Source organism: Micromonospora sp. ATCC 39149 (assembly GCF_000158815.1).
In the GTDB taxonomy this organism is placed as follows: domain Bacteria; phylum Actinomycetota; class Actinomycetes; order Mycobacteriales; family Micromonosporaceae; genus Micromonospora.
In genome coordinates, this window is sequence record NZ_GG657738.1 from 4,079,509 (window position 1) to 4,165,495 (window position 85,987).

At 68.9% G+C, this 85,987-nt stretch carries 84 protein-coding genes, 1 tRNA gene and 3 pseudogenes; 36 read left to right on the top strand and 52 right to left on the bottom strand.

Going from position 1 to position 85,987, the window contains the following annotated elements:
• Window positions 1–48: 48 nt before the first annotated feature.
• The 3 genes from MCAG_RS17550 to MCAG_RS17560 form a co-directional block, all read right to left on the bottom strand.
• Complete coding sequence (locus MCAG_RS17550; protein WP_007074317.1) at window positions 49–681, bottom strand: hypothetical protein; 633 nt, start codon at window positions 679–681, stop codon at window positions 49–51.
• Between the two features lie 40 nt (window positions 682–721).
• Window positions 722–3,148, bottom strand: coding sequence for a family 43 glycosylhydrolase (locus tag MCAG_RS17555; RefSeq protein ID WP_007074318.1), 2,427 nt, complete (start codon window positions 3,146–3,148; stop codon window positions 722–724).
• A gap of 168 nt (window positions 3,149–3,316) precedes the next feature.
• Window positions 3,317–6,190: a family 43 glycosylhydrolase gene (locus MCAG_RS17560; protein ID WP_007074319.1), complete on the bottom strand. Its 2,874-nt coding sequence runs from the start codon at window positions 6,188–6,190 to the stop codon at window positions 3,317–3,319.
• Window positions 6,191–7,278: 1,088 nt separating this feature from the next.
• On the opposite strand from MCAG_RS17560, the gene MCAG_RS17565 reads away from it, so the two are divergent.
• Window positions 7,279–8,853, top strand: coding sequence for a glycoside hydrolase family 43 protein (locus MCAG_RS17565; protein WP_007074321.1), 1,575 nt, complete (start codon window positions 7,279–7,281; stop codon window positions 8,851–8,853).
• Between the two features lie 56 nt (window positions 8,854–8,909).
• Here MCAG_RS17565 and MCAG_RS31005 read toward each other — a convergent pair.
• The 5 genes and pseudogenes from MCAG_RS31005 to MCAG_RS17595 form a co-directional block, all read right to left on the bottom strand.
• A pseudogene (locus tag MCAG_RS31005) lies at window positions 8,910–9,738 on the bottom strand (FAD-dependent oxidoreductase).
• Between the two features lie 63 nt (window positions 9,739–9,801).
• Window positions 9,802–10,209 (bottom strand): arsenate reductase ArsC, encoded by a 408-nt coding sequence (locus MCAG_RS17575; RefSeq protein WP_036373943.1) that lies wholly within the window; start codon window positions 10,207–10,209, stop codon window positions 9,802–9,804.
• 181 nt (window positions 10,210–10,390) lie between these two features.
• A complete protein-coding gene (locus tag MCAG_RS17585) occupies window positions 10,391–11,137 on the bottom strand; it encodes an MIP/aquaporin family protein (protein ID WP_007074323.1) in 747 nt (248 codons plus the stop codon).
• A 51-nt stretch (window positions 11,138–11,188) separates the two neighbouring features.
• Complete coding sequence (locus tag MCAG_RS17590; protein ID WP_007074324.1) at window positions 11,189–11,365, bottom strand: hypothetical protein; 177 nt, start codon at window positions 11,363–11,365, stop codon at window positions 11,189–11,191.
• Window positions 11,366–11,431: 66 nt separating this feature from the next.
• Complete coding sequence (locus MCAG_RS17595; protein ID WP_036373949.1) at window positions 11,432–12,133, bottom strand: helix-turn-helix domain-containing protein; 702 nt, start codon at window positions 12,131–12,133, stop codon at window positions 11,432–11,434.
• Window positions 12,134–12,492: 359 nt separating this feature from the next.
• Here MCAG_RS17595 and MCAG_RS17600 point away from each other — a divergent pair, with 359 nt between their 5' ends.
• Both MCAG_RS17600 and MCAG_RS34945 read left to right on the top strand, forming a co-directional pair.
• Window positions 12,493–12,696: a cold-shock protein gene (locus tag MCAG_RS17600; protein WP_007074326.1), complete on the top strand. Its 204-nt coding sequence runs from the start codon at window positions 12,493–12,495 to the stop codon at window positions 12,694–12,696.
• Between the two features lie 224 nt (window positions 12,697–12,920).
• Window positions 12,921–13,400: a hypothetical protein gene (locus MCAG_RS34945; protein ID WP_232290205.1), complete on the top strand. Its 480-nt coding sequence runs from the start codon at window positions 12,921–12,923 to the stop codon at window positions 13,398–13,400.
• Between the two features lie 61 nt (window positions 13,401–13,461).
• On the opposite strand, the gene MCAG_RS17610 is transcribed toward MCAG_RS34945, so the two are convergent.
• A complete protein-coding gene (locus MCAG_RS17610; protein WP_232290206.1) occupies window positions 13,462–14,067 on the bottom strand; it encodes a hypothetical protein in 606 nt (201 codons plus the stop codon).
• A 270-nt stretch (window positions 14,068–14,337) separates the two neighbouring features.
• Between MCAG_RS17610 and MCAG_RS17615 the strand changes: the two genes are divergently transcribed.
• Together MCAG_RS17615 and MCAG_RS17620 are read left to right on the top strand one after the other, a co-directional pair.
• The gene (locus MCAG_RS17615) at window positions 14,338–14,754 is read left to right on the top strand and encodes a GNAT family N-acetyltransferase (protein WP_050777998.1); all 417 of its coding nucleotides are present in this window, start codon (window positions 14,338–14,340) and stop codon (window positions 14,752–14,754) included.
• Between the two features lie 239 nt (window positions 14,755–14,993).
• On the top strand, window positions 14,994–15,935 hold the full coding sequence (locus MCAG_RS17620) for an NAD(P)-dependent alcohol dehydrogenase (protein ID WP_232290207.1): 942 nt from the start codon (window positions 14,994–14,996) through the stop codon (window positions 15,933–15,935).
• Between the two features lie 312 nt (window positions 15,936–16,247).
• Here MCAG_RS17620 and MCAG_RS17625 read toward each other — a convergent pair.
• Window positions 16,248–16,652: pseudogene (locus tag MCAG_RS17625) on the bottom strand (LuxR C-terminal-related transcriptional regulator); the annotation flags it as partial.
• A gap of 39 nt (window positions 16,653–16,691) precedes the next feature.
• On the opposite strand from MCAG_RS17625, the gene MCAG_RS31010 reads away from it, so the two are divergent.
• Both MCAG_RS31010 and MCAG_RS17630 read left to right on the top strand, forming a co-directional pair.
• On the top strand, window positions 16,692–16,859 hold the full coding sequence (locus MCAG_RS31010) for a hypothetical protein (RefSeq protein ID WP_369751327.1): 168 nt from the start codon (window positions 16,692–16,694) through the stop codon (window positions 16,857–16,859).
• A gap of 226 nt (window positions 16,860–17,085) precedes the next feature.
• Window positions 17,086–19,278, top strand: coding sequence for an ABC transporter permease (locus MCAG_RS17630; protein WP_007074332.1), 2,193 nt, complete (start codon window positions 17,086–17,088; stop codon window positions 19,276–19,278).
• A 278-nt stretch (window positions 19,279–19,556) separates the two neighbouring features.
• Here MCAG_RS17630 and MCAG_RS17635 read toward each other — a convergent pair whose 3' ends face one another.
• Window positions 19,557–20,042, bottom strand: coding sequence for an RICIN domain-containing protein (locus MCAG_RS17635; RefSeq protein WP_036373956.1), 486 nt, complete (start codon window positions 20,040–20,042; stop codon window positions 19,557–19,559).
• Between the two features lie 90 nt (window positions 20,043–20,132).
• Window positions 20,133–20,582: an IS110 family transposase gene (locus MCAG_RS34950; protein WP_232290208.1), complete on the bottom strand. Its 450-nt coding sequence runs from the start codon at window positions 20,580–20,582 to the stop codon at window positions 20,133–20,135.
• Here MCAG_RS34950 and MCAG_RS17645 point away from each other — a divergent pair.
• The 7 genes from MCAG_RS17645 to MCAG_RS17675 all read left to right on the top strand — a co-directional run bounded on the left by MCAG_RS17645 (window position 20,529) and on the right by MCAG_RS17675 (window position 26,586).
• Complete coding sequence (locus MCAG_RS17645; RefSeq protein ID WP_007074334.1) at window positions 20,529–20,921, top strand: PadR family transcriptional regulator; 393 nt, start codon at window positions 20,529–20,531, stop codon at window positions 20,919–20,921. The two genes, MCAG_RS34950 and MCAG_RS17645, sit on opposite strands and share 54 nt — an antisense overlap.
• Window positions 20,918–21,964 (top strand): hypothetical protein, encoded by a 1,047-nt coding sequence (locus tag MCAG_RS17650; RefSeq protein WP_036373962.1) that lies wholly within the window; start codon window positions 20,918–20,920, stop codon window positions 21,962–21,964. Before MCAG_RS17645 ends, MCAG_RS17650 begins: the two co-directional genes overlap by 4 nt.
• A gap of 1,406 nt (window positions 21,965–23,370) precedes the next feature.
• Window positions 23,371–23,682 carry a transposase gene (locus MCAG_RS17655; protein ID WP_007071078.1) on the top strand — a complete coding sequence of 104 codons (312 nt, stop codon included), beginning with the start codon at window positions 23,371–23,373 and terminating at the stop codon, window positions 23,680–23,682.
• Window positions 23,679–24,605 (top strand): IS3 family transposase, encoded by a 927-nt coding sequence (locus tag MCAG_RS17660; RefSeq protein ID WP_007071079.1) that lies wholly within the window; start codon window positions 23,679–23,681, stop codon window positions 24,603–24,605. The genes MCAG_RS17655 and MCAG_RS17660 overlap by 4 nt, the downstream gene beginning before the upstream one ends.
• A gap of 257 nt (window positions 24,606–24,862) precedes the next feature.
• On the top strand, window positions 24,863–25,288 hold the full coding sequence (locus MCAG_RS17665; RefSeq protein WP_007074337.1) for an Rrf2 family transcriptional regulator: 426 nt from the start codon (window positions 24,863–24,865) through the stop codon (window positions 25,286–25,288).
• Window positions 25,285–25,869 carry an NIPSNAP family protein gene (locus tag MCAG_RS17670; protein WP_007074338.1) on the top strand — a complete coding sequence of 195 codons (585 nt, stop codon included), beginning with the start codon at window positions 25,285–25,287 and terminating at the stop codon, window positions 25,867–25,869. The genes MCAG_RS17665 and MCAG_RS17670 overlap by 4 nt, the downstream gene beginning before the upstream one ends.
• A 207-nt stretch (window positions 25,870–26,076) precedes the next feature.
• Window positions 26,077–26,586, top strand: coding sequence for an O-acetyl-ADP-ribose deacetylase (locus MCAG_RS17675; RefSeq protein WP_007074339.1), 510 nt, complete (start codon window positions 26,077–26,079; stop codon window positions 26,584–26,586).
• 133 nt (window positions 26,587–26,719) lie between these two features.
• Here MCAG_RS17675 and MCAG_RS31025 read toward each other — a convergent pair whose 3' ends face one another.
• The 3 genes from MCAG_RS31025 to MCAG_RS17690 all read right to left on the bottom strand — a co-directional run bounded on the left by MCAG_RS31025 (window position 26,720) and on the right by MCAG_RS17690 (window position 28,904).
• Entirely contained in the window at window positions 26,720–27,304 is a 585-nt protein-coding gene (locus MCAG_RS31025) for an AAA family ATPase (RefSeq protein WP_369751328.1), read from the bottom strand.
• A gap of 7 nt (window positions 27,305–27,311) precedes the next feature.
• On the bottom strand, window positions 27,312–27,914 hold the full coding sequence (locus tag MCAG_RS17685) for a hypothetical protein (protein WP_007074341.1): 603 nt from the start codon (window positions 27,912–27,914) through the stop codon (window positions 27,312–27,314).
• Between the two features lie 258 nt (window positions 27,915–28,172).
• Window positions 28,173–28,904 carry a hypothetical protein gene (locus tag MCAG_RS17690; RefSeq protein ID WP_232290394.1) on the bottom strand — a complete coding sequence of 244 codons (732 nt, stop codon included), beginning with the start codon at window positions 28,902–28,904 and terminating at the stop codon, window positions 28,173–28,175.
• A gap of 523 nt (window positions 28,905–29,427) precedes the next feature.
• Here MCAG_RS17690 and MCAG_RS31030 point away from each other — a divergent pair.
• The 3 genes from MCAG_RS31030 (at window position 29,428) to MCAG_RS34960 (ending at window position 31,495) form a co-directional block, all read left to right on the top strand.
• Complete coding sequence (locus MCAG_RS31030) at window positions 29,428–29,898, top strand: hypothetical protein (RefSeq protein WP_007074343.1); 471 nt, start codon at window positions 29,428–29,430, stop codon at window positions 29,896–29,898.
• 107 nt (window positions 29,899–30,005) lie between these two features.
• On the top strand, window positions 30,006–30,398 hold the full coding sequence (locus tag MCAG_RS17695; RefSeq protein ID WP_232290210.1) for an MmcQ/YjbR family DNA-binding protein: 393 nt from the start codon (window positions 30,006–30,008) through the stop codon (window positions 30,396–30,398).
• Window positions 30,399–31,270: 872 nt separating this feature from the next.
• The gene (locus MCAG_RS34960; RefSeq protein WP_232290395.1) at window positions 31,271–31,495 is read left to right on the top strand and encodes a transposase family protein; all 225 of its coding nucleotides are present in this window, start codon (window positions 31,271–31,273) and stop codon (window positions 31,493–31,495) included.
• Window positions 31,496–32,049: 554 nt separating this feature from the next.
• Here the strand turns inward: MCAG_RS34960 and MCAG_RS17705 are convergent.
• A complete protein-coding gene (locus MCAG_RS17705) occupies window positions 32,050–32,769 on the bottom strand; it encodes a hypothetical protein (protein ID WP_007074346.1) in 720 nt (239 codons plus the stop codon).
• 1,095 nt (window positions 32,770–33,864) lie between these two features.
• The gene (locus tag MCAG_RS17715; protein WP_036373981.1) at window positions 33,865–34,887 is read right to left on the bottom strand and encodes an AraC family transcriptional regulator; all 1,023 of its coding nucleotides are present in this window, start codon (window positions 34,885–34,887) and stop codon (window positions 33,865–33,867) included.
• A gap of 97 nt (window positions 34,888–34,984) precedes the next feature.
• Between MCAG_RS17715 and MCAG_RS17720 the strand changes: the two genes are divergently transcribed.
• A complete protein-coding gene (locus MCAG_RS17720; RefSeq protein ID WP_036373983.1) occupies window positions 34,985–35,554 on the top strand; it encodes a hypothetical protein in 570 nt (189 codons plus the stop codon).
• Window positions 35,555–35,651: 97 nt separating this feature from the next.
• On the opposite strand, the gene MCAG_RS17725 is transcribed toward MCAG_RS17720, so the two are convergent.
• Window positions 35,652–36,293, bottom strand: a complete 642-nt coding sequence (locus MCAG_RS17725) for a hypothetical protein (protein WP_036377418.1) — start codon at window positions 36,291–36,293, stop codon at window positions 35,652–35,654.
• 367 nt (window positions 36,294–36,660) lie between these two features.
• Here MCAG_RS17725 and MCAG_RS17730 point away from each other — a divergent pair.
• Window positions 36,661–36,733 (top strand) — tRNA-Arg (locus MCAG_RS17730).
• 225 nt (window positions 36,734–36,958) lie between these two features.
• Here the strand turns inward: MCAG_RS17730 and MCAG_RS34965 are convergent.
• The 10 genes from MCAG_RS34965 to MCAG_RS17780 form a co-directional block, all read right to left on the bottom strand.
• Complete coding sequence (locus tag MCAG_RS34965) at window positions 36,959–38,338, bottom strand: tyrosine-type recombinase/integrase (protein WP_036373985.1); 1,380 nt, start codon at window positions 38,336–38,338, stop codon at window positions 36,959–36,961.
• The gene (locus MCAG_RS17740) at window positions 38,335–38,520 is read right to left on the bottom strand and encodes an AlpA family transcriptional regulator (protein WP_007074352.1); all 186 of its coding nucleotides are present in this window, start codon (window positions 38,518–38,520) and stop codon (window positions 38,335–38,337) included. Before MCAG_RS17740 ends, MCAG_RS34965 begins: the two co-directional genes overlap by 4 nt.
• Before the next feature lie 23 nt (window positions 38,521–38,543).
• Entirely contained in the window at window positions 38,544–40,259 is a 1,716-nt protein-coding gene (locus MCAG_RS17745) for a replication initiator (RefSeq protein WP_369751367.1), read from the bottom strand.
• Window positions 40,260–40,333: 74 nt separating this feature from the next.
• Entirely contained in the window at window positions 40,334–40,960 is a 627-nt protein-coding gene (locus MCAG_RS17750; RefSeq protein ID WP_007074354.1) for a hypothetical protein, read from the bottom strand.
• Window positions 40,957–42,387, bottom strand: coding sequence for an FtsK/SpoIIIE domain-containing protein (locus tag MCAG_RS17755; RefSeq protein ID WP_007074355.1), 1,431 nt, complete (start codon window positions 42,385–42,387; stop codon window positions 40,957–40,959). The genes MCAG_RS17750 and MCAG_RS17755 overlap by 4 nt, the downstream gene beginning before the upstream one ends.
• Window positions 42,378–42,677, bottom strand: coding sequence for a hypothetical protein (locus MCAG_RS17760; RefSeq protein ID WP_036373988.1), 300 nt, complete (start codon window positions 42,675–42,677; stop codon window positions 42,378–42,380). The genes MCAG_RS17755 and MCAG_RS17760 overlap by 10 nt, the downstream gene beginning before the upstream one ends.
• A gap of 97 nt (window positions 42,678–42,774) precedes the next feature.
• Window positions 42,775–43,203, bottom strand: coding sequence for a hypothetical protein (locus MCAG_RS17765; RefSeq protein ID WP_232290211.1), 429 nt, complete (start codon window positions 43,201–43,203; stop codon window positions 42,775–42,777).
• Window positions 43,204–43,317: 114 nt separating this feature from the next.
• Window positions 43,318–44,049 (bottom strand): GntR family transcriptional regulator, encoded by a 732-nt coding sequence (locus MCAG_RS17770; protein ID WP_007074358.1) that lies wholly within the window; start codon window positions 44,047–44,049, stop codon window positions 43,318–43,320.
• A gap of 35 nt (window positions 44,050–44,084) precedes the next feature.
• A complete protein-coding gene (locus MCAG_RS17775) occupies window positions 44,085–44,381 on the bottom strand; it encodes a DivIVA domain-containing protein (protein ID WP_157548114.1) in 297 nt (98 codons plus the stop codon).
• Window positions 44,382–44,410: 29 nt separating this feature from the next.
• Window positions 44,411–44,704 (bottom strand): hypothetical protein, encoded by a 294-nt coding sequence (locus MCAG_RS17780; RefSeq protein WP_007074360.1) that lies wholly within the window; start codon window positions 44,702–44,704, stop codon window positions 44,411–44,413.
• A 687-nt stretch (window positions 44,705–45,391) separates the two neighbouring features.
• On the opposite strand from MCAG_RS17780, the gene MCAG_RS17785 reads away from it, so the two are divergent.
• Both MCAG_RS17785 and MCAG_RS17790 read left to right on the top strand, forming a co-directional pair.
• Window positions 45,392–46,501 carry a hypothetical protein gene (locus MCAG_RS17785; RefSeq protein ID WP_232290212.1) on the top strand — a complete coding sequence of 370 codons (1,110 nt, stop codon included), beginning with the start codon at window positions 45,392–45,394 and terminating at the stop codon, window positions 46,499–46,501.
• 180 nt (window positions 46,502–46,681) lie between these two features.
• A complete protein-coding gene (locus tag MCAG_RS17790) occupies window positions 46,682–47,227 on the top strand; it encodes a GNAT family N-acetyltransferase (protein ID WP_007074362.1) in 546 nt (181 codons plus the stop codon).
• 1,966 nt (window positions 47,228–49,193) lie between these two features.
• Here the strand turns inward: MCAG_RS17790 and MCAG_RS17795 are convergent.
• Genes MCAG_RS17795 through MCAG_RS17805 form a run of 3 tightly spaced genes read right to left on the bottom strand, consistent with a single transcriptional unit; the run spans window position 49,194 to window position 51,722 of the window.
• Entirely contained in the window at window positions 49,194–50,120 is a 927-nt protein-coding gene (locus MCAG_RS17795) for an IS3 family transposase (RefSeq protein ID WP_007071079.1), read from the bottom strand.
• Window positions 50,117–50,401 (bottom strand): transposase, encoded by a 285-nt coding sequence (locus tag MCAG_RS17800; protein ID WP_036373990.1) that lies wholly within the window; start codon window positions 50,399–50,401, stop codon window positions 50,117–50,119. Before MCAG_RS17800 ends, MCAG_RS17795 begins: the two co-directional genes overlap by 4 nt.
• 22 nt (window positions 50,402–50,423) lie before the next feature.
• Complete coding sequence (locus tag MCAG_RS17805; RefSeq protein ID WP_007074364.1) at window positions 50,424–51,722, bottom strand: IS256 family transposase; 1,299 nt, start codon at window positions 51,720–51,722, stop codon at window positions 50,424–50,426.
• A 343-nt stretch (window positions 51,723–52,065) separates the two neighbouring features.
• Here MCAG_RS17805 and MCAG_RS17810 point away from each other — a divergent pair, with 343 nt between their 5' ends.
• Window positions 52,066–53,121: an IS110 family transposase gene (locus MCAG_RS17810; protein WP_007074365.1), complete on the top strand. Its 1,056-nt coding sequence runs from the start codon at window positions 52,066–52,068 to the stop codon at window positions 53,119–53,121.
• Window positions 53,122–53,168: 47 nt separating this feature from the next.
• Here the strand turns inward: MCAG_RS17810 and MCAG_RS31040 are convergent, their stop codons facing one another.
• Genes MCAG_RS31040 through MCAG_RS17825 form a run of 3 tightly spaced genes read right to left on the bottom strand, consistent with a single transcriptional unit; the run spans window position 53,169 to window position 56,141 of the window.
• Window positions 53,169–54,965, bottom strand: a complete 1,797-nt coding sequence (locus tag MCAG_RS31040; protein ID WP_007074366.1) for a DUF2326 domain-containing protein — start codon at window positions 54,963–54,965, stop codon at window positions 53,169–53,171.
• The gene (locus tag MCAG_RS36285; protein ID WP_007074367.1) at window positions 54,965–55,201 is read right to left on the bottom strand and encodes an ABC-three component system middle component 8; all 237 of its coding nucleotides are present in this window, start codon (window positions 55,199–55,201) and stop codon (window positions 54,965–54,967) included. Before MCAG_RS36285 ends, MCAG_RS31040 begins: the two co-directional genes overlap by 1 nt.
• Window positions 55,185–56,141 carry an ABC-three component system protein gene (locus MCAG_RS17825; RefSeq protein ID WP_007074368.1) on the bottom strand — a complete coding sequence of 319 codons (957 nt, stop codon included), beginning with the start codon at window positions 56,139–56,141 and terminating at the stop codon, window positions 55,185–55,187. Before MCAG_RS17825 ends, MCAG_RS36285 begins: the two co-directional genes overlap by 17 nt.
• A gap of 711 nt (window positions 56,142–56,852) precedes the next feature.
• Here MCAG_RS17825 and MCAG_RS17830 point away from each other — a divergent pair.
• On the top strand, window positions 56,853–57,056 hold the full coding sequence (locus MCAG_RS17830; RefSeq protein WP_007074369.1) for a hypothetical protein: 204 nt from the start codon (window positions 56,853–56,855) through the stop codon (window positions 57,054–57,056).
• Between the two features lie 174 nt (window positions 57,057–57,230).
• Here the strand turns inward: MCAG_RS17830 and MCAG_RS36290 are convergent, their stop codons facing one another.
• Entirely contained in the window at window positions 57,231–57,578 is a 348-nt protein-coding gene (locus MCAG_RS36290) for an HD domain-containing protein (RefSeq protein WP_007074370.1), read from the bottom strand.
• Between the two features lie 331 nt (window positions 57,579–57,909).
• Here MCAG_RS36290 and MCAG_RS17835 point away from each other — a divergent pair, with 331 nt between their 5' ends.
• A complete protein-coding gene (locus MCAG_RS17835; RefSeq protein WP_036373993.1) occupies window positions 57,910–58,242 on the top strand; it encodes an STAS domain-containing protein in 333 nt (110 codons plus the stop codon).
• A 100-nt stretch (window positions 58,243–58,342) separates the two neighbouring features.
• Here the strand turns inward: MCAG_RS17835 and MCAG_RS34970 are convergent, their stop codons facing one another.
• Entirely contained in the window at window positions 58,343–58,771 is a 429-nt protein-coding gene (locus tag MCAG_RS34970) for a hypothetical protein (protein WP_007074372.1), read from the bottom strand.
• A gap of 144 nt (window positions 58,772–58,915) precedes the next feature.
• On the opposite strand from MCAG_RS34970, the gene MCAG_RS17850 reads away from it, so the two are divergent.
• Window positions 58,916–59,107 (top strand): hypothetical protein, encoded by a 192-nt coding sequence (locus tag MCAG_RS17850; protein WP_036374000.1) that lies wholly within the window; start codon window positions 58,916–58,918, stop codon window positions 59,105–59,107.
• Between the two features lie 470 nt (window positions 59,108–59,577).
• On the opposite strand, the gene MCAG_RS17855 is transcribed toward MCAG_RS17850, so the two are convergent.
• Window positions 59,578–60,210 (bottom strand): TetR family transcriptional regulator, encoded by a 633-nt coding sequence (locus MCAG_RS17855; protein WP_007074374.1) that lies wholly within the window; start codon window positions 60,208–60,210, stop codon window positions 59,578–59,580.
• A gap of 113 nt (window positions 60,211–60,323) precedes the next feature.
• On the opposite strand from MCAG_RS17855, the gene MCAG_RS17860 reads away from it, so the two are divergent.
• Window positions 60,324–61,922 carry an MFS transporter gene (locus tag MCAG_RS17860; protein WP_036374006.1) on the top strand — a complete coding sequence of 533 codons (1,599 nt, stop codon included), beginning with the start codon at window positions 60,324–60,326 and terminating at the stop codon, window positions 61,920–61,922.
• 527 nt (window positions 61,923–62,449) lie between these two features.
• Here the strand turns inward: MCAG_RS17860 and MCAG_RS32675 are convergent.
• Entirely contained in the window at window positions 62,450–62,719 is a 270-nt protein-coding gene (locus MCAG_RS32675) for a hypothetical protein (protein WP_157548116.1), read from the bottom strand.
• A gap of 226 nt (window positions 62,720–62,945) precedes the next feature.
• Window positions 62,946–64,226 (bottom strand): ferric reductase-like transmembrane domain-containing protein, encoded by a 1,281-nt coding sequence (locus MCAG_RS17865; protein ID WP_232290213.1) that lies wholly within the window; start codon window positions 64,224–64,226, stop codon window positions 62,946–62,948.
• A 502-nt stretch (window positions 64,227–64,728) separates the two neighbouring features.
• Between MCAG_RS17865 and MCAG_RS17870 the strand changes: the two genes are divergently transcribed.
• Window positions 64,729–64,914 carry a hypothetical protein gene (locus tag MCAG_RS17870; protein ID WP_036374009.1) on the top strand — a complete coding sequence of 62 codons (186 nt, stop codon included), beginning with the start codon at window positions 64,729–64,731 and terminating at the stop codon, window positions 64,912–64,914.
• Window positions 64,915–65,308: 394 nt separating this feature from the next.
• Here MCAG_RS17870 and MCAG_RS17875 read toward each other — a convergent pair whose 3' ends face one another.
• The 4 genes from MCAG_RS17875 to MCAG_RS17890 form a co-directional block, all read right to left on the bottom strand.
• The gene (locus tag MCAG_RS17875; RefSeq protein WP_232290214.1) at window positions 65,309–66,388 is read right to left on the bottom strand and encodes a sensor histidine kinase; all 1,080 of its coding nucleotides are present in this window, start codon (window positions 66,386–66,388) and stop codon (window positions 65,309–65,311) included.
• A 41-nt stretch (window positions 66,389–66,429) separates the two neighbouring features.
• Window positions 66,430–67,089 (bottom strand): response regulator transcription factor, encoded by a 660-nt coding sequence (locus tag MCAG_RS17880; RefSeq protein ID WP_036377425.1) that lies wholly within the window; start codon window positions 67,087–67,089, stop codon window positions 66,430–66,432.
• Window positions 67,090–67,410: 321 nt separating this feature from the next.
• Entirely contained in the window at window positions 67,411–68,022 is a 612-nt protein-coding gene (locus tag MCAG_RS17885; protein WP_369751368.1) for an AAA family ATPase, read from the bottom strand.
• A 235-nt stretch (window positions 68,023–68,257) separates the two neighbouring features.
• A complete protein-coding gene (locus MCAG_RS17890; protein ID WP_157548546.1) occupies window positions 68,258–69,223 on the bottom strand; it encodes a GNAT family N-acetyltransferase in 966 nt (321 codons plus the stop codon).
• A 965-nt stretch (window positions 69,224–70,188) separates the two neighbouring features.
• Between MCAG_RS17890 and MCAG_RS17900 the strand changes: the two genes are divergently transcribed.
• Both MCAG_RS17900 and MCAG_RS17905 read left to right on the top strand, forming a co-directional pair.
• A complete protein-coding gene (locus MCAG_RS17900) occupies window positions 70,189–70,743 on the top strand; it encodes an RNA polymerase sigma factor (RefSeq protein ID WP_007074384.1) in 555 nt (184 codons plus the stop codon).
• On the top strand, window positions 70,743–71,762 hold the full coding sequence (locus tag MCAG_RS17905; RefSeq protein ID WP_007074385.1) for a CU044_5270 family protein: 1,020 nt from the start codon (window positions 70,743–70,745) through the stop codon (window positions 71,760–71,762). Before MCAG_RS17900 ends, MCAG_RS17905 begins: the two co-directional genes overlap by 1 nt.
• Before the next feature lie 214 nt (window positions 71,763–71,976).
• Here MCAG_RS17905 and MCAG_RS17910 read toward each other — a convergent pair whose 3' ends face one another.
• On the bottom strand, window positions 71,977–72,693 hold the full coding sequence (locus tag MCAG_RS17910; RefSeq protein ID WP_007074386.1) for a TetR/AcrR family transcriptional regulator: 717 nt from the start codon (window positions 72,691–72,693) through the stop codon (window positions 71,977–71,979).
• Window positions 72,694–72,806: 113 nt separating this feature from the next.
• Here MCAG_RS17910 and MCAG_RS17915 point away from each other — a divergent pair, with 113 nt between their 5' ends.
• Window positions 72,807–73,790, top strand: a complete 984-nt coding sequence (locus tag MCAG_RS17915) for an NAD(P)-dependent alcohol dehydrogenase (RefSeq protein ID WP_007074387.1) — start codon at window positions 72,807–72,809, stop codon at window positions 73,788–73,790.
• A 78-nt stretch (window positions 73,791–73,868) separates the two neighbouring features.
• Here the strand turns inward: MCAG_RS17915 and MCAG_RS31055 are convergent, their stop codons facing one another.
• A complete protein-coding gene (locus MCAG_RS31055) occupies window positions 73,869–74,087 on the bottom strand; it encodes a hypothetical protein (RefSeq protein WP_007074388.1) in 219 nt (72 codons plus the stop codon).
• Between the two features lie 256 nt (window positions 74,088–74,343).
• Window positions 74,344–75,192 (bottom strand): SDR family oxidoreductase, encoded by an 849-nt coding sequence (locus MCAG_RS17920; RefSeq protein ID WP_036377427.1) that lies wholly within the window; start codon window positions 75,190–75,192, stop codon window positions 74,344–74,346.
• A 137-nt stretch (window positions 75,193–75,329) separates the two neighbouring features.
• Here MCAG_RS17920 and MCAG_RS17925 point away from each other — a divergent pair, with 137 nt between their 5' ends.
• Window positions 75,330–75,686: a helix-turn-helix domain-containing protein gene (locus MCAG_RS17925; protein ID WP_036374017.1), complete on the top strand. Its 357-nt coding sequence runs from the start codon at window positions 75,330–75,332 to the stop codon at window positions 75,684–75,686.
• Between the two features lie 53 nt (window positions 75,687–75,739).
• Here MCAG_RS17925 and MCAG_RS17930 read toward each other — a convergent pair whose 3' ends face one another.
• Both MCAG_RS17930 and MCAG_RS17935 read right to left on the bottom strand, forming a co-directional pair.
• The gene (locus tag MCAG_RS17930; protein WP_036374019.1) at window positions 75,740–76,336 is read right to left on the bottom strand and encodes a ClpP family protease; all 597 of its coding nucleotides are present in this window, start codon (window positions 76,334–76,336) and stop codon (window positions 75,740–75,742) included.
• 134 nt (window positions 76,337–76,470) lie between these two features.
• A complete protein-coding gene (locus MCAG_RS17935) occupies window positions 76,471–77,118 on the bottom strand; it encodes a helix-turn-helix domain-containing protein (protein WP_036374022.1) in 648 nt (215 codons plus the stop codon).
• A 206-nt stretch (window positions 77,119–77,324) separates the two neighbouring features.
• Here MCAG_RS17935 and MCAG_RS17940 point away from each other — a divergent pair, with 206 nt between their 5' ends.
• Window positions 77,325–78,341: a TrkA family potassium uptake protein gene (locus tag MCAG_RS17940; RefSeq protein WP_036374025.1), complete on the top strand. Its 1,017-nt coding sequence runs from the start codon at window positions 77,325–77,327 to the stop codon at window positions 78,339–78,341.
• A gap of 94 nt (window positions 78,342–78,435) precedes the next feature.
• Here the strand turns inward: MCAG_RS17940 and MCAG_RS17945 are convergent, their stop codons facing one another.
• From MCAG_RS17945 to MCAG_RS17955, 3 genes are all read right to left on the bottom strand, one after another.
• Window positions 78,436–79,470 (bottom strand): 2-oxoacid:ferredoxin oxidoreductase subunit beta, encoded by a 1,035-nt coding sequence (locus MCAG_RS17945; RefSeq protein ID WP_007074394.1) that lies wholly within the window; start codon window positions 79,468–79,470, stop codon window positions 78,436–78,438.
• A complete protein-coding gene (locus tag MCAG_RS17950; RefSeq protein WP_036374028.1) occupies window positions 79,463–81,307 on the bottom strand; it encodes a 2-oxoacid:acceptor oxidoreductase subunit alpha in 1,845 nt (614 codons plus the stop codon). The genes MCAG_RS17945 and MCAG_RS17950 overlap by 8 nt, the downstream gene beginning before the upstream one ends.
• 337 nt (window positions 81,308–81,644) lie before the next feature.
• Window positions 81,645–83,039 (bottom strand): hypothetical protein, encoded by a 1,395-nt coding sequence (locus MCAG_RS17955; RefSeq protein ID WP_007074396.1) that lies wholly within the window; start codon window positions 83,037–83,039, stop codon window positions 81,645–81,647.
• A gap of 131 nt (window positions 83,040–83,170) precedes the next feature.
• Here MCAG_RS17955 and MCAG_RS17960 point away from each other — a divergent pair, with 131 nt between their 5' ends.
• Complete coding sequence (locus MCAG_RS17960) at window positions 83,171–83,548, top strand: NADH-quinone oxidoreductase subunit A (protein ID WP_007074397.1); 378 nt, start codon at window positions 83,171–83,173, stop codon at window positions 83,546–83,548.
• A gap of 79 nt (window positions 83,549–83,627) precedes the next feature.
• On the opposite strand, the gene folP is transcribed toward MCAG_RS17960, so the two are convergent.
• The gene (gene folP / locus MCAG_RS17965; protein WP_007074398.1) at window positions 83,628–84,497 is read right to left on the bottom strand and encodes a dihydropteroate synthase; all 870 of its coding nucleotides are present in this window, start codon (window positions 84,495–84,497) and stop codon (window positions 83,628–83,630) included.
• 168 nt (window positions 84,498–84,665) lie between these two features.
• On the opposite strand from folP, the gene MCAG_RS29765 reads away from it, so the two are divergent.
• From MCAG_RS29765 to MCAG_RS32685, 3 genes and pseudogenes are all read left to right on the top strand, one after another.
• Entirely contained in the window at window positions 84,666–85,262 is a 597-nt protein-coding gene (locus tag MCAG_RS29765) for a DivIVA domain-containing protein (protein WP_083802305.1), read from the top strand.
• The gene (locus tag MCAG_RS17975; protein ID WP_007074400.1) at window positions 85,259–85,756 is read left to right on the top strand and encodes an SRPBCC family protein; all 498 of its coding nucleotides are present in this window, start codon (window positions 85,259–85,261) and stop codon (window positions 85,754–85,756) included. Before MCAG_RS29765 ends, MCAG_RS17975 begins: the two co-directional genes overlap by 4 nt.
• A 153-nt stretch (window positions 85,757–85,909) precedes the next feature.
• A pseudogene (locus MCAG_RS32685) lies at window positions 85,910–85,987 on the top strand (DNA-3-methyladenine glycosylase I); the annotation flags it as partial.

The window sequence follows — 85,987 nt, forward strand, 5'->3', positions numbered from 1 at the left end:
GCGGGGTGCGGGGTGGGGCCGCTGCAACCGGCCCCACCCCGCGCGTGATCATTCGAACAGGGACAGGGTCAACGTCGAGGTGTACGCGCCCGCGGCGACGTCCGCCGGGGTGCGCAGGTACAGGTCGGCGTTGACGGAGTACGAGTCACCGGCGACGGCGCCGGAGTCGTACGTCGACATCAGCAGCTCCTGGTCCGCCAGGCCGACATTGTTGCCGGGCTGGGTCGGTTCGTCCAGTACGGTCACGACCTCATCACCTTCGGTGACCGAGCCGCTGGTGCCGCCGTCGATCAGCCGCGGCTTCCAGCCGAGGTGACCGGCGCTGATCGGCGCCTGTCCGCCGTTGCTGACGAAGTCGCTCGCGCTGCCGACCACGGCCCAGGCCGCGCCGGCCGGCACCTCGTCGGCGGTACGGGTGTCGGTGACCGTCACCGTCGGCAGGGTGCCGACGAACTGGCGGACCAGCAGGGTCGAGCCGTCCTCGGCCAGCGCGACGGAGTCGCCCGCGACCGACAGGGCGAGCACGCCCGGCTCCCGGATCTCCTCGATGTCGACCGTCACCCGTACGTCGGCACCGTCACCGTCCTCGGCCATCGCGGGTGACGGCAGCGCCGTCGTCCCGGCCAGGAGGGCAGCCGCGGCACCCGCCGCGAACAGCCGCTTACGCTTCCAAGTGTTCATGCGATCTCCGTTGACGTCTGTGGTTGATGGGGGTCGGTGATTATCCGCCGCAGCTGATGGCGGGGTGGTTGGCGGTGGCGACGGTGGTCACGGTGGTGCCGTCGATGGTGCCGGTGGCTCGGACGGTGGCGGTGCCGGCGGCGACGGAGGTCGCGCGGGTGTTGAAGGACTGGTAGGCGTTGGCGCCGGGTGCGACGCCGGTGAACGTCCGGGTGCCGTGGGCGGTTTCCAGGGTGATGTCGACGGGTGCGGTGTGGCCGTTGTGTGCCTGCACCGCGACGTACGCCCGGGCCCCGACACACCGCGCCTGGGCGCTCGCCGTCACCGGCAACTCGGGCTGGGCGGTCGCGGCCTCGAACTTCCAGGAGTCGATCTCGAAGAGGTCCGCCCCGGCGGGGCCGGAGTAGGTGAAGTAGACGTCGTGCACGCCGCTGACGCCGCTGATCGCGGCGGAAACCTCGGCCCACCCGCCGACCGGCGCGTCGACCGGGACCGTGCCGACCACGGGACCCGCGACGTCGTCCAGGCGCACCTGGATGCGGCCGCCGGCGGCCAGCGCCCGCACCTTCGCCGTCACGCTGGCGACGCCGTCGGTGCCGAAGTCGACGGACGACAGCGCCGTCCAGTCGCCGTTGTCGATGTCACGCACCACCAGGTTCGGCGCCGAGGTGCCGAACTGGGCGGAGGCGCCGTCGACCTTCGCGGTCGCGATGCCCTTGCTCCAGCCGAAGGTCTCCGCCTCGAACACGCGGTACGGGTCGAAGTTCCTGACCTGGTTGACGCCGGCGTAGTTGCCCACGACCTGCTGGATCGTGCCGTCCGGGTTGAAGGTCAGCTCCTGGATGTGCGGGCTGCGGTACCCCTGCGTGGTGTTGCCGTTGATGCGCTTGTTGAGCGTCGGGGCATGGTAGGTGAAGTAGTACTTGCCGCCGAACTCGAACACCGACTGGTGGTTGTTGCCACCGGTGCCGGCGCCGAAGAACTGCGACTGGTTCGGGAACAGCACGCCCGCGTAGGTCTCCTTCGGCCACGACATCGGATTGTCGGAGATCAGGTAGCCGATCTGGCCGCCGCCGGGGTAGCCAGGCAGGGGCGTCTGGTTGCCGCCGAAGTCGGGTCCGCCGAAGTGCGACGAGTACGACAGGTAGTACTTGCCCGCGCGCTTGAAGACCTGCGCCGCCTCGAAGGAGACCGGGGTGTCGACCACCACGGCCGACCCCTGGGTCGAGATCATGTCGCCACCGAGCTTGATCGCCCGGATGTTCTTCGGGTTGTTGAAACGCTCGGCAGCCGGCATGTTCGTCGACGCGGGGCCGCCACCGAAGTAGAGGTAGGCCTGGCCGTCGTCGTCCACCAGCGGAGCCGGGTCGAACTTCCACGCGACGTCCTCGGCACCGGGGGTGCTGCCGTTGATCAGCGTGCTCGTGCGCTCGCTGGTCCACGGGCCGAGCGGCGACTCACCGGTGATCACGTTGCTCGAACCGCCGCCGTTGGCGTAGTAGAGGAAGAACTTCTCCTTGCCGTTCACCGTCTTCTTGGCCATGCCGGGCGCCCACGAGTTGCCGGTGAACGGCGCCACGCCGTTGGGGCCCGCGACCTGGATCTCGCCGTGGTCCGTCCAGTTCACGAGGTCCTCAGAGGAAATCAGCGTGATCTGGTTGATGCTGCCGTAGTTGATGCCCGGCGAGACACCCGTGACCGGGTCGGGGGCGTAGCCCTGGGTGTCGTTGGTCATGTACAGGTACACCCGGCCGCCGTGCACGAAGCCGAAACCGTCGGCGCCGAACTTGTGCCCGATCAAGGGGTTGTGCTCACCGGGCAGCTTGCCGACCACCTCGATGGTCTTCGACGGCGGCGGGGGCGGTGCCGCCCCGACCACCGACACGTCGTCGAGCTTGAAGTCCATGAGGTGCAGGTCCGGGCTGGTGGCCGGCGTGCTCGTCCACGGCGTCTCGAAGAACAGCCGCGCCGTCGACACGTTCTGCGCCGCCGGGATCGTGAACGTCCCGTTGAACTGCGCCCACTGGCCCTTCGTCGCGACCACGCTGACCAGGTTGGTGTAGGTGGACCCGCCGTAGTGCATGGTGGCGAAGAACTGCTTCGTCGCCGGCCCGTTCGCGTTCTCGTACTTCACGCGGGCCGTCAGGGCATAGGTCTGCCCGGCCTGCACCTTGCCGCTGAGATCCTGCATCGGTCCGGACCCGGTCGTGGCCCGGCCGGTGACGAGCGCCGCGCTCGAACCGGAGTAGGCGTCGGGGGTCGACGACAGCACCGCGCTGTCGGTCGAGTTGCCGTTGTTCACGAACCAGTTGGCGATGCCGGCCTCGAATCCCCCGTTCACGATGAGATTCTGCTCGGCGGCCTGGACCGGCGCCGACGTGGCGACCAGCCCCGCGGCCAGCATGGCACCGACCGCCGCGATCGCGGTGACCCGGCGCCGGGTAGCCCCTCGCAAGCGTTGTTTCACCCGTATCCTCCTTCGCTCTGATGTGCACTGTGGGTTACCGACCCTGCTTCGGGTCGGTGGGACGGTTGGCCCTGTGGCAGGACGGGTCGTTCGACGCGGCCGGGTCGAGGCGCGGGGGACCGGCTGGACCCGGCCACCGGGAAGAGGCCGGTGACGTTTCCGTGGCGGCTATCCGCCGCAGCTGATGGCGGGGTGGTTGGCGGTGGCGACGGTGGTCACGGTGGTGCCGTCGATGGTGCCGGTGGCTCGGACGGTGGCGGTGCCGGCGGCGACGGAGGTCGCGCGGGTGTTGAAGGACTGGTAGGCGTTGGCGCCGGGTGCGACGCCGGTGAACGTCCGGGTGCCGTGGGCGGTTTCCAGGGTGATGTCGACGGGTGCGGTGTGGCCGTTGTGTGCCTGCACCGCGACGTACGCCCGGGCCCCGACGCACCGCGCCTGGGCGCTCGCCGTCACGGGCAGGCTGGGTGCGGCCCGGAGCACGCCGAGTCGGGCGAGCTGGTAGCTGAGCGCCCGCTCCGGCGCGTCGATCTGGTTCTGGGTGCCGAAGCGACCGGCCCGGGCCGCCTTCGCGGTGGCGAGCGCGGCCCGCATCGCCGTCCAGGCGTCCGTCGGGTGGTGGCGGCTGTCGAGCGTCTCCGCGTACGCGATGGCCGCGTCGAGTTCGCTGGTGTCCAGCGGCAGGCCCTGCGCCGTCAGCGTGTCGCTGAGCAGGTAGTGGTCGAAGTCGACCCGTCCGCCCGTCGCTTGCGTGGCGTAGTTGAACAGGCCGACCCGGTGGCCCATGAAGTGCGCGAGGCTGCCGTCGAGCGTCTGCGGGCCGACCCGGTTGCCGAGCCGGGTCCAGGTCAGTCCGTCGAGACTGTAGTAGAAGGTGGTCCAGAGCTGTCCGACCGGCGACGCGAAGTCCAGATCGGCCTTCACGTACACCTCGGTCGCGTCCCCCAGCGGCACCGTCGTGCCCGGCAGGAAGTTCTCCAGCGCGGCCTGGTCGAGGTCGACCGCGAACGGTTGCACCCGGTTGACCACGCCCAGCGTGTTCTGGCCCCCAACCCGCTTCACCGCCACGTACGAGAAGCCGCGGTTGTAGGCGGCCAGGCCGGCGACGTCGCCGTTCCTCATACCGGAGATGTCCATCCGGGTCTCGGCCGACTGTCGCGGACCGAAGGTGCGCTGCGAGAGGGTGTTGCGCGCCTCCTCGAACCAGGCCAGTTCCGCCCGGTTCGACAGCTTCGTGTAGACGTACTGGCCGGTGACCACCTTGCCGGTGGTCAGCCGCAGCCAACCGTCCCGATCGGTGAGCGACCAGTACCGGTTGTCCGGGGCGTGGTTCCACTCCCACGCCATGTCCAGCCGCGAGCCGTTCGGGGCGATCTCCGCCTCGGTCGGGTACTCGGTTGTCACCGGCTGCCCGACGATCGAGACATCGTCGATGAGGTACTCCACGCTGGACGACGGCGGCTGCGGGTTGCCCCACGGCGTCTCCACCGCGAACTTGACGTTGTTGAGGTTCGCCGTCGTCGGGAAGGTGTACCGGCCGGTGACCGTCGTCCACTGCCCGACCGGCACGGTGCCGAACGCCATCACCTGGACGCCCGAGCCCCAGTCCGCGGCGAGGTTGAACCGCACGCTGCTCGGCCCCGACGCGTATTTGATCTTCGCCGACACGGTGTAGGTCACGCCGTGCTGGAGCTTGCCGTTCAGGTACTGGTTCGGGCCGGAGCCGTTGAGCGTGCGGTTGCCGACCCGCAGCGCCGCCGAGCCCGAGGCGCGGTCGGCCGGGTCCAGGCCGAGCGTGGCCCCGAACTGCGCCGCCCACGGCGCGACGCCCCCGGACTCGAAGCCGGCGTTGCCCAGCAGCTCGACGCCGAGGAGTGACTCGTCGAGGTCGGGCGGCGCGGGAATCGTCCACTCCTCGTCCAGGTACGCCTTGTGCGGCGCGTCGTTGGCGAAGTCGTCCGAGGCGACGAGGCTCTTCTGCCGTTCGAGGGCCTCCTCGGCCGGGCTGAGCCGGATCGGCTTGGCGAACTCGCCGTCGACCGGCACGACCCCGTTGTTGCCGAAGGTCGGCCACCCGTCGGACCAGGTGGCGGGGATGAGCGCGGGGATGCGACCGATCGGGAACGTGTCGCGGAAGAACATCCCGTGCCAGTCGGTCCCGCCGTCGGCGCGGGAGACCGGTACGAGGCTGCCCTGGGCGAAGCCGTTGGAGTTGAGCACGCCGCGTGCCTCGTAGGTGTTGACGCCGCCGGCCGAGGTGTACCGCCCGAGCAGATCCTTCGAGCGGAGCATGACGACCTGACGCCCCTGGCCGGAGGGCCAGGTGATGATGACGGCGTAGTACCAGCCGTCGATGCGGTAGAACTGGGCACCCTCGAACAGGCCGCCGATGAACGGCTTACCGGCGTAGTCGCTTGCCGTGAAGATGTTCGGGTAGTCCTGCTCGATCGCGGTCAGGCCGGCGTTGAGGCGTACCGCGCTGGTGCCGCCCGAGCCGTAGAAGATGTACGGCGTGCCGTCGACGTCGAAGAAGAGCGACGGGTCGTGCAGGCCACGGCCGAGGGCCGTGCGTTGCCACGCGCCGTCCTCGATGTCGGCCGTGCGGTAGATGTACGCGCCGTTGAGGTTGTTGGTGTTGAAGGCGACGTAGAACATGCCGTCGTGGTAGCGCAGCGACGAGGCCCACTGCCCCTGACCGTACGAGTTCTGGCCGTTGCGCAGGGAGAACGAGTCGCCGATGCTCGCCCGGTCGAAGACGTAGTTGACGGTCTCCCAGTTCACGAGGTCGTAGGACTTCATGATCGGCGCGCCCGGGCTCAGGTGCATCGTCGTGCTGATCATGTAGTAGATGTCCCGGCCCTCGTCGTTCTCGGCGGCCGGGACCCGTTCGACGCTGATGTCCGGCACGTCGGAGCGCAGCAGCGGCACGGAGTACGTCCCGTCGCCCCGGTCGGTCGACGTGTACGACGACTCGGGCGACCAGCCGTCGACGGCCTGGGCCGGACCACCGACGGACACGACGCCGGCACACAGGAGCGCCCCCACGACTCCCAGCGAAACCCGTCGCAGCCCACCTGACGCAGCGGAGACACCAGGACCCACGGATACTTTCATGCGCCACTCCAGCCGCGAACGTAACGGGGGAGTTCATAATGTTATCGCTCACATGTGCTGTCAAGACATCGCTGAGACTTGCTGGAAATCTTCCTGAAATGGTGGGGATTTGGCTTGGGAGTGCTCCCGAAACGCGAGATCAGGCCGTTGGGCATCGGAACACAACTTGCCCAATCCACAACAAAATCCCTGAGGGTGATGTATGGGTCGACAGACAACGAGAGTCTGATAACGGGCGTCATGTGCGCGCTAACACGCCACCCTTGTAATCGGGAGCAAGGCGTGGCACTCGTCCAGTGTGCTGCGCCGAAAATTCGTTTGACGAGTGGGTAGGGGCGGTGGATGTGGAGAGTGGGGCGGTGGGCAAGTGGCGGCGGTTTCTGAAGCTGCGGCTGGACGGGCTGATGGACGGGCAGCGGCCGGACCGCCCCGCCGTCGATCGGCCTCGACCAGCCGATACGGGGTGGTGACGACGTTGAAGGGAGGTTCGCGCAACGCCGCCCGCTGGTCATGCAGGTCGGTGGCCGAGAAGTTGCGGTCGTCGAACTCCGCGATTGGGTTTATCTGGCTTGATTCCGTCCTCAAGCCACACCGAGCGGACATTTCTAACTCCACGAACCCGCTGTTCATCGAGAGGGTCGTCGACGTCGTCGGGCTCTACCACACCCGCCCGGGCGGGCCATCGTGCTCTGGGTGGACGAGAAGAGCCGGATCCAGGCCCTCGGCAGGTCCCGACCCTGAAAGTCGACATCTGTTCCTGGATCGCCGACCAAAAACGCGACCTGCGGCCGTTCATTCGGACCAAGACCGCCGAAGAGGCCCTCGAATCACTCGCACGATCTTGTAGGCGGATTTCCGGCGAGAGCGCCAGAGAAGGCTTCGTCGGGAGCGGTGCGGAATCAGGGGAATCTATGCGCCAATCCATTGTCGTGACCGGGCTCGGCCCCTCGGCAGCACGGCGCCCGACCTTGCGAGGTGACCCGCACTCACGGAGAATCTCGAACTCAGGGAGGCGTTGGATGACATTGACTCAGTCCCGCACGAGGCCCGGGGCGAACGGCTGGACCGACGGCGTATTCACCAACCCGGTGCTCGCCGGTCTGCACCCGGACCCGAGCGTCTGCCGGGTCGGCGACGACTACTACCTGGCCTGTTCCAGCTTCGAGTATTTCCCGGGGGTGCCCCTCTTCCACAGCCGGGACCTGGTGCACTGGGAGCAGATCGGCAACGTGCTGGACCGGCCCAGCCAACTGGTGCTGCCGCCCACGATGCCGTCCTCCGCAGGCGTCTACGCGCCGACCCTGCGCCACCACGACGGGCGCTTCTGGCTGATCGTCACCAGCGTCGGCGACGGCGGCGGAAACCTGATCTACACCGCCACTGACCCGGCTGGCCCCTGGTCGGACCCGGTCCGGGTGCCGGGGGTCAACGGCATCGACCCGGACCTCGCCTGGGACGAAGACGGCAACTGCTGGTGCACCTACGCCGGAATCGAACAGGTGCGCATCGACCCGCACACCGGGCGGACGATCGGCCGGCCGCGCCGGCTGTGGTCCGGAGCGCCGGGGGCGCAGGCACCGGAGGCGCCGCACCTGTACCGGGTCGGCGGCTACTGGTACCTCCTGATCGCGGAGGGCGGCACCGAGCGCGGCCACGCCGTCTCGATCGCCCGCGCGCCCGCCCCCGACGGGCCGTTCGAGCCCTGCCCGGCCAACCCCATTCTGACCCACCGGGGCACCAACCGTCCGATCCAGAACACCGGCCACGCCGACCTCGTCGAGGCGGCCGACGGATCGTGGTGGATGGTGCTGCTCGGCGTACGCCCCGGTGGCGGCACCCCCGGCTGGCACGTACTCGGGCGGGAGACCTTCCTGGCCCCGGTGACCTGGACCGACGGCTGGCCGGTGGTGGGCGAGGTCGCGCCGGTCATGACGGCGCCGCCGTGGGCCGCGCACCCGGTGCCGCTGCCCGTACCGGACGACTTCGACAACGACGGGTTGCATCCGCGCTGGATCTCGGTGCGGTCCCGGCCCGCCGAGAGCTGGTCGCTGACGGAACATCCCGGCTGGCTCACGCTCCGGGCGCGCGGCGCGTCGATGGACGATCCCGCCGTCACGTTCGTCGGCCGCCGTCAGCAACACCTGTCGTGCCGCGTCCGGACGCTGGTCGACGCGACCGCAGGGCGCGGCGGGCTCGCGGTACGCCTCGACGAGCGGCATCACTACGAGATCGAGGCGGGCGATGGAGAGGTCCGGGTGGTCGCCCGAATCGGAACGGTGCTGTCGACGGTGGCCACCCGCTCGGTCACGGCCGGCCCGGTCCGCCTCCGCCTCGACGTGATCGCCCCGTCGCCCGGTGACTGGCACCCGAGCAAGGAGCCCGACCTGCTCCAGTTCGGGATCGAGGAGGCGGACGGCGCGGTCGACGTGCTGACCACACTGGACGGCCGCTACCTTTCGACGGAGGTCGCCGGTGGCTTCACCGGCCGGGTGATCGGAATGTACGCGGCAGCCGGCAGCGTCCGCTTCGACTGGTTCGACTACGAGCCCCGGGGCGACGACGCGCGGACACCCGGGTCCGAGTCGGGGCCCTGACCGGCGGCAAGGTGGGCATGGTTAACATCAAAAACTCAAACAAGTTCGTGATGCAGCTACGCCGTGGCGAAGCTGAGCACCACGGAGCTGACCTCCATCCGGCGCGCACGCTGGTGGGTGCCAGGCGTCGATCCCGTTGTTCGATAGCAGCGCGTCCAGCTATCCGAAACGCTCTCTCCACTGGCTACAGCTAGCCTTGCCGCTGAACACGCCGTGAAGAAAGCAGGGCAGATCCAGGTTCGCCTGAGATTGGCAAGCTTCGAGCGCGCGGCGGTCGGCGGCGTGAAGCCTCCGATCATGGGCAGCGGCGGGACGGACGACGTGGGTGCCGGGTGGAGCACCGATCGCGGCGCCGACGAAGCGGCGTTGTCGTCGGAAGAGATCGCCGCTGCGCGGGTGACCGCGCTGCGACACGCGGTCGCCGCGCGGAACAGTTCGCTGCGGGGGTTGTGGCCGATGGCGGCAGACACGCCGGTGACGTCCAGGACGCGGGTCTGGCCGGTGTGGATATCGCGGAGGCGGGCTCGGGCGACGGCGTCGTCGTGGCCGAGGATCTCCTCGACGACGCTGTTCCACGCCAGGTGGATCTTGTCGTTGTCCAGCGCCCGGTCGGTCATGATTCGGCTGGCGCGGAAGGTGTCGCGGCGGTGGACGATGGTGACGCTGCGGGCGAAGCGGGTGAGGAAGGTGGCTCTTCCACGGCGGTGTCGCCGCCGTTGACGACGGCGATGTCCTGGCCTCGGAAGACTCGTCGCAGGTGGCGCAGGCGGACATGCGCCCCGCCGGACTGCTGCCCTCGATGACCAGGGGTGCGAGGTCGGCGCGGGCAGCGGTGTACCCGGCGGGCCCGGAGCCGATGATGATCAGGCCGTGCGGGTCGGACACGAGGGGATTCTGCCCAGGGTGCAGCCGCCCGCCGGCGTCGAGGATCGGCGGGCGGTGACGGGGTCAGCCGGTGGGGCGCAACTCGGCGAGCAGCTTCTCCACCCGGCTCCGGATGTCGTCGCGGATCGGGCGTACCGATTCGACGCCCTTGCCGGCCGGGTCTTCGAGTTTCCAGTCCTCGTAGCGCTTGCCGGGGAAGACCGGGCAGGCGTCCCCGCAGCCCATGGTGACGATGACGTCGGAGGACTCGGCGGTGGCGTACTCGAGGAGCTTGGGGGTCTGGTCGGTGATGTCGATCCCGACCTCGCGCATGGCCGCGACTGCGGCGGGGTTGACGGTCTCGGCGGGAGCGGAGCCGGCGGAGCGGACCTCGACGGCGTCACCGGCAAGGTGGCGCAGCCACCCGGCGGCCATCTGGGAACGACCGGCGTTGTGGACGCAGACGAACAGGACGCTGGGCTTGTCGGACATCAGCAGCCTCTCTGGCGGTACGGGTCGCAGGGCCGGTTCACCGGCGCCTCGTCAGGAATCGTGGGCAGCGTTCGGTCGGGGTCGCTGTTGCGGTCGAGCAGCCGGTACCGGCCGGCCGGATGCGGCCGGTTGAGCAGGCCGCGGTACGACGTGTGGGCTGTCCGGTGCTCGGGCTCGCTGGTCATCGGTGGTGGTCGAGGGTCGGGTCCCGGTCGTCGGTGGGCACCACCACCTGGTCGGCGGCCCGCCCGGCGTCGGGGTAGAGCGCGGCCAGGAGGCCGATGCCCACGGCGAGGCCGACGAACTGGGCGAGGACGAAGCCGGGGACGGAGGTGGGGGCGATGCCGGCGAAGGTGTCGGTGAAAGCGCGGCCGATCGTCACGGCCGGGTTGGCGAACGAGGTGGACGAGGTGAACCAGTACGCGGCCCCGATGTAGGCGCCCACGGCGGCGGGCGCGACGGGGGCGCGGCCCGAGCGGGCGAGGGCGAAGACCAGCAGGATCAGACCGGTGGTGGCGACGACCTCACCCAACCAGAGATGCCCGACGGCGCGGTCCTTGCCGGAGAGGTCGACTGCGGCCAGGTCGAACATCAGGTTCGTCAGCACCGATCCGGCGATCGCCCCGGCGACCTGGACAACGACGTAGCCCCCGAGTTCGCGGGCGGTGAGGCCGGTGCCGGTGCGGCGGCCGAGGAACCAGTCGGCGGCGGAGACCACCGGGTTGAAGTGGGCACCGGAGACCGGCCCGAACATCAGGATCAGCGTGCCGAGAGCGAACGCGGTGGCGATCGAGTTCTGGAGCAACTGCAACCCGACGTCGTCGGGGGAGAGGGTGGTGGCCATGATGCCGGAGCCGACCACGGCGGTGACCAGCAGGGCGGTGCCGGTGAACTCGGCCAGCAGGCGCCGCCAGAGTGCATTGGTCATCAGTCTGTTCTCTCCCATTGCGGTAACGCCCGGACCGCTGTCGGCCGGGGTCTATCGGGTGGCGGGGACGTTCAGCTCGTCGAGCAGCCGGCGGACGCGGCGTTCGATCTCGTCACGGATCGGCCGCACACCGGCCACGGTGAGGCCGGCGGGGTCGTCGAGGTCCCAGTTCTCATAACGAGTGCCGGGGAAGACGGGGCAGGCGTCGCCGCAGCCCACGGTGACCACGACGTCGGCGGCGCGCAGCGCGAGCTGCTGGTCGACCGAGAGGTCTTGCGCAGGTAGGCGTTGGTGTCAGTCACGGTGGTCTCCCGAGCTCATGGCGGGGGTGATGACGGGGGCGACGCGGTCGACGCGGGCGGCGAGGTCGGCGTACGCGGCCTCGAACGCGTCGTCGGTGTCGAGGCGGACCGGGTCGGGCACCGACCAGTGCAGCCGGGGTCGGCCCGGCCCGGTGAGTTCCTCGTGGGCGTTGTCGCAGACGGCGACAACGAGGTCGTCGTCGCGCACGATGTCGGCGACATGGGAGGTCGCGGTCGGGTCCAGGGTCAGCCCGTGCCGGTGGGCCACGGCGACGGCGCGCGGATGAACCCGCTCGGCGGGTTTCGTGCCGGCGGACGCCGCCGCGGTGTGGGTGCGCTCGGACCACAGGGCGGCGGCAAGCTGCGAGCGGGCGGAGTTGCGGGTGCAGACGAACACCACCCGACCGACGCCGGTCAGCGGCGACGGGGTCAGCGTGGCGAGGGCTTCGGGTCGCAGCCGCAGGTAGGTGCGGCGGCGGTCGCCCTCGGACCGGCCACGGACCACGAGGCCGGCGTCGGTGAGGACCTTGACGTGGTGGGCGACCAGGTTCGTCGGCATCCCCAGGTCCTGGGCGATCTCGCCGGGGGAGGCGTCGCCCAGGGTGAGCGCGTCCACGATCGCCAGGCGCGCCGGGTCGCCGAGCGCGGCGTGGATCCGAGCACGCCCTTGCAGGGAAGCAAGCTCAGTCATCATTGACTCAACTATCGCTGAGATGTTTTCCTGCCGTCAAGTGGGGGGTGACCTCCAGATGGCCCATCGTGAACCCGGTCAACGTGCCACCCACGCGGCGTGGCATGCAGACGAGTGGTTGGGTCCCCCCACCGCCATGCCTGACCGGGCAGGCCGGCGACCAGCGGTGGGATCGACGACCGATTGTGTGCTACGGTAGCCGAGTTGCAGTTTTGATTTCCGTAGACGTTTTCCGGCGCCTGATGGGGCATCTGAAACCCATCCAGGCGCTTTCGTTTTCGTGTCGTTTCGACGCGGGTGATCAACGCGGCGGCGTAAGGGTCCGCACAGTGCGGTCTCTGACAGCCTGCGAAGGAGCAGACATGACTACAGGTACCGTGAAGTGGTTCAACGCCGACAAGGGCTTCGGCTTCATCAGCCCGGACGGCGGCGGCGCCGATGTCTTCGCCCACTTCTCCGCGATCTCGGCGAGCGGCTTCCGCAGCCTCGACGAGAACCAGAAGGTGGAGTTCGACATCACCCAGGGCCAGAAGGGCCCGCAGGCGGAGAACATCCGCCCGCTCTGATCCACATTCCGCAACGGCGGCCCGACTGGTTCAGCGGGCCGCCGTTCGGCGTCTCATGCGCTTACCGCGGCATCGCGAGAATTGTCTGATCGGCAGAAGGTCGGCCATCTCGGCGTGGAGCCGACTTGGCATTGCCCCGTGTTCTCTTCCCCGGATCGATTCGGACCTCGGGCGCAAGTCCGCCAAGGCCGACTGCCAGATCGCCCAAGGCGCGCCTCTGGCTCATGAGCCAGACAGACACAGGCATCGACCCGTATCCACAACGGGCCGATTTTCGCATCGCCGCCGCCCTGACGGTCGAGGCACGTACGGTCGAGGTCAGGTGGAGCACACCATGGTCGGACTCGACGCCCTACCTCATGATGACTGTCAGCCAGCCCGGGCCGGGGTGCACGGCGTTACATCCTGAAGGGTTGATGACTATGACGACGACCTACTCGGGTCCTGCGAGGCTGATCCTGGTCGACGGTGCCTGCATCTCCGGCATGGCTTCCCTCAGTACCAACCAGCGCGGAGACCTCAGCGGCTGGGGCGGCACGTTCCGTCCGGACGAGATCACGACAGACCTTCGCAACGCAGGCCAAGGGCTGCAATTGGAGCTGCCCTACGATCGGGTGGGGACAGTCGCCGTCACCGGCGTACGCAAGCTACTCGCCACGCAGGTGTTGATGTCGTTGGCAGGCCGCGGACCCGCACCATTCTGATCGCGCGCCGCACGGCCGCCGCTACATCGCCGCCGCAACCGTCGCCATCCCCCCGGGGACGTCACTCGCGTGTCAGGCCCGGTGGCAGCGCGTCTTCGTCGGGTCGGACCCGGCGGGCGTTGGCCACAGGGTCGCGTTCGAGGGTGTGGATCAGCGGTTCCGGGCCGCCGACGCAGGTCCAGGTGTCGTCCCAGAGTGCGGAGACCAGCCATGACCGGTCGGCAGGGAAGAACAGGTCGGGTAGCGATCCGCAGGAGTGACGCATGTGACCGGTCCGCCAGGTGAGGGCCTGCTCGGGTCCGGCTTCGACCAGCACGTACGGCCAGTTCCAGTAGAGCGAAACCCTGGGGGCGTGGGGAAAGACGACGTCATGGGCGCCGGTGTCGAGGTACGCCAGCCACCACGGCTGGTCGGGGGTGTGCGTGATGAGGTCTTCGACCAGAGCGTGCTCGTAGGCGGCGGCGGTGACGTCGTCGGCCTGGTACGTGGTGGCGTAGGCGTCGAAGATCGGCGGGATGGCGGTGGTGATCGAGATGCCGGCAGTGGCGTGACCGGCGATCCATTCCACGTCGGCGGCGGCGCCGATGCGCCAACTCCGCCCGTCCCTGCTGACCTGCACACCACTATTCAAGCCGCTGCGGTGACGGTTGTCGAACGTTCTGATCATCGCCTGCAACACGTCCGGCGACGCGCCCACGATCTGCTCGCACAGCAGGTCAACACAGGGTTCACCCTCTCAGATGCGGCCATCGCGCATCACTCCCCTTCACTGGACTTAGCCGTCTCGAAGGATCGTGCGGTGGCCGTCTCCCCTCTGCGCAACACGACCATTACGGGCAAGTCGTACACCACTCCAGTGGACGCACCCCGGTGACCAGTGCGCACATCTGTCGATGTGCGGGCACGGGTCGCAGGCGACCTGTGTCATCGTCCTTCCATGGCGATCAGCTTGCGCGTGGCAGACAATCGGGATGTGCCGTTCCTCGTCCAGTCGGATCTTCACGTCGACCGGATGGAACTCCACAGGGTCATCGAGGTCGGTCGAGTCACCGTTGCCGTGGAAGACACGTCCATCCAGGGATGGCTCAGGTGGGGCCTCTTCTGGGACGAAATCCCCTTCATGAACATGTTGTTCGTTCTCGAGCAGCACCGCGGCAAAGGCCTCGGCACCCGGCTGATCCAGCACTGGGAGAACCAGCAGCGGGCAGCGGGCCATGGCTCGGTGATGACATCGACCCTGGCGAGCGAAGAAGCCCAGCATCTATACCGCCGCCTGGGTTACGTCGACCGCGGATGCCTCCTGCTACCGGGTGAACCACTGGAGATCCTTCTCGCCAAATCTCTTGGAGAGTGACGCATTCATTTGCCGCGAAGCGCTCGTCACCGAGGGTGACGTCGGCGAGTTGTTGGTGTTTGGACGTGTCGAGTTGGGTACGTCGTCGCAGCGACGGCAGTGTCGGCTCAGCCTTGAGGACGGTCATCTCTCGTCTCTGTGTGCTACCAAGAAACCGTTGCCTGCAGGCCTTGGACGTACTGCGGCCGGACTGCCTTGATGAAGGGCTAGAAGCTAGGAGTACGTGGATGAGAGCGATCGTGTACGACCGGTACGGGCCCCCGGATGTGTTGCGGATCGAAAACGTCCCCAAGCCGTCTCCTACTGCCCGGCAGGTGCTCGTCAAGATTGCGGCGACCTCGGTCAACCTGAGCGATTGGGAGACTCTGCAAGGCTCACCGCTGTATTCACGCATCGGTGGGCTACGCTCACCGGCACGCCGGACACTCGGCTCGGACATCGCCGGCTGGGTCGATGCGGTCGGCCCGGCCGTCACCCGGTTCCGACCCGGTGACGAGGTGTATGGCGACAACCTCATGCTCAAGGGCGGCTTCGCCGAGTACGCGATCGCTCCCGAGTCGGTTCTGACCCACAAGCCCGCCGCCCTTACCTTCGCCGAGGCCTCGGCGATCCCGCAGGCGGGCGTCATCGCGTGGCAGGGGACCAAAGGCGCCGCAGTCGGGAAACGGGTCCTGATCAACGGTGCCGGCGGAGGATCGGGCTCATTCGCCATTCAGCTCGCCAAGCAGCTCGGCGCCGAGGTGACCGGCGTCGACAACGCCGGCAAGCTCGACTTCATGCGATCGGTCGGCGCGGACAAGGTGATCGACTACCGCAGCCAGGACTTCACCCGCAGCGGCCCGTACGATCTCATCCTCGACCTGGTCGCGCACCGGTCGGTGTTCGCCTACCGCCGGGCACTGACCCCCGGCGGCCGTTACCGGTGCGTCGGCGGATCGGTCTCGGCGCTGCTGCGCGTACTGACGATCGGTGCCGCGGCCGGCCGGCTCACCCACCGCCGCCTGGGCGTGCTCGCCGTCAAGGAAGGGCCGACGCATTTCGAACCGGTGGCCGACCTCTGCACCACGGGCAACCTCGCCATCCACATCGACCGATCATTCACCCTCGATCAGGTGCCCGAGGCGTTGGCCCACGTCGGAGAGGGACGCGCACTCGGAAAAGTCATCGTGACCATCAACTGACCAGCGGCATCCGCACATGCCGCTGATCGGGCGCGCGTTCGGTCACTGCGGCGTCACGGCTGTCGAGCAGCATCTGATCAAGACCGCCCGATCTGAGCTCCCTCGCACGCGTGACCAGCTGTTGGACCTGATCCGGTGAAAGCCAGCTGGCGACAGCTACCAGGCTGCCGATCTCCTGGCTCGTCCCTGCTGCACGGGGCCAACGTCGGCACCGCCCGGCTGGGCAATGACCGACTTGCGCCGGATCGTCACCCACCTCGGGCATGACGGGACGTACCCGGTGATGGGCTCTCTTCGGTGCGGGCGATCCGCTCAGCGTAGGCCGCCCGGTCCGACCAGGCCCGTCTCGTAGGCGACGATGACCAGTTGTGCCCGATCGCGTACCGCCAGCTTGGTCAACAACCGCCCGACGTGCGTCTTCACGGTGGGCAGGCTGAGACTGAGCTGCTCGGCCAACTCCGCGTTGGACAGGCCGCGGGCGATCAGCATGAGCACCTCCCGTTCCCGCTCGGTCACCCCCTCCAGCCGTCGCGGTAGCGGCCGGGCCGGCTCGGGCCGACGCGCGAACTCGTCGATCAGCCGGCGGGTCACCGTTGGCGCGAGCAGTCCCTCTCCGGCGGCCACCACCCGGATGCCGGCCAGCAGTTCCGCTGGCGGGGTGTCCTTGAGCAGGAATCCGCTGGCTCCGGCGCGCAGTGCCCCGTAGACGTGCTGCTCCGTGCACTCGTCGACGACCACCGGCAGACCGTCGTGATGGTGACCCACGTTCCCACCGCCGCCGCGTACGCCGATCGCGTTCTCCTACTCACCGACGGCCGCGTCGTTGACGACATGACCGGCGGGATCACCGCCACGGTCGTCGCCGCGCGGATCGCCGAACGGGAGACGCTCCCGGCGGAGGCGGCTGTGGAGCAGCAGTGCTGAGCGTCCGGCGGTCGGCAAGCGCGTTCGTGGCCGTCACCCTCGGCGTGGCACTGGTCGCGGCGGCCACCCTGCTGCTCGCCTCCGGCCGCCCGCAGGTGCCCGACCGGCTGGCGTACGCGGCAGTGGTGGTGCAGAGCCCCGAGGCGGGCGCGCCGGCCGACTCGTTCGCGCCAACCCGGCCCTGGTCCGCACCAGGACGGCGGAACTCACCAGCAAGCTGGCCAAGGTGCCGGGCGTTACGAAGGCAGTGCCGGACCGGACCTTCTACGCCCAGGCGCTCGTCGACGGTCGGCCCCCGGCCACCGATGCGCAGCGGGAGGACGCCCACCAAGGGCACGGCTGGTCCAGCGCCCGGTTGGGGGGACTCCGTCTCACGGCCGGCGAGCCGCCCCGGCAGGCCGGCGAGGTGGTCGTCGACCGGGCGCTCGGGCTGCGTCCCGGCGGGCCGGTCACCCTGCTCACGGCGGCGGGCCTGGAGCCGTACACCGTCACGGGTCTGGTCGACGCACCCGGCGTCTACGTCACGGACGAGGTTGCCGCCGCGCTCGCGCCCGGCGTCCGGGCCATTGGCCTGCTGGTCGCGCCGGGCGCCGATCCCGAGGAGGTCGCCGAGACGGCTCGCGGTGTCGTCGGGGGAGACGGACGGGTGCTGACCGGCGACGGACGCGGTGCGTTGGAGCCTCGGGGTGACGCCCGTACCCGCTGGATCGGCATGCAGGTGCTCACCGCCACGGCGGCCCTCGCCGTCTTCGTCACGGTCTTCGTGGTCGCCTCCACCTTCGCGTTCACCGTGGCGCAGCGTCGCCGTGAGCTGGGACTGCTGCGCGCAGTCGGCGCCACTCCCCGTCAGGTCCGCCGCATGGTCTACGCCGAGGCGCTCGTCGTCGGTGCCACGGCCGGGCTCGTCGGTCTCCTGGCCGGCGCGGCGCTCGCCCCGGTGTTGGGTCGGCTTCTGGTCGACGTCGGCTTCGAGCCGGCGACCTTCCAGGTCCGGTACGAACACTGGCCGGTCGCCGTCTCGTTCGTCGCCGGCCCGGTGATCGCGCTGCTGGCCGTCTGCTCGGCGTCGCGCCGAGCGGCACGCGTTCGCCCGCTGGAGGCGTTGCGCGAGGCGGCGGTGGAACAGCGACCGATCGGGCGGCTACGGATTGCCACCGGAGTGCTCCTCGTCGTGGCCGGGGTCGCCCTAAGCCTCGGCACCGCGACGTCCGACGAAGCCCGCGACGCCGCCACGTTCGCCCTCTACGCGGTGATAGCCCTGGTGGCCGGTGCCACCGTGCTGGCTCCGGCGGCCGTCGGCCCGGTGGTGCGGATGCTGCGGTCGCCGGTGCGTCGACCGGGTGGCGCGATCGGGATGCTGGTCCGGGCCGGGGCGTTGACCGCGACCCGGCGGACGGCTTCCGTCGCCGCCCCGGTGCTGCTCACGGTCGCGTTCGCGGTACTGGTCTCCGGGATGGTGCGCACCACCACGGCCGCGTATGCGGCGGGCCGGGCCGACAACGTGAACGCCGGCTGGATCGTCGTGCCCGACCGCGCGCCGGGCCTGTCGGACCAGGCCGTCGCAGCGACCGGGGGCACCGCCCTCCTGCCAACGACGGTCTTCGAGAGCGACCCGAGCACGTCGCCGGAGAACCGGCCACTGACCGCGCTCGGCGTGGACCCGGCGGGATTCGCCACCGCGAACCGGGCGCTCACCGTCGTCGCCGGCTCACTGGGCGACCTGAGGGGCGACGACACGGTGGTCCTTCCCGCCTCGGCGAACCGGCAGCCCTCCGAGCCGTACGCGCTGGTCTTCGCCGATGGTGAGGTGTCGCTGCGCGTCGTCGCGGTCGTCACCGACGACTCGATCCCCGGCGACCTGCTACTGCCCCGATCCGTGGTGCGGACACACGACCCATCGGCGCTCACCTCCGCGGTGTACGTGCAGGACCGGATCGATCCTCCGGTCGGAGCGCGGATCGTGGACGTCTCCGTGTGGGCGGCCGAGGCGGATCGCGCCGAGGATCGCCTCGTCTGGATCTTCACGCTGCTACTGATCGGTGTGTCAGCCGGCTACGGGGCTGTCGCGGTGGCGAACACGTTGCTGTTGGCCGCTGCCGGCCGGGTGACTGATCTGCGGCTGATCCGGCTGGCCGGTGCGACCCGGAGGCAGGTCATCTGGCTGGTCACGGCCGAGCCCGCCCTGGTGGTGCTGATCGGTGCGCTGCTCGGAGGGGCTGTCGCGTTCGTCGGTCTGCTGAGCATCCGTGCCGGCCTTGCCGAGCAGGTCGGCGGACCGGTCGACCTGGTGGTGCCGTGGTCCGTGGTCGGCGGGGTGGTGGGGCTCTGCCTGCTGCTAGCGGTGCTGGCGAGCGCGCTGCCGACCTGGCGATCACTGCGCCACCGTCCCGCGCGGTCTCCCGTCGGCATCGTGGGGTGAACCCGTACCACCGCAAGACGGCAGTCGGGCCGCTGCCACCCCCGGACACGATTCGCGCGCCAGAATCTCACCCTCAGATTGAGGGCGCGCGCGAAAGTCGGGCGGGCATTAGGTCGGCTCGACACGGCGACCTTCGGCGAGGCCAGGACGGGGCAGGACATGGAGCAAGGCACCGCAGAAGACCGCCTGGTCTTGCCGACGACATCCCAGGCGGCCCGATCGCGGGAAGATCCGGGTCCAGCGCCGCGGTCAGGCGGCGCCAGTCCCGTGGCCGCCAGTCACCCGTCGATGTAGATGGCCTGGAACTCCCAGCCCTGCTCTTGGCCGCCCGTCGCGCTCCACTGAATCAGGCGTGCGCCCACGTCGACGCTGCCGCCGCCTTCGACGGAAACCACCTTGCCGCTCTTGCCGTTGATCAGGTAGCCGCCGCTGCTGCGCCAGCTCTGCTCGGGTTCGCCGTTGCAGGTCCATTGGATGATCGCGGCACCGTTGGCGGTGCTGCCGCCGCCCGCGACGGACAGGCACTTGCCGCTCTTGTCGTTGATGATGCGCGAACCAGACCAGTGCCAGAAACGTTCCGGTGTGCTGTCGCCGGGGAAGGGGCAGCCCCATTGGATGATTTGGGCGCCGTTGGCGGTGCTGCCGCCGCCGCCGACGGACATGCACAGCGCACTCTTGTAGTTCATGATGTTGTAGTGGGTGGCGGCGTGGGCCGGAGACGCGACGGCCAGCGTGGACGCGGTGACCGCCGTGGTCGCCGCCAAACCGGCCAGGATAGATCGTACGCTGCGTGACACGCAGGCCCTCCCCTTGTCGAACGTCCTCAGTGACTTTTCTGTGGACTGACCCGAAGATCATCCAGCGCCGACCATACGATCCCGCCACACGGGACGGAACCGACGCAAGATCGAATTTGTGTGCTGTTCACCGGCTCTATGCCGAGCCTGGCTGCTCGTCGGTGACGACCTGCCGCGGGCCTTCGGTGCGCAGGCGACCACAGCGACGCTGCGGGCGTCGACCGGGTCGGTCTTGCGGCCCTGGCCGGTGGCGAACACCCGGGCCCGGGCGGACAGCTTCGCGGGAACGTCCACGACGGTCTCGCCGTCAGCGACCAGGCGTTGAGCGACGTGCCGGCCGATGCCGTTGCCACCCTCGACCGCCCAGCTGGGCACGGTCGTGCCGACCAGCGGATGATCAGCAACCTCGATAGTACGGTTGACGATATATTTCGGTTGACGTAGCTTGCTCCCATGCATGAACCGACCTTCCTCGTTCTCACCGCGCTGGCTGCTCAGCCACTGCACGGTTACGGACTGATCCAAGCCGTGGCCCAGCTGTCGGACGGTGACGTCCGGCTGCGCGCGGGCACGCTCTACGGCGCTCTCGACCGCTTGACCGAGCAGGGCCTGATCGAGATCGACCATGAGGAGGCCGTCGACGGGCGGCTGCGCCGCTACTATCGGCTCAGCGACAGCGGTGCCGCGGCGCTGGCGGTCCAGGCCGAGCGGCTGCAACGGCGAGCCACCGTCGCCCAGAGCCAACTCCGTCGCCGGGCCGTGCCCGGCATGTCGTTCGGCGCACGCGCACTCGGGTGGCTGCCCACCGGGCTGGCGCGGCGAACGGCGCTGGAGGTGTCCGCGTGACCACCAGCCTGCGGCCCCTGTCGGACTCCGTGCTGGAGACCTGGTATCGGCGTCTACTGCTGGCCTATCCCGGTGACTACCGGCGCCGGCATGCCACCGAGATGCTCACCACCCTCATGGAGAGCGCGGAGCCGGGTCGTGAACGTCCCCGACCGGCGGACGTGACCGACCTGGTCCTCGGCGGGCTCCGGCAACGCTTCCGGGTGCCGGGTCACCGGTCGCTCGCGCTGGCGGCGGCGGTGCTGGCGACCCTGACGTTCGGTGCGTTCGGCGCCGCGGCCGGTTCCTGGGCAGGTGAGCGGACCTTCGCCGCCCTACCCACCGGCGACGCGGCGAAAACCCTCATGAGCAGGATTGCCGACGGTCCCGTGGAGCCGGACGCCAGCCCCATGGGCGGTGGGCCGGGAGCCCCGATTCTGGGCGCGTCCACCGGGCTCATCTCCACTCCCGGATGGCGCTTCGACCAAGCCAGCGACCGGCTGGCCGCCGAAGGATGGACCATCACACGGTTCACCTCCCGTGCCCCCGGGGACGTCGGGTGCGCCGGGGATCTGCTCGCGGTCCGCCATAAGGTGGTGCTGGTCGCCGACGAATGCGTGTCGGAGAGCGGTGAGACGTTGGTGAAGGCTGCCTTCTTCGCCCAACGCAGCGACGCCTACCTGCCGCTGACCGCCGGTGGCGCGGTGCTGGGCATGCTGGCCGGATGGCTGCTGTCGGCGGCGATCGCCTACCGCATGCGATACCTGAGCGTCCTGCGCCGCGCGGCCGGGAGCCTGCTCGTCGCTGTGGGTCTGGCCAGCGCCGCACTTCCGGTGGCCGCCCTCCTCGGCAACGCGGTTCAGTTGCTGCGTCATCTGGGCGACCACACCAACGCCGTGTACACGGTGCACGCCCCGCTCAAGCCGTACTGGTCCTTCGATTTCGGCTCGTCCTGGACGGTTCCGGTACTCGCGCTCGGTGCCGCCGCGTGTGCGGCTGCCGCTGTGGCACTCTGTCTGCGTCGCTCGGCCATGTACCGTGACCAGGCGCCGCTCGCCGGCTAACGCAGGAGCATCGCTGGAGCGCGTGTTCGCGAGTCGAGTCATGGACTACCTTGGCCGGCTGAGGAACGGTGCAGGTGTCCACTAGCGATCTTTGGTCACTGGCTCCCGCACAGCTGTGTCGACGCAGCGAGTGACGGCGGCCGGTCATGATCAGGCCGCGGTCCCTCGATGGCCCCGCGCCCGAAACTGCTGGGCGGTCCGAGGTTCAGCCTCATTGGTACGGCAGCCGGCCGTTCGTGATCTGAGCGGAGAGCCTCGGGAACAGGGTCGGCCACCGCATGATCATCTGTACGTTGTGGATACAACTTCAGACCGTGCGGTGGCCGAAAGCCACGGCGTAGACGCTGCCCGCTGGCAACAGCTCAGCGACCTGCTGATCGACTCGTTCGTGACCGCTGCGACCAGGCCGGCCTCGACCAGCACGAGGTCCGCCGCTGGACCTCATGGCACGGTTCACCACCTTCGCCCCGGCAGCCCCTCGCCATCCTCGCGATCTGCGCCACCGAGGCAACAACGGACGACGAGCCCGAGCAAGCGGACATGATCGTGTTGACCGTCAACGAGATCCGCCGCCTGATCAATGTCCTGGCGATTTGGACCACGCGCCGAATCGCCCACCGTTTGCGCTGGTCACGATGGCGACGTCGGCACCAGGCGAGAGCCGGCGCGCTATCAGGGTGCACGGATTTGCCGCGAGTCGCGTTCCGCCGCCCTGCAACTATGTCACCCTGCATGACTTCGGTCAGCTCTGCTATGGCGCACACCCGTGGCCGATGAGCGGATGCAGGGCATGCAACCGGACGGAAGTGCCGAGCAGCGGTGGATTTACGGGCCGCTCGGCGATGCGGCTGTCCGTGCTGCTGACCCGCGTCGGGGGCAACCTCCGCAGACACCGCCCTACCTGGTGGAGCCACTACGGCATAGAAAACCTCCTCACCCAATGACCAAAACCCATGCCCTACACCACGGCCTGCTGGTGACCACAGGCCGCGACGCCTTCCCACGCCAGCGGCGGCTCGCTGTCCGGAAGCCGGAACTGCACGACACTCGACTGAGCCACCTGACAAGTGCTCGCACCTGCTCCTGATCAAAGCCGGAGGCAGCCGAAATTAGTTGGCCCCTGGCTCGGATGCCCTGTGTCGTCTGTCAATCGAGTGCTGAGGCACGCGCTCTGACCTGCGGTGCCTCAACCTGACTGGCATACCGGTCGCTCGGCTTTTCCCAGTGGAGTTGAGGCAAACCGTCGCGCTGTGCACGGGGCTCCCGCATGTGGTGGTGGGGCTCGGTGCTGGCCTGGCTCGATGCCTCAGATCGTTGGCAGTGCCTCGGCTCGACTGGCAGCTGAGGTTCCCCCGGTAGCTCGGAGGCTTTCGATCATGCTCTGATGGAGCTGAAGGGAGTCATCCGTGGCAGCACCGAAGAAGTATCCCGATGAGCTGCGCGAACGTGCGGTGCGCTTGTATCGGGAGTCGGACCCGAAGCCCGTGATCCGCCAGCTGGCCCGCCAGCTTGGGGTGCATCACGAGGCGTTGCGCAACTGGATCCGCCAGGACGAGGCCGACCGTGGCCTGCGGGGCGACCGGCCGACGACCTCGGAGGTGGAGGAGTTGCGTCGGTTGCGGCGGGAGAACGCGGAGCTGAAGCGGGCCAATGAGATCCTGAAAGCCGCCTCGGCTTTTTTCGCCTCGGAACTCGACCCGACCCGGCGACGGTCGTGACGCTCGTCGACGAGCTACGCGACCGCTTCGGGGTCGAGCCCGTCCTCCGGGTCCTCAACGTCGCCGTCTCCACCTACTACGGCTGGCTCACCCAAGCCGCCAACCCCTCCGCTCGCCGACGTGAGGACGCGGATCTGGCGGTGGAGATCGCGGAGATCCACGATGTGTCGGGCGGCACCTACGGCAGCCCGCGAGTGCACGCCATGCTGCGCCGCCAAGGCCGCCAGCTGAGTCGCAGGCGGGTCGAGCGGTTGATGCGGACCGCCGGCCTGCAAGGGGCGTTCCTGCGCAAGAAGTGGCGCATCCCGTCCACCCGGTCGAACCCGAAGGCGACGCCCGCTCCGGACTTGGTCAACCGGCAGTTCACCGCTGCGGCGCCCAACCGGCTGTGGGTCGCCGACGCGACCCGCATCCCCTGCGGGCAGGGCGTGTTCTGGCTGGCCGCGGTGCGGGATGTCTTCTCCAACCGCATCGTGGGCTGGCGGTGCTCCGACCGATGCGACACCGACCTGATCCTCGGCGCCCTCGAATACGGCATCTGGTCCCGCGACGTCCGCGACGGCCAACTGATCCACCACAGCGACCGCGGGTCGAACTACACGTCGTTCCGCTTCGCCCAGCGCCTGGCCGACAACGGCATTCTGCCCTCGATGGGCTCCGTCGGCGACTCGTTCGACAACGCCCTCATGGAGAACTTCTGGTCAACGTTGAAGATCGAACTGGTCTACCGAAACTCCTGGCGGACCCGCGACGAAGCCGAGAACGCGATCTTCGCCTACATCGACGGGTGGTACAACACCCGCCGCATCCAGAAAGACCTCGGCTGGCGCTCCCCAGACGAGTACGAAGCCGCCTGGCACGCCCACCAGGCCCGACCAGACGAGACGACTATCGTTCAGCCTGAGCCCACCGGCGCCAGGTAACCAACCCTCCGGCAAACCGGGGGAACCTCACAGCCGACACCCTGCCATGACACCGATCCACTTGGGCTGAAAGGCCCGCGGCCACAGATGGTGATCCAGTGCGCACATCTAGCCGATGAGCGGGCGCTCGATCATGCTCCGATGAGCGTCCGCGTGATTCGTCCCGCCGGCCGACCTGAACGTGCATATGTGCACACGGACAGTCGAACGTAACAGAAATGGTTGCTTCTGCTGCGCGTGTCGGCGAGACTGTCGAGGTGGCGGCCAACAGCAGGGTGACGATCGCGGCCCACGCCTTGGCGTGGCTGGAACTGGCCAGGCGGCACGGTCGGGAAGTGCTCACCTCCGAAGAGGTGGCGGCCAGCGTCAACACCAACGCGGTCATCGTCCGGCGCAGCCTCGGCGACCTGCAGCGGGCCGGCCTGGTGAGGGCACGCCGTGGCAACGGCGCCGGCTTCTCCCTCGGACGCCCGGCGACAGAGATCACGCTGCTGGACGTCTGGCTCGCCGTCTCGCCGGAGCCGCTTCTCGCCCTTCACCACTCCGAGCCGAACTTGGAGTGTCAGGTCGGACGCGGAATCCGTCCGGTGCTCACCGACCTTTATGACGAAGCGACCAACACGTTCCGTGCGGCGCTGGCGCGCTGGACCGTCAACGACGTTCTGGAAAGGATTCTGGCATGATCGTCGAGTTGCGCCGGTACACCCTGCACGAGGGTCGCCGCGACGAGCTCATCGACCTGTTTGACCGCGAGTTTGTCGAGACCCAGGAGGAGCTGGGGATGGCCGTGCTGGGCCAGTTCCGTGACCTCGACCGACCCGACCGGTTCGTGTGGCTGCGCGGATTCACCGACATGCAATCGCGTCGGACCGGCCTGACGGCCTTCTACTCCGGCCCGGTGTGGGCGAAGCACGGACCAGCGGCCAACGCGACGATGCTCGACTCGGACGACGTACTGCTGCTCCGCGAGATCGTCGCGGTGCCGGTATTCGACCGCGGCACCGCCAATCCCGAAGCGGTTCTGCACGCGACAATCTGGCATTGGGCTGGCCCGGTTCCCGATCCCACTCAGAGCCCAAAGGAGACCCTGGCCGTGCTACGGACCGAGTACGCCGCGAACGACTTTCCCCGGCTACCGGTCCGTGAGGGGGAGCACGCGCTGGTCTGGCTCACCCGCTCACCCCTGCAGGCAGACGTTCCCGTGGAGGTGGTGAAGACCGAACATCTCCGCCTCCGCCCCACCCACCGCTCTACCCTCCACTGAGGGAATTCAGGGTGGGCCGTCGATGCCGAATCGCTCGCTCGCTGATGCCGCCGATCAGCACGACACGATCCGGACCGCCGCTCGATCGGACGCGCGCACATGCCGCCGATCGTGCGGCGGCGTCTGTCGCTCTGGTCGGACGGAGTGGCTACCCGGTTTGGCGACGGTGGGCCAGCACGCCTTCGTCTGGTCTGCCAGGATCTTGCTGTGGTAGTGATCGAGATCGTGATGGGTGACATCACGCGGGAAAACGTGGACGCCATCGTCACGGCCGCGAATGAGTCACTGCTCGGCGGTGGTGGTGTCGACGGCGCGGTCCATCGCGCTGCCGGATCTCGCCTGGCCCAGGCCGGAGGAGCGATTGGCCCCTGCAAGCCGGGCGACGCGATGGCTACCCCGGCGTTCGACCTCGACCCACCGGTGCGGCACATCATCCATGCTGTCGGGCCGATCTGGGAAGGCGGCGGTCACGGTGAGGCCGACGTTCTGGCCTCCTGCTACCGCAGGAGCCTGCAGGTAGCCGACGAACTCTGCGCCCGCAGCGTCGCCTTCCCGGCAATCGCCACCGGCGTGTACGGGTTCCCTCCCGACCAGGCCGCCCGGATCGCCGTAGCAACGATCAGGTCCACTTCGACAAACGTCCAACGGGTACGACTCGTCGCATTCGACGGGGACACCCGGAAGCACCTGCAAGCCGCGGTGACAGCCACGGGCTGACCCGTTCGGATCTGCCGCAGACAGGGCGCGCTATCTGTCGGCTGCTGCCCTCACTCTCCGTGGTCGGACGTTGGTCCGGCCGGCTTCCCGAGCTGTCGATGAGCGGTCGTGGTAGCGCTGAGAGGAGCACGCGTCAGGAGACTGATGGTGGCCAGCGGTGGCTGCGCCATTCGTTCCATGTCGCGAATCCGGCCGGTGGGTCATCAATGGGTTCGCTGCCGTCGAGTTCGCCTGGCGTGGGGATGTCGATGTTGGCAGCCCATTCGGTGAGTTCCTCGTCGGACATTGGCCACGTCGTGTGTGGTGCTTCGGTTTGGCGCTGATCGAGTCGTCTGCGCTGCTCGGCTGGAGTGAGTTCGAAGTAGCGCATCTGCACCGTCGCGCCGAGGTCTGCTGCTGCCTGCCGCAGGGCCGAGCGCTCGTCTCGGCTCCAGAGGCCGTAGTCGATCACGACGTTGTTGCCGAGTTCGAGGGCGCGTAGCGCGATCTGGATGAGTCGTCCTTCGATCACGTCCTGAGCCGATGGGGGATTCTCGTGCCCGTAGAGAGCCTTCACCCATTCGTCCTTCGTGAGACGAAGTGCTGTGTGCTGGATTTCGATGCGTCGCGCGGCGGTCGTCTTCCCGGTGCAGGGGAGTCCAACAGTCAGGAACAGCGTTGGTTGCCTCATCAGCACCCGCTTTCGATCGCACGTCCGTCCTTGCTGACATCCGATCATGCCGCCGTCAACGTGCGTCGACCGTCACGGATGGCTGCCGACCATGATGCGCGTGGTTGGCCTCTGCCCTCTGGCTCGGGGTCGGCGACCTATCGAGCAGGGCGCCCAATTGAGCGGCGGATTCGTCGGTCAGACGATAGACGCCCTGGAGGCTGACGGAGCGTTCGAGACGGCCGTTGACGACGTACTTCAAGGTGCGCTGTTCTCCGCGTCGGTTGCGCCAGGTCAGCGTGCTGAGCAGGTCGCCGGGGACGGCGACGTCGAAGCGGATCGGTGTCGCTTCGACGTGTACCGGGCTCGCCCCACATCCATTGGCGCCGAGCATCGCCCAGGCGTCGTGACCCGGATAGGACGGGTCACGCCATGTTGTTGGAGCGGCGCCGCAACAGTCGCGCCGCTGCTTGTCGACGACGCGCAGGCGGCTCACCAGGTAGACCACGCATCGGTTGACATGCAGCGCGAAGACATCGTCGCCGACACCGACGCTGGTCCAACTGGGAAGAGACTGGTGCACCCCGCTGAACGCCACCGAGGGCCGCTCGCCGACTCGGTGCCGGCGTAGCTCCCGGCAGACGTCATGGGTCCACAAGGTGGTGAACGCAGTCGACATGACCATGATCATAAGAGCGACGACTGACAGTCTCGATCCATCACGGCCACCCGCTGAGGCCACTACGCTGACCTTTACGCACCCGCCCTCGAACCCATCCGGATCTGCCGCCGAGCGCGCGTCGCAGCACCCAGTGCTCAGTGACCCGGCTGGCCGGCCCTGGAAGTTGGGCCGTTGTCCCGACGGGCGAGCCGTCATGGCCGGGCCGGGCCGCCGGCGGTGGCCGCCGGCAGTTCGGACGACGGCCTGCGGGGCCCGTCAACGCGGTGGTGAGACGTACAGTCCGGTCTTGCACCCCATTTCGCCTGGCTCCAGCCATATCCGGTCGTACCCGGGTGACTTGATGGCTCCGCTCGGAGTGCGCACCAGGAGGATGCAGTCACGCTCGGCGGGTACGCCCACCGCGGCGACGAGGGCGCCCTCGTGGGTGACCGTGTCGACGGTGATGTGCTTCTCGGGAAATGCCGCCCGCACCGTGCCTGCGAGCGTGTCGGGTGTGGCGGCGCGCAGCGCTGCGGCGAGCCGATCGCGCCCGTCGTCCGGCAGCCGCGGAATCGGCGAGGTGGTGGGCACTGCGGGAGTGGCTATCGCCGGGCAGTCGATCTCGTGATGTGACGTGTAGCGAGAGAGCTCGAGCAGATAGCGGTAGCATCGCGTGGCCCGACCGGCAGAGTTGCCGAGGTCGCCGAAGGAAACCCCTGGCTGCTCGGCCACCGTCACAACGAACCGGACGTCGATGGTGGCCTGCTCACTTCCGGCGGTTCGACCTGACCAGCCCAACGGCTCACGTCGGATGGTCGAGCCGCTGCCCGCCACCTTCTTGGAGATCTCGGTCGCGGCGATGTATTCGGCTTCCCGAACCCGGTTGCGGTAACCGAGGTCGTCATCGAGGAGCGCCGCTTCGGTGGCTGCGATGTCCCGCGCCAGCGAGTCGCCATCGCGGTTCTCCGAGCATCCGGTCAGTACCAGGCAGGCCACCGTCACCGCCACGCCGGTCAAAGGCGGGGCTCCGAAACGCCGGCGTGCGCCGCGAACTCTCGCCAGTCGTCGCGCCGTGGCCGGCGATTCAGGTGTCGACATCCGTATCTCCGCTCACGGCGACACGGTACCGCCCGCATCGCGACCCTGTAGTCCCGAAGCTCCATGCGTATCGATCACGTGCGGCTCGGCTAGCGTCCTGCGCCAGAAATCCGCCTACCAAATCGGGCGAGTGGGTCGAGGATCTCCTCGGCGGTCATGGTCCAGACGAACGGCCGTGGGTTGCTGTTTCAGTCCGCGATCCACGACCGGATGTCGGCTCCGAGGGACTGGACGCTCCTGTGCGTGCCGCGGCGGATCTGCCTGGAGTGTCTGCACGTAGAATCCTGCTACGGCTCGAATTGATCTTTCTGCCCAGCGCACTGATCTGCCACTGACAATGACCGCTGAGCAAGGAGGGGTTCGGCGGCAGCACCGCCGCCGCCCTGACCAACTCGCTGGCGGTCAGTTCCGGTGGCATGCCACGATCTCCGCCGTGACGATCGAGCAGCCCTGGTTCATCGGCAGTTGGATCGGCGTGCTCGAACGGCCGGAAGCCGTTGACGAGGCAGTCGACCGGAACGACGAGTACGCAGGTGTCGCCTTACTCGCTCTGGTGCTCAACCATCCTGAGCCTGGAGTCGTGCTTCCGCGCATCAAGGAGGCGCTGGCATCGCCCAGCGCCCAGACGAGGGCTAACGCGTTGCAGTCGGTGGGTCACTACGCTCGCCTACACAGGTCGATCGATGACGAAGTGATGAAGCGACTGCGCCGCGCCTTGGGTGATCGGACGCCACTACACCGCTTTCAGGTCCGTGGTTACGCATTCAACGCTGCGAGCGACGTCGGCATGTTCGTGCGGCGGCGCGAGATTCCTCGGTGGTTGCGCCGACGATTTGCGGGCCCGCGTCGCCGAAGTGGTAGCCCCGTAGGTAGCCCTGCATCGCACATCCATTTGCCGCGATGATGGTGCTTTGCGAGTCGCAGGTCGACCTCGGCGGGCTGGCGCAGGTTACCGCGGGTAGGGCACCACGGCCGCCCACCATGTGCTTACCTTCCGATATGCCGCACCCCATGATGTTTGACGAAGCAGATCCACTCCTGAACCGGCTGCGGGCGCTCGCCCTGGCCTTCCCCGACGCGACCGAGAAGATCTCCCACGGACATCCCGCCTTTTTCACCACCAAGGTCTTCGCGTACTACGGGGGATCGGTGAAAGTCGACGGCGTCTACCGGCAGCATGAACATTCGGTGCTCGTGCTGGTTGATCCCGCCGAGCGAGCGGCGCTGTTGGACGAGGACCGCTGCTTCGTGCCGGCCTACCTGGGCCCCTACGGGTGGATCGGGGTGGACCTGACCGGAGACACCGACTGGGACGAAGTCGACGAGCTACTCGACGCCAGCTACCGACGCACGGCCGGGCCACGCAGGGTTGCCCGGCTCGACTCCCGGCGATCCCCAGCATGAGGCCGGCCAAGGCCACGAGGAGCGATGACCGCCACGACAGCGCCGACGGCCCCGCCAGGAGCACGGATTTGCCGCAGACAGGGCGTCACAGTACGTGACCGAGGACGGCAGAGCCCAGTGAGGTGATCTCAGTAAGCCATAAGGGTTGATTGGCGCGACACGGGCGAAGGTGGCGGGTCGGGTGGTGGTGGATACAGTCGCGGAGCCATCGACAGACATGTCCTTGCGACAGATCCACGTCTTCGAGAGGGCTCCACGTGATTGCCTACCGTGCCATGATCGACGTCTCAGGGAACTCGTGCAGCACCTCGCGTGTCTGCTGTACGCCCACCGCCGCGCCTGTGGTACCCGCCGTGGCACCCGGGCATTGACCTGCTTCTACCAGGCCCTGATGGTGCTCGTCTGGTTCCGCAAGGCCGAGGACATGACCCTCCTCGCTGCCGGGTTCGGTATCTCCCGGGCGACCGCTTACCGCTACCGCGACGAGGGCATCACAGTGCTCGCCGACCAGGCGGGCGACCTGCACACCGCTCTGCGCCGGGCCGCTGCCGACGGCTGGTCGCAGGTGATCCTCGACGGGAAGCTGTTCGACTGCGACCGGCTCACCGAGACCACCCTGTCGGTCAAGGGCGAGACGATCGACGCCTGGTTCTCCGGAAAGCACCGCAACTTCGGCGCGAGCATCCAAGCAATCATGCGCCCGGACGGGCTGCTGATCTGGACGGCGGCGCTGCCCGGACATCTGTACGACACCAGCTGCGCCCGTGAACTCGGGATGACCGCCGCCTTGAACTGGGCCGCCGCCGCCCTCGACCTGCCCACCCTGGCCCGACGCCGGCTACGAAAGCGCAGGCCACGGCGTCAAGACCCCGATCAAGCAACCCGCCGACGGCAGCCGGCTCGCACCCGACAACCGCGCCTACAACCGGCTGCTACGCGGCCTGCGCTGGCAAGGAGAACACGGCTTCGCGATCCTGATCGGACGCTGGAAGACGCTACGCCACACGACGATCAGCCCGCGCCGAATCGGAGACATCGTCGCCGCCGCGCTACACCTGACCCACTTCGAGTACAAATACCTGCTGGATAGTCGTTGACCTCGATCCGTCAGAGGGTGTTGCTCCCTGCCTGACCGTTTTGGCTTGACCGTTTTGTCCACTAGGTTTGGGCGTGGGATCGTCCGCCGGACGGTCGCCTCCGACGGCCGGTCACCGAACACCAGACCCTGATGGGCGAGCAGGCCGATGTCGGACATGCTCGTGGCGCCGAGCACGACCGTGACGGCCAACGAGACCAGAACCGTGCCGCGATCCCACCAGCCAGGACCGTTACCGCGCGGCAGCACCTGGTTCAAACCCCTGGTCAGACCGGTCCGATCAGCACACCTACGCAGCAAGACCGCGCCCGCGTGCCCGACCAGGCCCTTCCCGTCCGAACTGACGATCAGCCGCTGATCCCATCCACTACTCTTACTCACCAGAAAGGTGCACCTTGCTCTGCTGTGGACATGGCGTAGACACCCACATCCTCGCAGGTCAGGTGCGCCTTTCGTTTACCGCCCTCGATCAGTCAAATCCCCTCTGAATAGGGGAGGTTGAGATCACCTCAGTGCGCGGTCTTGCCGAGATAGGGGAGGCGTTCGTATGGTGAGTCACCGCAGTGCTGCTGCGAGTTCGGCGGCGTTGTCGAACGCGGTTGCCGCCCTTTCGGACTCGTCTTCCGTGAGCGTGACGGACTGGGCCTGGGCCAGCATCTCGGCCGCAGTCTTTGGATCGTGCAGCACCATCGCGAGTTCGGCGCGGTAGACCAGGACCTCTACCTGCTCGACCGGGTCGTCGTCGGCTTGCGGGCGGGCCAACGCGCTGTCGAGGATCCGAACGGCCTGTCCGACGCTTCCCCTGGAATCGGCCTGCACGACAGCATTCGCTAGGGCCTTGGCCAGCCGCCCGGCAGGCGTGGCGACCGGCATGGGCGCGGTGGCGGCGTCCCGAAAGACGCGGATCCAGTTGCCGCCCGGGTCGATGACGCTGAACCCACCCAACCCGTCGGCGTTCTTCCGCGCCCTGGGCCGGGTCATCCGCGGCGTTCCGGACACCAGTACCTTGCCGTATGCGGCGCGCATGCCGGCTGCGAATGCCCGATGTAGTCCCTCGATGTCCGCGGTGAGTACGAGGCAGGAGCCATAGGACTGCTCCGGGTCAAATCCGGCGATCTCGAAGAACTGTAGATGCAGGTCTTCCCGCTGCACGCCCACACACGCGTTGGGCTTGCGTTGCTTGTACGTGGTGCGGAAACCGAGAACTCCGTAGAAGGTTTCGATGTCATCAATGGATGCGCACGGCAGCAGGGGAACGGTCACCTCGTTGGTCATGCCTCCTTCCTACGCGTCGCGGGGTGTCCGTCGCACATGGAAATAGCCGATCATCGCCTTCGGTCATCCGATCGGCTGATGACCCAGAACGCAACGCCGCCCTGCCGAGCCGTCGGCGGCGCCTTCCTGCCTGCCATATGTCTCGCCAAGATCAGGCGCCCGGATCTGGCACCCCTCTGTGTCAAGAGGCGGCGGCGAGGGTTGTTCTAGGCTGGGGTGTGGCGGGTCCGGGAAGTGACTTTGGGCTCCCGCATGTGGTGGTGGGGCTCGGTGCTGGCCTGGCTCGATGCCTCAGATCGTTGGCAGTGTCTCGGCTCGACTGGCAGCCGACACCCTGCCATGACACCGATCCACTTGGGCAGAGAGGCCCGCGGCCACAGATGGTGATCCAGTGCGCACATCTGCCGATGAGCGGATGGCGTGAGTCGAGGCAATCGTTAGTCTCGCCAGCATGGATCTTGACAGCGATCCGCTTCGCCGAGTGGAGGAGCCGGATCTGGACGTCCTCTGCCGCTTCGACGTCGAACCCGGACTGATAGGTCCGAACTGGTACGGGTTTCGCGATGCAGCCAGGCAATGCCGCGTTTCCAGACCGACGGCTGGCTGGGCGAGGAGGATGGCAAACTAATCGTGACCGTTGATGACCAGGTGGCGGGCTTCGTCGGCTGGTCTCCGTACGGGCACGGCGCTGGCCGCTACCGGAGTATCGGGGCTGTTCTCCTGCCGGAGTGCCGCAGGCGCGGTGTGGAAACCCAAGCCCAGCTCTTGCTGGGTCGGTACTTGTTCGCCCACACTGCCGTGCACCGCATCGAAGCTGTCCGGGCAGTGGAAGTCGGGGAACCGTTCCGGCAAGCCCTCGTACAGGTCAAACGCGAAAACGGGAGCCGAAAACGTCGGTGACCTTTCGCCATGAACACGGGCCCGGCTCGGTCCAGAAGTCAATCGCGAGGACGCGCGGGCCCGTGGCTTCCGTCCGGTCAACGTCCACAGCCGGCACGAGCCCGCCGCCCGGGCAGCGGCGTCGACGTCACCGCGGTTCGCAGCCGTTTATCATCCGGCGGCGGGCACGTGGTACAAGCCCCATGCCCGCGACGGCTAGGACCGCGCGCCGATGCCACGCCGGTATGCCTGCGGGTTGTGCCCGGTCCAGCGTCGCACGGCGCGGTGGAAGGAGCTGTACTCGGCAAACCCGAGCAGGGTGGCGATCTCGTGCAGGGTGTACCGGGGATCGCCGAGGTGCTCCAGCGCAAGCCGGTGTCGCGTGGTGTCGAGCAGCTGCTCGAACGTGGTGCCTTCGGCCCGCAGCCGGCGGTAGAGGGTCTGCCGGCTGATCCCGAGCGCCCGGCTGGTCGCCTCGGCGGTGGGTGGGCCGAGCGGCAGGCGGGTGACGATGTGCTCGCGCACCCGTTGGCTGTCGGCGCCGGTGGCCGCGACGCGTTCGGCGAGCGTCACGGCGTGCGCGCGGAGCACACCGAACAGGTAGCTCTGCGACCGGGGCGGAGTTCGGTCGAGAAGCTCGGCGACGAACGTGATCCGGTCTTCTGCCTGACCGAAGCACACCCGGTCGCCGAAGACCGCCGCATAGGCGGCGGCGTGGCCCGGCCGCTCATGCCGGAAGTCGGCGCGCAGGTCGATGTCAGCGCCTCCGGCCAGAAACCGGAGCGTCATGGCGATCTCGCCGAGCGCGAGCTCGGCGCCCTGCGTAGTGCGCGACGCCGCCTCGATGCGGTGGTAGCTCAGCTCGGCCCGGTCGGTCGCGGTCCGCAGCGCCAGCCGTATCCCGGTACCGAGCACATTGGCGTGACGGACCGCCAGGCACAGCGCCTCGCGCAGCGACGGGCTGTGCGCCGCCAACTGTCCAATCGCGCCCACGTTGCCGTCGGTGGCACACCGGCCGGCCAGCCGCAGCGCCACCCCCGGATCACCGGTCAGGTCCGGTGCCGCGCGTTCGAGCCGAGCCAGCGCGGCGAGCGAGACGTGCGCGTCCGGATCGGTGTACTGGTCGACCGCGAACCCGAGCACCCGGTCGACGGCGACCGGATCAGCCCCGACCGCGACCAGCGAACGGGCGGTGTTCGCCACCACCGCGACGCAGATCGACGCACCCACCTCGCCCACCTTTTCCACCTGCCACCCTCTTCGTGTCACCGGACGCCAGGTAGCTGCAACGTGAGGCGATGGTAATGCGGTGGCCGCGGTCGTAGCGTCGCGGCTTATGAAGCCACTGGTCACACTGCGGACCATTCCCTGCACCGTCTTCGTAGGCGCCTGGTGCGTCGCCGGCTTCCTGGTCATGATGGTCGGCGGGTCGTTCACCGAGGCGCTGTTCAGCCGGGTCGGCTACCCGGGTGCCGGCTGGGGTGGTGTCCCGGTCACCTTCGACCTGGCGGGCAAACGTGCCGCGCTGAACCAGCTCGCGGCGCAGGGCACGCTCGACCTGTTCGGCTGGGTCCAGGTCGTCGACATCACCATCATCGTCGGCACGCTGCTCTTCTTCACCGCGCTCAGCGCGCTCGCATGGCGTGCTCAACCGCCCGGCGGCTGGCTCGACCGGCTCGGTCAGCGCACGACGGCCGCGTTCGTGCTCGCCCCGACCGCCGACGCCGTCGAGAACCTCACCGCACTGGTCCTGATCGCCGGACAGCCGCAGCCGCTGACCGTGCTCAGCCTCGCCAACTCACTCGCCACCCTGGCCAAGACCATCCTGTTCATCGGCGGTTGGGTGGGACTCGCCGCGCTGCTGCTGGCCACCGCGTGGCGGGCGGCGGCAAAATTCGTCAGGTGAGGGTACGGCTGGCCAAGCCCCGCTGAACGCACCCGTCGCGGGGCCAGCAGCAGACTTGGCATCCGCACATGCCGCTGTCGGTGCGCGATCGGGCGTGCTACAGGTTCCCGGACTCTGGCCAGTTGGACCAGTGCGTGTTGGGTGGCGTGTCTGGTGCGTACCGGCTCACGTCTCCTGTCGTCAGTACGTCGGCGAGTTGGCGGAAGGTGATTGACTGGCTGGGAGGTGTGTCCTGGAGAAGGTCTGGGTGGTGCCACTGATCCAGCCGCATGATCTCTGGGATGTCGGCGGGGATTCGCCGCCGCAGCTCGACTTCGTCGGCCAGGAGCAGATCCCGGTGGTCCGGGACGAGTCGACGAAGCACGTCGACCAGATCCTCGCCTCGCTCGGCGGCTACTGCGATCCGTCGGCCTCGTACCACAATCGATGCCCCGTGATAGATCTCGGGCTGGTCAACGTCCTCGATTTCGTCCCAGTTGTCGACCCGGCTGAGGAAGTCCTCGTTGACGTAGCCCGGTTCGCCCTCGGTCAGACAGTTGCCGAAGACGTGAAGGACTTCGATGAGGTTGCCAGCCCTGGGCGAGTATCCCAACGTTTCAACGATGAGCGCCCATCGCTGCGCGTCGCGGTAGGCGTGAAGCCGGGCATCGACCGCGTAGTAGTAGCCGTGGTTCAGGTCCGGAAACATGAAGTCCGCGGCCGCGGTGTCGAGCTGGTCGAGGATCTCGGCGGAGCGCATGATCGTGGAGTGTAGCCACGGGTTCTCCACCATGATCGGTGCACGCACATGCCGCGATTCGCGCGTTGCGGTACCTGGTGCAAGGGCGACGGCGCCTCGCACGTGGTGTTGCCCGAGTTCAGTTCATGCCTAGGCGAGTGCTTGATCTTGGGCTGATGTGCGCGGTGTGTGCTCTCCAGCCGGTGCCACCGTGGGTCAACCGGTGCCAGCGCGGGTCACCGGGGCCGACCGCCGGTCGCAAACGGGGGTTCGTGTGCTCCGGGTGTGGTCCTGGGCTGGGAGAACCCGGGTGCGGGTGACGTGGGTGAACGCGGGCCACTCCCTGCCACCCCAGGTGAACCCCCAGGTCGCTAGACTAGGCACTCGCGCCCTCGTAGCTCAGGGGATAGAGCATCGGTTTCCTAAACCGTGTGTCGCAGGTTCGAATCCTGCCGGGGGCACCTCGAAGATCAGCAGAAACGCCACCTGAGCAGCGGATACGTTCCCACATCGATTGATCATCCTGTGCAGCCGGATGCCACTCTGAGCCGCCGTTTGTAGCCGTCCGTGCAGAGTACGTGCAATGATCTTGACGGCCCTGGAGTGCCAGTTTCCGCAGGTCACAGCCGCGAACGGCAGAGAGGCCGCAGCGCTCGCCACGGCCTCTCCCACGCTACCGGAGATCATCAGCGCAACACTGCCTCGATCCGCTCGTTCATCCGGCTACGGTCCCCGTCGAGGCACTTGGCGTACACCTTGAGCAGCACGTCCACCGAGTGGCCGGCCCGCTGCGCCACCTCGGGTGCCGGCAGCCCGGCGTTGAGCCAGAGCGACACACCGGCATGGCGCAGGTCGTAGGGCCGCCCGGCCAGGGGAGAGGCCACCCGGTCGGGGGTCAGACTCAGCGCCCGCGCCTCTTCCCAGACCCGGGAGTACGTCGAGGACGCCACCACGTTGCCCCGGTCACTGCGGAACAGCCGCCCGTCGGTGCCCACGCCGAACCGGTCGATGTGCGCCCGCAGGATTGCCACCAGCTCCGGCGGGATCGGCACCTCCCGCGCCTCCGTCTCGCCCCGGTGCTTCAACCCCCGGTCGTCGTGGACCTCGCCGCTGTCGGTGTAGCGCTTCCCCGCCGCCGGACGGGACTTCTCCACCGTCAGCAGCCCCCAGCCCGTTGCCGGAAGATGGCAGTCCCGCTCCCGTAGGCCCAGCGCCTCACTCGGTCGCAGCGCCGCGAAGTACAGGCAGGCGTAAAAGGCGGCCAGGCGCTCACCGCGCCGGCCGTTCGTCCCCCGCTGGCCGACGTACGTCACCCCGATCAGCAGTTCCCGCGCCTGGCGGATGTTCACCACGACGCGCCGGTCCACCTCGCCGGCCACCTTCCGCCGGCTCGACCGCACTCGCAGCTTGTCGACCGGGTTGAACTCCAACAGCTCCAGCTCTACGGCGTACTGAAGGACGTTGTAGAAGACCGAGCGCCGCCGCCTGGTCGTCGACGCCGCCGCCGGCCGCCCGTCCAACGTCAGTCCGAGCGCGTCCAACGCCGGCCGCACGGTCGCAGCTTCCGCCAACGCCGACAGCGGCAGCGAAGCCCGGTCCAACCACCGCAGCGCCGCAGCGACATCCGCCGGCCGGTCGAGTTGCCGGGACGCAGGCGGGAACTCCCACTCCCGCAACGCCCGCCGCAGCACGCCCGAATCAGGACGCCCGGCCACCTCGCCGACCAGCGCGGCCGTCACGGTCGCCAGCGCGTCCGTCGTGCTCTCCCGGGACTTGGCCGCCGCGCCCGGCCACTTCATATCGACGTAGCGGCGGACGAACCCGAGCCAGCTCACCGACTCCTTCGGCGCCATCATCGACTCCGGCAAACCGGAGTCACCGTCGAACGCCTCGCCCCGGTTCGCCGCCTGCATCAGGTCAGACCGGAAGTTGTCCGCCAGCGCCCGAGTGGCGAACGTCCGCGACTTCGGCCCCGTCCCCACCAACCACCGGACGGTGTACGACTTCTTGCGGCCCGCCAGCGCGTTGACCTGAATGCCTCGGATCCGCACCTCACGCGACTTCACGCCGCCTCCCGGTGCTGTTCCAGCCAGGCCCGCAGGTCCCGCCGCTCGATCCGCAGTTCGCCGTTGGGCAGCTTGATGCATTCCGGGGCGATGCCCAGTTCACGCCAGCGGTAGAAGGTCCGCCGTGACACTTTGTTGAGCAAGGCGAGGACTTCCGGAACGGTCAACAACTCGCTTTCCATGAGGGGTTCTTTCCTCCAGATGATCAAGCGGCAGGGGTGAGGGGAGCTGCCGTTGCCGGCGTGGCGGTGGCTGTTCGCAGGCGCGCGGTGTCGAGGTCTGTGCGCCAGCGGATGCGTGCGGATATCGCGCGGAGGAGTCGGTGTTCCAGCGGCGGTACGTCGGGGTCTTCGGGGCGGGCGAGTTCGAACTGGTACCGCTTCGACCCGTCCGCGTCGTCGTCGGCCGCCTGGTCGTGTTCCTCGGTGTCGGCCATGCCTCCGGCGAGGATCGCGCGCACCCAGGCGCGGTTGTCTGCGCGGTGGTCGGCGAGGGTCTTGCCGGACCACTGGCGGGAGACGAGGACGCGGCGGCCGGTGAAGCCGAGGGTGGAGCGTTGGTGGACCTTCCCGGTACACCGGCCAGGGGTCAAGCCCGCCTTGACGCCGTCGGGCTGGACGCCGTAGAGCAGCCAGTTGGCGCACGTCGGCGAGCACGGCAGGATCGACAGTTCCGCGTGGAGGCGGTCGAAGTGTGCCTTCTGTGCGTCGGAGCGGGGCTTGGCCTGGTCGGTCAGGTCCTTCGTGACGTACTTCGTCACGTACCGGATGGAGCGTTCCGCGTCGCGGGTGCCCTGCTCGATGCCCCGGGCGTCGATCCGGCCGAGGCGTGCCACGTACGCGGGTCGGCTGTCGGGTTCTTCGAGGGCGTCCAGAGCCTCACCCCAGGTGGGCAGCGGCTGCCGCGTCTTGGGGTCGACGTACGCCTGTCGGTCGACGTTCCACACGGGCGGCTTGTCGACCGGGTAGGCGAGGTGGTCGAAGGGTGGCCACCACACCTGGTGGTAGGTGGCGGCCGCGATCTGCTTGAGCAGTCGGCGCGGGAGGGTGCCCCGGATGGCGAAGTGCGCGTGTGGGGCAAGCCGGCGTTGCAGTTCCACCGCGCCCGCGTATTGGACGTTCCAGCCGGCGGCGCGGCGGACGTTCTGCCACCACCGGTCCAGGACCCGGGCGAAGTGGATCGCATCCAGGGCCGCCCGCCGGTAGTCGTAGCCGGCCGGGTCGACGGGAGTACCGAGCACGTCGTCATGCGGGCCGTGTCGCTGTCCGCACTCGCACGGCGCGACGTAGGCCCCACGCCGTAGGTGGGAGTGCACGGGTCCGTGTGAGCCGAGGGTCAGCGTGATCAGCATCGACGGCCGGTAGGTCTTGCCCGCCCTACCCGGGTAGGCGCGGCCGACGGTGCGCGGGTCGACGGGGAGCCGGGGCAGGTCGGGGGTGTCCTGCCGCCGCCGGGTGGACCGCTTGCGGCGTGGCCGCTCGTCGCGGTCTTTGGGGGTGAGGTGGCCGCGCAGGCTGGTTTCGCCGAGCGCTTCGTCCAGTTCGGCGATGGCGGCGTCGATCTCGGCCACCTGGGCGGCCCGCTCGTCCGGGGTCATGGGCTGGTACTGGATTGCTTCGCGTTCGAACTCCAGATGCGCCCGGACGCGGACCAGGGCGAGGACGTCCTCACCGGGCTTGTCGGGGCGGATGGTGGGTTCGTCGGTGAGGTGCCAGCCCTCGCGGATCTGCTGGATCCGTAGCCGCCGGCCCCGTTCGGCGCATGGCCTGCACTTCGCGGCGAGGGTGGCCCCGCAGGGGACTTCGACGACTTCGGTGAGGCCGGTGGTGGTGTCGGTGCGGCGTAGGGCGAGGGGGCGGACGCAGACGCCGTGTTGCTCGGCGAGCTGCTTGAGCGCGTCCTTGGCCAGGGGTTTGCGCATCCGGTCGGCCCGCGACCCCGGCCGAGGCCGCTGCACCTCGGCCGGAGTCGCGGTGGGCAGGGGTTCCTGTTGGGTCACTGGTCACGCTCCGAGCCGTACGGCGTGCCGTTACGGGGCGCGAAGGCCGCCGCAGGGACGGGCACCAGCCCCGGCCGCTGCACCGCCACGGGGCGGGCCGGGGCGACGGTGACGGCCTGGTCCTCATCCACGGCTTCGGTCACGGCGGCGGGCCGGTGGTCCTCGGTCGGGTCGTAGCCGGGTGGCACCTCACTCCAGCCGCCGGTGTCGGCCGGCTGGTCGACAGGCACCGCCAGGGTCGGGGTGGTCGAGAAGACGAGCTTGGACAGGCCGAGGAACGCCAGCGCAGGAACGGCCGACAGCAGCCAGCCCGACAGGCTCTCCCTCGCCACCGCGAGTTGCGCGGCGAGGGAGAGTGCGACGGCGCAGACGAGCAGGAACAGCGGGTATCCGACCGGGCCGCCGGTGCGGCGTCGCCGGCGGATGGTCAACAGCGCCGCCAGGGGCAGCAATTCGGAGATGGCGGCGTTGGCCCAGCCGAACCAGTCGCCGGTACCGGTGGGGGAGTTGGCCATGGTCCAGTCGTGGACGTGGGTGAACGACGCCGCGCCGGCCAGTCCGCCCACGGTGAGGACGATGAGCACCAGGACTACGCCCTCCACCCGGTCTGCGTTGGTCTTCACGGGTTCACCCCCTCGCTGTTGTCGGTGTCGCTGGGGTGGCGGTAGTCGCGGCCGAGCTGCCGGATGTCGTCATCGGTGAGGTAGGCGAAGCGGACCCGGACGGGTTCGCGGACGCCGTCGAGGACCACGAACCCCACCCCCGGGGCGGATTCGGGGATGCGGTCGCACAGCGCGCCCCGGTCGCGGGCAGCGTCGCCGAGGACCATGTCCACCTGTTCCGGCTCGGTCAGCCGCAGGCCGATGCGGGTGGGGAACAGGTCGCGGAACGGCAGCACGTCCTTACGCGGGTCCTGCAACGCGGCGACCACGTGCACGCCGACCGCCCGGCCCTGGGACAGCAGGAGGCCGAGGGCTTCCTTGATTCGGTCGCGGACCTTCCGATCGGTGATGTACGCGGTCAACGCGGCGAGTTCGTCGACGACCAGGACGAGCAACGGGTCCTCCTGGGTCGGCACGTGCTGGCGGGTCACCCCGCGCAGGCGGGCTGCCCGCAGCCGCATGCGCTTCACGGCTTCTTCCAGGACGCCGGCCATGCTGTCGGGGTCGTCGTAGGCGAACCGGGCGAACAGCGGCACCCCGGCCGCCAACTCCATCCCGCCCTTCGGATCGAACGCCCACACCTCCACCAGCCCCGACCGGATCCCGGCGGCCAGCGACCGGATCAACGACCACAACACCGAACCCTTGCCCGACCCCGTCGCCCCCGCGATCAACACATGCGACCCCGACAGGCGCAGCCGGTAGGTGTTGCCGTCCTCGTCGACGCCGAGGGCGAGCCCGTCCAGGTCCGGCACGTCGGCCACCGGCAGTGGTCCGACGATCTCGGCGAGGGGGTCGCGGCGTACGAGGCGCAGGACCACCCGATCCGGCCGGTTGGTGGAGCGTGCTTGGCCGGTGCGGAGGCGGAAGGCGTAGGCGAGGCGTTCCGCGGCCTGCCCCCAGTCATCCGGGATCTGCCCCGGCAACAGGCGGATGGTCAGTTCGTCGCCGTAACGGTCGCAGCGGACCCGTAGGAGTTGCGGCACGTAGCGGTCACCGGCGAACGCGGTCGCCAGCCCGCAGGTGGCCATCACCGACGCCCACCGACGCCGGTAGACGAACAGGGCGCGGACGCGGGCGACGAGCGGGTACCAGCCGAAGCGCAGCCATGACGACGGGTGCCACCGCCACCAGCCGAGACAGCCGGCGGCAACGGTCAGGACGACGCCGGCCAAGACTAGGCCCCCGAACTCCGCCCGGATCCACAGGGCGAGCGTGGTCGGGCCAGTCAGCCACCAGTACCGGACGGCGAGGACGGTGAGGCGGAACAGGCCCCGGGCCAGCCACCAGAACACCAGCAGCCAACCCGGAACCCGCCACGCCGGAAGGCGCACGTTCATCGGCGCCATGGGGATCTTGTCCCCGGGGATGACGTTGATCAGAGGCACAGGTCACCACCCCGACCCGGACGCGCCAACGTCGAGATGCACGACCGGCAGGACATGCGGCGCAGGTCGAACCGACGCGGCTTGACCCACCGGCAGCACCAGGGACAGCGGATCGCGCACACCCGCCCGGAGGCCGGCGGTAGCCGCAGCGCCGACCGGAGGGTGGCTTCCGTCTCCCGGTAGGCGTGCCGCAGACCGACCAGCCGGAAACGGGTGCGGGTGAGGGTGAGGGCCGCGCCGACGAGCAGGGGCACAGCAGCGATCAGGGCAGGGGGAACTACGGTGGGCATCACGCCCTCCTTCACCAGATGAGGGATGGCAGAGCGCGGGACGGGTCGGGACTCTTGGCGGGGAAACGACCCGCCCCGCGCGCACAACAGACAGCGGTCAGGCCGCCACCGAGCCGGGAACCGCCGACGCCGGACGGATCGCGGTCGCCCGCAGCGAGTACGCCATGCGGGAACGGCAGTCACCCGAGGACCGGCCCGGCTTGCACCGCTGCGAGTCCACGTAGGGAGTGAGGGTCAGACCCTCGAACTCCACCGCCGGCGGATACCCCGGCACCATCGACGGCGGCGGCACCGGCTGCTGCCCGGCAACCACCTTGACCTTCACCTCCGTCGACCGACCGAACTTCCCCGCCTCCGGGTCCAGGTCCATCACCCGCACCACCCAGACCCGCTCCCCGGTGTCCTTGTCCCGCGCCTGGTTGTCCGCCTCACCCCGCCGCTCAAAGTCGATCTGCGGCGACACACCCAGGCAGAGCGCCCCGGCGGGGAACACGTACTCGGACGGGACCGGCACCTTCAACGTCATCGGAACCACGACGAGACCTCCAGTTCCACAAGGCAACTCGACTAGTTGACTTGTTAAGTTGGATTGAAGGTAGAGAGTGCCAACTTGACTTGTCAAGCGGCTAATCCGCTTTGCTCAGTCGAGCGGGTACACGTCTTCCAGGTCGTGCCGCGAGGCGGGAAGGAGCACGTCCACCGCGAGCAGCGGCGTGGCGCTGCGGTCGCAGATCACCAGGAGCACCGTCAGCACGGGATCGTTCTCGCGGACCTGCAACAGCTCGGCCTCTTCGGCGCTGGGCAACCGCGCCGAGATGCGTTCGGTCACGTGGTCGAACTTGAGCCGCTTGCGGGAGGCCACGTGCCGAAGCAGCCCCTCCGGCATCGCGTCTTCGGCTCCCACGCCAGTTCCTTCGGCCAGCTCGACGGACAGGAACGCCGTGCCCAGCTCCACCGGGCCGACTTCCTCAACCGTGATGAGCCGTCGACGCGCCACGACCGGTGTCCCCGGTTCCACGCCCAGGGCGACAGCCGCTCGCGGCGGAGCGGGAACGGTGCCGGCCGCCAGCAGCGTTGATCCGGCCCGTTCGTCGTCGTCGAGCAGGCCATACCGACGTTCCCGCGAGCGTTGCTCGGTGCCGCCAGGGCGGCCAAGGACGAACCGGCCCTTGCCCTGGCGACTCTCGATCCAGCCGCCCTGCCGCAGCAGATCCAACGCCCGGACTACGACGGGCCGGGACGCGCGGAACTCGCGGATGAGTTCGGTTTCGCTGGGCAGCATCCCGCCTAGCGGGTAGGTGCCGTCCTCGATGCGCTGTTGCACCGCGTTGACGATCACCACGTACTTCGGCGGCGCAACCTCGATCGGCACCGTTCACCCCAGACGCAACTTGGCTTGTCAACAGGCTATCTGCGCTGCTGATCTCCTGTCCATGCGCTGTCGCCGTCCCGACCCGGCCTCGGCGTGAACTGGCTTTGCCACTCCCGGAGAGCGTTCTTCAGCCGGGCGTTCTCTTCCCGAAGGCTGGCCTCAGCGGCGTCCCTGGCGATCAGTTCGTCGACGACGCGGCGCAGGAACGCGTAGACGTGTTCCTCGGCCAGGCCGCGCCGCCCGAACCCGGTACGCCGGAACCGCAGCCGCCGCACCTGCTCGGGGACCATCGGAGCCAGCCGCGAGGCCGCTCGAAAGACTCCCACCGCCATCGAACCTCCCATCGAGCCGCCGCCTGTGCTCACTGCCGCACGGCGTTCCTGGCCGTCGTACGTACCGCTGGTTTCCGGTCGGGTTGGCGTACCGCAGCGGGCGGCGGTGTGGCCCGTTGAAGGCCCGCCTTCTGGACGTAGATCTCCCGGCGGTCCAAGGCGTTGCCCTTCGGATCGAGGACGTACCCGGTCAGCCAAATCCACCCGTAGTAGGTCGGCTGATCGGGGACCTTGATGACTCGGAAAATCAACGCCCGGTCGCCGCCGAACTGCACCGACGCGTGCCGGTTGACGTACAGCACGTCTCCCGGCTTCGGAACCATGACCGCCTGCCCTCCACGCGTCGGATGGCCGGGGCACCGAGGCGGGCGGGCATCCGAGCACGGCCGACACCGCGCTTCCACCAACGCCCGCCCCGGGCCAACTCAGGACACGGCGAAACGCCGCGTGATCATCGGAGGGCCGGCGGCCGTCACCGTCAGGCGACGACCGCCAGCCCTGCCCACTGCCCCTGTGCGCCGGTGCCAGCGCAGTCGGGACAGTCGCGCCGTTGCAGCCGGTTCGGGTCACCCGGTGCCCGGAGCGAGCGCCGAGGGCTGGCCATCTTCCAGCCCCGCCCCTCGCACGCGGGACACGCAGCTGGCGCGGACGGCGAGGACCGATGCGGCCCCCGCTGTGGGCGCGGCCCACCCACACACCGCACGACCCGAACTCCGGTTTGCTCAGCGCCCCTCCTCGCCGAGCACCCCTCCCGGTGTCCACGTCGACGCGGCTGCCCATGGGCATCAGCGGGATGCACATGCACAATTGCGGTGGGTGAGCCGTCCATGTAGGAGAGACTGCCCGGGACCTACGGGACCGATCGAGGACCCGTACGTACACCTCTGGCGGACATCGAGCGGACACCACGAGGACCTGCGTTGCCGCAAGGACCTCACCCGGGCGAGCGTGGAGACAGCCCATCAGGAAGGCGTAGACGGATGGCACGAGAACGCCGCGAACCTCGCACGATGCTGGAGTACCTGATCCAGCAGAGCGACCGCACGTACGAGGAACTGGCCGACGAGTTTTCCCGGATGGACTCCCGGGCGGCGATCAGCGCCCGGCACCTCGGGCGGCTGGCACGCGGCGAACGCGACCTGGCCTCATCGACCCCCGCCACCCGGCGGGCACTACAGGCCATGTTCAGCAAGTCCATCGACGAACTACAGCGCCCCTGGGCCTCCCACCAGATGACCCCCGCGCCGGAGCGACACCTTGTTGTCGACCCCACCGGCACCGGCCCGGAAAGGAACCTCCTCGCTATGGCCGCACAACGCGCCCGCCAGTACGCCATGCTCGCCGCCGAGTCCACCAGCCCCGCCGCCATTGAACAGCTCGCCGAGGACGTGCAGCGCCTCGCGTTGGCCTACCCGCAACGACCTGTCAGCCACGTGCTGCCCGACCTGGTCGAGACACAGGACACCCTGTTCACCCTCCTCGAACGCCGCCAAGCGCCGAACCAGTCCAGGGACCTGCACTTCCTCGCCGGCATCACCAGCGGCCTACTCGCCAAGGTCTCCCACGACATGGCCGACCCCCACTCGGCCATGCTCCAGGCCCGCACCGCCGTGCTCTGCGCCGAGCAGGCCGGACACCCCGGGCTACAGGCGTGGCTGCGCGGCCTGCAATCCCTGGTCGCCTACTGGGCCGGCCGCTACGCCGAGGCGGTCCGCTACGCCGAAGCCGGCCGCGAGTACGCCACCCAGGCCGGCGGCACCTCCGCCGTGTGGCTGCCCGCCAGCGCCGCCCGCGCCTACGCCGCACTCGGCAACGCCGAGCAGGCCAAGGCCGCCATCACCGAGGCCGAGGACGCCTGGTCCCGCGTACGCCCCGACGAGATGGACGAGATGGGCGGCATCTGCACCTTCAACCAGCCCCGCACCCTCTACTACGCCAGCGACGCCCTCGCCTGGCTCCCCGGCGAAGCCACCGCCACCGAGCGATACGCCCTGCGCGCCGCCCAGGCGTACGCCGACCCCAACGACCCCGCATGGGCGTCGCGACAGCGCTCACACGCAAACTGGCCATGTCCGCGTGGCAGCGCGACTGAACGCCGCCGCGACGCCCTGGCCCCGTGACTCGGGCTGCCCGCCGACCAGCGCATCAACGGCATCATCCAACTCCGTTGCGCCGCGTCCACCAGGCCAATCACCCGCGCCGGCCACGCAGGCGACGCCCGCGACCTCATAAAACGGCATCGAACACTTCAAAACACACCCCGAAAAAACGCCCTGCCTCGATAGGGCACGATCGGGACCATGGACCCGATCACCATCCCCGGCCGCGTCATCACCCTGCGCGACATGCGCTCCGATGACGCGGCCGACGCGTGGGCAATCGTCGGAGACGACCGCGTCACCCAATGGCTCTCCTTCGACAGCCGGGACCAGGCCGCCGCCGTCGCCATGGTCGAAGGCACCATCCAACGCGCCCAGCACACCCCCCGCACCGAGTACTACCTAGCCGTCACCGACACGGACGACCGGATGATCGGGTTCGCGCGACTCGGCCTCACCGGCCACCAGGCCGCCAAACTCGGATACGCCATCAGCGCCGACCACTGGGGCCACGGCTACGCCACCGACGCCGCTCGCACCATCGTCGACTACGGCTTCCAGACGCTGAAACTCCACCGCATCACCGCAGCCATCGGCCCCGACAACGCTGCCTCCATCGCCGTTGCCGAAAGAGTCGGCATGCAGTACGAAGGCCGGCTACGCGACCACGTCTTCACCAACGGCGGATGGCGCGACTCCCTGCTCTACTCCATCCTCACCCAGGAGTGGACCAGCAACGCCGGCTGACCGGCACCCGCAGGCATCCGGGTGCGACGGGGCCTGACTGGCCGCCGGTACTATCGCCGCCATGCGCGACGCCGACACGCCGCAGCAGGAACCCGCCGACCTCTGCCAGCGCCGCACCAGGCCCACACCTCGCCAACAAGCCGCTAGCATCCGAGCCGCCGCAACCGAGGTGTACGAGCGTGTACAGAAGTGGCGCAGCTCGCCTAGCTGGCAGGACACACCGATGAACGCTCGCCGGCATCAGGTGACCGGGGATGCAGTCGCCGCGCTTGACGAACTACCCGATCCGGCCATGGCGGAAGGCCTTGCAGCACTCGTCGATGCCGTCCGACCCCTACTTGTTGAGTGGCGACCGAGCAGGCCAGGTCCCGAGCAGCAGATATTTGCTGCGGTCGAGCGACTTCGGCAAGCGTGCGAGTAGAGCGGACCGTGCCGAGTCTCTGCAAGTTATTGAGGTGACCGGTCGTGCGGATTACTCGGCCACCGAACCTAAGCCGATCTGGTATTCCGCCGCCCGGCCTCTGGCTTCGGCTATCACGCATCAGTGAAAGCCCCGTTGGCTGTGTGGCACACGAAAAGGCCCCGGACTGCAGGAAGTCCGGGGCCTCGATACCACGACAGTTAAGAACTCGTCATGATTCGTCCAACTGCGTCCAGGATATCAGCCGTGACAGTCAGGAGCGCAGAAAGTGTGACCAGGAGCCATAGCGGTCGGTCCCAACGCCGGCCGGCGGCACGCTGACTGTTACGAGGCTTCTTGCGCTTGTTGTTCCACTGCATTACGTTCGTTTCCTCCCCTTGCAACTTCGACTGGCAAGGCATGGAGTCACGAGGCGCGTCCGTTGCAGCGGGCGCGCCTTCCATGTCTTCGCACAGGAAACCACAGGGAGAGCGGCAGTGGCAGCGCGACACGCCGAAAATCGGGCAGGAAGTATCCACTCCCGTAATCACTAGACTACACGGCTACCGATTAATGGTCAACCTCATGTGGAGGATTTGCGGGCTAGGGGGTAGCCCGCAGGGGGGTGGTCAAGGGTTCAACCATCACCCTGGCCTGCGAAGCCGCCCAACGCACCTCGTGGCTCTGACAACTCCTCGGACTGCTTTCCGCGCCAGGCCGCGTACCTTCGGCAGGTCATCGGACGCTCTGGAATGGCGGCGCCCGCCGATGCCCTCCGTCCGGGCGTGGGTCTGGGCCCGCCCAGACGGAGGGCGCGCAGGTAGTGGTGTGTTCCCGAAGGGTCAGGGCTCAGGTCGCAGCATTGCCGAAACGTTCTCATTAGGATCAAGGCGCTCCGCGCGGCGCGGGCCGGGGCGCGGCAACCGGCTCCTGACGGAGCCGTCGCCCCGGCGCTGACCGCGCCGGGGCGGAAAGTCAGCCGGCCCGCAAACCACGCCCCGCCCCGCGCGTCACCCCTGGTTCCGTGAGGAACCGGTGACGAGTCCCGGACTGACCAGGATCCATGCGACAGCTCTCCCGTCGGTCTCTTCCATCCTCGTGGCACCTCACGGTGGACCGGTCGACGGTCGGCCCGGTGTGGAGAAGGAGTGAAGGTGGGTGGAGGGGGCGGAGGGTGGGGGCGGGGCCGGGGTTAGGGCTGCCTCCGGCGGGGCCCAACGACTCCGGGATGGGGTTGCCGAACGGTTGCGGTCGTGGGTGGTTGGGGTGGGATGCCATCCCGTCCACCGCCGACCCAGGCAGAGCCGAGCAGACCAGGGCCAGGGCGACAAGGTCGTTCGTCCGGTAGGGCGCTCCACCTTGTCACCCTGGCCCTGGCCCGCTCCACGGAGTGTGGGTCGGCGGCAGACAGTGAGGATGGTGAGGTGGGTCGCCGGGCTGGCCTGACTCACCGGCAGACCGACGGTTGCTGTCCTCATCCCGATTCGTCGGCCGGCTCGGTGGCCCCGCCAACTGCATGTCACCGGCCAGGCGTCGTGAGGTTCCCCCGGTTTGCCGGAGGGTTGGTTACCTGGCGCCGGTGGGCTCAGGCTGAACGATAGTCGTCTCGTCTGGTCGGGCCTGGTGGGCGTGCCAGGCGGCTTCGTACTCGTCTGGGGAGCGCCAGCCGAGGTCTTTCTGGATGCGGCGGGTGTTGTACCACCCGTCGATGTAGGCGAAGATCGCGTTCTCGGCTTCGTCGCGGGTCCGCCAGGAGTTTCGGTAGACCAGTTCGATCTTCAACGTTGACCAGAAGTTCTCCATGAGGGCGTTGTCGAACGAGTCGCCGACGGAGCCCATCGAGGGCAGAATGCCGTTGTCGGCCAGGCGCTGGGCGAAGCGGAACGACGTGTAGTTCGACCCGCGGTCGCTGTGGTGGATCAGTTGGCCGTCGCGGACGTCGCGGGACCAGATGCCGTATTCGAGGGCGCCGAGGATCAGGTCGGTGTCGCATCGGTCGGAGCACCGCCAGCCCACGATGCGGTTGGAGAAGACATCCCGCACCGCGGCCAGCCAGAACACGCCCTGCCCGCAGGGGATGCGGGTCGCGTCGGCGACCCACAGCCGGTTGGGCGCCGCAGCGGTGAACTGCCGGTTGACCAAGTCCGGAGCGGGCGTCGCCTTCGGGTTCGACCGGGTGGACGGGATGCGCCACTTCTTGCGCAGGAACGCCCCTTGCAGGCCGGCGGTCCGCATCAACCGCTCGACCCGCCTGCGACTCAGCTGGCGGCCTTGGCGGCGCAGCATGGCGTGCACTCGCGGGCTGCCGTAGGTGCCGCCCGACACATCGTGGATCTCCGCGATCTCCACCGCCAGATCCGCGTCCTCACGTCGGCGAGCGGAGGGGTTGGCGGCTTGGGTGAGCCAGCCGTAGTAGGTGGAGACGGCGACGTTGAGGACCCGGAGGACGGGCTCGACCCCGAAGCGGTCGCGTAGCTCGTCGACGAGCGTCACGACCGTCGCCGGGTCGGGTCGAGTTCCGAGGCGAAAAAAGCCGAGGCGGCTTTCAGGATCTCATTGGCCCGCTTCAGCTCCGCGTTCTCCCGCCGCAACCGACGCAACTCCTCCACCTCCGAGGTCGTCGGCCGGTCGCCCCGCAGGCCACGGTCGGCCTCGTCCTGGCGGATCCAGTTGCGCAACGCCTCGTGATGCACCCCAAGCTGGCGGGCCAGCTGGCGGATCACGGGCTTCGGGTCCGACTCCCGATACAAGCGCACCGCACGAGCAATAGTCAAGACTTGTGGATGAGGATCTTGATCAGGCCGCTGCTGCGGTCGTGGTGATGGGTTCGGCGGTGGGTCGTTCGACGAGCTGGCCTCGTTCGAAACGGGCACCGGCTCGGACCAGCGCGACGAGGTGCGGTGCGTTGACCGCTCGCCACCGGTGTTGGGCGGCCTCGATGAGCTTGAACGCCATCGCGAGGCCGGCGGCCTTGGAGCCTGGCCCTTTGGTGACCTTCGTGCGATGCCGAACCGTGGCGAACGTCGACTCGATAGGGTTCGTGGTGCGCAGGTGCACCCAGTGCTCGGCCGGGAAGTCGTAGAACGCCAGGAGCTCGTCGAGGTCGTCGACGACCTTGGCGACGGCTTTGCCGAACTTCGCGGCGTAGGCGAGCTTGAATCCGGCCACGGCGCGGCGGGCGTGGTCACGGTCCTCGGCGTTCCAGATCTCCGCGAGGGCCTTCTTCGCCCCGGGATGAGCGGACTTCGGCAGCGCGGCCAAGACATTGCCGATCTTGTGGAACCAGCAGCGCTGCTCCCGGCTGGCGGGAAAAACTTCACGTAGCGCGTTCCAGAACCCCAGCGCCCCGTCGCCCACGGCCAGGACGGGAGCGCGCATCCCGCGTCGGGCACAGTCGCGCAGCAGGTCCGCCCAGGAGCCGGCCGACTCCCGGTAGCCCTCCGCGAGCGCGACGAGTTCCTTACGCCCGCAGGCACGAACGCCGACGATCACCAACAGACACAGCTTCTCCTGCTCCAGGCGCACGTTGAGGTGCACGCCGTCGGCCCACACGTACACGTAGTCGGCCGTCGACAGGTCCCGGCCGCTAAAGGCGCGTGCCTCGTCCTGCCACTGCACGGTCAACCGGGTGATCGTCGTGGCGGACAGCCCGGAACCGGTGCCCAGGAACTGCTCCAGAGCCGGCACGAAATCCTGTGAGGACAGGCCGTGCAGGTACAACAACGGCAACACCTCGCTGATCTTCGGGGACTTGCGGCACCACGCGGGCAGGATCGCCGAGGCGAACCTGCGACGCTCACCGGTCTCGTCGACGCGCTTGTCGTTGACCCGCGGCGTGCTCACCTCGACCGCTCCGGCGCTGGTGAGCACCTGCCGCGACCGCGCGTGGCCGTTGCGCACCACCAGCCGCCGGCCCTGCGCGTCGACCTGGTCAGCGTGCGCCGCGATGTACGCGGCGACCTCGGCTTCGAGGGCCGCCGCCAGCATCCGCCGCGCGCCGTCACGCACGATCTCATCGATCAACGACCCGCCGACCGTGGCCGGCTCGGACACCGCCGTTGGCGTGGGCTCACCAGGGTTGACTACCGTAAGCACGGGCGTACCTTCCCGGCCCGCGTTGGCGCGCGGGCTCTACTCGATTCCTTGGACTTGGAGCTCGCCGGGAGGGTACGCCCCCACGACGCTCATCCACAGGTTTCGAGCATTGCTCCACCGCACGTTCGCGCAGCTCATCGGGATACTTCTTCGGTGCTGCCACGGATGACTCCCTTCAGCTCCATCAGAGCATGATCGAAAGCCTCCGAGCTACCGGGGGAACCTCATCGTGACTTGATAGGAGCCTGTGCGAGAGGCACCCACCACTGTGTTGTCCGATCGCCTGACCGGTGACGTGTCCACGTGATTCTCGACGCGACCGAGAAAGGCGGACCTCACCAGCATGGCAGCGAAGAAGCGATCGGTCATCGGTGGTGTCGACACCCACCGCGACACCCACCACGCAGCGGTCATCGACAGCACCGGCGGCCTCCTGGACGACGCCGAGTTCCCGGCAACCGCCGCCGGCTATACAGACCTGCTGACCTGGATGCGCTCGTTCGGCCGGCTGATCGCCGTCGGCGTCGAAGGCACCGGCAGCTACGGCGCCGGCCTGGCCCGCCATCTGGCCAGCCACAAGATCACCGTGGTCGAGGTCGACCGACCCGACCGCAGGACCCGTCGGATCAAGGGCAAGTCCGACCCGATCGACGCTATCGCCGCCGCCCGAGCGACCCTCGCCGGTACGGCCATGGGGACACCCAAGACCCGCACCGGACCGGTGGAAGCCATCCGCGCCCTGCGAGTGGCTCGCCAGGGAGCGGTCAAGGCCCGCACTGCGGCCATCAACCAGATGCGCGGCCTGGTCGCCGCCGCCCCCGAAACTCTGCGCGCCCAGTTGACCAAGCTCAGCGCTGCGGTCCTGGTCAACCGCTGCGCCACCCTCACCACCGATCCGACCCGGCTCCAAGACCCGGAACAGGCCACCGCCGCCGCGTTGGCTGGACTCGCCCGGCGGATCACCGCCCTGACTGAGGAGATCACCGCCCTCGATCGGCAGCTGGCACCCCTGGTCCGCGAGGCCGCCCCCCGCACCAGCGCTCTGTTCGGCGTCGGCACCGACGTCGCCGCCCAACTCCTGACCACCGCCGGCGACAACCCCGACCGGCTGCGGTCAGAAGCCGCTCTCGCCCACCTCTGCGGCGCGGCACCCATCCCTGCCAGCTCCGGACGGGTGCGCCGCCACCGCCTCCACCGAGGAGGCGACCGTGGTGCCAACCACGCCCTGCACACGATCGCCCTATGTCGCCTGCGCTACGACCCACGCACCCGCGCCTACCAGCAACGACGCATCACCGAAGGCCTCAGCAAGCAAGAGATCCTCCGCTGCCTCAAGCGCTACATCGTCCGCGACGTCTACACCGCCCTACGCGCCGACTTCGCCGCCCTCGCCCCTTGACCTCCATAGGAGCATCGGGATGGCAGGAGGTGGCGGCGGATCACCGTTCACCACGTCGCCATCTTGAACAGCCGACCCTCTTGGCCCTCGTCGTGAAGGGTGACGACCACGTCCTCTGGCGTGAGCGTCAGCCGACTTGAGCCAATGGGCAGAGGAAGATCGCTGTCGAGCAGCGAGATGATCGGCTGGATTCCGAGACCGGCATACTCTCTAAAGACGCCAATCAGCTTCTCCCTCTTGCGTGGCTCCAGTTGCTCCAGTGCGCCGTCGTGATACACAAAACGCGGGAACGGCACATCTAGGTAAGTTCTGAGGAATGCGAGATCGAAGGCGATGCAGAGGAGCTTCCGGTATGATGTTCCTCTATCGCCACTCGTTGCTATTCCAGCGCTCCCTATGAACTCGGCGGTAAAGTCAAGCCCTCCCTGATTGTTCACCCTAATTGCAATAATGGCATTTTGCCCCAAAACTTCATAGATGATCTCAGTAAAATAACGACGCAGTCGGCCAAATCGGCTTTCTTCGTCACGGCTGATTTCCTCAATCTGTGTCTCAACTGCGGTTTCGAGGTGACCGAAATCCTCTGCGAGCGACCGCTGTTGCCGGCGTAGCTCTGCGAACCTCGCCGCAGCCGACCGCCTAGCTTCGAGCAAGCTCAATTCGCCTTGAAGGTTCGTTAGATCAAGGGAAAGGCTTTTGTATTTGTCCAGCGAGTCGGAATTCCTCAAAAATTCTAGTGACTGAGCCCGCCTCAGGTTCAGCGTCTCAAGTTCCTTGCGGATCTCTGCGAGCCGAGCTTGACTGTCTTCTAGCTGTTCCTGGAGAGCGTCCCGTCTTTCTTCGGTGATTGCTCGGTTGAAAGCAACGAGTTGCGCATATTCTTTCTTAATCTGATCACCTAGAAAGACTCCAGCCTGAAGGAATAGTTCCTCGGCGTCCTTCGGGCGGAAAAGCACCTGCTCCTCTTCTAGCGACTCAGCAATGCGCTGTATCAGCCGGCTGAGTCGATAACTTTCCTCATTTAGGGCCGAAATTTGCGCCTCGGTCCGGTCAATCAATTCCGAGGTTGCTCGGGTATCTTCCTCTTGGAAGTTGAAGGAAGCAAGGGTTGTGGATTTAGCGTCGATATCCCGCCTCTTGACAGAAATCAAGCCGTCCAGCATCGACGGGTCGACGTCTTCGCCACTCCATTCTCGGGTAAGTGTGGCGAGATCCGACGTAGCTCTATTTAGTTCTTCCCTCTTCTGATAGAGCTCGACAACCGGATCGGAGTCCATCCCGATCAGGTGTGCTACAAACGGTTTCCAATCTAAGTGCTTCCCGGTGAACTTACCCAGTTGGAAGACATCAAGGTAGTCTCGTTGGGACCTAATTAGATAGCCAACTACCTTCCTGAATCCCCAGGGCCGGAGGGAACCAATGGCCAGCATCCCGTCTAGCAGGAGTTTGGCACGGTCGAACGGCAGACCAACGTGATCCCAATCCGGACTACCGAGTGCCGTAATGTCCTCGATTGGGGACGCGCTCCGCTTAAAGAAGATCTTTGAGCCAGGGTCAACCGGACGTCCGATTGTTAGGTAACCGCCGCTCGGCAGCTCAACCTCTAGGTAAAAGGTGAACTTCTCGAAGAGCGACCGGTGCTTGAAGAGGAAGAAGCTGCTACTTTTTCCCTTGAGAAGGCAGAAATCGATCAGCTCTGCAAGAGTGGTCTTACCGAGATTATGGGTGTCGAGGAGCCTGTTTTCTGGAAGGCGAATCTCGGCTAGGATGGCCGAAAGTCCGTCGTTGAACGTTATGGACCTAAAGACTTCCGGCCTATTCGAGTAGAGCCTCTTAAGCTTCATCACTTCCCCGCATACTCAAAGAGATCGGTAGTGGCGCGATACTCCACCAAGCCGAGCAAGTACAGGAGACTCACTGCGGGGGTGAAGAGGAAATCGGAGCCACGCGACGCTTTGTCCAGGACCGCCCTTAGATCCGCATAGGGTACCGCCCGCTTCCTTCTCAGCTCAGCGAGAAGCACCGTTGCGGCGGCTAGGACGGTCTGGTCCGGGTGGGAATGCTTATTGGGCCTGAGCATCTGGCGTTTCCCCGATGTCGCAATGCCAGTACATGTAGAAAATCATCGCCCGAGTCAGGCCCTTGTTTCGCGATAGCACCCCGTCTCTCTTGAAGAGAAAGTCAACTAAGTAATTGAATAGTCTGTCGAAAGTTTGATAGTCTTTGCGACTTGCGATTATCTTAAACTGAAACTCTTCGACCGCGCCTTCGTATAGGCGTAGTATATCGGCATTGGCTGGGTCGGCTAGGAAGCGCCCAATCCGGTGCGTTTCGGACAGAAATCGCCTTTTGAGCTGCTGAGCAAACTCCGGCGTCATGCCGTTAGCTCGGTTCTTTTCGTCGTACGTCACACGGTCTACCACCGGAGCGTCATCGAGGGATGGGGACGCGTGAATCCCCTCCGCGATCCCCAAGATAACTTCCGCTAGTTCATAACTCGAAACTAGGAGGGGGCCGTCAATGGGATCAATGCGGGCCCGACGGACGATGTCCGGATAGGTATGCAGCATGTCATCTAGGTACTCAACTCCGGCAAGGAATATGCGGCTCTCGTTAAGACCTGTTTCCTCGGCCAGGCGGTCCTTGATGCGAGAATTGATTACGCCACCCAAGCGTCTGTTGCTAAACAAGATATAGTTGTGAAGCTCGTCGGCAACTACCAACTTGCGAATTCGCGGAATCTCCTCCGAAAGTACCGAGCTTTTGGCGGTGCCACTGAACTCGCTGTCACTAAAGTGAGCGTTGCTGGCGTTTGTGTGCTTCGCCTGGCCGATGGTAATTTGAGTCCAAGGCTGGGCCGTACTTGGGAAGCTAGCAGCGGTGCCATCGAAGCGTGCGTCTCGTCCGCCATCCGGTCCGGCGGCGAAGGACTGGACTCCCTCGCCGAAGAGCATCCGCATGCACTGCACCACCAGTCGTTCGAACTGGCTGTCGTCCAGGTCTTCATACGGGTACCCCATCCTTGCAGGCTACCGACTGGATAGAGCGAGCGCGATCTCCGATTTCCGTTGGATGTCAACCTTGGAGGGTGCGGCAGAGCCGCTCAGCGGGTTCGCCGCCGCAGTGGGCGCAACTAACCCTGCACGACTGTCCAAAAGGTGACACGCCGTCCGAACAACCCTGTCGGAGCTGTTGGTGGCGCGCTTAGGAGGCTGCGAACCGGCATTAGGTAGGGCAGCAAGGTGCAGCAACCGATGCCCTGTAGCCGCCACGGCGTCGGCTATCCACCATCTGGCAGCTGAGACGGCCGACGGGCGTAGCCCGGGGCCGACGGGAGGCGACACAACGAGTAGGTCACGGTAGGCACCGACGCCGGCCGACAGAATTCTTGATCTTTGCAAGGCAGGGGCAGCCGTTGCGCTTGCGGCCTGCCCTGCGGGCGGCCTCCGGCCGTCCTCGGGCGTCCGCAGTGCCTCGTGCAAAGTGCGTGCAATGATCATGCCTTGCAGTGCTGGCGAGGAGCCGGCCCACGCAGGTCACGGCCACGAGGGCAGGACTGCCGCTGTCGCCTTCCTAAACCGTGTGTCGCAGGTTCGAATCCTGCCGGGGGCACCTCGAAGATCAGCCAAAACGCCACCTAAGCAGCGGATACGTTCCCGCATCGATCGGCAACCTAGCGGCAGTCGTGAGCCAGTTAGCCCAATCTAGGGTTCGTGAGGCCAGAAGGCAGATTGCACGCGGAGATTGTCACCGCACTCGACGTTCACCTCGCGGAGATGCACCGGCTGCGGCGGCGGCTCACCGATGCCCGCGCCGTCGAGCCGGGCGAGCGCTTGGAGGTCGTTCTGGAGATCGCTGCCAGCGCGGAATGCTTGGCGCATGCGGTCTACGCGAATCGGCCGGAGCCCGCCGTCATCTCGACTGCCTTACGGTAGACGTGCTCGCAGCACGGCGACCCGCCGCCGAGGGCGTCTGTCGCAGAGCACGAAGGCGCTGTTGCGCGCGGTGGACGGCGGCGCGCAGCACCGGAGCCCGCTCGGCGTGCGCGGCCGCGTGCGGCGAGTCCGGGCCGTGCCGGCGCAGCATGTCGGCCAGGCGTTGCTCGACGGTCATGGCGCGACCGTAGGGGTTGCCGTCTGGTCGGCGTAGATCAGCGCGTCGGACACCGGTGAGTCCTCGCAGGGGAAGCAGGCGAGCTGTTCGCCGAGCCCCTGCGCTCGTGCCACATAGCGTGCCGCAGAGTGGTGAGCTACCAGGCCGACGATCCTGCTGGCCCATCCCAGAGCTTGCAGATACCGGGCGCCGTCGACCGGGTGGAAGCCGGTGTCATGCGGCGCGGCCGCGTACCCGATGTCATGCAGCCACGCCGCCGTGAGCAGGACCTCACCCTCGCTGTCCGACCCACCGTGGCGGCCACTTGTTGGGCCCGCCGCGCCACGGCGATCGTGTGCCGCCAGCGCTCCGGTAGCTCCGCCAGCGCTCGGTGGGCGGGTTCACGGGCGCAGCGGACATCGTCGGCAGGGCCAGGAGCACCGGTGATGGCGTTACGGTAGTCAGCCGGCTGCGCTGTGGGTGAAGGGTAGGTGACGAGCAGCGGTGCTCGTCACCGGCATGTCACCCCGGCCTCTCTTCCACTCAATGACGGTAGGCCTCGCGCCTGGCCACACCGCCCACGCTGGGAAAACGTGACTACTCCGTGACTAAATGAATTCTTTCGTCGGTCGACGCCGGGCGCGAGGGGCCGTAGCCTGGCCGTTCGGGAAACTCTGGGTAACGGGAGGTAACGCGATGAACGGCACAGCGGTCACCGTGGAGACCCGTCCGGACGGGACCCTGATCATCCACCCCCGCGGCCAACTCGACGCCGACCGCGCGGTCGAACTGCGGCGCACGATCGTGCACGCGGTACGCCGTGTGCGGCCACTGCGGCTGGTCGTCGACCTACGCAATCTGCACGACCTCGATGCGATCAACGTTGGCACTCTCGCCGCGGCCTGCCAGCTCGGCGACGACCACCAGGTCGCCGTCTTCCTCGACTACTGCTGCCCCACGATCGCCGAGCGCCTGACGGCGGCCGGCGTCCCCGGCTACCGCCTGCGGCATACCGCACCCGCCGCCTGATTTACAGCGAGACCGTACACTCCCGCACCCTGCGGCACGTCACAACCGACCCTGATCAAGGTGATCGCACTGGTCGACGGGCCGAACGGGTGGTTCCGGCTTAGGCTCCCGTGTCGGTGGCCGGGATACCGAGCACGGTCGGGCCGCTGACCTGGCTCAACCGGACGGCTTGCTGCTGCTTGTCGGTCAGGTAGCGCAGGGTCAGATCGATGCCTTCGATCTCGCCGAGCCAGCCTTCGGCTTCGGCGCGGGTCCGTCGGGCGTGGAGGTCTTCTTCGAGTTCGGCGAGCCGGCCCAGCATTTCCGGGTTGATGCTGAGCATCGGGCAGCGGATACAGGCGTGTTCGTGCTGGCGGGGCGTGCCGCAGGGCCGGGCGCACGAGCCCAGTTCGACACGGCGTTTGTCGAAGTGTTCCTGGAATTCGTTCCATTCGATGTCGGTAGCGCCCCGATATTCGCCGTCTGGGCGGTGCTCGCGCCGCTGTTGGAGGTATTCCTGGTAGTGGCGTACGACATCCTCGTCGAACACGGCGACGTACCCACGCGTTGTCTGGATGTCGAGAGGTCCGAGCAGGGCAGCCCCGATGTGGATGGGTGAACCGCTGTTGACCAGCTAAGTGGCGAAGATTGTTCGGAGGTCGTGCGGGGTGAAGGCCAGGCCGCGGAAGGCCCGATGGTGCTCGGCCAGCGCCGCGCAGGGCGCAGCATGAGCGCCCTCGCGGCCGGCGTCATGATGTGCCGGCTGGTGGCGCGCTGCCGCTGGAACAGGAACGGCAGCGGCGTGCTCCAGAGCTTGTCGTGGGCGTCGAACCTGCTCACCAGCCCGATCGGCCGTCCGTCGCGGGTGTGGCGGCGCATGATCTGAGCGATGACATGGAACAACTCGGTCGACATCGGGGTGCCGCAGCGTCTCGACGATCGCCCACTGCCAGAAGGTGCTCTCCTCCATCGCGCTGACGTGGGTGACTTCGCCGGTAGCGATGTCAACCGCCCGCACCGGCCGGGCTTCGTGCCGGGCTCGCTTGCGGTCCAGCAACTGCCGCACGCCGTGATGCGCGATCGGATACCGGTCGACCAGCTCGCTCGTGCTCAACTGCCCACGCAGCATCGCCGCGTGCATCGTGGCCGGCGTGCTGGCCGGGAAGTGACCAACTCAGCAACCCCAGAAGGAGAACCCCGCCCGTACGCCCCGGCCCGCACCTACGTCTCCGACTCCGCCCCGGCCACCGAGCCGGCGGCCGCCACCTCCGAGCCGGCGCGTGGCCAGGCGCATCCGTCGCCGCCCCGCTCTGGCCGGAGCCGGAGGAAACGAAGAAGTCCAAGCGCCGCTAGGGCCTAGCCTGCGGCGGGATAGTTGATCCCCGCCTCCAGCAGCGCGAACGCGCGGTCGGCCAGGTCGGAGACCTTTTCGTCGGGCTCGTCTTCGCGCCAGGCGCGGACGGCCACCTGCAGCGCGGCGCTGGCCACCGACGCCACGAGCTTGGGCCGTGGATCGGTGACCGGGTCGACACCCATCCGCACCGCCACCCGGCGGGCCAGCTCGTCGAGCTGCTCGGTGCACATCTCCAGACTCCGGGCCATCACGGCCGGACTGTGCTGGACGAGGTCCATCACGCACGCGAACTGGGACGCGTCGGCCTCATCCTCCTCGTACGCCCGGAGAACGTCGACGACCGCGTGGCGCAGCGCGGTGACCACCGGCTCGTGGGTGGGGCGCGCCTCGAGCGCCTGGTAGACCTCCAGGAACTGCTGCAGCTGGATCGATATCGCGACGTCTTCCTTGGAGCCGAAGTAGCGGAAGAACGTCCGCGACGACACCTCGACCGCTTCGGAGATCTCGTCGACGGTGGTCGCCTCGAAGCCCTTAGTGCCGAAGAGATCGAAGGCGGCCTCGATGAGCGCCTTTCGGGTGCGCTGCTTCTTGCGCTCCCGGAGGCCCATGCCCTCCACGGTCGTGTTCGGTGACATGCGGAAAGTGTACGGGTGGTGCCGAGCTCCGACTTTATTCCCCGCATGACAGTAGTCACTGTCAGGCGTAAGTCTGTTGACGCCATCTGTCGTTCACTGACAGATTTTCTCGCATGTCACAGGCAACCCTGACCCGGCCCGGCGGGCCGAACAACGACGTACGGCGGCCCGGCCGCCACGGCCACGGTCACCCCTGGCTGACCCTGCTGGCCGTAGCCCTCGGCGTGATGGTCGTGGGCCTCGACGCGACGGTCGTGGCCATCGCCAACCCGGCGATCGCGCGCGACCTCGGCGCCGACTTCGCCCAGCTCCAGTGGGTTACCAATGGATACCTGCTCGCCCTCGCGGTCTCCCTGATCGTCGCCGGCCGCCTCGCCGACCGGTTCGGCCGCAAGACCGTCTTTCTCGTGGGCGTCGCCGGCTTCGCGGTCGCCTCGATCGCGGTCGGCCTCTCCGGCTCGATCGAGATGGTGATCTTCTGGCGAGTCGTCCAGGGCTTCGCCGGCGCGCTGCTCCAGCCGGCCAGCCTCGCGATCCTCCGCAACACGTTCCCCGCCGAAAAGCTCAACATGGCGATCGGCATCTGGGCCGGCACATCCGGCTTGGCCATCGCCAGCGGCCCGATCGTGGCCGGTCTGCTCGTGGAGAACGCGAGCTGGGAGTGGGTCTTCTTCCTCAACGGCCCGGTCGCCACGGTGGCGATCCTCCTGGGCCTGTGGGTGGTGCGGCAGTCGCGCGACCCGGAGGCCGCCGGCTCGTTCGACCTACCCGGCGTCGGGCTGCTCTCCGCAGCCCTGTTCAGTCTGGTGTGGGGCCTGATCAAGGCACAGGAGCACGGCTTCGGCGACGTCGTCCCGCTCGGCTTCTTCGCCGGCGCGGCGGTGCTCGGTGCCGCGTTCGTCGTGCGCGAGCGGACAGCCAGCCACCCCTTGATGCCGCTCGGCCTCTTCCGCAACCGCTCCTTCTCGGCCGGCAGCGTGCTGGCGATGCTGGGCTTCTTCGCGCTCTTCGGCTCGTTCTTCTTCCTCACCCTGTACCTGCAGCAGGTGCACGGCATGAGCCCGGTCGACGCGGGCGTGCGACTGCTGCCGATGACCGCCACGTTCATCGTGGCCTCGCCCGTGGCCGGCGCGCTCACCGCCCGGTACGGCCCGCGTCCGCCGCTGGTGGTCGGGATGCTGCTGACCGCGGTCGCGCTCTTCGCGCTCTCCCGGATCGGGGTACAGGCCGACTACCTGTCGCTCTGGCCGTGGTTCATCGTGATCGGCATGGGCTTCGGCATGGTGCTGGTCAGCAGCACCGAGGCCATCGTCGGCAACGCGCCGGTGCACCTGGCCGGGCTCGCCGGCGGGATCCAGCAGACGGCGGCCCAACTCGGCGGCGTGCTCGGCACCACCTTGTTCGGCACGATCCTGGCCACCCGGGTCGGTGACGTGCTAACGGAGAAGCTGACCAGTGCGGGCGTACCGGCCGACATGGTGCCCGGCTTCACGGCCGCCGAGGACTACGTCGCCCAAGGCGTCGCACCGGTGCCGCCGGGCGCACCCCAGCCGCTGGCCGACGCGATCACGACCGGCAGCCACCTGGCCTTCATGTCGGGCTTCCAGGCGGCGCTCACGGTGGGTGCGGTCATCGCGCTGCTGGCGGCCGCGGCGGCCCTGCTGGTGCGGCGCGGCGAGAACACCACCGCGGCGGCCCACACCGGCGCCTAGGAGCCGAGTTCAGGCTCTCCTCACATTGGGGCGCTCCGCAGGCGACGGGGCGCCCCGATGCGGACCTTACGGGGTGCGAACGCCGCCGCAGAATCGGGACCAAGCCTGGCCGATGCACCGGCACCGCCGGCGGTGGGACCGGTTCCGACGCTCTCTGCTTGGTCGTCGTCGACGAGGTGCAGGGGCGGCCTGTCCTCAGTTCGGGTGTCGTCGGGTGACCACTGGCCCCAGTCAGGGGCGTCGGTCGGCTGGTCGACGGGCACCGCCGCCGCTGGGGCGGTCGCGCCAACGAGGAGCAGCGCACGGCCTACGTGCGAGACATCCTCGCGCCGTTGCGGCCCTCGCCTGAGTTGCTTGCTGAGCTGACCACGATCGTGTCCGATCGCCGGTTGGGTGACTGACCGAGTGACGATCGGTGCGGACGCCAGTGGACAAGCACGGATGATGGCGGACCGTGCCGCCAGGCCAAGGGCCAGGGAACAGCAGCTCACGTGGCCGTGCTGGCTGCCTGGGGGGGGGCCAAGTGGTCAAGATAGTTCTGTTCCGCCTTCGGGTTTCGAGTTCTCCTCTGACGCCCAGTAGAGAACGTCGCGCCAGTCCTCACGTGCGACTTGGCTGTAATGACGGACGAGCCGCCAGTCGCCCTTGGCTAGATCCAGGATGGCGTGCAGTACCTGTTCGTACGGCGGCGTCAATGGCAGCTCCTCTCGCGAGGGCAGAAGATGACGGGCAGACGCCGCATACTCTCGAGAGCTGGCGGTAAGGCGCTGTTCGATGGAGTCGGGCATGGTGCTCACGTCACAGATGCTGCCAGGCTCCAAGCGCCGTACATAGATGCCGATGCCCGGCCGAACCGGAAAACCGAACAGCGCACAGAGCCTCACGCAGGCGACCTACACCACGCCACGGGACGTGACCTACTGACGACGGTCGCCGCGACCAAGGACGTGGGAAACACCCTCGCATGCGCGGGGAGCAGGCATTGGTCCCCACTCGCGTACGGATCGTTGCCGTTCCATGACCTCAGCTGGCCAGGCGGAACAACTCGGCGTGTCGCTGACGGGCCGGCACCTTCAGTGCCCGCAGGCTGCGCAGCACGGCGTCGGTCATCCCAGGCGGTCCGCACACGTACACGTCCCGCTCGGTGATGTCGGGGACCAGGCTTCGCAGGTTCTCCGGGCCGAACGCCCCGGTCGGCGGCGAGTCGAGGTCGGTGAGCAGGTGCAGGCGCGCTCCGCGTGCGGCGGCCAGGTTCTGCATCTCGCTCAGCAGCACGGCGCTCGCGGCGGTGCGCGCCCGGTAGAGGACCACGATGTCGCCGGTGAGGTGCTCGTCCTCGAGCAGGGCGCGGATCGGTGTCACGCCGATCCCGCCCGCGATGAGCAGGGTGGCCTCGCGGGTACGCCGGTCGGCGGTGAAGGCGCCGTAGGGGCCCTCGGCGAAGACGCGGGTGCCGACCGGCAGGTGGCGCAGGCCGGCGCTGGTGGTGCCGATGCCCTTGGCGGTCAGCCGCAGGGAGCGGCCGTCCGGGGCGGCGGACAGGGAGAACGGGTTGACCTGCCACCAGCGGTTGTGGCCGGGGAAGCGCCACAGGAAGAACTGGCCGGCACGGGCGTCGAGGCGGTCGAGGCGCCGGCCGGTCACGTGGACGGAGACGACGTCGTCGGACTCGGGTACCACCGCGCAGACGCGCAGCTGGTGGCGGGCGTTGCGGACGACCGGGACGAGTAGGCGGCCGGTGAGCAGGGCGCCGATCGCGAAGGCCCACAGGCCCCACCAGTACGCCCGGGTGAAGGCGTTTGTCGTGAACGAGCTGCCCTCGTAGACCTGGTGGATCAGGCCGAGCACGATCACGGCGTAGGTCAGCAGGTGAATGGTGTGCCAGGCCTCGTAGGAGAGGCGGCGCCGGGCGGCCCGCACGGAGAGCACGGCCACGACCACGATGAGGCCGACAGCAATCAGGCCGATGACGACGGGGATCTGGCCGGTAAGGCTGACCGCCGTGGTGCCGAACGAGGCATTGCCGAACCGGGCGTAACCGAGGATGACGAACATGGGGTGCAGCAGGGCGAGCCAGAAGATCGCGAAGCCGGTCCAGCGGTGCCAACCGGTCAGCTTGTCCATGCCGATCCGCCGGTCGAGGAACGGCAGCCGGGCGATCAGCAGCAACTGCAGCGCCATCGCGAAGGCCAGGTGCATGCCGAGGAACCGGCCGATCGCGTGCAGTGGGTTGTAGGCGGCCCGGCCGCCGGTGGCCACCATCAGCTCGACGATGGCCAGGTTGACGATCAAGAAGATCCACAACGCGACGTGGGTAATCCGGAGGGTGGCGGTAGGGGCCTGAGGCCGAGTCACAACGGTCATCCGGATCTCCACGCTGTTGTCTCGCTGGGGTGCATTACAGGTAGCCGAAGTAGGTCGGGCGCGCAAGAACCGAAAGACGTTCACCCTCGGACGGGTTGGGCGCACGCGACGGCGAGGCGACGCCTCAGATTCGCGTTGGACGGTGATCGGTAGCGGGCATCGCCACCGCGTTGAGCTGGGCAGACCGCGTCCAGGGCCGCCGAGGACCGCCGGCCGTTTCGTCCTGGGCGAGGCAGTACGGCCCAGCGAAGGTTCCGCTGGTTGGTGGTGTCGACCCCCGCCGGTCGGCGGGGTGGCTCCAGCCTGTCGGCGGGTCCGTGTCGAAGTCTGCCGGATGGCTGTTCGGCCACCCCAGCGAACGAGGCGACAGGCGAGGCCAAGGTCGACTCCGCGGTACTACCAGCACAACCCGCTGTTCGGCAACGGAGTCGACACGCTGAGGATGTTCCTGCAGCAGGGCACACAGGGCGGCGCCGCGCCCACCGTAGGTGGCGGGACCCGGTTCGGAAACACCCTCGCCGACGCGGACCTGGTGTGGGTGTTCTCCTCCGACTACGTCGTGGCGGACATCTTCCGCGTGGCGGTCGGAAAGATCATCGAGCACTGGGACGTCGCCGGCGGCCAGTAGCCGGTGTGGCGCTGCACCGGACGCTGGCCCAGGCCCTCGCGATCGGCCCGCACTTCGGGTTGGTGGTGCGCCGGTGTGTTCTTTAGGCTCACCACCGAGTCGATCAGCACCAACTGGCTGAAAACGCGGGGCGGGGTGGCGGGGTCGGAACCATCGCTCGGCGAACCATGGTGGACAAAGACCTGAGCCTCACCGCATCGACATTGCAAGGACGCCGTGAGTGAGTCTGATCTATCGAAGGCGTCCTTCACTGCATTGGACGTCGACCACACGAAAGCCCTCGGCATCGACACCGGCCAGCAGGACCACGCCGCAGCCCTGCTCGACAACCGCGCCATGCGCCGGCAGGCCCGCCATCCCACCGAAACAGCGGGAAGGGGTGGCCGAGACCCTGTCAGCCGCCGCGGTTGGCCGGCAACCGCAGGTCGAGCCGGAACCCGTGGTCGTCGGTCGGTTCCGCCCGTAGGGTGCCGCCCAGCAGTTCCGCGCGCTGGCGCAGGCCGGCGAGCCCGTGCTTGCCGCTGGGCAGCGGCAGCACTGGCCGGGTCGGCGCAGTGTTGGTCACCGTCGTGCGGATGGCGCCGTCGTCCCAGCAGATCTCGACCAGAGCAGTGGATCCGGAGGCGTGCTTGCGGACGTTGGTGAGACCTTCCTGGACGGTTCGGTAGATGGCGCGCTGAACCGGCGGCGACAGTTCGGCGCCGGCAGGCAGACCAAGGTTGAGCCGGGCGTCGACGGCGCTGCCTGCGACGAGGTCAGCCAGCTGGTTGAGGGTCGGCTGCGGGGTCAGGTCGGTCGGCCGGCTACCGGAGGCACGTAGCACGTTGACCATGTAGCGCAGCTCTTCCAGGGTCCGCACACTGAGCTGCCGGATCGTGGCCGCGGCCTGTCTGGTCTCCGAGTCGCTCGTGCTGACCTGCAACGCACCCGCCCGAACCGAGATCAGGCTGACCTGGTGCGAAACCACGTCGTGCATCTCGCGAGCCAGCTGGGCGCGCTCGGTGGCCAACACGTTCTGCATGATGAGCAGTTCCTCGTGCGCGCGGGACTCGGTGATCTCATCGAGCCGGGCGGCCAGGTCGCGCCGTGCCAGGATCAGCTGGCCGAGGAAGACCGGTGCCGCGGAGGTGGTCAGGCTGTACAACAACCATAGGAAACTGGTGCTGTTGGACAAATCAGCAAAATCACTGTCAAGCTCCGACGCCGGCCACGGAAGCACGCTGAAGATCGCACTGGTGAGCACGCACACGGCCAGCAGCTTCCGGTTGCGGCTGCGAGCCGCCAGGGCGTACAGGGCGATCAGGTTCGCGAATACGGCCCAGGTGAGCAACACCGCGGGCAGGGTCGCCACAAAGACCGCCAGCGGCGCCTGGCGCCGGAACATCAGCGCGGCGCAGGCGACGAGGGCCCCGACAAGGCCGATCCGGTTATGGAAGCCGAGCTGGATCCAGACGTCCAGCAGCGCGATCGCCACCAGCCCGAGGTCGACCAGCGGCGCGGGAACCGGGCGCCCCCTCACCGGTCGCCTGGTCGGCAGCTCAGCAGGCCGGCGCGCTCGGCGAGCAGCGCCGCCCGCACGCGGTTGTCCACACCCAGCTTGGTGAGGATCGCGCTGACGTGGTCTTTCACGGTGCCGGCGCTGAGGAACATGCGGCCGCCGATCTCGCTGTTCGACAGGCCGTCGGCCAGCAGCGTCAGCACCTCGCGTTCCCGCTCGGTGAGCCGCTGCACGGCGCGTACGGCGTGCTCGTCGCCGCCACTCCTCAGGAAGCCGTCGACGACCGTACGGGTGACCTTGGACGCCAGCACCGTGTCACCGGCCGCGAGGGTGCGCACGAGATGCCCCAGCTGCTCCGGGTCGGTGTCCTTCAACAGGAAACCGGCCGCCCCCGCCCTGAGCGCGGCGGTGACGTACTCATCGGTGTCGAACGTGGTCAGCATGGCCACGACCGGCGGTGCGGGCAGCCGGCGGATGCTCTGCAGGATGGTCAGGCCGTCGACGTCGGGCATCCGGATGTCCAGCAGCACTAAGTCGGGACGCAACTCCTGCACGGCCTGCAGCGCCTGGTCCCCGGAAACGGCGGCGGCAGTCTGGATACCGTCGGCTGCGTTCAGGATGTGCTGGAAGCCCATCCTGACCAGCGCCTCGTCGTCGACCACCAGTACTCGGATCACCCACGATTCGTACCAGATCATCAGGCGGCCGAGCGGGTGATCTTTTTCCGGTACGGCGGGGCGGCTCGGCCGGGGGCCGGCGGATCTGAACGCCGGTGCCAGTCGTCCGCGTACTGAAGGCGCGCGCGAAAGTACCTAAGCGCGTCAGATTCCCCGTCGTTCCCGGGCCCATAACGTGGTGGTCGCCAGAGAGCCCGACCACTGCGGAGACAGACATGAGCGACATCACGGAGCTGCTCCAGCGCTACCTTGCCGCCTGGAACAGACCAACGCCGCCGCGCGACAGGCCATTCTCCGGGAGGTCTTCGCCGACGGTGCGGTCTACACCGACCCGCTGGTCTCGGTGCAGGGCAGGGACGGGCTCGACGCGACCATCGCGGCCGTCCAGGGGCAGTTCGGTGGGCTGGTCTTCAGCCTCGGCGGCGCCGTGGACACCCACCACAACATGGCCACGCTCTCGGCGTGCAGGCGCCGGGCGGCGAACAGGAGAGCCTCCCGGGAGGCCCGGTCGAGCCACTGCGCGTCGTCGACGAGGCACAGCAGCCCGGTTTCGTCCGCGTACTCCGTCAGCAGGAAGAGCACCGCCAGCCCGACCAGCGTCGGGTCGGAGCCGGTCGTGGGCCCGAGCCCGAACGCCGCTTCCAGCGCCTCTCGCTGCGGTCCGGGCAGCGCGGCGAGGGATCCGAGCGCCGGGCGCAGCAGCAACTGCAGCTCCGAGAACGGCAGCTCCGCCTCGAACTCGACCCCCGTACCGCGGAGCAGCCGCATGGCCCCGGCCGCCGCGGCGGCGTGGTCGAGCAGGGCGGTCTTGCCGATGCCGGGCTCGCCGCGCAGCACCAGCGATGAGCTGGTGCCCGCCTTGGCCCTCGCCAACAGTTCGGCGATCGTGTCCTGTTCGGGCTTTCTCCCGTGCAGCTCCCCCGCGCCCGTGATCCCATCCTGGCATCGCCGCTCGTCCGGTCAGGACGAGGGCGAGCCGGGCCAGCACATCCCGGTCCGGCCGGTCGCCGTCAATCTCGGCCGCGCGGCGACGGTGGTTGCCGGCACGCCGGAGTTCAGCCACAGCGACACCGTCGCGTGCCGCAGGTCGTACGGCCGTCCGGCCAGCCGGGAGGCCACCTGCACCGGAGTCGACGCATCAACGGCTGACGGCAGGGCAGGGCCCCGATCAGAGCCCCGAGACGTGTTCGGGACCCGTGAGCCGCGGGTCCAGGATGCGGTGGAGTCGATAGGCGACAGGCCGGAATCCCCGGTTGGGCCAGAAGACGGACGAGAGCGGATTCGTTGCCCGCCAGCCAGTAACGCAGACCGTGAATCCCCGGTGCGCCGCGTCTGCCAGCGCCCACTCGGTCAGCCTGCGTCCAACTCCCGTGCCGCGAGCGTGTGGAGCCGTCGAGGCCAGGAACAGTTCAACCGAGCCCCGGGGCTTGAGGATCGAGGACTCATCGTCGGGAACAGGGCGCATGACCACGAAACCATCGATGCTGTCCTGTCCCTCGGACACCCAGTACGCCACGGTTGGATCATTCAACAGCTCCAAGTGACCGGATCGCAGTATGTCCCACATCGGCTGGTCGGTGAACGCGAACACCGGGGGTGCCGCATGCGCCTCGTTGATGAGGCCAAGCAGTGGCTGCAGGGCATCGATATCGGCGGGATCTGCCAGACGGACACCACGCGGCGCCTCCACCAGGGTCTTCGCGGAGACATCCATGATGCCGTGGACCTGCTCGTGCCCGAATCCGAGCGTCAGCCACAGCGGAAGATCGGCGGCAGGAGGCTCCGTGTAGTGGTGCAAGCGTCCGTCGGCAACCCACTGACCTGACAGATGGGCGTACAGTCGCTTCAGAACCACCGGACCCTCGTCCAGGGCGTAAGCGGCACACTGCGGCAGCGTCCAACAGTGACGGCCGCGCTGCCCCTCCCCGGCCCGGGCCAGCAGGTAGCCGGTTACTGCACCTCCCCGCACCGCAACCGCACCACGAGACCCGTCTTCCCACGCTTGTTCCAGAAGGGTCCGGCACTCTTCCAGGACGCCGAAGCGCCCGCCCAGCGCCCGCTCGAGCGCAAAGTCGCGCTGATGCCGGGCGGCGAGAATTTCTGCCGCACGATCCAAATGAGCCGAGTCGAACATTTCGATCACAACGGCAGCGCCGGAATCAACAGAAGGACTAGGCAAATCGGTCCAATCGCACCTTAGGGTATAGGGCAATAAGGCCCATCCTCGCCCAACGCGCCTGGAGTGCGCATCAAGATCGGATGATGCCTAAATCTGCGGCGATGCTACCGGGCAAGGCCCGAAGACTGTCACGGGTTTTTCCTCGCACCGGTTGCACGCCGTGCCCGTTGGCGCGGAAGCCGGGGGTCAACGGCGGTCAACCCCGGGCGTAGCTGCCGGCGCGGTCGCGCTGGTCAAGCCAGGTCACTGCGGTGCGACCCCTGGCCGTCTCCACACTCTCTGAGCCATTCGGCTGCAGCAATCCGTACAGCCAAGCCGGCCGACGATCACGAGTGCCCAGCGACGGCAGCCGACAAGGCGTCAGCGACCTCGGCGACACCCCGGCGTGCCGCAGGTCGTACGGGCGACCGGCCAGGGGAGAGGCCACCCGCCGGCGGCAGGCTCAACCGCCGTGCCTCCTTCCAGACCCGGGAGTACGTCGACGACGCCACCACGTTGCCCCCGGTCGCCGCGGAACAACCGCCATTCGGCCCCGCCCCCACCATCCACCGAACGGCGTACGACTTCTTGCGGCCCGCCAGCGCGTTGATCTGAATGCCTCGGATCCGCACCTCACGCGACTTCACGTCGCCTCCCGGTGCTGTTCCAGCCAGGCCCGCAGGTCCCGCCGCTCGATCCGCAGTTCCCCGTTGGGCAGCTTGATGCACTCCGGGGGCGATGCCCGGTTCACGGGGTAGGGATGGTCTGGCGACTGCCCCGACGAGGAGATTCGTGAGTTCCGCAGGATGGGCCCTGAACGGAAGCAGATGCTGAGGCTTGTGGGAGCCCGTCGAAGGCCCGCTCCGGTGGAGGTCGGTAATCATCGGACCGGTGGTGACACAAGCCAGGGTGAGAGTTCGTCAACCAGGCGGGAGTCTTGGATGGGTCCACCGGGAAAGCGCGATGAGGATTGGTTCACCAGGGTCTACACCGCCGAATACGGACAGGTTGTGAAGTACGGCCAGCGTCGGCTTGCCGATCTGGACGCGGCGGCTGAACTCGCTCAGGAGGTGTTCGTCATCGCCTGGCGGCGTCGCCGCGAGGTTCCGGACCGCAGCCTGCCCTGGCTGTACGGGGTGGCTCGTCGCCTGCTTGCGAACGCATGGCGAGCTCGGAGAGCCGCGCCGGATGTGCTAGCGATTGCCGACGCTGGCCTTCTGCGGGAGCCAGGCGTGTTCGGCGCCGACGCGACCGTGGGCGTCGCCGACCTACAGGCCGCTCTAGCCACCCTCGCCGACCTCGATCAGGAAATCCTCCGGTTGGTCGGGTGGGAGGAACTGACAGTTTCCGAGGCCGCTCAGGTCCTCGGCTGTACCCGTACCACCGCTGCGGTGCGTCTGCACCGCGCCCGTAGGCGCCTCAACGAAGCGATGTCGTACCGAGCTGCACCGCTGGCACAGCAGCCGGTGTTGGCCAGTCCTCGAAAGGTCATGTGATGTTCGGAGAAGAGCGAACGCGTACCCTCCTCGGTCCGGCTGACCCGGCCCGGCACGGCACCCTCGCACCGCCCCGGCTTTCGGCACACGATCTGATCGTCCGAGCGGAGGCTATCGCCGAGCCGGTCGCCGATCGCCGCCAGGCACGCCCGACGCGCAGGCTGGTTCTGACGGCCGGGACGCTGGCGGTAGCGGTCGGCGCCGCAGCAATCGCCCAAACGTTCGGCCCGCTCAGCCCGGATGCCTCGCAGATCGCCAGTCCGCCGCCCGGGGCGGATCCGGGGGTGGTGCTCGTGCCGGTGGCGTACGGCTCTGGCGGCCATGATGCTGGGAGGCAACTGCGCGCGTTGGCGAGCAGCCTTGTCGATGCGGAGTACGACAACAGTACGGGCCGGTACATGTACCACCAGACGAGGACGTGGGGCGACCCGGTGATGACGTCTCCCGACGGTCGCCACCACGTCGCTTTCGCGGCCGATACCAAGGTCTGGCAGGCTGCCGACGGCACCGGTAAGCAGGTCACGGTTCAACTCGAGCCGCAGTATCCGGACCAGGAGTCTCGGGACTACTGGCAGCGCAACCTCAAGCCCAAGGCTGCCGCCTCCGCCACCCGCGCGCCTGACAGCATTCCGCTGCCACCGAAGAACCTCGCGCCGCTGCCGTCGGGTCGAGCGCAGCTGAACGAACTGCTCAAGGTCACGTTCGGCGCCGGAACCGTCAGCAAGGAGGTCAGCATGGTGTACGGGCGGTATGTGGTTCCGCGTCAGACGCGATCTGAGATCTTGCGGGTCCTTGCCAATGTGCCTGGGTTCCTGTGGCGGGGACAGGTAACCGATCGGGCCGGCCGGAAGGGTGTAGCCATCACCTTCGACGACCGCGAGCACAACGCGCAGTCCTTGCTGATCTTCGATCCGAACACGGGCGAACTGCTCGCTTACGAGCGGCTGACCCTCTCGCCGGTACGGATCAGCGCGTACCAGGTACTACTCGATACTGCCTGGACCGATCGACTCAACTGAATTGCCGGTGCCGGGGCCGCCTCTACGGTGGCCCCGGTCGCGCTTGACGATGCGGCATGTCCTGTTCCGTGCCTGGCATGCGGCAACCGGCTGGGAGGGTGCACGAATCATTCCGGCCAAGGGTGACCTACGGCTGGGCGGCTGCGGTGAGCGCGCCTGCCGCTCGCTGCCGCGGATGTCACGCTGCACGGCGCTGCGCTTCTGACTGGCTGGCTCAGCGGGGACGGTGCGACGACGTCCAGCGTTGCTGTTGCAGCCGCTCGATGCCGTCCAGCAGGAGGTCCAGTGCGAACTCGAACTCGAACTGGTCGTCGCAGCCCTGTCCCACGACCGAGCCGTCGTCGTGGGACGCCGCCGTGGCAATCTCCGCGAGGTGCGGGAACCGGGCCGCGAATTTCGGCGGTAGCTCCGCCGGCGGGTCCGAATTGGCCGGTCCGGAGCGGCCGGCGTGCCGGGAGGTGTCGAACAGTTCCTGGCTGAAGCCCAGGATCCGGCTGCCCATGGCGTGCATCACGTGGTGGGCGAGGTCGGTGGAGAATCCGCCTGCCCGCAGCGTCCCGACCACCGAGTCGAGGTAGGCGAGGATGGCCGGCGTCGCCGTGGTTCGCGACTCGATCGCGAGCGGTGCCCACGGGTGGCGTCGGAGCGCCTGCCGCGCGGAGAGGACGCGTTCGCGGACCGTGTGCTTCCAGTCGGCGTCGGGCAGCGGCGGGTCGATCTCGCCGACGACCATGTCGATCATGCCGGCTATCAGTTCGTCCTTGTTGGCCACGTGCTTGTAGAGGGCCATCGGGACGACGCCCAGCTCTTGGGCGAGGTTGCGCATGCTGAGGGAGTCGATCCCGGCCGCGTCGGCGAGCGCGATGGCGGCGCGCAGGATCCGGTCCCTGCTCAGCGGCACTCTGCGCAGCGTCTCAGCCTGTTCAGCCATCTCCGTCCCCGTCTTCCGGCAGCGTTTGAAACCTTAACCACCTTGACGGGTGTACGGCGTACACCTACTATTCCTGAGAAGGTGTACGGCGTACACCTTCTCAGGAGGCGAGAATGAAGGCGATCGTTCAGGACAGGTACGGTCCACCGGAGACGCTCACGCTCGCGGACGTCGACGTGCCGCAGCCGGCGGCCGGCGAAGTGCTCGTGCGGGTCGAAGCCGCCGCGCTCAACGCGTACGACTGGCATGTCATGCGTGGCGACCCGCGGATGGCGCGGTTGGCCCTCGGCCGGTCGCGGCCCCGGGCGCGCATTCGGGGCCGCGACTTCGCCGGCCGGGTCGAGGCCGTCGGGGCCGACGTTCGGCAGGTGCGCCCGGGCGACGCCGTCTTCGGCGACCTCGGCGACGCCAACGGCGCGTTCGCCGAGTACGTGTGTGTGCCCGAGGTCTTGGTCGCACCGAAGCCGGCGAACCTGACCCCGCAGCAGGCGGCAGCCCTGCCACTGGCCGGCGTCACCGCGCTCATGGGGCTGCGCGACGTCGGGCGGGTCGAGCCCGGCCACCGGGTCCTCGTCAACGGCGCATCCGGCGGCGTGGGCACCCTGGCCGTGCAGTTGGCCAAGGCGTTCGACGCCACCGTCACCGCGGTGTGCAGCACCCGCAACGTCGACCTGGTCCGCTCCCTCGGCGCCGACCGCGTCGTCGACTACACCCGCGACGACTTCACCCGTGAGGCAGGTCGCCACGATCTGGTGTTCGACCTGGTCGGCAACCGGTCACTCACCGCACTGCGGCGGGCGCTGACCCCGACCGGGACGCTGGTGCTCTCCGGCGGAGGTGTGTACCAGGGCGGCAGCCTCGTCGGACCGGTCGGGCTCATCGCGCGCGGACGCCTGGTGGCACCGTTCGTCCGTCACCGCATCGCCGTTCTCACCACGGCACCGGGCCGGCAACACCTCGACACGCTTCGTGCCCACGCCGAGGCCGGGCGACTCACCCCGGTCGTCGACCGGACCTACCCGCTGCGCGAGGTGCCCCGAGCCATTCGGTACCTGGAGGGCGAACACGCGCGAGCCAAAGTGGTCATCACCATCTGACCCGTCACCTGCGCATCCCCAGCCGCGCCCCGAAGTCGGCGAGTGCCGCCAGCGGGCCTGGCCCCCGGCGGGCGACGCTCAGCGTCGCAGTTCCCGCCAGGCGGGGTTGCCCCCGCGCCACGCCCCCGCGAGGATGCTCGCGGAGCTGTGGCTGGAGCATTCCAGCACCTCTGAGCGGCCGTGCTCACCACCGATCTGCGCCTGAACCTCCCAGCGCTGACCATCGGTACGGATGTAGACGTCGCGACGCCCTCGCTTGGTCGCGTCCCCGTTCCACCAGTGTTCCTCGACGATCACCTTGCGACCGTACCAGCAGGCGTGGTGGCGGCGTCAGTCGCGACGGTGAGCGAATTTCGGGAGCGGGCCGGGAGGCGGCCGCCCCGGCCGGCGCGCCGGCCGGGAACCGGTGCTCTACCGCCGTCCAAACGGCACGACCAGGCGACGGGCCGATCGACCGGCGTTCACCAACCGGGCATTCGGACACTGGCGATAAACGGATCGAAGGCACCGTGAGCCCCGCCCGCGCACCGGCGGGCGGGGCCACGGCGGCGGCTCAGAGCACGGCGCGCAGCGCCTCGGCGAGAGTGGTCGGCCGCCGGCCGATCAGCTTCGCCAGGTCGTCGCCGTCGACGTGCAGCGCGCCCCGGGACAGGCCGCGGTCGCTGTCGGCGAGGACGGCGGCGAAGCCCTCGGGCAGGCCGGCGCCGACCAGCACCTCCGTGAACTTCTCCACCGGCAGGTCGGTGTACCCGACGGCGCGTCCGGTCTGCCGGGACACCTCCTCGGCCAGTTCGGTCAGGGTGAACGCCTCGCCGCCCAGCTCGTACACCCGGTTGGTCTCCGCCGCGCCGGTGAGCGCCGCGGCGGCGGCCTCGGCGAGGTCCGCGCGGGTCGCGGCGCTGACCCGCCCGTCACCCGCCGATCCGGTCACCCCGAACTGGAGGTACGTCGGGACCTGGCCGGTGTAGTTCTCCAGGTACCAGCCGTTGCGCAGGATCACGTACGGCAGGCCCGCGCCGACGATCTCCCGCTCGGTGGCCAGGTGTTCGCTGGCGAGGATCATGCCGGAGCGGTCGGCGTTGGCGATGCTGGTGTAGACGACCAGCCCGACGCCGGCCTCGCGGGCGGCGGCGACGACGTTGCGGTGCTGGGCGATGCGCTGCCCGATCTCGCTGCCGGAGACGAACATCAGCTTGTCGGCCCCGGCGAACGCGCTGCGCAGCGAATCGGGGTCTGTGTAGTCGGCCTGCCGTGTTGTCACGCCGCGGTCGGCGAGGTCGGCGAGCCTGTCGGTGTCCCGGCCGAGCGCGACGATCTCGCCGGCCGGTATGCCCCGGTCAAGCAGCGAGGAGACGATCAGCCGGCCAAGGTGGCCGGAGGCTCCGGTGACGACGATGGACATGGTGTGCTCCCTCTCGGTGGCGAAGACGATCTCCGGGGTCGGATCCGTCGTCCGGTGCAACGGGATGCTTTCGCCATGACTTCCCGTTGGAGAGTAGGCACCTTGAAGTAAGGCACTAACTGATGGAGAGTGAAGGCATGGAACCCACTCCGTTCGCCCGCAACTGCGGCAGCCGGCAGGTCCTCGACCGGATCGGCGACCGGTGGAGCGTGCTCGTCGTCCTCACCCTCGCCGCCGGCGAAAAGCGCTTCAGCGAGCTGGCCCGGCACATCGAGGGAGTGAGCCAGAAGATGCTCACCCAGACGCTGCGCGGGCTGGAGCGCGACGGCCTGATCACCCGCACCGTGCACGCCGCCGTCCCGCCCCGGGTCGACTACGCGCTGACCGACCTCGGGCGCAGCCTGCTCGACCTGGTGGGCGGGCTGGAGGCGTGGGCGACGACCCACCTTGGTGAGGTCGAGGCCGCCCGCGTCCGCTACGACACCGCCGGCTGACACCGCTGGGTCGCCCGGCCGCACCGCCCCGCGCCGGTCGACCGAGCCCCCGGTCAGGCCGCCAGCTGGTCGACCCGGGTGAGTACCTGGTCGACCAGGCCGTACTCCCGGGCCTCCTCGGCGGTGAACCAGCGGTCCCGGTCCCAGTCCTGCCGGATCTGCTCCAGGGTGCGCCCGCTGTGCCGGGCGATCAGCTCCTGCATGGTGCGCTTGACGTGCAGCATGTTCTCTGCCTGGATGGTGATGTCGGCCACCGTGCCGCCGAACCCGCCCGACGGCTGGTGCATCATGATCCGCGAGTGGGGCAGGGCGTACCGCTTGCCGGCGGTGCCCGCGCAGAGCAGGAACTGGCCCATCGAGCCGGCCATGCCGAGCGCGAGGGTGGCCACGTCGTTGCGGACGTACCGCATGGTGTCGTAGACGGCCATCCCGGCGCTCACCGAGCCGCCCGGCGAGTTGATGTAGAGATGGATGTCCCGCTCGCTGTCCTCGGCCGCCAGCAGCAGGAGCTGCGCGCAGATCTGGTTGGCCGACTCGTCGGTGACCTCCGTGCCGAGGAAGATGATCCGTTCCCGCAGCAACTGCTGGAAGACCTGGTCGTCGAAGGACGGCTGACCGCCGTTCCGCATCCGTACGTCGTACCTGATCATCACGAGCCTCCACGCCGCCGGCAGGCGACGGGAGCCGCCCAGGGGAACCGGTGCCCCCAGCGTCCGCCCGGCCGGGGGCGCGGTCCCAGCGTTTCTGCCGGCGGCAGATCCGCCGTCGGCAGAACCGGCCGGGCCTAGCGAACGGTCAGCCGCCGCCGGCCCGCCCGAGCCCGCCGCCGGGCCAGCACCCGGGCGGTACGCGCGGCGGGACGCCGCAGCGGCGCGGAGGCGAACAGCCGGATCGGCCACACGTGCCCGGCCGATCCGAGGTGCCCCACCGCCCCGCCCACCGACGCCACAGGCGCGCCGAATCCCGCCCCGCCGACGTGCAGCAGCCGGCCGCCCGCAGACGGGGTGACCCCGCCGAGCCGGAGCACCCGGCCGGCGGACACCGGCGCGGGGCACTGCACCCGAGGCGTCCCGCCCGACTGCGGCGCGGAAGCGTCGGCGTGGAACCCGAGGCGCGGGCGCGGGCTCGTCTCGCCCCCCACCGGCACCACCGGGTCCAGGCGGGCCAGGGCCGCGCGGGGCGCGGCCGGCAGCCGCCGCTCGACCCGGCGCAGGTCGTCGCGGGCCTCCTCCAGCAGGTCCGACAGGCCGATGCCGAGGGCGCGGCAGATCGCCGCCAGCACCTCGGAGCTGGCCTCCTTGCGCCCGCGCTCGACCTCGGAGAGGTACGGCAGGGACACCCCCGCCGCCTCGGCCACCTCGCGCAGGGTGCGGCCCTGGCGCTGCCGCACCCGGCGCAGCACTCCGCCGATCACCCGCCGCAGCAACGACATCCGGGCCTCCTCGTGGTGGGCACTACTGCCCCCATCATGCCGGTTCGACGGGCCGCACACCGACCCGGACGTGCGTCGGCGGCCGGGGCTCGGTCCCGACGAGGTGACCGCGTCCCTACCACCGGTGACCTACCGGCCTGCCGGGCTGGGCCGGCCCGTACCAGCTATGTTGTGCACGTGCAGGCGACGGAGGCGGAGCAGCGACGGTGATCCATTTTCCCGCGCAGCGGCGAGGCCCGTTGAGCGCGCTGAGCCTGCGTCTGGCCGCCGCCCTGGGCCTGGTCCTCGCCGTCGTCACCGCGGTCTACCTCGACCGGGACGGCTACCGTGACGTCAACGAGGACGGTCTTACGCTCCTCGACTGCTTCTACTACGCGGTGGTTTCGCTCTCCACCACCGGGTACGGCGACATCACGCCGGCGGCGCCGTCCGCCCGGCTGGTCAACGTCCTGTTCGTCACCCCGGCCCGGGTGCTCTTCCTGATCATCCTGGTCGGCACCACCCTGGAAGTCCTGACCGAGCAGTACCGGACCGGCCGTCGTCTTACGCGGTGGAGGAGAAGCGTGAAGGACCACGTCATCATCTGCGGCTACGGCACCAAGGGCCGCAGCGCGGTCTCGGCTCTGCTGGAGAACGGCCTGGACAAGTCCCGAATCGTGGTGGTCGAGCGCAGTCCGGGGGCACTGCGGCAGGCGACCTCCGCCGGGCTGGTCGCGATCGAGGGGTCGGCGACCCGCTCCTCCGTGCTGAACGAGGCGCACGTACGCAACGCCAAGGCGGTGATCATCGCGACCGACAGCGACGACGCGTCGGTCCTGGTGGCGCTCACCGTCCGGCAGCTCACCGTCGGCCAGGTGCGGATCATCGCGGCGGCCCGGGAGGCCGAGAACGCGCCGCTGCTCAAGCAGAGCGGCGCCCACCACGTGATCGTCTCCTCCGCCACGGCCGGCCGGCTACTCGGCCTGTCCACCTCCGCGCCGCCGCTGATCGACGTGGTGGAGGACCTGCTGACCCCCGGTCAGGGCATGGCGCTGGCCATGCGGTCGGCGGAACGCAGCGAGGTCGGCCGCTCCCCGCGCGAGCTGGACACCCTCGTCATCGCGCTGGTCCGGCGGGGCAAGGTGGTCACGCTCTCCGACCGGGCAGCCGCGGTCATCGAAACCGGCGACATGCTCGTGCACGTGCGTGACGACCGTCCGCAGCCCGCCGGCACGCCGGGCTGACGGGGCCCGGTTCCCGACGCGCTTCTTGCGGGCCGGACGACAGGGCCCGGCACCTTCCGGTGCCGGGCCCTGTCGTCGTACGGGCGGGACGAAATCAGAGGATCGTCCAGGTGTCGCCGCTGCCCAGCAGGCCGGCGAGCTGCTGCTCCGGCGTCTCGGTGACCCCTGCCTTCGCCGCCTCGACCTGGCCCTGGACAACGCTGTCGTAGGACGGTCGGTCGACAGAGCGGAACACGCCGATCGGGGTGTTGCTCAGGTCGAGCCCCGGCAGCCGGGAGAGCGCGAACGCGTACGCCGGGTCGGCGACCGTCGCGTCGTGCACGACGATCTCCTCCGGACGGACCGACGCGGTTTCCCGGACCTCCAGCCCGAAGCCGCCCGGCGGGTGTACGACGCAGAACCGCCCCTCGGCACCGAAGGTGATGGGCTGCCCGTGCTCCAGCCGGATCAGGAAGTCGTCCCGGGTGCCCGGCTCCTTGAGCTGGTCGAACGCCCCGTCGTTGAAGATGTTGCAGTTCTGGTAGATCTCCACGAACGCCGAGCCCTGGTGCTCGGCGGCGGCCCGCAGCACCGACTGGAGGTGCTTGCGGTCGGAGTCGATGGTGCGGCCGACGAAGCTGGCCTCCGCGCCCAGGGCCAGCGAGAGCGGGTTGAACGGGGCGTCCGCCGAGCCGGCCGGGGTCGACTTGGTGATCTTGCCGACCTCGGAGGTCGGCGAGTACTGCCCCTTGGTCAGGCCGTAGATCCGGTTGTTGAACAGCAGGATCTTCAGGTTGACGTTGCGACGCAGCGCGTGGATGAGGTGGTTGCCGCCGATCGACAGTGCGTCGCCGTCGCCGGTGACGACCCACACGGACAGGTCCGGGCGGGACACCGACAGGCCCGTTGCGATCGCCGGGGCGCGGCCGTGGATCGAGTGCATCCCGTAGGTGTTCATGTAGTACGGGAACCGGGACGAGCAGCCGATGCCGGAGACGAAGACGATCCGTTCCCGGGGGATGTTGAGTTCCGGCATGAACTGCTGCACGGCGGCGAGGATCGCGTAGTCACCGCAGCCGGGGCACCAGCGCACCTCCTGGTCGGACTTGAAGTCCTTCGCGGTGAGCTTGAGGGCGACGGGCTCAGACATTCTTCAGGACCTCTTCCAGCATCGTCTCCAGCTCGGTGGCCGTGAACGGCAGGCCGCGGACCTGGTTGTAGCCGATGGCGTCGACCAGGTACTTGCCCCGGATCACGTGGGCGAGCTGGCCGAGGTTCATCTCGGGGATGACCACCCGGTCGTAGGAGCGCAGCACCTCGCCGAGGTTGGCCGGCATCGGGGCCAGGTGCCGCAGGTGCGCCTGGGCGACGGAGAAACCGCGCTGGCGCAGCCGCCGGCAGGCGGCGCCGATCGGGCCGTACGTCGAGCCCCAGCCCAGCACCAGCATCCGGGCGTTGCCGTCCGGGTCCTCCACCTCGACGTCCGGCACCGGGATCGTCTCGATCCGGGCCGCCCGGGTACGCACCATGAAGTCGTGGTTCGCCGGGTCGTACGAGATGTCGCCGGTCTTGTCGGCCTTCTCCAGGCCGCCGATGCGGTGCTCCAGCCCCGGGGTGCCCGGGATGGCCCACGGCCGGGCCAGGGTCTGCGGGTCGCGCAGGTACGGCAGGAAGGTGCCGTTGTCGCCGTTGGGCGCGGTGGCGAACTCGACCCGCAGGTCGGGCAGGGACTCCACGTCGGGCAGCAGCCACGGCTCAGAGCCGTTGGCGACGTAGTTGTCCGACAGCAGGATCACCGGGGTGCGGTAGGTCAGCGCGATCCGGGCCGCCTCGATCGCCGCGTGGAAGCAGTCCGAGGGGGACTTCGGGGCGATCACCGCGACCGGGGCCTCGCCGTGCCGGCCGTGCAGGGCCATGTTGAGGTCGGCCTGCTCGGTCTTGGTGGGCATGCCCGTCGACGGCCCGGCCCGCTGTACGTCCACGATGACCAGCGGCAGCTCCAGCGCCACCGCCAGCGAGATCGTCTCGCTCTTGAGCGCCACGCCGGGGCCGCTGGTGGTGGTGACGCCGAGCGAGCCGCCGTACGACGCGCCGAGCGCCGCGCCGACGGCGGCGATCTCGTCCTCGGCCTGCATGGTGATCACGCCGAACCGCTTGTGCTTGCTCAGCTCGTGCAGGATGTCCGAGGCCGGGGTGATCGGGTACGCACCGAGGAACACCGGCAGGCCGGAGCGGACGCCCGCGGCCACCAGGCCGAGGGAGAGCGCCGCGTTGCCGGTGATGTTGCGGTAGGTGCCCGGCACCATCTTCGCCGGCTTCACCTCGTACCGGACCGAGAAGGAGTCGGTGGTCTCGCCGAAGTTCCAGCCGGCCCGGAAGGCCGCGACGTTCGCCGCGACCAGTGCGGGGCGCTTGGCGAACTTGCGCTCCAGGAAACGCAGCGTCGAGGAGTAGGGGCGGGAGTACATCCAGGAGAGCAGGCCGAGGGCGAACATGTTCTTGGCCCGCTCGGCGTCCTTCTTGGACACCTCCTGGTCGGCGAGCGCCCTGACGGTCATCGAGGTGAGCGCGACGGGGTGCACCACGTACCCGGCGAGGGAGTCGTCGTCCAGCGGGCTGGTCTGGTATCCGACCTTGGCGAGGTTGCGCTTGGTGAACTCGTCGGTGTTCACGATGATGTCCGCGCCACGCGGCAGGTCGGCCAGGTTGGCCTTGAGAGCGGCCGGGTTCATCGCGACCAGCACGTTCGGCGCGTCGCCCGGGGTGAGGATGTCGTAGTCGGCGAAGTGCACCTGGAAGCTCGACACGCCCGGCAGGGTCCCTGCGGGGGCCCGGATCTCGGCCGGGAAGTTGGGCAACGTGGAGATGTCGTTGCCCAGCTGGGCCGTCTCGGAGGTGAACCGGTCGCCGGTCAGCTGCATGCCGTCGCCGGAGTCGCCGGCGAACCGGATGACCACCCGATCGAGTTGACGGATCTGCTTCGTCACGCCTGCCCCTCGCTTCGCTCTGCGCGGTCGTGCGGGCGGCTGAACATGGTGATGACCTCGCCTTGCCCGGCCACGTGACCTCCTTGACACAGCGCTGCCCCCGTACCGCCCGTGGGTGGTCCGGTCCGGTCTGTAATTCCTACCCGAGAGCCTACGTCGGATGGGGTGTCGAACCTGACCGGTGGTCCGCCGAGTGGGAACGGATTCCGGGTGGTTATCGCCAGTTATGAGGTGATTTGCCCTGGCCGCCGTAATCAGGATCACCGGTCGCGGGGCCGGTCGCCGGGGGCGTCGCTCCCCAATCCGGACGACGGGTGGCCGGTCCGAGGGGACCCGGTCAGTCCATGGGGGCCGGGTCGGGCGGGTCGACGAGCCGGCGGCGCAGCGAGGTGGTGGCCAGCGCGAGCGCCAGCGCCACCAGCAGCACCGAGACCACGATCAGGGCGACTGCGGTGCGCCGCACCGAGGTGAGCCCGCCGCCGGAGTCGCGGCGGGCCCCGGCGGCGAGCACGCCCTGGGAGCCGACCGGTGCGGGCGTGACGATCGGCGTGGCCATGGCGGCTGCCGCGGTGATCCGGAAGCTCGTCTGCATCTGGCGGGCCCGCCCGCTACGCGGGTCGAGGCGGCCGACCACGGCGCCGGCCAGCGGCGTGTCGCGCTGCGCCTCGGCGGTCGCGCTGACCGTGAGTCGAAGGGTGGCGGCCCCACCGGCCGGCACCGCGCCGACGTCGCACCTGGTGCGGGTGGCGCTCAGCGCGGCGCAGCCGGCCGGCGGGGCCGGGACCGTGACCCCGTCGGGCAGGACCACCTCGATCCGGCCGTCCGCGTCGACCTTGCCGGTGTTGCCCAGCCGGACGCCCAGCTGGCTGGCGCTCCCGCTGATGTCGAACGTCACCCCGTCGGCCCGCAGCGCGATGCCCGGCACCGGCGGCCCCGGCGGGAAGAGCACCGCGAAGCCCTCGTTGTCGTCGGCCGCCCCGGTCACCCCCGGGGCGGTGGCGCTCACCCGGACCGCGCCGCTGAGCGGCATCCGCCGCCAGGCGTCGCCGTCGACCCGCACCTTGATCAGGGTGCTGAACCACGCGCCGGCCGCGGTCGTCCACGCGCCGCAGAGGTGCCCGCCGCCGTCGGCCGGCGCGCAACCGGCGGTGCCCGCGTCGGTCAGGCCGGCCGGCAGGGTGTACGAGAGCCGGACCTGCTCCGCGACGTCGCCGGTGTTGGTCACGGTGACCCGCAGCGCGGTTGTGGTGCCGTCCGCGTTCCAGTACGCGTGGGTCAGCGTCACGTCGTCGGTGCTCACCCGCACGCCGAGCCGGCCCGCTGCCGGCTTGCCCGGACCGGGGGCCGAGGTGCGCACCGACGGTGCGGTGGTCGGGGGCGGGACAGCGGTGGTGGTCGCGGGCGGGGTGGTGGGGAGCGGATCGGTGGGGCCGGCCGGTGTGCTGGGCGACGGCCCGGTGGGCGTGGGGGACGGGGCGGTGGTCTCCGGCGGCGGCAGGGTCGGCGGCACCCCGGTGGCGGTGGGCTCGACCGGTGGGCTCTCGTCGCCGGGGTCGCCGGCCGGGCGTTCCGGAAGGCCGGCCGCCGCACGGGCCGCCGTCGGCGCGGCCGTGGCCCAGTCGGGCAAGGCCGCGACCGAGGCCAGCATCCCGACCGCCAGGGACGCGGCGAGCAGCGCCGCGAGGCGTCGGTCGGCTCCCCGCCGAACGGGGCGTACGTCCACGCGGGCCATCTCTCCTCCGCCGGCGGTCGGTGACGGTTCATTATTCGTTAACAGTTGCCAGGTGGCACTAGTCCCGCTGAGAAACAGTTCCGTAACGTGTCCGGTACGACCCCGGTCCCGGCACGGTAGGCTGACCCACCGTGACCGGTTACCTGGGCTCGTACGCGACGCTCGGGCTGTTGCTGCTCGCCAGCGCCCTCCTCTTCGTTACGGCGTTCTCCGCCAGCCGGGTGTTACGGCCCGCCCGTCCGACTGATCCGCCCGGCAAGCGGGCGAGCTACGAGTGCGGCCTCGACCCGGTGGGCGGCGACTGGGCCCAGATGCAGATCCGCTACTACGTGTACGCGTACCTGTACGTGTTGTTCGCGGTCGAGGCGGTCTTCCTCTTCCCGTGGGCCGTGGTCTTCGACCGGCCCGGATTCGGGCTGGTCACGGTCGCCGAGATGGGCGTCTTCGTGGGCGTGCTGGCGCTCGGCATCCTCTACGCCTGGCGCAAGAACATCCTCCGCTGGACCTGAGCCCCGCCCGCGCGCAGCCGTGCCGCCGATCGCGCCCAGCGGGCCGTGCCACCCGGCCCCGGGATGCGCCGGCGACCGGTCAGGCCAGCCCGCGCCGGGTGCGGGCCGGCGGGCGGTCGCCCCGGATCGACGCCACCATGTCCAGCACCCGCCGGGTGGGCCTCACCTGGTGGGCGCGGAACACCCGGGCGCCCAGCCAGGCCGACACCGCGGTCGCCGCGAGGGTGCCCTCCAGCCGTTCAATCACGGGCAGGTCCAGCGTCTCGCCGACGAAGTCCTTGTTGGACAGGGCGACCAGCAGCGGCCAGCCGGTGCCGGAGAGCTCGTCGAGCCGGCGGGTGATCTCCAGCGAGTGCCGGGTGTTCTTGCCGAAGTCGTGCGCCGGGTCGATGAGGACGCCGTCGGGGCGTACCCCCAGGGCGACCGCGCGCTCGGCGAGGCCGGTCACCGTCGCGACCACGTCGGCCACCACGTCGGCGAAGGCCGCCCGGTGCGGGCGGGTGCGCGGTTCCAGCCCGCCCGCGTGTGAGCAGACCAGCCCGGCCCCGGTCTCGGCGGCGACCCGGGCGAGCGCCGGGTCCGCCCCCGACCAGGTGTCGTTGAGCAGGTCGGCGCCGGCGGCGACCGCCTCCACGGCCACCTCGGCCCGCCAGGTGTCGATGGAGATGACCACGTCCGGGAAGGCGGCCCGGACGGCGGCGATGGTGTCCACCGTGCGGCGGATCTCCTCGGCCACGTCCACCTCGTCGCCGGGGCCGGCCTTGACCCCGCCGATGTCGATGATCTCCGCGCCCTCGGTCACCGCCCGCTCCACCGCGCGCAGCGCGCTGTCCTGCGCGAAGGTCGCCCCCCGGTCGAAGAACGAGTCGGGCGTGCGGTTGACGATGGCCATCACCACCAGTTCGCCCGGTGCGAAGGTCCGACTCCCGAGCCGAAGCGCCCCGGCCATGCCGCCTCCCGATCTGCCGCCGCCGGCCGGGTGACCCGGCCGCCCTCCGACGCTAGCCGGTCGCCCGGTGACCGTTCCGGGCGGTACGACCAACAGATTTGCACCGATCTGTGGGAGGACCCGCCCGGCGGGGTCGCTCCCGGCCCGTTCCCGTGCCACGATCTCTGCATGGGTCAGGTGCTGCTCATGTTGGTCGTCGCGCTCACCGTCGCGGCGGTGGTCTTCGGGGTGACGGTGTTGGTCACCGGCCGTGATCCCGGCCTCGCGCCGGTCGAGCCGGACGGGCAGGCCGTTCCGCTGCCGGGCAGCCGGCCACTGCGCGAGTCCGACGTGGGTGCGGTCCGTTTCGACACGGCGCTGCGCGGGTACCGGATGTCCCAGGTCGACCAGGTGTTGCGCCGGGCGGCCTACGACATCGGGTACAAGTCCGAGCTGATCGGCGTGCTGGAGGCGGAGGTCACGGCGTTGCGCGAGGGACGGGTCGCCGACGCCGACGCGCTGCGGCAGATCCGCGAGCAGGCGGCTGCCGCTGCCGCCGCCGAGGGAGCCGACGCCACCGCCACCGAGGCCACTGTCGCCGCCACCGGGGCCGACCTCACCGTGACCGCTGCCGACCCCGGTCCCGCCGGGCGGGCCGGCGACGCGTCCGCCCCGGGAACCGCCCGGGACACCGTCGGCACGTCCGTGGCCGCCGCCCGGGAGCCCGGCGACCGCGAGCCGACGAACCCGGCCGACGGGCGGCGGGTCGGGTCGGAGCCGGCGTGACCGGCTCGGCCGACGCCGACGGCCTCCGCGAGGCGGCCCACCCCGGTGCCGGCGAGGTCACCGCCACGGTGATCGTCAACGCGCCGGCCGCCCGGGTGTTCGCCGGCCTGCTGGCCTGGGAACGGCAGTCCGACTGGATCCCGTTCACCACCGTCCGGGTCGTCGAGGGCGACGGGGGCGAGGGCAGCCTCGTGGAGGCCGTCACCGCGCTCGGGCCGGCGGTCCTGCGCGACGAGATGCGGGTGGTCCGGGTCGACGCGCCGTACGAGATCGGCGTGGTGCACTGCGGCCGGCTGCTGCGCGGCCCCGGGGTGCTGCGCTGCACCCAGATCGAGGGCGGTCGCACCCAGGTCGTCTGGCACGAGTGGTTCCACCTGCCGGGCGGCGCCGCCGGGCGGGTGGCCTGGCCGGTGCTCTGGCCCGGCTCCAAGGTCAGCCTCACCCAGGCGCTGAAGAAGTTCGGCCGACTGGTCGAGCAGGGGCGCCTGCCCTGACCGCCCGCCCGGGCGCGCCAACCTGCCGCCTCGGGTCGCGGCGTTCGCGCCAGATCGCCGGCATGGCGTCATCCCGAGGGGCTGACACCGCCACCACACCGGCACGCCCGCACCCGGTCGGTGGCTCCCGCTAGCGTGTACGCCGTGACTGACCTGGTGATCGGCGCGGACGGGCTGCCCCGCTGCGCGTGGGGGGCGAGCACCGCGGACTACGTCGCCTACCACGACCGG

What these genes read in the sequence shown, in the direction of transcription:
- MCAG_RS17870 (WP_036374009.1), top strand. Translation starts at nt 64,729, where the DNA reads ATGTTCCTGCAGCAGGGCACACAGGGCGGCGCCGCGCCCACCGTAGGT.
- MCAG_RS17825 (WP_007074368.1), bottom strand. Translation starts at nt 56,141, where the DNA reads ATGGGGTACCCGTATGAAGACCTGGACGACAGCCAGTTCGAACGACTG.
- MCAG_RS17585 (WP_007074323.1), bottom strand. Translation starts at nt 11,137, where the DNA reads ATGACCAATGCACTCTGGCGGCGCCTGCTGGCCGAGTTCACCGGCACC.
- MCAG_RS17705 (WP_007074346.1), bottom strand. Translation starts at nt 32,769, where the DNA reads ATGACCAACGAGGTGACCGTTCCCCTGCTGCCGTGCGCATCCATTGAT.
- MCAG_RS17935 (WP_036374022.1), bottom strand. Translation starts at nt 77,118, where the DNA reads ATGTCGTTGCTGCGGCGGGTGATCGGCGGAGTGCTGCGCCGGGTGCGG.
- MCAG_RS17610 (WP_232290206.1), bottom strand. Translation starts at nt 14,067, where the DNA reads ATGATCAGAACGTTCGACAACCGTCACCGCAGCGGCTTGAATAGTGGT.
- MCAG_RS17790 (WP_007074362.1), top strand. Translation starts at nt 46,682, where the DNA reads ATGGACCCGATCACCATCCCCGGCCGCGTCATCACCCTGCGCGACATG.
- MCAG_RS17785 (WP_232290212.1), top strand. Translation starts at nt 45,392, where the DNA reads ATGCTGGAGTACCTGATCCAGCAGAGCGACCGCACGTACGAGGAACTG.
- MCAG_RS17725 (WP_036377418.1), bottom strand. Translation starts at nt 36,293, where the DNA reads ATGCGCTCCGCCGAGATCCTCGACCAGCTCGACACCGCGGCCGCGGAC.
- MCAG_RS17745 (WP_369751367.1), bottom strand. Translation starts at nt 40,259, where the DNA reads ATGCGCAAACCCCTGGCCAAGGACGCGCTCAAGCAGCTCGCCGAGCAA.
- MCAG_RS17740 (WP_007074352.1), bottom strand. Translation starts at nt 38,520, where the DNA reads ATGGAAAGCGAGTTGTTGACCGTTCCGGAAGTCCTCGCCTTGCTCAAC.
- MCAG_RS17775 (WP_157548114.1), bottom strand. Translation starts at nt 44,381, where the DNA reads ATGGCGGTGGGAGTCTTTCGAGCGGCCTCGCGGCTGGCTCCGATGGTC.
- MCAG_RS17915 (WP_007074387.1), top strand. Translation starts at nt 72,807, where the DNA reads ATGAAGGCGATCGTTCAGGACAGGTACGGTCCACCGGAGACGCTCACG.
- MCAG_RS17780 (WP_007074360.1), bottom strand. Translation starts at nt 44,704, where the DNA reads ATGGTTCCGAAGCCGGGAGACGTGCTGTACGTCAACCGGCACGCGTCG.
- MCAG_RS17860 (WP_036374006.1), top strand. Translation starts at nt 60,324, where the DNA reads ATGTCACAGGCAACCCTGACCCGGCCCGGCGGGCCGAACAACGACGTA.
- MCAG_RS17670 (WP_007074338.1), top strand. Translation starts at nt 25,285, where the DNA reads ATGATCGTCGAGTTGCGCCGGTACACCCTGCACGAGGGTCGCCGCGAC.
- MCAG_RS17925 (WP_036374017.1), top strand. Translation starts at nt 75,330, where the DNA reads ATGGAACCCACTCCGTTCGCCCGCAACTGCGGCAGCCGGCAGGTCCTC.
- MCAG_RS17760 (WP_036373988.1), bottom strand. Translation starts at nt 42,677, where the DNA reads ATGCCCACCGTAGTTCCCCCTGCCCTGATCGCTGCTGTGCCCCTGCTC.
- MCAG_RS36285 (WP_007074367.1), bottom strand. Translation starts at nt 55,201, where the DNA reads ATGCTCAGGCCCAATAAGCATTCCCACCCGGACCAGACCGTCCTAGCC.
- MCAG_RS17850 (WP_036374000.1), top strand. Translation starts at nt 58,916, where the DNA reads ATGGTGCTCGGCCAGCGCCGCGCAGGGCGCAGCATGAGCGCCCTCGCG.
- MCAG_RS34945 (WP_232290205.1), top strand. Translation starts at nt 12,921, where the DNA reads ATGAGCCAGACAGACACAGGCATCGACCCGTATCCACAACGGGCCGAT.
- MCAG_RS17550 (WP_007074317.1), bottom strand. Translation starts at nt 681, where the DNA reads ATGAACACTTGGAAGCGTAAGCGGCTGTTCGCGGCGGGTGCCGCGGCT.
- MCAG_RS17645 (WP_007074334.1), top strand. Translation starts at nt 20,529, where the DNA reads ATGCATGAACCGACCTTCCTCGTTCTCACCGCGCTGGCTGCTCAGCCA.
- MCAG_RS17930 (WP_036374019.1), bottom strand. Translation starts at nt 76,336, where the DNA reads ATGATCAGGTACGACGTACGGATGCGGAACGGCGGTCAGCCGTCCTTC.
- folP (WP_007074398.1), bottom strand. Translation starts at nt 84,497, where the DNA reads ATGGCCGGGGCGCTTCGGCTCGGGAGTCGGACCTTCGCACCGGGCGAA.
- MCAG_RS17810 (WP_007074365.1), top strand. Translation starts at nt 52,066, where the DNA reads ATGGCAGCGAAGAAGCGATCGGTCATCGGTGGTGTCGACACCCACCGC.
- MCAG_RS17575 (WP_036373943.1), bottom strand. Translation starts at nt 10,209, where the DNA reads ATGTCCGACAAGCCCAGCGTCCTGTTCGTCTGCGTCCACAACGCCGGT.
- MCAG_RS17890 (WP_157548546.1), bottom strand. Translation starts at nt 69,223, where the DNA reads ATGTTCGACTCGGCTCATTTGGATCGTGCGGCAGAAATTCTCGCCGCC.
- MCAG_RS17910 (WP_007074386.1), bottom strand. Translation starts at nt 72,693, where the DNA reads ATGGCTGAACAGGCTGAGACGCTGCGCAGAGTGCCGCTGAGCAGGGAC.
- MCAG_RS17900 (WP_007074384.1), top strand. Translation starts at nt 70,189, where the DNA reads ATGGGTCCACCGGGAAAGCGCGATGAGGATTGGTTCACCAGGGTCTAC.
- MCAG_RS17595 (WP_036373949.1), bottom strand. Translation starts at nt 12,133, where the DNA reads ATGATGACTGAGCTTGCTTCCCTGCAAGGGCGTGCTCGGATCCACGCC.
- MCAG_RS17835 (WP_036373993.1), top strand. Translation starts at nt 57,910, where the DNA reads ATGAACGGCACAGCGGTCACCGTGGAGACCCGTCCGGACGGGACCCTG.
- MCAG_RS17765 (WP_232290211.1), bottom strand. Translation starts at nt 43,203, where the DNA reads ATGACGTTGAAGGTGCCGGTCCCGTCCGAGTACGTGTTCCCCGCCGGG.
- MCAG_RS29765 (WP_083802305.1), top strand. Translation starts at nt 84,666, where the DNA reads ATGGGTCAGGTGCTGCTCATGTTGGTCGTCGCGCTCACCGTCGCGGCG.
- MCAG_RS31040 (WP_007074366.1), bottom strand. Translation starts at nt 54,965, where the DNA reads ATGAAGCTTAAGAGGCTCTACTCGAATAGGCCGGAAGTCTTTAGGTCC.
- MCAG_RS17615 (WP_050777998.1), top strand. Translation starts at nt 14,338, where the DNA reads ATGGCGATCAGCTTGCGCGTGGCAGACAATCGGGATGTGCCGTTCCTC.
- MCAG_RS17685 (WP_007074341.1), bottom strand. Translation starts at nt 27,914, where the DNA reads ATGTCGACTGCGTTCACCACCTTGTGGACCCATGACGTCTGCCGGGAG.
- MCAG_RS17905 (WP_007074385.1), top strand. Translation starts at nt 70,743, where the DNA reads ATGTTCGGAGAAGAGCGAACGCGTACCCTCCTCGGTCCGGCTGACCCG.
- MCAG_RS17720 (WP_036373983.1), top strand. Translation starts at nt 34,985, where the DNA reads ATGAAGCCACTGGTCACACTGCGGACCATTCCCTGCACCGTCTTCGTA.
- MCAG_RS17955 (WP_007074396.1), bottom strand. Translation starts at nt 83,039, where the DNA reads ATGGCCCGCGTGGACGTACGCCCCGTTCGGCGGGGAGCCGACCGACGC.
- MCAG_RS31025 (WP_369751328.1), bottom strand. Translation starts at nt 27,304, where the DNA reads ATGATCGGATGTCAGCAAGGACGGACGTGCGATCGAAAGCGGGTGCTG.
- MCAG_RS17600 (WP_007074326.1), top strand. Translation starts at nt 12,493, where the DNA reads ATGACTACAGGTACCGTGAAGTGGTTCAACGCCGACAAGGGCTTCGGC.
- MCAG_RS17565 (WP_007074321.1), top strand. Translation starts at nt 7,279, where the DNA reads ATGACATTGACTCAGTCCCGCACGAGGCCCGGGGCGAACGGCTGGACC.
- MCAG_RS17945 (WP_007074394.1), bottom strand. Translation starts at nt 79,470, where the DNA reads ATGTCTGAGCCCGTCGCCCTCAAGCTCACCGCGAAGGACTTCAAGTCC.
- MCAG_RS17920 (WP_036377427.1), bottom strand. Translation starts at nt 75,192, where the DNA reads ATGTCCATCGTCGTCACCGGAGCCTCCGGCCACCTTGGCCGGCTGATC.
- MCAG_RS17695 (WP_232290210.1), top strand. Translation starts at nt 30,006, where the DNA reads ATGATGTTTGACGAAGCAGATCCACTCCTGAACCGGCTGCGGGCGCTC.
- MCAG_RS17855 (WP_007074374.1), bottom strand. Translation starts at nt 60,210, where the DNA reads ATGTCACCGAACACGACCGTGGAGGGCATGGGCCTCCGGGAGCGCAAG.